This is a genomic window from [Chlorobium] sp. 445, from assembly GCA_002763895.1.
Taxonomy (GTDB): Bacteria; Bacteroidota; Chlorobiia; order Chlorobiales; family Thermochlorobacteraceae; genus Thermochlorobacter.
Genome location: NSLH01000002.1, coordinates 57672 through 150713, shown reverse-complemented (window position 1 = coordinate 150713; position 93042 = coordinate 57672). Strand labels below are relative to the sequence as shown.

At 46.3% G+C, this 93042-nt stretch carries 82 protein-coding genes, 1 tRNA gene, 12 pseudogenes and 1 riboswitch (1 of these 96 cut by a window edge); of the genes and pseudogenes, 34 read left to right on the top strand and 61 right to left on the bottom strand.

Annotated features, from left to right (window positions below):
- On the top strand, nt 1–330 hold a 330-nt coding region (locus tag CMR00_01865), incomplete at its 5' end, for a hypothetical protein (GenBank protein PIO49106.1).
- Between the two features lie 19 nt (nt 331–349).
- On the opposite strand, the gene CMR00_01860 is transcribed toward CMR00_01865, so the two are convergent.
- The 4 genes from CMR00_01860 to CMR00_01845 all read right to left on the bottom strand — a co-directional run bounded on the left by CMR00_01860 (nt 350) and on the right by CMR00_01845 (nt 4673).
- Nucleotides 350–1210, bottom strand: a complete 861-nt coding sequence (locus CMR00_01860; protein PIO49105.1) for an alpha/beta hydrolase — start codon at nt 1208–1210, stop codon at nt 350–352.
- 119 nt (nt 1211–1329) lie between these two features.
- The gene (locus CMR00_01855; protein PIO49104.1) at nt 1330–1521 is read right to left on the bottom strand and encodes a hypothetical protein; all 192 of its coding nucleotides are present in this window, start codon (nt 1519–1521) and stop codon (nt 1330–1332) included.
- A 168-nt stretch (nt 1522–1689) separates the two neighbouring features.
- Complete coding sequence (locus CMR00_01850) at nt 1690–3006, bottom strand: hypothetical protein (protein ID PIO49103.1); 1317 nt, start codon at nt 3004–3006, stop codon at nt 1690–1692.
- Between the two features lie 2 nt (nt 3007–3008).
- Complete coding sequence (locus CMR00_01845) at nt 3009–4673, bottom strand: hypothetical protein (protein ID PIO49102.1); 1665 nt, start codon at nt 4671–4673, stop codon at nt 3009–3011.
- 25 nt (nt 4674–4698) lie between these two features.
- Here CMR00_01845 and CMR00_01840 point away from each other — a divergent pair, with 25 nt between their 5' ends.
- Complete coding sequence (locus tag CMR00_01840; GenBank protein PIO49101.1) at nt 4699–4878, top strand: hypothetical protein; 180 nt, start codon at nt 4699–4701, stop codon at nt 4876–4878.
- A 10-nt stretch (nt 4879–4888) separates the two neighbouring features.
- Here CMR00_01840 and CMR00_01835 read toward each other — a convergent pair whose 3' ends face one another.
- From CMR00_01835 to CMR00_01810, 6 genes and pseudogenes are all read right to left on the bottom strand, one after another.
- On the bottom strand, nt 4889–5602 hold the full coding sequence (locus tag CMR00_01835) for a UMP kinase (protein PIO49100.1): 714 nt from the start codon (nt 5600–5602) through the stop codon (nt 4889–4891).
- Nucleotides 5603–5676: 74 nt separating this feature from the next.
- A pseudogene (locus CMR00_01830) lies at nt 5677–6542 on the bottom strand (elongation factor Ts).
- A 60-nt stretch (nt 6543–6602) separates the two neighbouring features.
- Nucleotides 6603–7330 (bottom strand): annotated as a pseudogene (gene rpsB / locus CMR00_01825) (30S ribosomal protein S2).
- Nucleotides 7331–7480: 150 nt separating this feature from the next.
- A complete protein-coding gene (locus tag CMR00_01820; GenBank protein PIO49099.1) occupies nt 7481–7870 on the bottom strand; it encodes a 30S ribosomal protein S9 in 390 nt (129 codons plus the stop codon).
- A 6-nt stretch (nt 7871–7876) separates the two neighbouring features.
- Complete coding sequence (locus CMR00_01815; protein PIO49098.1) at nt 7877–8329, bottom strand: 50S ribosomal protein L13; 453 nt, start codon at nt 8327–8329, stop codon at nt 7877–7879.
- A gap of 120 nt (nt 8330–8449) precedes the next feature.
- The gene (locus CMR00_01810; protein ID PIO49097.1) at nt 8450–9526 is read right to left on the bottom strand and encodes a class 1 fructose-bisphosphatase; all 1077 of its coding nucleotides are present in this window, start codon (nt 9524–9526) and stop codon (nt 8450–8452) included.
- A gap of 326 nt (nt 9527–9852) precedes the next feature.
- Between CMR00_01810 and CMR00_01805 the strand changes: the two genes are divergently transcribed.
- Entirely contained in the window at nt 9853–10854 is a 1002-nt protein-coding gene (locus CMR00_01805) for a methyltransferase (protein ID PIO49096.1), read from the top strand.
- 57 nt (nt 10855–10911) lie between these two features.
- Here CMR00_01805 and CMR00_01800 read toward each other — a convergent pair whose 3' ends face one another.
- Nucleotides 10912–13134, bottom strand: a complete 2223-nt coding sequence (locus CMR00_01800; GenBank protein ID PIO49095.1) for a hypothetical protein — start codon at nt 13132–13134, stop codon at nt 10912–10914.
- A gap of 331 nt (nt 13135–13465) precedes the next feature.
- Complete coding sequence (locus tag CMR00_01795; GenBank protein ID PIO49094.1) at nt 13466–14524, bottom strand: ferrochelatase; 1059 nt, start codon at nt 14522–14524, stop codon at nt 13466–13468.
- 247 nt (nt 14525–14771) lie between these two features.
- Here CMR00_01795 and CMR00_01790 point away from each other — a divergent pair, with 247 nt between their 5' ends.
- The gene (locus CMR00_01790; protein ID PIO49093.1) at nt 14772–16151 is read left to right on the top strand and encodes a B12-binding domain-containing radical SAM protein; all 1380 of its coding nucleotides are present in this window, start codon (nt 14772–14774) and stop codon (nt 16149–16151) included.
- A gap of 268 nt (nt 16152–16419) precedes the next feature.
- Here the strand turns inward: CMR00_01790 and CMR00_01785 are convergent, their stop codons facing one another.
- Complete coding sequence (locus CMR00_01785) at nt 16420–18246, bottom strand: sodium:proton exchanger (protein PIO49092.1); 1827 nt, start codon at nt 18244–18246, stop codon at nt 16420–16422.
- 172 nt (nt 18247–18418) lie between these two features.
- On the opposite strand from CMR00_01785, the gene CMR00_01780 reads away from it, so the two are divergent.
- Nucleotides 18419–19618: a glycosyl transferase gene (locus CMR00_01780; GenBank protein PIO49091.1), complete on the top strand. Its 1200-nt coding sequence runs from the start codon at nt 18419–18421 to the stop codon at nt 19616–19618.
- A gap of 16 nt (nt 19619–19634) precedes the next feature.
- On the opposite strand, the gene CMR00_01775 is transcribed toward CMR00_01780, so the two are convergent.
- Entirely contained in the window at nt 19635–19916 is a 282-nt protein-coding gene (locus CMR00_01775) for a hypothetical protein (protein PIO49090.1), read from the bottom strand.
- Nucleotides 19917–20059: 143 nt separating this feature from the next.
- Between CMR00_01775 and CMR00_01770 the strand changes: the two genes are divergently transcribed.
- On the top strand, nt 20060–20836 hold the full coding sequence (locus CMR00_01770) for an indole-3-glycerol phosphate synthase (GenBank protein ID PIO49089.1): 777 nt from the start codon (nt 20060–20062) through the stop codon (nt 20834–20836).
- A 116-nt stretch (nt 20837–20952) separates the two neighbouring features.
- Here CMR00_01770 and CMR00_01765 read toward each other — a convergent pair whose 3' ends face one another.
- The 6 genes from CMR00_01765 to CMR00_01740 all read right to left on the bottom strand — a co-directional run bounded on the left by CMR00_01765 (nt 20953) and on the right by CMR00_01740 (nt 26625).
- Nucleotides 20953–21348, bottom strand: a complete 396-nt coding sequence (locus tag CMR00_01765) for a hypothetical protein (GenBank protein PIO49088.1) — start codon at nt 21346–21348, stop codon at nt 20953–20955.
- A 177-nt stretch (nt 21349–21525) separates the two neighbouring features.
- Nucleotides 21526–22296 carry a hypothetical protein gene (locus CMR00_01760; protein PIO49087.1) on the bottom strand — a complete coding sequence of 257 codons (771 nt, stop codon included), beginning with the start codon at nt 22294–22296 and terminating at the stop codon, nt 21526–21528.
- A gap of 75 nt (nt 22297–22371) precedes the next feature.
- Entirely contained in the window at nt 22372–23085 is a 714-nt protein-coding gene (locus CMR00_01755; protein PIO49086.1) for a hypothetical protein, read from the bottom strand.
- A 471-nt stretch (nt 23086–23556) separates the two neighbouring features.
- The gene (locus CMR00_01750; protein PIO49085.1) at nt 23557–24393 is read right to left on the bottom strand and encodes a methyltransferase type 11; all 837 of its coding nucleotides are present in this window, start codon (nt 24391–24393) and stop codon (nt 23557–23559) included.
- A 145-nt stretch (nt 24394–24538) separates the two neighbouring features.
- Nucleotides 24539–25699 carry a hypothetical protein gene (locus CMR00_01745; GenBank protein PIO49084.1) on the bottom strand — a complete coding sequence of 387 codons (1161 nt, stop codon included), beginning with the start codon at nt 25697–25699 and terminating at the stop codon, nt 24539–24541.
- A complete protein-coding gene (locus CMR00_01740; protein PIO49083.1) occupies nt 25699–26625 on the bottom strand; it encodes a site-specific tyrosine recombinase XerD in 927 nt (308 codons plus the stop codon). The genes CMR00_01745 and CMR00_01740 overlap by 1 nt, the downstream gene beginning before the upstream one ends.
- Before the next feature lie 154 nt (nt 26626–26779).
- On the opposite strand from CMR00_01740, the gene CMR00_01735 reads away from it, so the two are divergent.
- Entirely contained in the window at nt 26780–27163 is a 384-nt protein-coding gene (locus tag CMR00_01735; protein PIO49082.1) for a hypothetical protein, read from the top strand.
- A gap of 73 nt (nt 27164–27236) precedes the next feature.
- Here the strand turns inward: CMR00_01735 and CMR00_01730 are convergent, their stop codons facing one another.
- The 17 genes and pseudogenes from CMR00_01730 to CMR00_01650 all read right to left on the bottom strand — a co-directional run bounded on the left by CMR00_01730 (nt 27237) and on the right by CMR00_01650 (nt 43622).
- Nucleotides 27237–28466, bottom strand: coding sequence for a 3-deoxy-D-manno-octulosonic acid transferase (locus tag CMR00_01730; GenBank protein PIO49081.1), 1230 nt, complete (start codon nt 28464–28466; stop codon nt 27237–27239).
- Nucleotides 28467–28598: 132 nt separating this feature from the next.
- A pseudogene (gene proC, locus CMR00_01725) lies at nt 28599–29413 on the bottom strand (pyrroline-5-carboxylate reductase).
- 78 nt (nt 29414–29491) lie between these two features.
- Nucleotides 29492–29941 (bottom strand): hypothetical protein, encoded by a 450-nt coding sequence (locus tag CMR00_01720; GenBank protein ID PIO49080.1) that lies wholly within the window; start codon nt 29939–29941, stop codon nt 29492–29494.
- A complete protein-coding gene (locus CMR00_01715) occupies nt 29938–30300 on the bottom strand; it encodes a hypothetical protein (protein ID PIO49079.1) in 363 nt (120 codons plus the stop codon). Before CMR00_01715 ends, CMR00_01720 begins: the two co-directional genes overlap by 4 nt.
- 3 nt (nt 30301–30303) lie before the next feature.
- The gene (locus CMR00_01710) at nt 30304–31380 is read right to left on the bottom strand and encodes a hypothetical protein (protein ID PIO49078.1); all 1077 of its coding nucleotides are present in this window, start codon (nt 31378–31380) and stop codon (nt 30304–30306) included.
- 188 nt (nt 31381–31568) lie between these two features.
- Nucleotides 31569–32886 (bottom strand): annotated as a pseudogene (locus CMR00_01705) (4-aminobutyrate--2-oxoglutarate transaminase).
- Between the two features lie 98 nt (nt 32887–32984).
- Nucleotides 32985–34461 (bottom strand): annotated as a pseudogene (locus tag CMR00_01700) (aldehyde dehydrogenase).
- Entirely contained in the window at nt 34458–35492 is a 1035-nt protein-coding gene (locus CMR00_01695; protein PIO49077.1) for a spermidine/putrescine ABC transporter ATP-binding protein, read from the bottom strand. The pseudogene CMR00_01700 and the gene CMR00_01695 overlap by 4 nt, the downstream one beginning before the upstream one ends.
- Nucleotides 35489–36286: pseudogene (locus CMR00_01690) on the bottom strand (ABC transporter permease). The gene CMR00_01695 and the pseudogene CMR00_01690 overlap by 4 nt, the downstream one beginning before the upstream one ends.
- 1 nt (nt 36287) lies before the next feature.
- Complete coding sequence (locus CMR00_01685; GenBank protein ID PIO49076.1) at nt 36288–37133, bottom strand: spermidine/putrescine ABC transporter; 846 nt, start codon at nt 37131–37133, stop codon at nt 36288–36290.
- Nucleotides 37134–37209: 76 nt separating this feature from the next.
- Nucleotides 37210–37599 (bottom strand): hypothetical protein, encoded by a 390-nt coding sequence (locus CMR00_01680; GenBank protein PIO49075.1) that lies wholly within the window; start codon nt 37597–37599, stop codon nt 37210–37212.
- Nucleotides 37595–37921: a hypothetical protein gene (locus tag CMR00_01675; protein ID PIO49074.1), complete on the bottom strand. Its 327-nt coding sequence runs from the start codon at nt 37919–37921 to the stop codon at nt 37595–37597. Before CMR00_01675 ends, CMR00_01680 begins: the two co-directional genes overlap by 5 nt.
- A 3-nt stretch (nt 37922–37924) precedes the next feature.
- Nucleotides 37925–38332 carry a hypothetical protein gene (locus CMR00_01670; protein PIO49073.1) on the bottom strand — a complete coding sequence of 136 codons (408 nt, stop codon included), beginning with the start codon at nt 38330–38332 and terminating at the stop codon, nt 37925–37927.
- A gap of 284 nt (nt 38333–38616) precedes the next feature.
- On the bottom strand, nt 38617–39012 hold the full coding sequence (locus CMR00_01665) for a MerR family transcriptional regulator (GenBank protein PIO49072.1): 396 nt from the start codon (nt 39010–39012) through the stop codon (nt 38617–38619).
- A gap of 346 nt (nt 39013–39358) precedes the next feature.
- Entirely contained in the window at nt 39359–40123 is a 765-nt protein-coding gene (locus tag CMR00_01660) for a diguanylate phosphodiesterase (protein ID PIO49071.1), read from the bottom strand.
- 162 nt (nt 40124–40285) lie between these two features.
- Nucleotides 40286–40705 carry a hypothetical protein gene (locus CMR00_01655; protein PIO49070.1) on the bottom strand — a complete coding sequence of 140 codons (420 nt, stop codon included), beginning with the start codon at nt 40703–40705 and terminating at the stop codon, nt 40286–40288.
- Nucleotides 40653–43622, bottom strand: coding sequence for a hypothetical protein (locus tag CMR00_01650; protein ID PIO49069.1), 2970 nt, complete (start codon nt 43620–43622; stop codon nt 40653–40655). The genes CMR00_01655 and CMR00_01650 overlap by 53 nt, the downstream gene beginning before the upstream one ends.
- 226 nt (nt 43623–43848) lie before the next feature.
- Here CMR00_01650 and CMR00_01645 point away from each other — a divergent pair, with 226 nt between their 5' ends.
- A complete protein-coding gene (locus CMR00_01645; protein PIO49068.1) occupies nt 43849–44589 on the top strand; it encodes a hypothetical protein in 741 nt (246 codons plus the stop codon).
- Between the two features lie 68 nt (nt 44590–44657).
- Here the strand turns inward: CMR00_01645 and CMR00_01640 are convergent, their stop codons facing one another.
- The 10 genes and pseudogenes from CMR00_01640 to CMR00_01595 form a co-directional block, all read right to left on the bottom strand.
- Complete coding sequence (locus CMR00_01640; protein ID PIO49067.1) at nt 44658–46196, bottom strand: hypothetical protein; 1539 nt, start codon at nt 46194–46196, stop codon at nt 44658–44660.
- A 202-nt stretch (nt 46197–46398) separates the two neighbouring features.
- Nucleotides 46399–47641, bottom strand: a pseudogene (locus tag CMR00_01635) (ABC transporter).
- 19 nt (nt 47642–47660) lie between these two features.
- Nucleotides 47661–48910: pseudogene (locus tag CMR00_01630) on the bottom strand (ABC transporter).
- Nucleotides 48911–48948: 38 nt separating this feature from the next.
- Nucleotides 48949–49683, bottom strand: coding sequence for a macrolide ABC transporter ATP-binding protein (locus CMR00_01625; GenBank protein PIO49116.1), 735 nt, complete (start codon nt 49681–49683; stop codon nt 48949–48951).
- 142 nt (nt 49684–49825) lie between these two features.
- Nucleotides 49826–51220, bottom strand: coding sequence for an efflux transporter periplasmic adaptor subunit (locus CMR00_01620; protein PIO49066.1), 1395 nt, complete (start codon nt 51218–51220; stop codon nt 49826–49828).
- A 30-nt stretch (nt 51221–51250) separates the two neighbouring features.
- Nucleotides 51251–52663 (bottom strand): hypothetical protein, encoded by a 1413-nt coding sequence (locus CMR00_01615; protein ID PIO49065.1) that lies wholly within the window; start codon nt 52661–52663, stop codon nt 51251–51253.
- A gap of 210 nt (nt 52664–52873) precedes the next feature.
- Nucleotides 52874–53632, bottom strand: coding sequence for a hypothetical protein (locus tag CMR00_01610; GenBank protein PIO49064.1), 759 nt, complete (start codon nt 53630–53632; stop codon nt 52874–52876).
- Nucleotides 53622–54281 carry a hypothetical protein gene (locus CMR00_01605; protein PIO49063.1) on the bottom strand — a complete coding sequence of 220 codons (660 nt, stop codon included), beginning with the start codon at nt 54279–54281 and terminating at the stop codon, nt 53622–53624. The genes CMR00_01610 and CMR00_01605 overlap by 11 nt, the downstream gene beginning before the upstream one ends.
- Before the next feature lie 124 nt (nt 54282–54405).
- Nucleotides 54406–54996 (bottom strand): hypothetical protein, encoded by a 591-nt coding sequence (locus CMR00_01600; GenBank protein PIO49062.1) that lies wholly within the window; start codon nt 54994–54996, stop codon nt 54406–54408.
- The gene (locus tag CMR00_01595) at nt 54984–56216 is read right to left on the bottom strand and encodes a hypothetical protein (protein ID PIO49061.1); all 1233 of its coding nucleotides are present in this window, start codon (nt 56214–56216) and stop codon (nt 54984–54986) included. The genes CMR00_01600 and CMR00_01595 overlap by 13 nt, the downstream gene beginning before the upstream one ends.
- Before the next feature lie 119 nt (nt 56217–56335).
- Nucleotides 56336–56441, top strand: a riboswitch (TPP riboswitch).
- A 60-nt stretch (nt 56442–56501) separates the two neighbouring features.
- Between CMR00_01595 and thiD the strand changes: the two genes are divergently transcribed.
- Both thiD and tenA read left to right on the top strand, forming a co-directional pair.
- Nucleotides 56502–57311, top strand: coding sequence for a bifunctional hydroxymethylpyrimidine kinase/phosphomethylpyrimidine kinase (thiD, locus tag CMR00_01590; GenBank protein PIO49060.1), 810 nt, complete (start codon nt 56502–56504; stop codon nt 57309–57311).
- A gap of 4 nt (nt 57312–57315) precedes the next feature.
- A pseudogene (tenA, locus tag CMR00_01585) lies at nt 57316–57985 on the top strand (thiaminase II).
- A gap of 11 nt (nt 57986–57996) precedes the next feature.
- Here tenA and CMR00_01580 read toward each other — a convergent pair.
- Nucleotides 57997–59316 carry an AAA family ATPase gene (locus CMR00_01580; protein ID PIO49115.1) on the bottom strand — a complete coding sequence of 440 codons (1320 nt, stop codon included), beginning with the start codon at nt 59314–59316 and terminating at the stop codon, nt 57997–57999.
- Nucleotides 59317–59477: 161 nt separating this feature from the next.
- On the opposite strand from CMR00_01580, the gene CMR00_01575 reads away from it, so the two are divergent.
- The 7 genes and pseudogenes from CMR00_01575 to CMR00_01545 all read left to right on the top strand — a co-directional run bounded on the left by CMR00_01575 (nt 59478) and on the right by CMR00_01545 (nt 70003).
- The gene (locus CMR00_01575) at nt 59478–59837 is read left to right on the top strand and encodes a hypothetical protein (protein ID PIO49059.1); all 360 of its coding nucleotides are present in this window, start codon (nt 59478–59480) and stop codon (nt 59835–59837) included.
- Nucleotides 59838–59903: 66 nt separating this feature from the next.
- Entirely contained in the window at nt 59904–61142 is a 1239-nt protein-coding gene (locus tag CMR00_01570; protein PIO49058.1) for a hypothetical protein, read from the top strand.
- The gene (locus tag CMR00_01565) at nt 61135–62403 is read left to right on the top strand and encodes a hypothetical protein (protein PIO49057.1); all 1269 of its coding nucleotides are present in this window, start codon (nt 61135–61137) and stop codon (nt 62401–62403) included. The genes CMR00_01570 and CMR00_01565 overlap by 8 nt, the downstream gene beginning before the upstream one ends.
- A 44-nt stretch (nt 62404–62447) precedes the next feature.
- A complete protein-coding gene (locus CMR00_01560; GenBank protein PIO49056.1) occupies nt 62448–65546 on the top strand; it encodes a CusA/CzcA family heavy metal efflux RND transporter in 3099 nt (1032 codons plus the stop codon).
- Nucleotides 65547–65596: 50 nt separating this feature from the next.
- Nucleotides 65597–67538, top strand: a pseudogene (locus tag CMR00_01555) (ABC transporter).
- Between the two features lie 4 nt (nt 67539–67542).
- Nucleotides 67543–68052, top strand: a complete 510-nt coding sequence (locus CMR00_01550) for a GNAT family N-acetyltransferase (GenBank protein ID PIO49055.1) — start codon at nt 67543–67545, stop codon at nt 68050–68052.
- A 43-nt stretch (nt 68053–68095) separates the two neighbouring features.
- Nucleotides 68096–70003: a hypothetical protein gene (locus CMR00_01545; protein ID PIO49054.1), complete on the top strand. Its 1908-nt coding sequence runs from the start codon at nt 68096–68098 to the stop codon at nt 70001–70003.
- Nucleotides 70004–70119: 116 nt separating this feature from the next.
- On the opposite strand, the pseudogene CMR00_01540 reads toward CMR00_01545, so the two are convergent.
- Both CMR00_01540 and CMR00_01535 read right to left on the bottom strand, forming a co-directional pair.
- Nucleotides 70120–71182 (bottom strand): annotated as a pseudogene (locus tag CMR00_01540) (2-oxoacid:ferredoxin oxidoreductase subunit beta).
- Nucleotides 71183–71196: 14 nt separating this feature from the next.
- Nucleotides 71197–73053, bottom strand: coding sequence for a 2-oxoglutarate ferredoxin oxidoreductase subunit alpha (locus CMR00_01535; protein PIO49114.1), 1857 nt, complete (start codon nt 73051–73053; stop codon nt 71197–71199).
- A 429-nt stretch (nt 73054–73482) separates the two neighbouring features.
- Between CMR00_01535 and CMR00_01530 the strand changes: the two genes are divergently transcribed.
- The 8 genes from CMR00_01530 (at nt 73483) to CMR00_01495 (ending at nt 80252) form a co-directional block, all read left to right on the top strand.
- Nucleotides 73483–74940 (top strand): B12-binding domain-containing radical SAM protein, encoded by a 1458-nt coding sequence (locus CMR00_01530; protein ID PIO49113.1) that lies wholly within the window; start codon nt 73483–73485, stop codon nt 74938–74940.
- Between the two features lie 220 nt (nt 74941–75160).
- Nucleotides 75161–75847, top strand: coding sequence for a carbonate dehydratase (locus tag CMR00_01525; GenBank protein ID PIO49053.1), 687 nt, complete (start codon nt 75161–75163; stop codon nt 75845–75847).
- A 21-nt stretch (nt 75848–75868) separates the two neighbouring features.
- The gene (locus CMR00_01520) at nt 75869–76909 is read left to right on the top strand and encodes a sodium-dependent bicarbonate transport family permease (GenBank protein ID PIO49052.1); all 1041 of its coding nucleotides are present in this window, start codon (nt 75869–75871) and stop codon (nt 76907–76909) included.
- A 9-nt stretch (nt 76910–76918) separates the two neighbouring features.
- A complete protein-coding gene (locus CMR00_01515) occupies nt 76919–77221 on the top strand; it encodes a transcriptional regulator (protein PIO49051.1) in 303 nt (100 codons plus the stop codon).
- A 44-nt stretch (nt 77222–77265) separates the two neighbouring features.
- A complete protein-coding gene (locus CMR00_01510; protein PIO49112.1) occupies nt 77266–78591 on the top strand; it encodes an adenylosuccinate lyase in 1326 nt (441 codons plus the stop codon).
- 189 nt (nt 78592–78780) lie between these two features.
- The gene (locus CMR00_01505) at nt 78781–79551 is read left to right on the top strand and encodes a hypothetical protein (GenBank protein ID PIO49050.1); all 771 of its coding nucleotides are present in this window, start codon (nt 78781–78783) and stop codon (nt 79549–79551) included.
- A complete protein-coding gene (locus CMR00_01500) occupies nt 79460–80077 on the top strand; it encodes a hypothetical protein (protein PIO49049.1) in 618 nt (205 codons plus the stop codon). The genes CMR00_01505 and CMR00_01500 overlap by 92 nt, the downstream gene beginning before the upstream one ends.
- Nucleotides 80007–80252, top strand: a complete 246-nt coding sequence (locus CMR00_01495; protein PIO49048.1) for a hypothetical protein — start codon at nt 80007–80009, stop codon at nt 80250–80252. The genes CMR00_01500 and CMR00_01495 overlap by 71 nt, the downstream gene beginning before the upstream one ends.
- Before the next feature lie 85 nt (nt 80253–80337).
- Here the strand turns inward: CMR00_01495 and CMR00_01490 are convergent, their stop codons facing one another.
- The 6 genes and pseudogenes from CMR00_01490 to CMR00_01465 form a co-directional block, all read right to left on the bottom strand.
- Entirely contained in the window at nt 80338–80667 is a 330-nt protein-coding gene (locus CMR00_01490) for a hypothetical protein (protein ID PIO49047.1), read from the bottom strand.
- 22 nt (nt 80668–80689) lie between these two features.
- Nucleotides 80690–81061, bottom strand: a complete 372-nt coding sequence (crcB, locus tag CMR00_01485; protein PIO49046.1) for a fluoride efflux transporter CrcB — start codon at nt 81059–81061, stop codon at nt 80690–80692.
- Between the two features lie 55 nt (nt 81062–81116).
- Nucleotides 81117–81938, bottom strand: a complete 822-nt coding sequence (locus tag CMR00_01480; GenBank protein ID PIO49045.1) for a purine-nucleoside phosphorylase — start codon at nt 81936–81938, stop codon at nt 81117–81119.
- A gap of 86 nt (nt 81939–82024) precedes the next feature.
- A pseudogene (locus CMR00_01475) lies at nt 82025–83256 on the bottom strand (aminotransferase class I/II).
- A 17-nt stretch (nt 83257–83273) separates the two neighbouring features.
- Nucleotides 83274–83696 carry a hypothetical protein gene (locus CMR00_01470; protein PIO49044.1) on the bottom strand — a complete coding sequence of 141 codons (423 nt, stop codon included), beginning with the start codon at nt 83694–83696 and terminating at the stop codon, nt 83274–83276.
- 10 nt (nt 83697–83706) lie between these two features.
- Nucleotides 83707–84099, bottom strand: coding sequence for a hypothetical protein (locus CMR00_01465; protein PIO49043.1), 393 nt, complete (start codon nt 84097–84099; stop codon nt 83707–83709).
- Between the two features lie 102 nt (nt 84100–84201).
- On the opposite strand from CMR00_01465, the gene CMR00_01460 reads away from it, so the two are divergent.
- The 8 genes from CMR00_01460 to CMR00_01425 all read left to right on the top strand — a co-directional run bounded on the left by CMR00_01460 (nt 84202) and on the right by CMR00_01425 (nt 89061).
- Nucleotides 84202–84360: a CcmD family protein gene (locus CMR00_01460; protein ID PIO49042.1), complete on the top strand. Its 159-nt coding sequence runs from the start codon at nt 84202–84204 to the stop codon at nt 84358–84360.
- Nucleotides 84361–84492: 132 nt separating this feature from the next.
- Nucleotides 84493–84714 (top strand): hypothetical protein, encoded by a 222-nt coding sequence (locus CMR00_01455; GenBank protein ID PIO49041.1) that lies wholly within the window; start codon nt 84493–84495, stop codon nt 84712–84714.
- The gene (locus CMR00_01450) at nt 84680–84892 is read left to right on the top strand and encodes a hypothetical protein (protein PIO49040.1); all 213 of its coding nucleotides are present in this window, start codon (nt 84680–84682) and stop codon (nt 84890–84892) included. The genes CMR00_01455 and CMR00_01450 overlap by 35 nt, the downstream gene beginning before the upstream one ends.
- A gap of 165 nt (nt 84893–85057) precedes the next feature.
- Entirely contained in the window at nt 85058–85819 is a 762-nt protein-coding gene (locus tag CMR00_01445; protein PIO49039.1) for a hypothetical protein, read from the top strand.
- Complete coding sequence (locus tag CMR00_01440) at nt 85755–86318, top strand: hypothetical protein (GenBank protein ID PIO49038.1); 564 nt, start codon at nt 85755–85757, stop codon at nt 86316–86318. The genes CMR00_01445 and CMR00_01440 overlap by 65 nt, the downstream gene beginning before the upstream one ends.
- Nucleotides 86297–87298: a hypothetical protein gene (locus CMR00_01435; protein ID PIO49037.1), complete on the top strand. Its 1002-nt coding sequence runs from the start codon at nt 86297–86299 to the stop codon at nt 87296–87298. The genes CMR00_01440 and CMR00_01435 overlap by 22 nt, the downstream gene beginning before the upstream one ends.
- A 10-nt stretch (nt 87299–87308) precedes the next feature.
- On the top strand, nt 87309–88052 hold the full coding sequence (locus CMR00_01430) for a hypothetical protein (protein ID PIO49036.1): 744 nt from the start codon (nt 87309–87311) through the stop codon (nt 88050–88052).
- 307 nt (nt 88053–88359) lie between these two features.
- Nucleotides 88360–89061, top strand: coding sequence for a DNA-binding response regulator (locus CMR00_01425; GenBank protein ID PIO49035.1), 702 nt, complete (start codon nt 88360–88362; stop codon nt 89059–89061).
- A 30-nt stretch (nt 89062–89091) separates the two neighbouring features.
- Here the strand turns inward: CMR00_01425 and CMR00_01420 are convergent, their stop codons facing one another.
- The 5 genes from CMR00_01420 to CMR00_01400 all read right to left on the bottom strand — a co-directional run bounded on the left by CMR00_01420 (nt 89092) and on the right by CMR00_01400 (nt 92039).
- Complete coding sequence (locus tag CMR00_01420; GenBank protein PIO49034.1) at nt 89092–90039, bottom strand: LD-carboxypeptidase; 948 nt, start codon at nt 90037–90039, stop codon at nt 89092–89094.
- 15 nt (nt 90040–90054) lie between these two features.
- Nucleotides 90055–90312, bottom strand: coding sequence for an ATP synthase F1 subunit epsilon (gene atpC / locus CMR00_01415; protein ID PIO49033.1), 258 nt, complete (start codon nt 90310–90312; stop codon nt 90055–90057).
- A gap of 4 nt (nt 90313–90316) precedes the next feature.
- Nucleotides 90317–91714 carry a F0F1 ATP synthase subunit beta gene (gene atpD, locus CMR00_01410; protein PIO49032.1) on the bottom strand — a complete coding sequence of 466 codons (1398 nt, stop codon included), beginning with the start codon at nt 91712–91714 and terminating at the stop codon, nt 90317–90319.
- 76 nt (nt 91715–91790) lie between these two features.
- A tRNA-Thr gene (locus CMR00_01405) sits at nt 91791–91863 on the bottom strand.
- Nucleotides 91854–92039 (bottom strand): hypothetical protein, encoded by a 186-nt coding sequence (locus CMR00_01400; GenBank protein ID PIO49031.1) that lies wholly within the window; start codon nt 92037–92039, stop codon nt 91854–91856. Before CMR00_01400 ends, CMR00_01405 begins: the two co-directional genes overlap by 10 nt.
- Before the next feature lie 206 nt (nt 92040–92245).
- On the opposite strand from CMR00_01400, the gene CMR00_01395 reads away from it, so the two are divergent.
- A protein-coding gene (locus tag CMR00_01395; GenBank protein ID PIO49030.1) for an ATPase crosses the window boundary here: on the top strand, nt 92246–93042 show its 5' end (the start). 862 nt of this gene lie beyond the right edge of the window; 797 of the gene's 1659 nt are visible here — the first part of the coding sequence; its start codon is at nt 92246–92248; its stop codon lies beyond the right edge, outside the window.

Sequence of the window (93042 nt, the reverse complement as noted above, 5' to 3'; positions counted from 1 at the left end):
CATGACCACTCAAAGCATGACCACTTAGAACATGACCACATTCAGACCTTTCGCTACAAAGGTCAAGGCAAATTTGAACTTACTCAGTTGCAATCTGCCTTGGAAAGTTTGCCGCCAAACCTCTGGCGACTTAAAGGTGTGATTAGCTTGTCGGATCAAGCGCAGGCTTTCATTCTTAACTATGCATTTGGTCGATACACCATTGAAGATTATGAGCGCAGCGCGGAAGGCTATGATTTAATTTTTATCGGCAAAGACATTCTCACGCAGAAAGCGCACTTGATTGACCAAGTTCGGCGTGCATTAAGTCAGCCTACTTTGACTGCATGACGGTCTCAGATTATGCATCTTAGTCGTGTGCAATTGAGAGAAAATTTGCAAGAGCGGTGTTGAAAGCCTGTGGCTCTTCATCGTGTGGGCAGTGTCGCGTGTTTTCAATGATCACTTCTTCAGCTTGTGGCAAAATCTCCTTAAACTTTGGAAGAATTTTTTCGGGCGGGAATGCCATATCGTATCGTCCCCAGACAATCAGCGTTTTGCCTTTGAAATGACATGGACGCGGCAAGGTATTGAGCATGAAACGTTCAGGATAGCGAGAGGGGGCAAGATAGGCATACATGGCGCCCGAGGAGCGCAACGGTTTTGCAAACTGCTCGACGAGTTCATCCGTTACTTTTGAGACATCGTAATAGGTAGGCACTAAACTTTGACGGGCGCCAAACGCATTTGCGAACAGTCCAAACATTGCTTCGCCAATCAGCGGGCTACCCACCGCACGATATAGCAATCTTTCTAACGGGTTGATTTCATCAGGGAAGATACCCGATGCATCGACGAGCACCAGCGACTCAACCTGCTCTGGATGATGATGCGCAAACCACAGACTTGTCGCACCGCCCATTGAATGCCCAATCAGCACGACCTTTTCGAGTTTCTGGTGATGTAAGAAAAATCGGATTTGTTCTGCCCAGAGTGGCAATCCGTAGGGCGCATTAGGTTTTTCGGATTCACCAAAGCCCAAGAGATCTATGGCAAACACTTGACGATGTGCGGCAAAGAAGTGCAAGTTATGCCGCCAATGCTCAATCATAGCGCCATAGCCGTGCACGAAAAGCAGTGGTGTCTGCGATGAGGGTTTGCCTAACGCAAGAAAGCGAAAGTGTGCATGCGCTTCTTCCGCGTATGTCCAGTCTAAAAAGTTACCTTGCATTGCTTTTTCGGATGGTGCAGTTCAATGCAGATTGGATGTGCTGCACTGCACCGCTTGCTGTCCTTATTAGTCAATCGCTTCTCTGAACGTTGGCAAAGTTTTTTGGCGTTCTTTTTCGCTCATGCGATTACGAATGCGAAGCACGGTGCTAAAAAAAGTACGAGCGCGGCAATGTCATCGCCAATGCCTAAGACACCAAACAAGAGCTCAGGAACGATATCAATCGGAAGAAAGAAGTAGATGAGCGAACCTACCATTGCCACTTTCTCCATAAAAGAGGCTTCCTGCCAAGTGCTGCGAAAGAAATTCATTGTCGTGCAAGCGGTTTAAGTTGATGAAACTGTAAGTACTCTACTGCTCTATGTGAATTTGCACATTTGCATCGCTTCAGCACCTTACGCCAAAGCATGACATGATACTACACTAACAGTCTGCTATCTTAGTTCATTCTTTCGTTCTGTCTTATGCTCATTTTGTCTCTATTTCCCTGACAACGATTTTGCTTCTGTTTTCAGCCTTGCCTGCTTTGTCCAACGCCTCGAAAGTGGTGCAAGCTGGCGCTCCCAGAGCAACCACAATCTGGCGTAAGCTTCTTCTTCACGTGTGCGCTGCAGAAAGTTTCGCATAAAGACAATCAGCATTGCAACGATGAATGCAAGCGGCACTGTCAGCAGCAAGGTTTCTACTCGTTTTGGACTCACGCGCCGGGTTGGTGCACGTGCTTCATCGAGCACAATCACCGTTGGTGTGTTGCGGTAGCCTTGCAAGCGTTCTTTGTAGTAGAGTTGTTTTAGCAGCGCATAGACTTCTTCGCTGATTTTTACTTCACGGTAATAGTTGGCATACTCGCGCGCCAAAGCCGGCATTTGCTCAAAACTTAGCACATACTTGTCCGACTTGCCCGAAAGCATTTCGTTGTACTTGCGCTGCATTTCAGACAGACGATTTTTGGATTCTATGACCAGAAGGTCGTTTGGTTGCCTATCGCGCAAGAGTACATCCAAGTTAATTTCTTCGCTTATCATCATGGCTTTGAGCTTAGAGAGTGTCTCTAATTGCAATTTCATTTGTTCTGTCATGGCTACCGCTTTGTTAGACTTTTGGAACGCTTCCAAATTTGAGTATGCGCTATCGAGTTCGGCTTTTGCAATCTGCAATTGCGCACTGAAATACTCCGCATTGTAGAGTGATTTTGCGTTAGCCAGTTTTCGGTTTGTTCTATCGAGAATCTGTGCATAAGCATTCGCGATTCGTGCCGCTTGCACTTTTGCGCTGTCGTCGTCTGCTTCTCTGAATGACAACATGGGTGTTGCAAGCCGAACTTCAATCGTGATAAAACCTTGTTTGCTTGCTGTGATGCGAGTGGCTTCGGCAAGTGCTGTACGCAATTTTTCCAACTTCTCTGCTTCGTTCTGTTTGCGTTCTTCTTCACTTAGGAAAATCTCTTCCAAGCGTTGCTCTACAATCAGACTTTCTGCTACTGTGCGGCTTTTAAGCACTTCGACCAAAATTTCCGTCATATTTGTAGCATTTGCTGTGCTGAGTGAGGCAAGACCTAAATTACCAATGGCTTGCAAGAGTGCATTTTGTTTGTTGGGGTCTTCGGGCGGCATCAATACAGTTTTTGCAGCATATGTACGCGGCATTAAAAAGAGCGTAACGAGCACGATAATTATTGCTGCCAGTGTGAATTTCACAATAAAGCCGAGATGCTCCAAAATAAGTTCAATGTAATGACGCAGCAGCGTTGGCTTTTGCCATACTGCGCCATTGCTTTTGAGATCTTCCGTGCTCATGACTAGCCTCGCACAATGCTTAAAATCACCAATACGGTTGTAGCAATACTGCCGATGACGACAATGCCGTCTCTAAAAATCTCCCATGCTGATTGTAGCCACGGCTTGCGTGGCAGTTCGGGAACGAGAATGGTATCGCCCGGCTCTAACTGCTCAACTTTGCTTACTTCAAGCACATCGCCTGTATTGGGTTTAATGACAACAACGCGTCCTTCATCAGCCTGTTTGCCGAATCCGCCTGCCAAGCGAATGTATTCGCGCACGCTTAAACCGCTTTGATACTCGATATTGCCTGGTTCAATGACGCGCCCGATAACATTAATGTAATTGCGAAACTTTGGAACTTCAATGATATCATCCGGTTCTAACAGTACATTTTCAGATTCTGCTTTACCTTGCATCAATGTTTTGAAGTTGACCGACATTCTGCCCTGACGCTCGCGTAGCTTCGCTTTGAGATACTGTGCATCGATATCTTCAGAACTATCGCTCGTAAAGCTTCGTGGATCAAAGGAGCGGCTTGCAGACGGGCGAATCAGCACCGCCTCTTCCAGTGATGCTTTATCTGTAAAACCGCCTGCAGTTTGAATAATATCGTACAACCGCGTTTTCTTTGGTTCAATGCGATAAATGCCGGGGAACTTGACCTCACCACGCACCTCGACCATCTCCTCAGGGAAAATCTTTGGAATACGCCGCACGACCACGACATCGCCACGCTGCAAGGGGACATTTGCTGACTGCGGAAATCCGCGTAGACTCACATAAAGACTTTTGCGCGAGAGTTTGTCTTCCGTAAATCGGATGATTTCTACGGAATCCAAGTATGCACTCTCTAAGAGACCACCGGCAAAACTGAGCAATTGGTACAGCGAATCACTTGGGAGAAACTCATAACTGCCCGGGTATTTCACCTCTCCCGAAATGGTTACTGAATCGGTTCGACGCGTCAGGAAAATTACATCACCTTCTTTGAGATAGAGATTCTCGCGTGCATCAAGAAGTCTGTAGTAGGTCAAGAGGTCTAGGCTTAGGGTTGTATCGGGATAAGCACGTTTGAGTTTGATTTGTCGCAGTGAAGCTGTTTTCAGCACCACATTGCTTTTTGCGATGGCATCAGAGACCCGTTCGGCGGCACTGACTTTTACCTTTGTTGGATAGAGTGTCTCGCCTAACACTTCAACTTCGAATGAGCGCAAACTTAGCAGTGCGACACTCACTTCAGCGCGGCGATACGTTTTACTTAGCATCGTTGCTAATCGCTCTCTGAGTTCAGGCAAGGTTAAATGTAGCGCGAGCACTTCACCCACCCGCGGAATAATGAGTTTACCTTCAGGTGTAACGGTCAACTGATATGATGTGTAAGTTTGTGAGGTGATACCAATGAAGACACCATCACCTGCGCTGAGGGTATAGTTTGGTGGGGCAAGTTGTTGCGATATCCCTACAGGGGCAGATGCCGGGCGCATACTCTCAAACAGCAGCAGGGTATCTGGCACCATCAGTCGGCTCTGTCCTGAAAAACGGCTGTCTGGAAGTTGCGCATACAACACAGGCTGATAGATTACAATGCCCAGCTGTATGAGCAAAGCAAACCAATAAGCAGAGATAAGCGTGCAGCGCGGCTTAGCGTTTTTAAGAACTTTCATTATGTTGCAAGCCAACATTATACCATTTTGAACTGTTCAAGATATGAAGTTTCTATCACTTGCGCTTTTCCTTGTTGGTGCGACGGGTGCTGTTTTCGGGAGCCTTAAGTATCGCCAGCAAACGGAATGGGAACACTGGGCTGCAAAACTCACTTGGCTAAGTTTCTTAGGCTTCAGTGTTGTGATTGCAGGCGTCGGCGTCGTGATTTTTTTTGTCGTTTGACGCGCGCTGCTTAGTTCACCAAGCTTCCCACTTCTTCGCCAATTAAGAGGCGCTTGAGATTGCCTTCTACATTCATATTCATCACGACAATAGGGAGCATATTTTCTTGGCAGAGTGTAATTGCCGTGAGGTCCATGACGCGCAGATTTTTTTTCAAGACATCAAGGTAAGTGATTTTCTGGAAGAACTGCGCGGCAGGATTTTTTTCAGGGTCTTCATCGTAGATGCCATTGACGCGCGTGCCTTTGATAATCACGTCGGCTTCAATTTCAATAGCTCGCAGTGCAGCTGCAGTATCTGTTGTAAAGTAGGGATTGCCTGTGCCTGCACCGAAGATCACGACGCGCCGCTTTTCCAAATGTCGGATAGCACGGCGACGGATAAAAGGTTCGGCAATTTGCTCCATCTTGATAGCCGTTTGCAATCGTGTAAAGACACCTTTACGCTCAAGCGCATCTTGCAACGCAAGCGCATTTATCACTGTTGCCAGCATCCCCATTTGGTCCGCTTGCACTCTATCCATGTGCTCAGCAGCTTTAGATAGCCCGCGAAAGATATTGCCGCCACCAATGACAATTGCTACTTCGACACCTAATTCATGCACTTCCACAATCTCTGTTGCAAATTTATCGAGCACCTCTCCATCAATGCCGTAGCCCTTATCGCCCATTAGTGATTCGCCACTGAGCTTGAGCAGAATTCGCTTGTATTTCAATGCCGACATAGTTCGGGTTAGTTATTCTGTTGCCAGAAGGTTGCGATGAAATAAAAAAGTCTCGCATCAGCGAGACTTTTTTGCTATCCTCTTTCTCCGAGTTGGAAGCGTACAAACTGCTTTACTGATAGCGTTGTATGCAGTCGCTCAGAGGCTTCTTTGAGAATTTCGGTAACGGTCTTGCTATTGTCCTTGATAAACGGCTGTTCCAACAGCGCTACATCTTGATACATTTTCTCGATTCGCCCGGCTACAATTTTTTCTACGACGGCGACCGGTTTTTTTCATTAAGCGCTTGTTGACGGTAGATTTCAGCTTCTTTTTCAATAAGTTCTTTTGGCACGCTACTGCGCTCCAGTGCCACAGGTGCCGCCGCTGCTACTTGCATAGCAATATCTTTTGCAATTGGGTCATCTTTGCCATTTAAGCCAGTCAGATAGACCAGTGAAGCTAACTTTGCACCGGGGTGTGTGTAGGCAACGACGATGCCATCTGGTGCCTCAACGAGTGCCATTCGACTGACCTCGACTTTTTCGCCGACTTTACCGACCATAATTTCAGCGGCTTTTGCAACACTTACATTAAAGTCACCGCCCATCGTCAGTTCCAACAGTTCACTGAGAGTCTTTGCACGATGTTTGAGTGCCAGCTGTGCCACTTCATTAGCAAATGCGACAAAGCCTTCGCTGCGTGCCACAAAGTCTGTTTCGCAGTTGACTTCGACAATGGCTGCAGCAGATTTGTTTTCAGTTTGTGCAACTGCAATAATACCTTCTTTGGCTTCACGATCAGCACGTTTTGCCGCTGCTGCTGCACCACGCTCTCGTAGCCATTTGATTGCATCTTCCATATCACCATTAGTGGCTTCGAGCGCTTTCTTGCAATCGGACATGCCTGCCCCTGTCTTGTCGCGCAGGTCTTTGACTAACTTTGCTGAAATTTCTGCCATAATTTTTTTGGAGTTATCACATATGCAAGAACCGTGAGGGCTTCACGGTTCTTTTAGAGATTAACTTTCTTTTTCTTCAGCCACTTCTTCGGCATCTTCTTCTTTTTGTGCCGTCGTCGCATTGATAATCGCATCAGCGACAGCGGTTGTAATCAGCTCAATGGACCGAATTGAATCATCGTTTGCTGGAATCACATGCGTAATTGGCTCAGGGTCGCAATTGGTATCGACCATTGCAAACACGGGGATGCTGAGCAGATTTGCTTCCTTGACGGCAATGTGTTCCTTTTTGACATCGACGACATAGAGAGCGGCGGGAAGGCGTGTCATCTCGGAAATGCCACCCAAGACCTTGAGCAGTTTTTCTTTTTCACGCGTCAGCATCAAACGCTCTTTCTTGGTGATAATATCAAATGTGCCATCACTTTCCATTCGCTCAATAGCGTTAAGGCGACGAATGCTTTGGCGAATGGTTGCAAAGTTTGTCAGCATTCCACCCAGCCAACGCTCTGATACATACGGCATGCCGCAGCGTTCTGCTTGTTCAGCAATAATCGCCTTAGCTTGTTTTTTGTACCGACAAAGAGAATGTCTTTGCCCGTACCTGCAATGGCTTCAATCGCATTGAGTGCATCTTCCGCCATTTGCACGGTTTTTTTGAGATCTAGAATATGAATGCCGTTTTTTTCCATGAAGATGTATGGCTTCATCTTTGGATTCCAACGGCGCGTCAGGTGTCCGAAGTGGGCCCCGGCTTTAAGCAAATCTTCGATTTGAAGTCTAGGCATAGTTTATCGATTTAGCTTAGTTAAACCTCTACCTTGCCACTATCGAGGGAATCCATTCGGACACTCCCGCTCGATTTTTGAAGTCTATACTTCAGACAAGGTATGCATGATTAAAACATTTGACTGCAAAGCTTAGACAGCACGAAGGCTTTAACGTTTTGAGAACTGGAAGCGGCGGCGCGCTTTGCGGCGACCATACTTTTTGCGTTCAACCATTCTGGCGTCGCGTGTCATCAAGTTCTCTTTTCGCAGAATGGGCTTGAGGTTCTCATCGTATTCTACCAGTGCGCGTGCAATTGCCAGACGCACTGCACCCACTTGCCCGCTAATTCCTCCACCTTTGACATTCACCTGAATATCAAACTTGCCGACATTATCTGTTAGCGTAAGCGGCTTTAGCGCATCGTTACGCTGCTCTTCCACTGTGAAGTAATTTTCAATAGGACGATCGTTGACAAGCACTTTTCCACTACCGACTTTCATAAAAGCCCGCGCAACCGCGGTTTTGCGTCGTCCAACTGTAGAAATCAGTTCTGACATATTGCGTTAGGCAAGTTCGAGTTTTTCAGGTTTTTGTGCAGCGTGTGGGTGTTCTGGGCCTGCATAGACTTTGAGTTTCTTGTAGATTTGTCGCCCGAGGTTGCCTTTTGGCAACATGCCCCACACCGCCTCTTCAATAATGCGCTCAGGTTTCTTTTGCAAGATGTCTGCAAATTTTTCCCAGCGTGCACCGCCCGGATAGAGCGTGTTGTGGTAATACATCTTTTTCTGTGGTTTTGCGCCCGTCAATTTGACTTTTGCTGCATTGACTACAATCACAAAGTCGCCTGTGTCCACATGCGGCGTAAACTGCGGCTTGTGCTTACCACGCAAGATCGTCGCAATTTTGCTTACCAGTCGACCGAGTGTTTTGCCTTCTGCATCGACGATATACCACTTGCGCGCCACTTCGAGCGGCTTTGCTGAGTAAGTGCGAAAACTCTGCGTATCAATCTTCATTTTTTAGCCTATTTTTGGCTCGTTTTGGTCTTGAGCACCGCTTTTGTTACAAATAGAGCCCGCAAAAATAGGGGTTTACGCCCAAAAAGCCAAACAATTTTGAGATTTTTTGCGACCTTCTTAGCGCAAGAGTGTCGATTCAGCACGCGAGACTTCTGCAAGCATACTCGGGATTAGTTCGGTATCGTGCTCTACTTCACGCAAGCCCTGCTCAAATTCTTCTGCGATTTTGACATCTTCTTCGCTGCCAATGAAAAGCGGTGTGCGTTGATGCAGTTTTTCAGGCACAATATCCAAAATGCGCTTGTAGCCATCCGTCGCTCTGCCACCAGCCTGTTCACACACAAATGCCAATGGATTGGCTTCATAGAGCAAACGCAATTTGCCTTCTGGCGCTTTCTTGGTGCGTGGATAGATGAAGATACCTCCATAGAGCAAATTGCGGTGGAAATCTGCTACAAGCGAGCCGATGTATCGCCCAGAGTACGGACGATTGGTTGCTTTATCTTCGTGCTGCAAATACTTGATGTATTTTTTGATACCATCAAAGAAATAGCGGTAGTAGCCTTCATTGATGGAATAAATCTTACCACGCTTGGGTATAGTGATGTTTGGATGCGAGAGCAAAAATTCGCCAATTGTTGGGTCTAAGGTAAAGCCGTGAACACCTTGCCCTGTTGTGTAGACCAGCATCACCGATGAGCCATAAATCACATAGCCTGCTGCAACTTGCTCTACGCCTTTCTGCAAGCAATCTTGAACCGTTGCCGGTGTACCTACCGGGGATTTGCGCTTGTAGATAGAAAAAATTGTGCCGACACTGACATTTGCATCAATGTTCGAAGAGCCATCAAGCGGATCAAAGATCAGCACATATTTTCCTGACGATTCCATCGGGGGAATGATAATATCCTCGTTTTCTTCAGATGCCATTACTGCAAAACGTCCATGATGACCGATCGCCTGAATAAACTTTTCATTTGCAAATTGATCTAATTTCTTGACTTCTTCACCTTGCACATTTTGCTTGCCTGCCGAGCCAAGAATATCGACCAATCCTGCACGAATGACTTCTCGCCGTACAAGTTTTGCTGCAAACGTTACATCAGAAAGTAATTGGGTGAGTTCGCCGCTTGCGCTGGGAAATTTGCGCTGCTGCTCAAGAATATGACGCTCAATCGTGATTAACTCCGCCATAGTTCAATCTCCTGCTACGAATTTATTTGTTGTACTTTCGCTTTACAAATTAAGCATTTCACCGTCAAGCGCAAATGCATCTCATCTCATTCTGGTCGAAAGTTGATTCGGCCATAGCAAGCACCATCGCATGAGCGTTGTGTGCTACTTTTTGCTGCATCACGGCATCATGTTCAAGCATGCGTTTTTACTCTCTCCCAAAGTGTTAGTTGAATTATCAGAGATGAAGACATGGGTATTGGTGCTGGCAAGTTATTTTTGAGAAAGCTATGTTTTGCTCATAGCACATAGAATGTGGCTAAACTTGACAAAAACTTCATTCTGCCTTGTCAGACGCAACAATTCTCTTTCATGAATGGCAACAGCTTCGTGCTTTGCGCAAGCGCTTCTTGGAAGGTTCTGCTAGCAAGCAGGACTACTGGGAGAGCTTGCGTTTGCTTGAACTCTACGATCAAACGTTTGCTGAGCGTATTGCTTGGAAATGGCAATATGTACTTTTGCAACTCCATCGCCTGCGCTGGCAACCGCCGACTTCTGCAGTGCTCGACTGGGGCTGCGGCACGGGGATTGCCTCACGCACATTTCTGCGCGCATTTGCTTTGCCTGATGTTCGACTTACGCTCTACGACCGCTCTGCACTTGCAGTGAAGTTTGCCGAGCAAAAACATCGTGAAGTGTTCCCTCATATCTCTTTGTTGCCTTTCAACGATACAGCGTTTCAAGGCGTGGTCTTGCTCAGTCACATCATCACAGAACTCAGCCCGCAGGATTTAGATGCACTGTTGCAACGCCTTCGGGCTGCCGCGGCAATTCTTTGGGTTGAGTCGGGCGAATATCATACTAGTCGCAAATTGATAGACGTGCGAGAGCAGTTGCGTTCAGACTTTCATGTTGTGGCACCTTGCACACATCAAGGTCGCTGTGGGCTACTTGCAGAGGAAAATGCGCCGCACTGGTGTCATCATTTTGCACATGTACCACAAGCGGCTTTCACTGAAAAGCGCTGGTCAGAGTTCAAAGCGCGTATAGGCATTGATCTTTCTCAGTTGCCTCTCTCTTACCTTGTTCTGGATAAACGCGCCATTCCTCTTTTGCCACGCTTGTCTTCACGCTTGATTGGCGGCACGCGCCTCTACAAAGGCTATGCCGCTGTGCTTGCCTGCACCGAGCAAGGCGTCGCTGAATACCACTTGAGCCAGCGCCATTTTCCTCAAGTCTATCGGCAAATAAAAAAAGGCGAAGCTGATACACTCGTGTCTATGCAGACTGAGCAGGGCAAGGTGGTACATTTAGAGAGCCTTGCAGTGCAAGAGATGAGAAAAGCATAGCACCTGCTTGATACAGTTCTACTTCTGCCTCAAGCCAAGTGTTCAGTTGAATAGGATTTACTTCTTTTTGCGTGCTTTTTTCTCGGGCTTAGCTTGAGGCTCAAAGTCCGTGAAAAGTTCACCGATCACCTTTGCTTCCATGCGGCGATTTTGCGCGCGTCCCTCATCAGTATCGTTTGATGCCACAGGTTCTTCTTCACCTGCGCCGCGCACGGTAAGTCGTCTGGCATCAATGCCGCTTTTTACAAGATAAGTTTTGACTGCCTCAGCACGTTTGAGTGAGAGCCAGAGGTTATACTTTTTGCGTACTCTCTCATGCGCAGCTTTGCGCTTGAGGAATTTCTCTTCGGGTTCTTTTGGCTGCTTTGGTTTTAACCTTTTACCTGTGTTGTCCGTATGCCCTGAAATTTCCACGATGAACTTCTCGCGCGCTTTGGTTTTAAGCAATCCGATTAGTGTATCCAATTTTGCGCGCTCTGTTGGTAGGATTCGATACTTGTTTAGTTCGTAGTTAATGCGTATGGCAATTTTGTCGCCCACTTTGCTAAGTGGCTCTGGTGGCGGCGGTGGAATTTCACGTTTTGGCTCAACGCGCACATGTGCTGCACCGATGAGTTCGCCATAGCGATTCCTTGCCGTGAGCGTGTAGGTTGTCGTGTAACTTGGCTTAATGACACGCGTGCCTTTAGGTGGGACTTCACCTAAATCTGGTTCAATGCTCACTTGTTCCGCATCGAGGGTTGTCCAGATAAGCATTGTAGAATCACCTTGCTCAATGACATTACGCGCCGTCAAGATTTCGATGACTGGCAGAGGTTCGCGGGCGATAACAGGTGCGTAGAGTTTTTCAGGCGGCAGCTGTTCCAAGGGCTTGAGGAAACGGAAACGAAAGCCTATGCTCGCAGAGAGTTGACGTGCTGAATTTATCGAAAAGAAGCTCAACACATCGCGTGTGCCGATATCGAACGTGGCTTCAGGTGTATCGAAAGATAACCCAAGTGCAAGCGCTACCGCTTCATCGCCACCAAAGCGCAATCCAGCACGCACAGGTAGATTAGGCACACCGCGCCACTCTGCGCCAAGTGCAATCAATGGCGTTGTGGTATTGCCAAAATTGGCATTGACACCCTGTACCCAATCCAGCATCATTACCACAGGTACATCGGCAAACGCTTTGAGATTTACCGCAGCACCTAAGCGTATAACCGACGGTAATGCTGCACCAAAAGGCAATGTGCTGGGCAGTGTTTGTTCAATGGCTTTGCGTAGGCTATCGACTTCACGCTGGGTTGTTTGATCATCGAAGGGATCGGTGAAGCCTGTAAAACTCACGGTCGTATCGGCAAGACGCTGCCACGCTGTGGAACCGCCGAATGAGAGTCCGCCAAGATTCATCACGGACAGTCCTAAGGTTACGCCGCGTGATATCTCAGCGGACAGACCCAAATCAGCAGCAAATCCGCTGCCTACCACATCAGGTGTAAGAAACGGTGGAATTCTATCGGGTGCCGCTGTTTGCAGTTGATAACTCAATCGCCCTGCAAGACTGTCGCCCGTTTGCGAGCTAAACAGCGTGGTCTGATTATCCAGATGTGCAAATACAAATGACTGCACATATTTGAGAGCTAGCCCTGCGTAAAAGTCTTTGAAAGGAATAGATTCTGGCAGGTCAAATTTGCGTGCGTAGGAGAGCGCAAACTCGCGGTGCCACCAGGCGCGAGCATTGCTTCCACGCGATTCAATTGGTTGACCTAGCAGATTCGTGTTCCCATTAAGCGCCAAATCCAGATAAGATTTTGTAACGGCAAAGCGCGTTCCAATGTGATCACGAATGGCAAACCCAAATGCTCCGACTTGCTCTGAGACATTAAATGCCACACCAAAGAGTTGAACACTTGAGCCAACACTTGCTCGCCACACCTCTGGCACAAGCGCCAAAATTGCAGTCTTGTCTTGGCTCGTCCAGAAGGTTGTTGTGCGTGGTTCAGGCACATTGCGGCTCTCACGCCCTAAGAAACGGTTGTAATGATCAAGGTTAAAGGCGTTGTTTTGCAGAAAAAGTCCTAATGGTAGAATGGAGAAACTAAACCGACGTTCATGAAATTCAAATGCAGCAAGGCGCGCCGGATTGAGATCCATCCCGGGCATAGCACCAAAGTAAGCTGACCCGGCGCCACCTACGGACATACTCATGGCATTGTCTACGCTCACTTGTCCATAGACTGAAAGCGGCATGCAGCAGATTGAGAACCAGACAGCCCAAAGTCGAACTTGCATCATCGGTTTAGAAATTGCTACGGCAGTACGAAGCAGTAGAGGTCATCCGCATCTCGACACGTCATCTCTCACCTTCTAAGCTCCTCACATAGTTGCATTTTCTTCCGTGCAGTTTAGTTTTTGACCTTGCCTTGCTTCACTAATATAGAGAGCAAACGCAAAATTTTTAGCGTTGCGCTCCCTTCAACTGATTTTTCTAAAAAAATCGTTTTAGATACTCTGCACGACCGACGCTGCACGCTTGCGCCTTTCTTATGCCCTTGAATCTTGAATATTATGCTTGAATGAGTTTTTGTGAAGACCTGCAAGCGATGTTCTCTACGCTCTGATGCGCTTACGACACTTCACCTGTTGCTAAGCTCAAACTTTTTTGCATTTGCGTCTGTCTGAAGGTTTGCAGTTGTACAAGCTGTGTCGCTGCAAGTTTGACGCGCCCAGCCAGCAAGTCAATAAAGTCAGGCGAATCGTTCAGGCATGGGATATACTGCAAGGGATAGCCAGCTTGTTGGACTTCCATTACGGCTTCAAGGTCGGCTTCGCTGTTATCAGCTAAGAAACCGAATGGAAAGATTACCACTTCTTCAATGCCTTCGGCTTTGAATTCTTCCAAAGCGCGTCCGAGTGTTTCAGTCATCCAAGTGCCGCCAAACTTGTGGTTCATAGCGCCCAGTTTGATGCTTGCAAAGCTATTGCGCTGATCGCGCTCAATGGCGGCTTTAAGTCTTTCGTAGAACGCTATCGTTTCTTTGTAGCCCGTGTTGGCTTTCGGCTCCTCACCGTTTGTGTCTTTAATCAGTGTACCATGTGCAACGAGTGCTAAACCCTTCTTTCGTTCTGGACGCGCCTCGAGCCTTTCAAAGATATGATTGACGCAGAGGGCAATGAAGTCGCTGTTGTTCCATAGATGTTTGATGACACGCACTTTCTCAAAGACTTCGTCGCCGAGATGTTCCAGCATAAGGTAACATGCCACGCCACAAGCAAAGTCGGATTCAATCGGGATCATTGGTACCACAATCACACCATCAGATATGTGTTCTACTTCATTGAGCACGTTTTCATAATACGGTTTTATGAAGTAATACGCATCTTTCACGATGAACTGTACCTCACAATCTGCAAGCTGCTTTACTGTTTTAAGTCTCTTTGCTAGCGCTGTTGTTTGCTTGCGGTTGATTTGTGCCAGCTTAGGCTGGTAGCGCATCCTCTTCCATTCTTTTCTTCGGCGCAGGGTACGCATGAGCGCAATGAAGGCTTTGAGTGGCAGTGGCAAATTCGCAATGCGAGAGGTGATCAGTTGCAGGATTCGCCATGCGTTAGGGTAGAGATGCGTAAAAGAAAGCTGCTCGACTTCTCCATAGGTTACGAGCAACACGGCAATTTTCTTTTTCATAGATTTTTTACTTCAGTTGATGGGCACAAGGGCAGTTGTATGAACACCTTCTTGCGCGTTGGATTTACTATCTCTTCAAACAGCAGTTGTATGTACTTCATTTCCTTGCAGTGCATTTTATCTCAATTTTTCATAACTGCCTTGAATTTGAGCGCTTAGGCTCTGACTCGACTTTGAGTTTCATTTTGTTTCTGCGTATCTTGAAAAATAAGCTAACCTTAAACCGCAACATTAAAAGGAGTACGATATGAACGGGTTCGTGCCTTCAGAGCAAGTCTCCATCTTGCCCAATCCTACACCTGCTAAACCGACGCGCCGCAAGCGATGGCTACTTATCCAACCCAAAAGCCGTACCAACTTGATGGTTGACTCTGGGAAAGTGAGCATTCCACTCAATTTGATGATGGTAGGCACCCTGGCGCAAAAACACTTTGATGTGGAGTTTATTGATGAGCGCATTGGCGACAAAGTACCGCAGGATTTTTCACCTTACGATGTCGTAGCTATTACGGCACGTACGCTCAATGTCTCCAAAGCGTATGAAATTGCAGATCGAGCGCTGGCGCAAGGCAAACGCGTCATCTTAGGCGGCACGCACCCTACAATGCTTTTTGAAGAAGCAAAGGAACATGCCACCAGTGTGGTTTTTGGCGAAGTTGAATCTGTTTGGGATGCTTTGCGTGAAGATGTTGAGCGTGACACAATGAAACCGCAGTATCGCGCTGGCACATTCAAATCCATGCAAGAAATGGATCGCCCCGATTTTAACATCGTTTTACGCTCACCGAACTCCAAAAATTATAGTTTCCGCATCCCGCTGCTTGCCACAAAAGGCTGCCCTGTCGGCTGCAACTTCTGCACTACACCAACGATTTACGGCAAATCTTTCCGCACACGTGATACCGACCGCGTCGTGAACGAAATCAAATTTCATCAAGACCGCTTGGGCAAGAAGGATATTCATATTTCCTTCATGGATGACAACATTAGTTTCAAGCCCGCATTTATGGAAGAACTGCTCAATGCCATGATTGGCTTAGGAGCAAAGTGGAATGCCAATATCTCAATGAACTTCTTAGAAAATCCCAAGGTAGCTGAACTTGCTAAAGAAGCAGGTTGCGAACTCTTAAACATTGGCTTCGAGTCCGTTACTCCTGAAACCATTAAGTATGTGCATAAAGGCTCGAACCGTATATCGCGCTATGATGAAGTGGTCGCAAACGTGCATCGCCAAGGTATTGGCATTCAGGGCTATTTTATCTTTGGGTTTGACACGGATACACCTGCCAGTTTTCAAGGCACATATGATTTCATTATGCGCAACCGCATTGAGTTCCCAGTCTTTACCATTGCTACACCATTTCCAGGTACGCCTTGGTTTGAAGAGATGAAACCGCGCATTGAGCATTTCAACTGGGATAAGTACGACACCTATCACTACATCTACAAGCCAGCGAAAATGGAGCGTGAGGAGTTTTTGCATAACTTCATTAAGATTCAACGCGAGATTTATTCTTGGAAAAATATCTGGTATCGTATGAAAGGCAAGCCATTCAATTGGGTGTGGATGGTCAATGTCGCAATGCATTACTTTACACGCCAACTCAAGCCGCAAATGTTTCTCTAAACATTTTCAGGTGCTTTTCGTGGGCTTCTTGGCTTACTACTCTGAACTTCAGGTGAAGTTATGCAGTTAGCTTTGCTCGTTACAGGTATTTTGCTAACGCTGGGCGCACTCGTTGCTCTGGTGCGTACCTCTAAAGCCAAAGGACAAGAGGGGATTCAAGCTGGATCTGTCTTTTTAGCTGTCGCTGTGATGTTTGGACTTGGGGTAATCTTCCTTGCGCTGGTGATTTGAGCAGGCAAGCTATATCGCTTTCGCTGGGGCAGTAGGCTTAGACTTTTTCGCTTTGTGCCGTCGCTTGCGGCTCAGTGCTGGTTTTGGTCGCTACTAGTGTAGGATCAGGCAGTGAGAATTGTGGGAAAATTTTGCAGCACTCTCGCCGTATAATTTCTTGTTGCTCTGTAATCACTTCCGATGGAATGCCAAATTGACGCAGCAGCAGAGAGAAGATTTGAATCGAGGTTTCAAATTTTTCTGTAACAACTTCGCTTGCGCCTGCAGCGTAGAGACGCGACACCTCGCTCAAGCTGCGGGCGCGCACAATAATAAAGGCTTTTGGATTTAACTCTCTTGTTATTTTAATGCACTTCTCCACGGCTTCCGCCTCTGAAATTCCTATCGCCACTGATTGCGCCACATGCACGCCGACTTGCATCAAGGCTTGCTTTGAGGTTGCATCACCGTAGAAGACATACTTTTCGCCAGCTCGACGCGCAGCTTCAACGATAGCTTTGTTATTGTCTAAAATGGTATGTCGCACATTCGTTGCTGCAAGTACGCTGGCTACATTGCGTCCATTTTCACCATAGCCAATGACGACGACATGAGGATTGAACTGTTCGATTTCTGCTTGTGACTGCGCTTGTTGCAGTTTATCGGCTTCAGGATGTGAGCCATCCTCATGCAATGGAATGAACGCTAAGCCCGGTGTCAATCGCTCTGCGACACGTGGTGCCATCGCAATCAAGGCAGGTGTAACAACCATCGTCACCACAATCACCGCTAACAATCCTTGATAGACCTCGCTTGAGATAATGCCTTCAAACTTACCAATCTTAGCCAGCACAAACGAGAACTCACCTACTTGTGCCAGCACCATACCCGCCATCAGACTCACACGCAAAGAATAGCCAAGTGCTATACCAACCACCGTCGCTAAAGCAGCATTTACGACCAATACCGCAACAGCCAGCAAAAGGTAAAGCGGCAGTTCCTCAAGCTCGACATTAAGCAACAATCCGACCGAGACAAAAAAGATACTTGTCAGTGCGTCACGAATCGGTTCAATAGCTTGAGCAATAGCATGACTTTCGTCTGTACTTGAAATAATCACGCCGGCAATAAACGCCCCAAGTGCCATAGAAAGCCCCGCTAGCGACGTCAAATAAGCTGACCCAAAACATAGCAACAGTGCGCCTAAGACCAACACTTCTCTAGCATTGATTGAGGCTAACATCCTTGTCAGGTATGGCATAATCAAACGAAAACCACCCACAATACCAATTGCAAAAATTACCAGTAAACCTAAGTCTTGCAGAATTTTATCAAGTGACTGTTGACCATTTGGCGAGAGAAAACTGACGCCGATCATCATGGGCACAATTGCAATGTCTTGAAAAATGAGAATGCCCAATGCGATTTTGCCGTGCGGTAAGAAAAGTTCATTGCGGTCAGAGAGAATTTTTAGGCAAATTGCGGTGCTACTGAGCGCAAGCGCCATCCCAATAAACACTGCAGATTGCCAAGTCATCTCGACGCCGATTGTCGGCAGAAGATAGTAGGCTAAGCCACCGACAATTGCACCGGTTAGCAAGACCTGAAAGATGCCACCGACCATCACAATCCGCGAGAGACGGCGCAATTCTTCTACGGAAAACTCCAACCCAATCGTAAAGAGCAAGAGCACCACGCCTAATTCAGCAAGCGTACTGATAAGCGACATATTCTCAATCAGTCTTACACCCGACTGCCCCAGCACAATGCCTGTTACAATAAGCCCAATGACAGATGGAATCTTGATGCGCTGGAAGATGAGCACAATCACCAGCGCCGCCGTGCTGATAATAACCAGTTCTTTAAGGAAATCGAACTCGTGCATCACATTTGCCCTGAATTACTCTTGAAAGTATGCTTTGCTCCTTTGACTTCTTACCTCGAACCGTTGTCTTTGAGTAAATCGTTTTGCAGTAAGAAACAATTAAGGACTGAAATTAGAAATTTGATATCGAATTTTAGCGTTTGTCTTTTCAAATTGAAACCTCTGTCCTTAGATGCATTTTGACGACTTTTCCTTTTCTGCTCTTTCTTTCTGGGACGCCTTTGCCGCTGTGAATTTTGCGGCATGGATTGGCTTCTGGATTCGTGCCGTGTTGATGCGCCAGCAGATGCCCAGCCTTGCTGATGCGCCCCTACCCTTGTCGCCCCATTTACCTCGTGTAAGCGTTATTGTCCCCGCGCGAAATGAAGATGCAAAACTTCACGATGCCCTTTCCACGCTGCTTGCACAGACGTACCCAAACTTGGAAATCATTGCTATCAACGACCGCTCTACTGACCGCACCGGTGAAATTCTTGATGCGCTTGCGCAAAAGTATCCACAGCTCCGTGTCATCCATGTTGAGAAATTGCCAGATGGTTGGCTCGGGAAGAATTATGCCAATCAACTTGGCTTTGAGCACGCAACAGGTGAGTATTTACTTTTCACCGATGCTGATATTTTCTTCCATCCTGAGACACTTGCGCGCACGGTTGGATACGCCATGCAGACAGGCGTAAAACATCTTGTCGCTTATCCAAAGATGCTGACCAGCAGCGCCATGGAAGAAGCCTTTATTGCGCTCTTTGGGTTTCTTTTCACATGGAAATTTAGTCCAAGCGGTGCACGCGATGCTAAGAATCGCAAAGCCTACATTGGTGTCGGTGCCTTTAACTTTATTGAGCGTCAGCTTTATGAAAAAATTGGTACACATGAGCGCTTGCGCGCCAATGTCGATGACGATGTCAAGTTAGGCTATTGGGTCAAACAATTTGGTGAGGCAACACATGTTGTTAGAGGGAGCGATTGGCTTTCTGTGCGCTGGCGCGAAGGGCTTTGGGACAGCGTGCGAGGCATTGAACGCAGCGCATTTCCGGGCATTAACTTCTCATGGCTTTGGGTCGGCATTGGTATTGTCGGCACACTTTTCGGACTTATTGCGCCTTACTGGCTCTTCTTTTTGGAGAGCTCATTTACGAAGTGCTGTGCACTTGGCGGGATCGCCATGATTTTTCTGATTTATTTTACACTGCGCCCAAATGTCCTCGGCACTTTACGCGTTACCATCCTGCATCCTCTTGCATCGCTCTTGTTTCTTTATGCACTCATCAGTTCAGCTGTCAAAATCACGCTACGTGGCGGGGTTGAGTGGCGCGGCACATTTTATCCTATCGCCTTGCTTAAAGCTAAGTCGCGCTTTAGCGCCAGTGCATAGCAAGGTGGAGTGATCGTCAAGAAATGGAACGTAGGTACTTGAGCCCTTCAGGCGTAATCCCAGAGATGGTTACAGTAACTTCACGTTCGTCGCGCTTGATTTCTCCCACAAGAAAACCTGCTCTCACTAAACTCACTGCCACGTCCTTAATTTTTTTCTTGTTTGTTTCAATTATAGGTCTGAACCCTTTGAGATTATTGAAATTATCCGTAAGAAAAAATTCCCCTTTGCGACCATCCGCATAGTATTGCAAGAAAACTTTTTCAATGTATTCCTTAGAGACCGTGTGGTGGCTCATAATACTCAGATGGTTTGCAGTTTCAGTTTTTCGCGTGAGAATTGTTACAAGTTATATTTTATTTACATCTTTTCATCTTACGAAAATTTATGAATCTTTGAATTTTCTCGAAAGTTTCCACGTAGCCAGCTGTGCAAGAGTCAATGCCCGAGAACATCCTAAATAAAATTTTAGACACGAAAACGATAGAAGTTGCACAACTCAAAGCGCGCAATATCAAGCAGCAGTATAACGATCTTGCCGCACAACTGCCGCCCACTCGCCGTTTTTTCTCGGTGCTCCGCCGCCCATCCGAGGCACCCTTGCGACTTATTGCTGAACTAAAAAAAGCCTCTCCTTCACGCGGTGTTATGGTCGAAGATTTTGACCCGTTTCATCTGGCAGAGACATACCGCGCTCTTGGTGCAAGTGCATTCTCGGTTCTAACAGATGAGCAGTTCTTTCAAGGCAAAGCCGACTACCTGAGCAATGTGAGAATGACATTTCCTCTGCCTGTGCTGCGCAAGGACTTCATTATCGATGAATCCCAAGTCTATGAATCGCGCCTGATAGGTGCAGACGCAATTTTGCTCATCGTGGCGGCTCTCTCTCGCCTGCGCTTGCAAGAATTGATGTTTCTTGCGCACTCGCTGATGCTTGAGACACTGGTTGAAGTGCATAACGAAGATGAACTGCAAATTGCACTTGAGAGTGGCGCAAAACTCATTGGCATCAATAATCGCAACCTTGTGGATTTTTCGGTCGACCTGCAAACCTCTCTTCGTCTCAAAGCGCTCATTCCCGCAGGCATCGTTACCGTCTCAGAGAGCGGCATAAAATCACAAGATGACCTGCACCTTATTGATGAAGCGGGCTTCGATGCAGTGCTCATCGGCGAGGGGTTGCTTGAAAAAGAGAAACTCAACTACAAGTGGCAGTAACATTTGCTGCATGCCTCTGACTGCATTTCTCCGCTTTTTTGCAGTGCACACCAAAATTTGCATAAAAGAAAAAGGCAGTCCTTTTAGACTGCCTTCTTTGTTTTGCTCACGACGCGTTACTTGCTTGCAGCTTGCGACACTACAGGCTTAAACGAGACAGCTGTGATTCGTCCTGTTTCATTGTATGTGATGGTGACTTTTGCCTGACCATTTTCAAAGTCGCACATCAAGACCACCGTTGTTGTACTGCGCGTCTCACGCACATCAACTTTTGATGTACGTTTGTAGTCGCCCAGCGCAGCGCGCAGCCCTATGCCAAAATCGGCGAGATTATCCACAGCTTTGAGGCTTGATGAGTTAGAAATCATTGCGGCAGCGTCCTCATACTTTCCAGAGAACACGTTGGCAATGAACATCTTGGAGCGCTCTTCGATATCATCAGCTGCAACAGCAGCAGCAGAAAAAGATAGCACAAGAACAAGCATAGAAAAGACAGTGCGAAGCGATTTCATAACGAGTTATGTTTGGTTTGGTTGAGTTACACTTCTTTCAAAGACAGGTGGCTTTACGCAAGCTAGAAAGAAAGAGTTACAGAAAGCTGTGTAAAGAATTCGTTAAGAAATCGTACAACACTTGAGTTCTCATGTCCATGTTTAGCACAACGCGCTTCTTTCTTGAAGCAGAGCACACTATACTGATGTTGAGGTACTCAGCTCTGAAGGCACCTCGTGATAAAGATTGTGCTTATACATCGTGCTATTGCGACAGATGCGCGTCAGATTTTTTACCGCAATTTCTAAGAGTGCAAAGGGAAAGGCAAGCAATACTTCATCGTCTTTGATATTCATACCAGTATTACCGCCTAAGTCGCCCAGCGTGAAAGTCGGTTTGCCTGTATGCATCACGTAGCTTGAGACCATCTCGCAGGTTGATGTACCGCCAATGCCGTGTACAATTTCACCGCTATCAAAACCGTAGGCGCGCAAGATATGCTGTCCTTGATACGGTTTGCAGATGATGAACACAAGGTCAGGACGAAGCGCCTCTAAATCCATTTTTTCAAGTGGCGAGATAATTTGCGCGACAAACTCTCCCTCTTTGAACGGCAAAGTCGATTCCATTGCGCGCTTTAAGCCTTCCAGTGTACCATAAACAAGGTTTTCACCAATCATAAATTTAGCGGCTTGCTCAATAGGCATTGTTGTACCGAAGCCAGCAGCAATCGTGCCACCGCCGCAAATATGGTCAGATTTGACCGTGTAGAATGGGTCTGCACCAGCAAATGCATCGCCCCACATTGCGCAGAGCATAGACTTTGCCACGCCTTGTGCACGCTCACCAAATTTTCTTATGCCTTTTGGAATTTCTTCCATAGACTTGATGAACTTGATGCCGATGGGCTTACGCTCCAAGTTCTCAATCGAGACGAGCATGTCAGAGAGTTCCTTAGGCGATTTCATTGTAACTCCTTTTTTGAAAATGTTGTGAAGTTGTTGAGAAAGAAATATAAGTATTCCGTTTGGGTGTCCTGAATTTCACTTCTTCCGTACCACTTTCACGGCTTTTCTATCAGAAGCGTATTGTGGTGCAGGAATTTTGTGTAACCACATTGCCCAAGTTGAAAATGATTCTTGCTTGACAAGCAACTCTTTGTTCTGGATTTTAATCTCCTCAAAATTTGGGAATGGGATTTTCTCTTTTGTTACCACAGCAATAAACTGCTGCAGCGCAACATCTTCTCCTCTCTCATTTTCAGCGATTAAGTCATATACATTCGTTGGTGGGAACTTGACTGGCACGTTCTTCGTGATAGCGTTTTCTTTCGAGATAGCATTCGGGAAAATGACAGAGAGCGAATCGTTATGAATGTGAAAAATAGTCAGGTAGCCATTGTGCGTAGAGAGCACGTTGAGATAAATGGGCTGCTCTTCAATGTAAGTGTCTCTATCTGTCTCTAACTTGACTTCAAACTCTCTATCGGGTTCACCTTGTTGCACATCAATGAGCGCTTCCAATTCAGCCGTGAGTTGATAGAGGCTTTTTGCACCAGCAATCGGCTTAGGGTCAGAGATAATTTTGTTGCGCTCTTCTAAGATAATGCCGCGCATTTTTGAAGAGGAGAGTTGGCTAAAGAAATCAATCACTTTACCTGCATTTTCTGCTTGGATAAGCACAGCGCTGTTTTCAATAACAACCCCAACTTTTCCTAATGCATCAACGCGTGCTTTGGCAACGGCTTCTGCACGCATCTTGCTAATATCTGTGCCTTCTGCAACCCCAATACCTTTGAGCCAACGTGCAGAGCTTACTTAGTCGCTTGTGCCTGCACAGCATGTGCAAGACTTAAGGCTGCACACAGCATGGCGATAACACCCAAAAGATGTTTTCTATTCACGCAATTAGTCGGTCTTAGAGAGTTTGAGTTAGGCAAGTATTCTTACTTGTTGTGTGTTAGTACTTTAACAAGAAAGCGACTGAACCTTCGCTCAGTCGCTTCTGTAGGTCCTTTTTCAACGGTGTCAAAAAACGCTTGATGAGTAGCGTAAAGTCTTTATCGTGGGAACTGACTTGCATTCACCAAGCGCTACAACTGATTTATGTGTAAGTTACTCTTTTTGCTCAAAACGCTGCACAGCGCTCGCTTGATTATACTTTTGCCAGTCGCAGTGCAACCTCCTTATTCTTTGTGCATTTTGCGTAAAAATCGTCCAAACCGTCTATTAGGATTCCTCACTTTGTTTTCTTTTCAGGGCTCTGGTGAGATAAATCAGGAAGCGAAATTCTACGGTCTCTTCACGCGTGAGACTGTGCCACTGCTCTCTTGCCCAACCGCGCGTGCGTCCGAGAGCTTCGCGCAGCAAGCCTTCTTCTAACTGCCATGTTTCGTTGAAGGTGCGCGCTTCCATCTGCGCGAGCACTTGAGCTGGGCTTGTTGAGATTGTCCAACGCGCTGCAATGATTTCAGGCTCATTTTTTCCACCGCGCTTCTCGAGCGCTTGAAACAGCGCCGGTCCAGCAGCTGCGGTCGGCTTTAAGTTTGGATCAAGGGCTGCGACATTTTCGCGCAGTTTATTTCGCAGACGTGCAAAGCAAGATTCAGGTGCAACCCAATCGCGCCCTTGAATGAAAACTCCGCCAAATTTCATCACGCGAATGGCTTCATCAATGGCTTTTTCCCATTCGGGCACAAGATGCAGAAGATTGCTTGTAAAGACAGCATCGAAGGTTTGGTCAGCAAAAGGCAACTTGGTTGCATCGCCCACAACAGTCTTGATGTTAAGTGAAAACTCTTTGATTTGTCGTTCAAGTTCCTCGAGCATTTTAGGCTCGCAATCGAGTGCAGTTACGCTGCAGCCTGCTACTGCAATTGGAATCGTGATGCGCCCAGCACCTGCCCCAATGTCAAGAATTGAGGAATGTTTGCCTACGACGTGAGCAATCACTTTTCCGATTTGCAGTGCAGCTTTCTCCGGAATCGCATTGATTTTGTTGTAGCTTGTGGCAATGTCTCTAAACGACATTGCAGTATAGTTTGCAGCAGGAGAAGTTGTCATCATTGTCGTGTCTCCTCCGTTTCAATGTTTTCGGATTGTACAAAGAGTTTAAGCCTTTCGTATTCTCTTGTGCTGAGAGCTTTGTCACAATTCTTGCACTAGCGCACAGTTGAACGTGCAGGCACTGTTGTGCAAAGTTACGCGGATGTTATCGATTTACTTCTCGCTGCAGTTTGCCGTTTTTATCATAGAAAAGATGTCGCACCAGCCTGCCTTTCTCAAAAAATTTTTCTTCTTTGAGCATCTCGCGGTTGCGCTCATCTGCTGCTAAGAGCGTTTCCTTCACACGGTTGCCGAACGCATCGTAATCTGTGCGAATAATCGATGTTGATTTACCTTTTTCATCCATCACATAGCGCAACACTGGACTGCCGTATTGATTGTAGCGCTCGTCTATCATAGGTCGACTGAGCGCATCGTAGCGCACTTCACGCACACGGTTACCAGCTGCATCATAGAATAGCTCAGTTATCGCCACACCAAAAGAATCTTCGCTCAACACGCCTTTGGCATTGAAAAAACGCTGCTCAATGAGACGCCCTTGCGCATCGTATTTGTAGCGGCGAATGTGTTTGAGTTGCTCATACTCATCGTAGTCTGCAGTTTCAATCACGCGTCGATTAGCATCGTATTTGAAGGTTTGTTTTTCAATCAGTTTGCCATCGCTGCCATACACGGCATGCTGTGTGCGGTTGCCGTCTTCGTAGACAAATTCATTGCGCCGCAACATTTTCATAGAGGCATCATAATACGTTTCAGATTTGAGATAGTCGTTGTCGTAAGTGAAGCGCTGCATGGCATAGTCGGCAGCATTGTTTTGCAGTGCATTTTTTGCGTCTCGATATGCGCGTTCAATCAGTCGTCCCTTTTCATCATATTTCAAGGTCATCTTTGAGCTGAGTGCGCCGCTCGCATCAAAAATCTGCTCTTCTATGAGCCTTGAATTTTTGTAGATGTACTTCGTCAGTGATGTGCGTCGCTGCTCGGTATCGAGCGTAATTTTTTCGATCAGTTGATGCTGTGCGTTGTATCGAAACTGCAGTTCAGGTGCCCCTAATGGATTGAAAGACGCTGAGACTTTGCCCCGCTCAAGATACGCCACGCCCAGCAAATCAATACCTGAACGGCTGTAAGTGAAGCGGTAACATTCATCTAAGTTTGACACGTCTTTTTCAGAGACAGGAAAGCGACCGACGAAAAGTTTTTGCTCGTCTCGCATCGCGCTGCGATAGTAGCGTACACTCTGTGCAAGTGCAAGATGCCCTAGCATCTCCAGCATCATTATGCTTATCAACACAAGTGCTTTCATCATCCTCTTGGGTGAAACGTTTTGTGCACTTCTTTCAAAAAGGCGCGATCAATATGCGTATAGATTTGTGTGGCTTTGATGCTGCTGTGTCCTAACATTTCTTGAACGGCTCTAAGGTCAGCCCCGCCCTCGAGCAAATGTGTTGCGAAACTGTGCCGCAAGGTATGCGGCGAAATTGGTTTTGTAATCCCTGCTGCAAGCGCATACTGACGCACAATGTTGTAGAGCGACATTCTCGTGAGTGCTTTGCCACGATGATTCAGAAACAGTGCATCTTCGGAAAATTTATTCATCAACTTTACACGACACTCTGCACGATATTTCTCAACCCATGCTATTGCCGAACGCCCCACTGGCACCAAACGCTCTTTTGAGCCTTTACCAAAAACGCGAATAAATCCCATTTCAAAAAAAAGATTTTGCTGTCTGAGCGCTACGGCTTCACTGACACGCAAGCCACAAGCATACATCAACTCCAGAATTGCCTTATCGCGCAAAGGATATTTTGACAGTGGTGTCTGCACCTGCTGCAGTGGCGCATCCAGCAAGCGAAATACTTCTTCTTGTGAGAGCACGTTTGGCAAATAGCGCGCTAACTTTGGCAAAGAAAGGCTGTCGGCAAGATTTTTCTCTAGCTCTTTTTCTGCCACTAAAAAACTGTGCAGGCTACGAATTGCAGAGATATTGCGCGAAATTGATGCTGACTCTAAGCCGAGCTCACCCAGCAGTTTGATAAAATCTTGCAGATCAGATAGTGAGACCGTGCGCAAGGATGCATGGCGCTCAGCCATAAAAGCAAGGTAGCGCTCAAGGTCGTTGCGGTATGCAGCTTTGGTGTTTTCCGCAAGATTTCTCTCAAGTACAAGATAGTTGAGAAAATCACGCAAATACTGGGAAAATGGTGGCGCAAGTTGAACACTCGACATTTGAATTAAGTCAATACGAACTCAAATTTACATCTAAACTTGCACTTGTTACACAAATGAAAAAATCGGTTTTTCGGCTTCTGAAAAAAGCTAATTTTCAAGTGTAAGAAAAGCTGCAGCACAGCAGCAAAAGAAATTCTTGGAGGAGAAAACTATGCTGAAGTTATTTTCAGAAACAGGCAGACAAGGTAAAGTCGCTAAAAGCGACAAAGATGAAGGCGTGGTAACGGTAACGGTAGATGGTCGCTCTGGGAAAGTGCTCTATGGGACATCGCTGTTGTTTGGCGCCTGGTCAGCTGGCACCATGCTGGTTTCAGCTTGCTATGGTCATGCACTCTGTGCAGGTTGCCTTGTTGCTATTGACACTGGCGCTGAACATCTTTCACCGATGAGTAAAACTGAGCGCGAGGCAATCAAAGCGCATGGCTTTGCAGAGTGTGATGAACACGGTCACCCGCTGCGACTTGCCTGCCAAGTGAAAGTATTCGGCGATGTCAAGGCGCATTCATATCCGCCTAAGACGCCTCTGAAAAATTAGCGTGATGCATTAGACGATGTTGAGAGCGGCAAGAGATAGTGGAAAATCTTTTCTGTAGCACCTAAGCGTGAGCTTACATGAGTGCGGCAAATTTCGCCTGCAGTGTGTGCAGCAGTCTCATCCGTAAAAAAGTTTGGAGTGCTTTGAAGAGTTCAGATTCAGTTTTGATGATTTTTCCACCACCAGCTTCTGCTAACTCTTGCGCCTCGCGCGATTTGCGAATTCGGCTGCCATAGACAAGCGGTATTGCATAGACCGCCGCCTCTAACACATTATGCACATTGACGCCAAAGCCGCCACCGATGTAAGCCACATCCGCTAGAGAATATAGTTCTGCTAAGTATCCAATTTGATCAATTACCAAAACTTTTTCACCTGAAAAATTTTCTGAAAGAGAGGAAATGCGCTCGCTTTCTAAGCCTACACTTGCAAGCTGAGTCAGCACACGCTGAATTTTTTCAGTGCTAACTTCATGCGGCACAAGAATTAAAGACAACTTCGGCAGGGTTTGATGCAACCGCTTAAAAGCAGGCAATAAAATCGCTAAATCGCTCTCCCATACACTGCCTGCCACGAGTACTTTTCTGTCTTCAAAATGCGAAGCCAGATGCGCCACCTTTGCTCTGGATTGACTGCGACGCAACACCTGATCGTAGCGCGTATCGCCAGCGACTTCTACGTTCTTTAAGCCAAAGCCTTGCTCGAAATTTTTTTTATCGGCTTCTGTTACCGTGAAAATTTTATCGAAGAGTAGGAAGATTTGCTTGTAAAAACTTTTGGCGATGGGTTTGAGATAGGCACTATCGTGGCGCAATGAGGCGTTTGCCAGCACAAGTTCGACACCATATTCGCGAGCTGTGAAAAGGTGATTGAACCAAAAGTCATAGCGCATGACAAGCAAAAGTGATGGACGAATCAGTTCCAGAAAGCGCGCGGCGTTGCGCTCTGTATCTTCGGGCAAGTAGCACACCAGGTCGGCGCCTGCATCATTTTTGCGCGCTTCATAACCCGACACTGAAAGAAAGGATACGAAGAGTCTTGCACCTAATTCATTGCGCAGCTTTTGAATAATCGGTCGTGCTTGCTCAAATTCACCTACGGAGGCAGCATGAATCCAGACACGCAAGGCACCGTCGTTTGGGATACGCTGCATGGCTTGCTCAATGCTCTCAAAAAGTTGCGCTCGACCTTGCAGCGTAGCCTTAATTTTTGGAGAAAAGCGTGAAGCAAGACGCACACCAAGCTGTAGCAGCGGCAAGAGCAGCGAATAAAGTACGCGCCAAAATTGAAGCATATTGAACATCCGCGTTAATATATGCCTGCTAGGACGGTTATTTTGCACTTGCGGTCATGCCTGCAGGTATCGACCAGCATACGCGAACAGCTATCAGCACATCACGAAAGGTCTGTTGCGCCAGCAAGCAGGACACGCTCATTACTTCTTCACCAATTCGCTTGCGCGTTCTGCGGCTCTGACAACTGCCTTAATCAAAGTTACACGCAAGCCGCCATCTTCAAGTTCTAAGAGTCCATCTATGGTGCACCCTGCAGGTGTGGTTACGCTATCTTTGAGCAAGGCAGGATGCTGTTTGGTTTCAAGTGCGAGCTTGGCAGCACCGAGCATGGTTTGTGAGACGAGCAGCGTTGAGACTTCACGAGGAATGCCGAGTTTGACGCCCGCTTCAGCGAGTGCTTCAATGACGACATACATGTAAGCTGGACCGCTTGCTGAAAGTGCCGTTACACCATCGAACAACGCTTCATCGAGTTCGACTACTTCACCTACTGCGCGAAAAATTTCTGCGGCTAAATCAAGATGAGATTTTTGTGCAAACTTGCCTTTGCACAGTGCGGTCATCGCTGCGTTGATCACGGCTGGGGTATTGGGCATTGCGCGTATGACGGGAATGGGTTTGCCCAATCGCTCTTCGATGTAGCTTGTTGTTACAGATGCAGCGACGCTAATGAGCACTTGTGAGGGCTGCAGTACATCGCGAATTTCTTCGCAGACCGTTTGCACATTTTGCGGTTTAACAGCAAGCACAATGATCTCAGAGCGCTGTGCTACGTCGCGATTGCTCATTGTAGCTCAATGCCGAGTTTTGTTTTCACACGCGCAACTGAATCTTCATGCTTGACGCTGCAGAATAGCGCTGACGGAACAATAAGTCCGCAATTCAGCAAACCCAGTGCGATTGCTTCACCCAGTTTGCCTGCACCAATAATACCTAAGGTTTTTCCTGCAAACATTTGATTGAGTTATAGCTTGAAATCAGTTTTAGTCTCTGCTATGAAAAGGCGATTTTTTGTCTCAATAGCGTGTTAGCTTTACCAATCCTTTTCAGGTTTAGCAGAGCCAGCAGATTTTTTCATCTGATATTTTTTCAGCAGCTCTTTCTCGTGTTCTTTCAAGGCATTGAGAATACGCTCGGCTTCTTCTTTGGAGAAATTTTGCGGCATCGGTTCGTTTCGATTCTCTCTCGGTTCTGGATTTTGTTCTGACTCCTTTTGCTTTTCTTTTTCATCTTTCTTCTCGTTTTTTTCTGACTCTTGATCTTGCCGGTTTTGATTGCGCTGGTTGTCAGAGTTTTTCTGGTCTTGTGGTTTTTCGTCTTGTTGATTTTTGTCTCGTCTATTTTGTTCGCGCTGTCTCTGGCGTTCTTCTTCTTGGCGCAGCATGGAGCGCACGAACTCATAATTTTCTTTTGCTTCTCTATCGCGCGGATTTAGTTCAAGCGCTTGCTTATAGGCATTTAGCGCTTGCTGATAGAACTTCATTTGCTCTTCGACGGGCAGGTCTTTTGCGCGCCGAACGAGTGCATTGCCGATATTGTAGTGTGCATCGGCACGCAGCTCTGGCTTAAGTCTTTGTTTTGCGCCAGCGATTCAAATTGTTTAATAGCGTTCTCATACTCTTTTTTCTTGTAGTCGACACTGGCACTGTTAAAGAGAGCTTCTTTTTTCTCTTCAAGTTTTTCTTTTTCCGTAAGTACTTTGTCGTAGTAACGCTTAGCTTCGTCGTATTCGCCACGATTAAAGGCGCGATTGCCGCGCTCAATATCCAAAAACTGCCCCAATGCTGCACTATGAGACAACATCACAACGGCTGTGAGCACAATAAATTTTTGACCTTGCACAGCTTAGACCTCCTTTTGCCTTACCTTGCGCCAATCTCCTATGAGTGATTCTAACACCAGCAGTGAGAAGGCAATGAGTAAAAAAATTTGAAATCTATCGTCGTAGTCTACAAACTCTTTTGAGGCAAACTCTTCTTTTTGGAGTGCATTGAGCTCAGAAATTAAAGGCTCTAAGCCTGTGGTTTGTGCATCAATGCGATAAAAATTACCGCCTGTTTTTTCTGCTAGGCGTTGGAGGTGATCGGGGACGAAGCTCGTGGTTACCACACCGTCTTTGCTGCGTTTGAAGTCAATGCGCTCGCCTTGTGCATTAAAAACAGGAATCGGTGTTGGATTATCAGAGCCAATGCCAATTGAGTAGATACGAATACGCTCGGTTTGCGCGCGTTCAATAGCATCTTCAAGATTGCCTTCATGATCTTCACCATCACTGAACATGAGCACGACCTTACTGCGCGATTGATTGCGTTCGCTGGCTGCAGCGCCTGTTTCAATGCCATGAAATGCACGAGCAGCTTCTAGAATTGCATCACGAAAGTTTGTGCCTTGCAGATCAATAGCGTTTGTGGAGACAACATCTAAAAAAAGTTTGAGTGTGCTTTTGTCCGTCGTCATTGGGCATTGCAAAAACGCTTCACCTGCGAAAATGACAAGACCAATACGATCTTGACCGAGTTTATCCAGCAAACGGCTAATTTCATATTTTGCTTTTTGCAAGCGATTGGGCTTGATGTCTTCAGCTAGCATACTGTACGACACATCGAGCGCAATTACAATATCAATCCCTTTCTTTTTGACCTCTTTGAGGCGTGTGCCCATTTGCGGCGCTGCAAACGCCACCAACAATGCGGCTACAGCAACCCAAGTAAAAATGGCGCGCCAAACCAGTTTTGCTGTACTGCGTGAGGCAGCAAGCCGGTTAAGCATTGCTAGATTGCCCAGCTTTTTCAAGGCATTTAGGCGTGCCCAAAGCCCAAAAGCAATTAGCAAGACCAAAGGCACGAGCGCCCAAAGCCAAATGAGATGTTCAGGATGAGCAAAGCGCATACTTGTAGTGAAAATGAAATTACAAATATACATTAGCGTGCGCGTTTCATTGCAACGGTGCTTGTGAGCACGGCTACATGTCTTACGACAGAAGATTTGTAGTGCGCGATTTTAGCCTATAGCATTGCACGGTTTTATATCAACACGTGATGCATGGGCGACCTTGTGCGCGCGTTTTTTTATTTTGCAATGGCGATGCAGCTTTGTGCGGCTCGGTGGATTCAATGTGCTTGACCGTTCGCTGTGCTAAGCTGCAGCAGTTCCTCTCCCAAAATGTTCAATCCTTTTTTGAGTTGGCTTGTGCGGATGACCAGCGGACAGAGAATGCGAATTACATTGCTGTAGATTCCGGCAGAAATGATGAACACGCCTCGTTGCACACATGCTTTGACCAGTTTTGCTGTCAGTGCTGCATCAGGCTGATTAGGATCTTGATTTTTGACCAATTCAATGGCAACCATAGCGCCTAAGCCTCTGACCTCACCAATTGCAGGGCACTGCTTTTGCAGTTTTTTGAAAAAGTTAAACATGATTTTGCCAATTCGCTCACCCTTCGCATTGATGTTAATTTTCTGCATGTACTCAATTGTTGCCAATGCGGCTACACAGGCTACAGGATTGCCCGCATAAGTGCCACCGAGTGTGCCCGGCACCGCTTTATCCATAATTTCGGCTTTGCCCATCACACATGCAATTGGGATTCCAGAGCCTAGCGATTTTGCCCACGTCGACAGATCTGGAACGATATCGTAATGCTCATAAGCCGCCCACTTGCCTGTACGTCCAAATCCTGATTGGACTTCATCGACAATCAAGACAATACCGTGCTCATCACAGATTTCTCGGAGTGCTTTCATATAGCGATAAGGCGTAACATAAAACCCGCCTTCGCCTTGCACTGGCTCAATGATTATTGCAGCTACTTCTTTTGCGGCAACGACAGAACTAAAATACTTTTTGAGTTTAGCGATTTCTTGGTCGACAAACTCATCCAACGACTGGTTTTTGGCGGCATTATGGTAGTAGTCTGGGAAAGGCAGGCGATAGACTTCTGGGGCAAAGGGACCGCAATGCTGTTTGTAAGAGACTTTTGAAGTGAGTGTCATGCCCATCAAGGTGCGACCGTGAAAGCCGCCTGTAAAGCAAATGACCGCGCTGCGTCCTGTAGCTTGTCGAGCTATCTTAATCGCATTTTCTACGGCTTCTGCACCCGAATTAATCAACATGACTTTGGTTTCTGAACCGTGCGGGAAAATTTCAATCAGTTTTTCAGCAAGCCTCACATAGGGCTCATGCGTGAGCAAGTTGAAGAAGGTATGCATCAGCTTTTGTGCTTGCCGTGAAATGGCTTTCACGACTGCCGGTGGGCAGTGCCCCGCATTGAGCACACCAATGCCGCCTGAAAAATCAATGTATTCTTTCCCATCATGCGAATAAAAAAAGTGCGCCTTTTGCAAATGCGGCATCAATTGCATCGCTCATTTGCATGGCTTTGGGCACCACTTTGTTTCTTCTCTGAAGCAGTTCTTGCGAGGAGATGGTCGATGAGGTCGCCCGAGTATAAGTCTTTGGCGCATGTTTTATGCCGTGCTTTGCCATAGTTTCTAATGTTTTGCAAATAGTTGAAAGCTAATTAGTTAGGTGGTTTCATACCAGCCGAGTTTGCCCGAGTCGAGGTTGATACTGACCTGTTTAGTTTCTAAGTAAGCGTCCAGACCATATTTGCCCAGCTCGCGCCCGATGCCTGATTTTTTGAACCCTCCCCAAGGCAGTTCGTTGAAGGTCGATGGTAGCAATTTACCCAAACAATCCCAGCTCGAATTTGTTTCATCACACGGTGAGCACGCGCAATGTTTTCCGTGAAAATTCCTGCCGCCAGTCCATACTCAGTTTGATTTGCCAGCGCCACCGCTTCTTCTTCGCTATCAAAAGGGGTAAAAGACATCACTGGACCGAACACTTCCTCACGAAAGAGGGTATGATTTGGCTGCACATCGGCAAAAATTGTCGGTTCAATAAATAGCCCCTTTTGGTATTGCGCTCCCTCTGGATGTTTGCCACCGCAAACGAGCTTATCGCCTTCTTCAATCGCTTTTTTGATGTAGTGCATCACCTTGTCATACTGTTCTTTGGACACCACTGGTCCCATTTTGACGTGCTTGTCTGTGCCGTGTCCAAGTTTGATGCTCTGCGCAATTTTTTTGACTTTTTCAATTACCTCGTTGTAAATCGGTCGCTCTACCAGAATTCGCGACCCAGCGGAGCAGACTTCACCTTGATTGGCAAAGCCTGCAAAGGCAATCCACTCGATGGCTTTGTTCAAATCGGCGTCAGCAAAAACAATGGCAGGATTCTTACCACCAAGTTCCAGCGTTACCTTCTTGATGCCTTTTGCGGCAGCAGCCATAATTTTCATGCCAGTGTCTGTGCCGCCTGTGAAAGCAATTTTGTCAATTTCGGGGTGATTGACCAAGGCGGCACCAGCGGTTTCTCCGACCCCTGTGATGACATTGAGCACGCCTGCTGGTATCCCCACTTCTTGGGCTAACTTTGCCAGTTCAAGTGCAGAAAGTGGTGTCAGTTCAGAGGGCTTTAAGACCACAGTGCACCCTGCCGCTAAAGCTGGCGCCACTTTCCATGTCGCCATCAGCAGCGGGTAGTTCCATGGAATAATTTGAGCGCAAACCCCAACAGGTTCTCGCAAAACCATGCTCTGCATATTTGCGGGCACAGCGACGGTTTCGCCCATAATTTTTGTAGCAAGACCAGCGTAGTACTCGAAGCAATTGGCAGAGTCTGCCACATCAATTTCTGATTCAACAAGTGGTTTGCCGCAGTTGCGCGTATCGAGTTCTGCAAAGAAACTGGCATGTTCACGTAGCTTATTAGCCAACATATTCAGCAGTTTAGCGCGATTGATGGCATTGTCGCTGCCCCCCAGTTGGTATGGTCAAAAGCCTGACGAGCAGCTTTGACGGCTTTGTCGACATCGGCTGCTGTTGCTTCTGGCACGGTAGCAATGACTTCACTTGTTGCAGGATCAATAATTTTGCGCGTTCCTGCATCGGCAGCATTGACCCACTCTCCGTTGATATACATTTGATAGTGTTTCATGTCGAGTAGTGAATGATATTCGCTTTTTCTTTTTTCCAGACGATATAACTTTCGTGCAAATCGCTGAGCTTTTCAATTTCATCAGGTTTAATCGTGACATCAACCCACTCATGTCCTAAAGTCTCACAGCGAATTCGCCACAGGCTTCCGAGAAAGGTTTTTTCTGCGATTTTCACCTTAATCCCTTCTGGCGTGCGCAAGTTGAAGAAGATGTACTCGGGACGAATAAATAACATGGCTTTGCCACGAACCTCTGTTTGAGCTGGGATCTCAAAGCCTTTGCCTTTGAAGACCCCATCATGTACTTCCCCAATTAAGGTGTTGTTCTCACCAATAAAATCAGCCACGAATTTGGTTTTGGGATGGTCATAGAGTGTTTGCGGGTCAGAGAGTTGCTCGATGACTCCTTTGTTCATTACAGCAATGCGGTCCGACATCGTGAGCGCCTCTTCTTGATCGTGTGTTACAAAGAGAAATGTCATGCCTAAGTCGCGGTGCAGCTGTTTGAGTTCGTTTTGCATCTGTTTGCGGAGCTTCAAGTCAAGGGCACCAAGTGGCTCATCGAGCAGTAACGCTTTGGGCTTGTTGACTATTGCGCGCGCTAGGGCAACACGCTGCTGCTGCCCGCCTGAAAGTTCTCGAGGCTTACGCTGGGCAAAATCAGCCATTTGGACGCGCTCCAGTATTTGCATCACCTGATTTTTTAGCTCTTGACCCTTGATACCTTTTTGCTCAAGCCCGTAAGCTACGTTTTCAAAGACATTGAGATGCGGAAACAGTGCGTAGTTTTGAAAGACTGTATTGACATTGCGCCGATAAGGCGGCAAGCGCGTGATATCTTCTCCATCTAGTAAAATGGTGCCAGCGCTGGGTAGTTCAAAGCCTGCAATCATGCGTAGCAGTGTCGTTTTGCCGCAGCCACTCGGACCTAAGAGCGTGATGAACTCTCCGTCAAGAATTTCTAAGTTTAAGTTAGGGATTACCACATGTTTCCCAAACGATTTGGTGATATTGACCAGTTTCAGGCTCATACTATCGTTGAGGCTTGTCGTTCTCCGAGTTTGACCGAAAGGATCAATGTCAGCAAAGAAATGCCAAATATCACAGTTGCAATTGCGTTTACTTCAGGCGTAATGCCGCGGCGCATCATGGTGTAAATCTCTATAGGCAAGGTATTTTCCCGAGCTATCAAGAAAAAGGTCACTGGAATCTCATCGATCGAGAGTGTAAAGGCTAACAGTGCTGCCCCAATCAAAGACGTTCTAATGTTAGGGAACACCACTTTCCAGAAGGCTTGCCAGCGGTTTGAGCCCAAATCAGCAGCGGCTTCTTCCAAAAACGGATCCAGCCGTTTTAGCCGTGCCAACACCTGCGTCAGCACGATACTGATTAAGAAGGTAGTATGGCCTATGACCACTGCAGTAAGCGAGAGTTTGACACCAATCAGCGGGAAAAATGATAGCATTGCCACGCCTGTCAAAATTCCAGGTAAGGTAATTGGCAGTAGTATCACTCTCTCAAACAGGCGTTTGAGGGGAAAATCATATTTGTGCATGGCTAGTGCGCCCATCGTGCCTATCACTAAGGCTGAGGCAGTCGCTGTTATCGCTATTATGATGCTGACTTGCAGGCTTTGCAACAGTGATTCATTTGAAAAGGCTTGTTCATACCATTTGAGTGAAAAGCCTCATATCGGGAATGCATTGACGCTGTCGATGTTAAACGAATAGATGACGACGGTTAAAAGTGGAAAGTAAATAAATCCTATCACAGCAAAAGCTGATGAGGCAATTGCAAGGCTTATTACATCAAATCGTAGTGTCATTTCATTGAGATTGAAGCGATGAGAATTTCTTTTCAGCCCACGATGATATTTCTAGGATCACGGCGACGACTATAATCATGACAATACCAATTGCAGAGCCTAATGGTTTATCGTTGGATGTACCAAACATATTTTGGAAAATGTTTGCAATGAACAGTGTCTCTGAGCCTCCCAGCAAAGCTGGCGCCAGAAAATCACCCAGCGAGAGCACAAATGCAAAGGTTGCCCCTGCAATAATGCCCGGCAGACTTAGCGGTAAGACCACTCTAAAAAACGTGGTTGTGCGGTATGCGCCTAAGTCCTTTGAGGCTTCGACCAGATACTTTGGAATTTGCTCAAAGGCAGTGTAGACAGGCATCAGAATAAAGGGTGTGTAGATGTGCACCATTCCGATTAAGACGGCCAAATCACTATACAACAAAGCGCTAATTGGCTCACTTACAATGCCAGTGAACATCAAAAATGAGTTCAGCAAGCCTTCCTTGCCTAAAATGACTTTCCAAGCATACGCGCGCACAATGTAACTGACCCAGAGCGGCAAGATAATCATTGTGTATAGCAAGGTCTTGTATTTTTCAACCTTGAACGCAATGTAATACGCCAGTGGGATGCTGAGCAGCAATCCCACAACCGTAACGCTTGCTGCTAAACCGAAAGTCTTAAGCAGTGTCAGGTAGTAAAGTTCTTTGGTAAAAAAGCGCTTGTAAGATTCTATGCTAAAGCCTGGTTGCAAAACCCCAAAGTCATTGGTCGTGTAAAAACTTTGCACCAATATCCTGACGTAGGGCAATATCAAAAACAGTGTTAGCCACACTGCCAGTGGCAGAAACAGTAAAAAAGTTTGGATTCAGTTGTCTTTGCATGACGCAAAATGAATGACAAAGGGCCGCAGGAAAAGTATGCTGCTGCCCCACGCCTTAAATTTATTGCATGCCGCCTTTGACTTCGTTCCAGACCTCGTTGTAGCGCTTGCGGTTTTTGACATACTGCCAGAAGTTGATGCGCTCAAAATAGTAGTCCGTGTTGTTCATCTGCGTTAGCTCAAGTTTCTCAGGCGAAAGGTATCTTGCGGCACTGGGGTTAGCTACTGAATAATTTGTTACTTCCGCCACCTTTGCCATGTTCTCAGCCTGAGTGATGTAGTCAATCCACAGATGCGCCAGTTCCACATTTGGCGATGTCTTCGTAATCATCAGACGATCAATCCAACCTGTTGCCCCTTCTTTGGGCACAATGCCTTTTACATTCATGCCTTCTTTCGAGAGCGTTGCAGGGGTCAGGGGCCAGCCGACTGCAGCTACGACTTCTTTAATTTTTCATCAGATTATCTAACTCACCCGCTGTTACCCAAAACTTGCGCACTTGCGGCTTGAGCTCCAAGAGTTTGGCTTTGACAGCTGCAAGTTGTTCCTCGCTCATGTTATAGAGTGCACTTTTATCTGGCTTGTCAAAACCAAGCCAGATCCCAGCCAGATAGAGACTGGAAATATCGTCCCACAGAGCAATTTTGCCTTTGTATTTGCGGTCAGAGAAAATCATCCAGGAGTCAGGATCCTTGACTTCATCTGCGTTATAGACAAGATAGTCTGGTCCCCAAGTAAACGGCACACCGTAGCTCTTGCCATCTTTCACCACATCCTACATTGCTCTCAATCTCGGAGCCAATGAGTCGTAGTGCGTAATTTTCTTCAGGTCAATCGTCTGCACCAAATCTTGCTCAATGAGCGCTTGCGCCATATCCGCTGAGGGCGAGACGATATCGTAGACTTCGCCGCCGCCAGCAGTCAGTTTGGAAATCAACTCATCAGAAGAGCCAAAATACGTGCCTTTCACTTTACAGCCATATTTTTCTTCAAAGGGCTTGGTAAACAGCACATCTGCATAGCCTTCCCAGCAAAGAATGTTGAGGGTCTTGCCAGCAAAATCAGTGGGCGCACTTGCAGCAGGTTTGCTGTCTTTACTGTCTTTTTCAGCTTTTCCACCACCACAACTGCTTAGTAAAGCGATGATGCCGAGCACAATGATAAAGGTGTTGAGTCGCTTCATTGTTTTTTGTTTTGTTGATACGTCAGTGTAAAGATACTTATGACATCAATGAAGATGCAGAAGCGCCCTTATTTTCCAACAACTGAGTTATGCTTCTTTCAGCAGGTATGAACCCCTTGCATGCGCCGCACGTGGTTTGCACCTCTGGTTCAGTTGCGCTTACTTTCAAGGCAATTACTCTTTTGCAGTCTCTCTGCAGCACGCCGTAACAGTGCACTACAAACACGATGCCACACCAGCACTCACCTCACAAACTTACAGCACTTCTCCGCCATGCACTGATACTACCCAAGTTTCTCGAGCAGTTCTTCTATCACAGCGCGGATTTCCATCAGTGTCTGCCGTCGTTGGTCGCTGTGCTTGTGTGTAACTTTGAGTGTCGCCTGTCGCTGACGAAGCAATTCGTCTGTTTCTTTGAGCGCTGTGTTTGTCGTGCCTTGTCCTTGCATTATCTCACGTGCTTTTTCAATTGTGTAACCATCGTCATAAATCAACTTTTTGATAGTTAGCACGGTCGCAATATCCTTGTTGGTATAGACACGATTACCTTTGGCATTACGCGAGGGCGAGAGTTGTGGAAATTCATTCTCCCAATGGCGCAGCAAATATGCTGGCAGTGAGGTAATCTTACTGACTTCACCAATAGAATAATAAAGTTTTTTTGCCTCAAAGGGTTTCATAACGCATGCAGAGTGTGACAGTCAAAACGCTACGAAAACAAGCGCGTTACTACACTTGTTTCTGCAATTTATATTCTGCTCCTCACACTTCATACTCGCTCTGCACAAGTATCGCTAACAAGCACTTGCAATGTCCTGCATTCAGACTTGCCCCTACAAATACTCTACTGTTCCAGCGTAGAAAAAAGTCCCAAGCCAACATTTATTGGGCAAGTTGGCGCACGCTACCAGATGGCAAACATCGCTATCTCCATCATTTTTTATCGTCGAAGCCTCTGATGGTGCAGCAGCTTTCTCCTTTGAAGTCAGTCTTGCAACATCGGGCAATGTGCCACATGACATGGTACTATCTTTCCAACAGTTGCGGCTGTGGCAAGCGTTCAATGTCTGGTTTAGCAAAGTAGAAGCCTTGCATATAGCGAATACCTGACAGCGCAAGAAACTCATGCTCGGCTTGACTTTCTACGCCTTCAGCGATAATCTCAATCCCCACTTCATTGCAGACCGTCATAATTCCATGCAGAATTGCTTGCTTGATTCTATCTTGGTCGATGTGTCGTACCAATTCAAGGTCGAGTTTGATAAAGTCGGGCTGAAACTCTGCCAGTAAGTTCAAGCCTGAATAGCCTGCGCCAAAATCGTCAATTGCGGTCTTGAAGCCTTGGCGCTTGTATTCTTTGATGATACTTGCTAGATGCGCTTTATCGTCAATTCTTTCACCCTCAGTAACTTCAAAGATGATGCGCTCAATCGGGAAGTTATAGAGCTTTGCTGCCTCGAGCGTAGCACGAATACAGGTTTCTGCACGATAGACAGCATTTGCTAAAAAGTTGATGCTCAGGTGTGTTGTCATCTCAAGGCGCGCTGCCAGCTCAATCGCTTTCACACGGATGGCTTGGTCAAAGCGATACCGGTTGTTTTCATTTACTTGCGATAAAATGCTAGCTGCGCTTTCGCCATTTACACCACGTACCAGCGCTTCATACGCGAACACGGAATTTGCTTTTACATCGAGAATTGGCTGAAACGCCATTGTAAATGTAAAGGATAAACCTGCACCATTAAGGCAATCCTGACAAGACAGTATTGCATAGTTTGTTTGTTCTTTCATTGCTTGCTTATTACTTTTCGCTAATGTTGTTTTTAAGCACTTCAGTTGCCTTCCTAACGCTTAAACCTCCTTTCCTATTTTCGTTAATTTAAAACTTTTCTAGCAAAGTCTCTGTGTAACAAGCAACTTTTTGGAGTTTTTTTCACGCTGAAAGCCAATCTGTCATTTTACTTCTATATCCAAACGGATGTTATCCAATCTGCTTGTAGGATTTTGCATGCCGTTAGTCAAATCTTGAACCTTACGATAAACATATTCTTTAAGTTCGCGCATCATTAGTTTTCTATCTTTATTTAAGTCGGCTTGCATGGTTTGAATACCTTGAAGTACAGCATATGTAAAGACGCCATTTTTCCATTGAGCGCTTTCAAAAGCGAATTCTTGCGCTCCAGAGGCACTTACAACTATTGCTCCAGTTCCTCTGCGTACTTCAGGGAAGAGTAATTCAAAAAGTCGTCGCACGTTATTTTGTGTAAAGGAACTAGATGCATCTTGAGCTTTTTTGAAACCACGCGCTCTCACGCCTTGCTTAGTTGTATTTTTTTGTAAACTTTTTTTCTTTTTCTGAAAGCCCTTCAACATTTAAATTTTCACCGCTATTACATGCATCAATTAACAAGACTTTTCTGCGAGCAGGTATTCCATCCAATAAATCTTCGAACAATGAATATGGAATACCACGAACTGCCGAATTCATGAAATCCATATCATGTGTTGCAATATAATAGTTTAGCGTTGAGTCTAGAACACCATGGCTTGCAACACTTATTAAAACAACATCATGAACAGAGGTCGCAAGTAGTTTTTGTTTTAGTTTAGATATATTTTCTGTCGTTACTTGTTCATTCGTCAGCACAATTTTCTCGGATTCATAGCCCGATAGGTTAAATTGTTTTGAAAGATCTTCAGCATCTTTTGCTGCATAAGTTAAATTAAAAGTAGAGTCCTTGAATGTAGAGACACCAATATGAATACCAATCAATTTTGCATTCTTTGGCTTAGTACCTGATCGAACCACAAACTCGAGTCGTCTTGATTCATTTCCATTTCGATCAATACCACTGATTTCAATCTTGTTATTGCCAAATAATAGTGGCACTGATATATTCATTTTATTATCGGTATTTGGCTGAAATTTTAAGCCTTTTTTGCCAAATACTGGCACGCCGTCAGCAAATGCGTGAATCAGAACTGGCGGATTTGAGCCCTCGGCTGGAGCAACCGTTATTTCAGCGACGTCGCCATTCGGTTGAGTTTTTACATTTAGCTCACGTACGACAATCTCGTCCACCTGAGTTATGTTATAGGTTGATGAAACTGCAAGCATTTTTTGACGCACCGAAACGATTTTCTCCAGTAGAGACAAGAAGGTCGCTTGACTAAAAGGTAGTGCTTTGTATATGATGTCAGGGCGATTCAGTGAAGCATCATATTGTTCTAATCCATAAGTTTTAAATCCATCAATAATATAGTAATTTCGTAACATTTCGGTACTGCCGCAATAGTATCCATCTTCACGAACAATAACAAATTGATCAGCATATCTGTTCACTATAAAATCATATAGAAACCTGTTTTCCAAGTCATAAAACTTCAAATTTCCATCTCTTCCAAACCATAATACAAGCGGTCCACGAAATTGGATTCCGTTATTTGTAGTTCCTAATGCTCGAGAATCACTTCTAACAGTATACTTCGAAGAAGTGGAATTTCGAATGTAAATTTCTGAACTTTCAGTTGATGATACGAGATATTCTTTTGCATTCCAGCTGTATTTCAATTGATCGTTCATAAGTCTGAGATCTTTCACAAGAAAGCTAACCTGACTGTTTTTGGAAATATATGGCCATAGCTTACTGGCGTAGAGTTTTCCCGGTTCTGGTTTAATGATAGAATCTTGTTTTGTCTGGATATCTGCAATTACATAAGCGTCGGGCGGCTCGTAAATTCCAATTTTTGGATCACTTTTTCCATAAGGGAAGGCATAAGCAATCCTTTTTCTGTCATCAGAAATAGAAACCTTAGTTAATTTTCTTTCTTTTGGTACAGTATAAAGTATTTGCTGTTGCGATGTTTCTGGATTAAGTAAGTAGATATTCGTTTCATCATAGTAGTATAATAATGAATCCAATGTAATTAGCTCTCCTGACAATTTCTTAGCTATTTTTAGCGAACTTACATCTATGATATAAATTGTATTAGGTATTTTCAGTATTTTGTCTCCCAGAAAAGAGACAGTAAAGTAGGGAGCATTAGACATCGTTAAATCAAAGTAGTATTTTGGAAAATTAGGGATATTATAGTAGGGAACTTTAAAAGCTTCCATACGTGGATCTTTCGGCAAAAGCAGTCGCCCTTCTATCTTTCCTGTTTTATTATTGATTTTTACAATTTCGCAAGTATGCGGTTTACCACCATCAACTTGAGAAACTTTTATACGATACTGTAGCACAGCAAGAGAAAATTGTTCATTAATAGCTCTTATATGTGTAATCTCGCAGAATATTGGCTCATCTTTTTTATTAAACTTCAAAAGATAATCCTCTGGACGCAAAAGAGCTTTCAACTCTAAGCTCTTTAAATCAAAAATTCCGATATTTCCCGATCCAGATTTATGTACAATAGCAATTCCATATTCACTAGAAATATCTGCTTGAGGTTCGCCAAATATATACCGAGTATCATAGACTTTTGTACCCGGACGTTCATAATAAAGATTATAATGATTAAGATTAAATTGTTCTAATTCCTCTATCGAGCTTATAAGGTCTTCGCGCACCGTCAAATAGTATTCTTGTCCCGTTTCCCAATTCCATGCTACTCGCCCTATCCCTACATCTACAACTGCAATTGATTGCGCCGGAGTAAATAGAATTTCGTCAGCGTCAGTGTTCGTCGCAAAGTTAAATGGAACATCAATTGTGGTCTTTTTTTCATAATTAAAAAGCTTTACGCCCGCATTAAGATTCCTTACTACAGCAATAGGTCTCGAAGGAACAAAATGGCTTACATAATACTCATCTTGCAATAATTCTTTAGTTAATTTTACACTGTCAGAATGAGGATGCTTTAAAGGCTCAGGAATTTTTCTTTTGTATTCTTCTATAATTATTTTAACATTGCTCGGCAAGGAAGCAACTTCAAACGTTTTCATATTAATTGCCTTATCACGTACTCCCCCACCTCGCTCTTGAAGATATAATAAATCATTTTTGTAATCAGGAATAAAGCCTGCAACTTCATACATGTTGCCTAAGTCCTCAGTCGAGCGCGATAGCAAGAACCTTCCACTTTCAACATCCCAAATGTAAATCCGTGAATAATTATCTTGTAGAGTCAATTTAGTAAGGCTAACCAGGAGCTTCCCGTCCGCTGTAAAGAAACTTTTTTCAAAATAAGTCCCTTTTTGTATTGGCGAGTAACCAATCCGCAGCTTTCCTTGCGCATACAGCGACAGAGGGGAAATAATTAGCACAGTAAGTAGTAACAGCTTTTTCATATTTCTCTCTTTTTTGACATTTAGATTTTTTTACCTTCTGCTGTCATAAGTTAGTGTCGGAGTATAACAACATCTTCTTATTTCTCACAATGGATAGCATCCTCAAAATTTTAGGTATTGGAGTGCTTGTAATTGTTGGGTCAGTCGCCCTTATACCTATCATCCTCATAGGTCTGTTTTTGTTCTTGCGTTTCTCACGGAGATAGAGCCACCTAAACGCAAGGTCTTGCTTGATACGACATTCAGAGGCACACGTATTCTCTATGAAGAGCTTGCTAAAGCGCATGTTGGTTATACTGGACATCAATTGCTGCTCTCACTCAATGGGAAATACGTATGGGGTACTGGTGAGAAAATTGAACCGAAATTCCGCAATACACTGCACTTTGTTTTGCCTGTTCACCCTGAAGACTTGCAGCATGTTATCGCCATTCGCCATCTCTCACCGATTGCATCGCACTCCACTCCACCAGATCCGTCTACACCGTTTGACGACATCTCGCGCTATGTTGTCTCGACCATGTATGGCAGAGCCATGTGGCTTTCGCCGAAGGAGATTACGCGCGAGGAATTTGTGCTTATCGGCGATTTTCTCGAGGCACATCGTGCTGAGCAACAAAAGCCTCTTTTCTACATTGACGCACCGGTCTATGCCGATCCCTCTCTCTTTGCACCACGCATCTATACCCAGAAAACCTCCAAAGGAGAGAGAGAAATTACCATTGCACTGAATGGTGAAGTCTCTTATCGACAAGATATACGAACAGATATACCATCTCGATTTGGTCAGTCTTTTGGTCAGTTGGACAGCACAACCAAGATTTTCTATGTGCAACTTGCGCCTGCAGACGCGGTGCTGCCATTGAAACTGACTAAAGAAGAAATTGAAGCCTTCACCGATGCGAACGGCAATCCCCTTCGTGCACGCTACCGCGTTGAAATTCTTCCACCTGAGATGCCGCCGTAGATTGCAGCAGATAAGCTCGGTAGAGATATTGCCTTAACGCAACTTAGCACCATCATGAAAGTTAGCCATTATGCTTCTGCGACTTTTTCTACAGCGGCAGGTAGTTCAATGAAAAATGTTGCGCCTCTGTCTTTGCCGTCCGATTCTGCCCAGATGCGTCCACCATGTCGGTCAATAATTTGGCGAGCAAGGTAGAGCCCCAGTCCCGTGGAATTCTCGCCACCTGTGGGTGTCGCGGAAAGTCGCTTGAACTTGCCAAACAGTTGCTTCATATCTTCCTCTGAAAGTCCTTGTCCTTCATCTTGAACAGAGATGCGTATGCAAGTGAGCGGCACATGCACTTTTTCTTCTTGCTTTTTACTTATTGTTTCTTGCTGTCTACTTTTGGCTTGTCTTTTTTCGCAGTTCGCTGTAATAGTCTTGCCTTCAGGTGAGTACTTGATTGCATTGCTGAGCAGATTTTCAAGTACAGATTGAATCAGAACACTGTCTACTTTTGCAAAACAATTGGGCTCAATGTGCGTTGTGATAGTCTGCTGCTTCAGTGCAGCTTGATGCATAAAGCGTGAAACAACTTGCTCTGTGAGAGATGAGAGGTTGGTTAAACTCTTCTCTAAGTTCTGCATCTGCTGCTCTATGTTGGCTTGCTCCAAAAATTCAGAAATGAGCCCGAACATGCGTTCTGCATTACGATAAATAACTTTGTTCATTTCTTTGACTTTCGCTATGTCATCGAATTCATCAATCAAATGCGAAAAGCCCACGATGGCTTGAAGTGGATTTTTGAGGTCATGTGCTGCAATTTCAAAGAGTTCAGTTTTGAAGGCATTTGCGCGTTGTAGCGATTCATTCGTCAGTGCAAGTTCCCAACTGGCTTCGCTGAGTTCGCGCAGCAGGCGGTCTGTATGCTGTTTTTCTTTGGCAAGGTGCTCAGCTTGCTTGCTAAGCTCGTGCAGCAGTTCTTTTTCTTTCTGGCGCAAGAGAAATTCGCGGGCAAAGTTTGCATAAGCAAGGCGAGACAGGAGCCATGCCAAAATCGCTGCTACTGAAGCGTTGATATAATGTGCACTGGCTGTTTGCGCATCGCTTTGCATCTCGGCAATACCCAAAAGCAGAGCGGTGTGTGGCATGCCGTATAGCACAAGGCTTGCACGCAGTGAATAATACTGTGTTGCTGCCAAGCCAAAAAGTGCGATAATGTAGACTGTGATTTGCCCGTGAATTTTCTGGTCCGAACTGCTCAGTGCAGCGCACCAGATCATCATAAAAAAAGAAAATACAAATGCCCAACGATACTGAACAGCAGGCGAAGCGGTTTTGCGATTGAAGAAGACCACCAGCAACAGCCAAAGTGCAAGCACACCTTCAAGAATAAAGTGTAGATACGCCAGTTGCTCATACCCTACACTTTGCCATACTCCATTTTGATAACGCTGCGAAAAATTCAGTTCAATCAGACCCACATGAATAATCATCAAGCCTAATGATAACACAATTGCGCGAGAGTAATTGTGTCTAGCAAGTTCGGCAAAGAATGCTGGTTGTAGTGTGTCAGGGATAGTAACAAAAAATGCCTGAAAGCGTTGCCAAAAGTGAGACACTTGCATAGTGCAGTAGTTAGTTTTGCTTTCTATGTTGCTTGACTGCCATGCTTACAATTGAAGAAGTCAATAAAAAATTTTTGAGCAGCACTCACTCCAATTTGACGATGAAACTACACTCCAAATTGGCCGTCACTTCTTCTCACAAGACACACCTGTCGGCAAATCAGGTAAAGCGATCTTGTGGTCTTTCTTGAGCGATGCTGTACTACTCGAAGCGCAAGGCTTCTATGGGGTCAAGTGAAGCTGCTTTCATGGCGGGGAAGAATCCGAAACCAATTCCAATAAGTGAGCAAATCACAAGTCCGATAATTGCCCAATCCCAAGGGAAAATCGCAGTAGCACTCACTGCAGCGGCTCCTAAATTGCCGCCAATCACACCCAGTAAAATTCCAAGCAAGCCACCCAGTTCAGAAAGAATGACTGCTTCAATGAGAAATTGCATGAGAATGTGACGCTTTTTTGCGCCAATGGATTTGCGAATACCGATTTCTTTTGTTCGCTCCGTTACCGAAACGAGCATGATATTCATAATCCCAATGCCTGCTGTAATGAGTGCAATAAAACTGATAATGAATGCACCGATTTTTACGACGCCTGCAATTTGATCAAATGTGTTGATCAGTGAATCATTGGAGTAAATTTCAAAATCATTTTCTTCATCGGCTTCTAAGCCGCGCACAATACGCATTGCCCCAATCGTTTTGTCTATGGTTTGCTCAAACTCGGCTTGGGACTTAGCTTGAATCGCCACATTAATTGTGCGGTTGTATTTGCCATAGTCAATGAAATAACGCGTGAGCGGAATCAGGGCAAGGTTATCATTGTTATTGCCAAACGAACTGCCTTTTGGCGCCAATATCCCTACCACACGATAGGTCTTGCCTCCAACTTTGATAAGTTTATTGAGCGGGTCATCAAAGTCGTTCGGGAAAAGCCGCTTCTTTAGGTCTTGTCCAATCACCACCACACTGCGAGCAAACTCCACATCTTCATCGTTCAGATTGCGTCCGGCTTCAATCGTATGCTGATTGACCGCTAGAAAATCTTTGTTGGTGCCCACAACAGAGATATTCGGATTTGTTTTGTAGCCAGCGTAAGTGCCTTGTTTATTGTTGTTAAAGATTTTGGGGCAGAATGCAGCGTATTGTCCTTGAATCAACTTTTCCAAACGTTGCACATCGTCGTAGGTAATATCGCGTCGATTAGCATATTTATCACTTACATTTCCGCCAAATATCTGAATGGAGGGATACTTTGCGACCTGAAAAGTGTTAGAGCCTAGGAAAGCTAAACCATTTTCAATTGAATTTTGTAGTGCCCCTACAATTGTCATCACCCCAATCACACTAAAAGACCCCAATCGTGATGCCAAACATCGTTAGTCCAGAGCGCAGCTTATTTGCGCCTAGCGAAACCATCGCCATTAAAAAAACCTCTGAGAAGCGCATAGTCTATTCGTTCGTGATGTTACTCATAACGCAAAGCGACCACAGGATCAAGTTTTGACGCTGAATAAGCTGGTGCAAATCCTGAAAAATACCAGTCAGAATAGAGGTAATCATGCCAATGAGTACCAAATTCAGCGAGAAACTCATCGGGAAATCAGGCGCAGTCAGCGCAATAAGTGCACTTAGTGCATAAGCGGTAAGCAGCCCAATCACACCGCCGACTAAGCAAATTGAGACCGCTTCAATGAGGAACTGCATCAAAATGGTGCGGCGTCGTGCACCTAAGGCTTTGCGCGTGCCAATTTCTTTTGTACGCTCTTTGACACTTACAAACGTGATGTTCATAATTCCAATTGCACCCACAAACAGCGATAGCCCTGTAATGAAAAGCCCAGCCAGCGCAATGCCCGACTTAATTGGGTCTATCGTACTTTTGAATGCCTCCTGTTCGTTGACACTAAAATCATCTTTCTGGTCCGGTAACAGTCCTCGCACACGTCGCATGAGCCCGATAAGCTCTTCTTTTGCATCTTGGGCACGTGTCTTGTCTTTAATTTTGACGCAAATGCGGTCGTTGGGCGTTACACCAAAGTATTTCTTAGAAAAGCCTAACGGGACTATAATTTGGGAGTCGAAACTGAAGAGACCCAAAAACTTACCTTGTTTTGCCAGCACCCCAATAATTCTTGCTTGGGCGTTGCCAATTTGAATCGTTTTGTCAATGGGTGATATGTTTGGAAACAGTGCATCTGCAATATCATAGCCAATGATACACACTGGTCGACCTGCAACAGATTCTGCACTGCTAAAGAAGCGCCCTTCGATTAGGTCGATTCGTGAGACCAGCGGGTATTCATCCGTTGTTCCCATAATAAATGCGCCTTGCACTTGATTTTCGCCAAACTTTGCATTCTTAACATGCACATTTTGCGGAACTGCTGTCACCAATTCTGTTTTGCGCGAGCGCTCAATCATGCGGTTGAGCTCATCAGCATATTCCACTTTGATTGGGCGACGGTTCCGATAGTTCCACCAGTCATCTACATTTGACCAGGGCCACTTTTGCACATAGAGCACATCGTAGCCAATTATAGCTAAGCTATTATCGAAGCCTTTGTCGATCCCGTTAATAGCAGTGCCCATCAGCGTCACGGCAAGAATGCCAATGATAACGCCTAGCGCGGTCAGAACCGAGCGCAATTTATTAGCCATAATTTGGTCGTAGGCAATTTTCACGCTCTCAGAAAATTCATAAAAAAATCGGCGCATAGCTCAGTTGTAAATTATGGGTTTAACGCTTCACTCGCTCACACTTTGGCAAATTCCATTTCGTCAATTAGCCTATCGCTTTCAATTAGTCCATCGCGCAGTCGCACGATGCGGCGAGCATGGCGAGCAATATCTTCTTCGTGCGTAACCACAATAATGGTATTGCCCTTTTCGTAAAGCTCTTCAAAGACGTTCATAATGTCGGCACTGGTTTTGGTGTCCAAGTTGCCTGTTGGTTCATCGGCAAGAATAATTGATGGATTATTGACGAGTGCGCGTGCAATTGCCACACGCTGACGCTGACCGCCAGAAAGTTCATTAGGTTTATGATACATCCGATCACCTAACCCGACGCTTTCAAGAGCTGCCATAGCGCGCTCACGCCGTTCTTGAGCAGGCACACCGGCATAGATCAGAGGCAACTCGACATTTTGAAGGGCAGTGCTGCGCGGCAATAGGTTAAAGGTCTGAAAGACAAAACCGATTTCTTTGTTTCGAATTTCAGCAAGTTCGTCGTCCTCCATCGTTGCCACATCTTTGCCGTTAAATTCATAGCGTCCTGAAGTCGGTGTGTCCAAACACCCTAAGAGATTCATCATAGTAGATTTGCCTGAACCCGATGGTCCCATGATGGCAACGTATTCATTGCGGTAAATCGAGAGTGAGACACCTCGCAAAGCTCGCACGATTTCCTCACCCATTCTGTATTCTTTCGTTACATCTTCAATCTGAATGACAAGTTTTCCGGTCGGTCGCAGCGTTCGCGGTTGCATAGTCTCTTTTGTGATTAAAAGTCTGTTGAAAACCTTTTGTAGCAAGATACAGCTACCTGCTTTGCTGAACAATTTTTCATGTTTGCCTGCTGTGGCACGGCGCTATGTAAGCGACTCATTGTGCAGCGAATTATGCCGCACTTTATTTTTTAGCGCCCGGGACTTCAAGTATCACCCTCGCGCTATCTTTGAGTTCGCGGCTAATGGCACGGTAACTTCCAGAGATGACTTCATCGCCAACTTTGATATCACCTTTTCTAATTTCAATGTAAGCATTGTCAGCGATGCCAGTTTCAACAGGCACCATTTGTACGCGGTCGCCTCTCTTGACGAAAACAACACGCAGGAGTTTAGCACGGTCTGCTTTTTCTTGTTGCTGGCGCATCTTTTCATTGATAAGTTCTGCGCTACCATCAGTTTGCCGCACTTGCTCTTCGCGTTTGCGTGAGAGTTCTTCAGCAGTCATACCGCTCTCGGATGCACGCACGGTTACGCTCTGAATCGGCACCGTCAGCACATCTTTTGCTGTGAAGGTTTCAATATCGGCATTGCCGCTCATGCCGGGACGCAGCAAGCCATTATGGTCAAGGATGCGGATTTTTACTTCAAAGTTTGTGATTTCTTCCTGTGTACCTAAACCTTTGGTTTTGGCAGCGTTAGCAATTTCGCGCACGACACCTGTGAATTTGCGATTGGGATAAGCGTCAATGCTCACGCGTGCCGTATCACCAATTTTGACATTGACAATATCATTTTCGTTGACATCAACGCGTATTTCCATTGTGCTGAGGTCGGCGACGCGCAAAATTTCTGTTCCCGCCATTTGAATCGAACCGACAACGCGCTCACCGACTTTTGCTGAGAGCACAGTGATTGTGCCGTTGATTGGCGCTGTTACAACGGTACGCGAGAGTTGCTCGCGAGCTTGTTTCAACTGGCTTTCAAGGCGCTGCACATCATAGATAGCCGCTTCAGCGTTGGCTTTGGCAACCTCCGCACTGGTTTTTGCAGCCAGATATTCTGTCTCAGATACCAATTTCTGTTTGAAGAGTTGTTCTGTGCGACGAAATTCTTCGGCTGTACGAAGTTCTTCAGCTTTGGCACGCAAGCTGGCTGCTTTTGCCGCACTCAGTGCTGCTTGCGCTTGATCGACCTGTGTGCGTGTCAGTTGAGGATTGATTTTGAAGAGAAGTTGACCGCGCTTGACTACATCACCTTCTTTGACCGGCAATTCTACAATCTCACCGCTAACCTCAGGCGAGAGTTTTACTTCTGTTTCCGGATAGACTTTTCCTGTTGCAGAAACAACCTGTGTAATGGTGCGAATCGCCGCTTTTTCCACAGTTACCACGATGGGCTTTGCCTCTTTCGAGCGCCCTGCAACAAAGAAAATCAGTAGTAATATCAGCACCAGACCTATACCAGAGGCAATCAAGATAATTCGTCTATTCTTCTTTCGCGAACTCCTTGGTGAGGATGGCGATGTTTGAGCGCCAGACTCTTTGGTCGTTTCGGGTGAAATTGTTTCCGTTGCCATAACCTGACGATTGAAGATGTGATAGTAAAGTTAGAAGGCATCGACATCGACTGTTCCCAAAAAGTATTCTAAGACCTTCTTTTGGAAAGTGAAGTTGAATAAGGCTTGAGCGTAATCAGACTGGGCGCGTACAAGTGCTGCTTGGGCAGTCGTAACCTCTACGAATGTGGCTGAGCCAACTTCATAGCGCTTTTGAACGGTCTCGAACGCTTGCTTAGCAAACACAAGCCCTTTACTTGAGCTTTCAAGTTGCTTGATGGCTGCATTGTACTCCCCAATGGCTTGTCGCACTTCAGTAACGACACGAATCTTTAAATCTTCATACTGCAGCTCTTGATTGCGATAGTTAATCAGTGACTGCTCTGCTCTCAAGTTTGTGGTAAAACGGTCAAAAATCGTCCAGCTTAGCTGCAGCCCTACGTTAAAACTAATTTGTTTGCCTAATTGCTCCACCACGCTGGGCAAAACAGGATTTGGGATTGTGTTCCCATCAAAACTTTGACGAAAGACATTAAACCCATTGGTAAAAAGATTGAAGTTTAGGTTAAGTGCCGGCAGGAAGGAACTACGCGCTTGTGTGATGGACCAAGATGTCGCAGTGAGATTTTCTTGTGCTGCCTTGAGGTCGGCACGCTGTTCTTGTGCCGACAAAATCAATTTGCTTTCATCTTGATACTCTGCACCGAGCAGTGCGGTATCAATTGGGGGGATTTCAAACTTATAGTCTTTCGCAGGATCTAAGCGAATTTGACGAATCAGTGCGAGCTTACTATTGCGCAGGGTATTTTCTGCACGAATTACCGCAAGCTCATCAGTTACTGTTTGCGCTTCTTGTTGATAGAGGTCGGCAATGGTGCGTGCACCTAAACGGGCTTGTTCACGAAGTTGACGCAGACGTTCTTGCGAGGATTTTAAGTTCTCCTGTGCAATGTGCAAGAGTTCTTGATTTAGAAGCACTTGCAAATAGCCTTGCGCCACGCTGAACGCAATATCTTGCTTTGCACGCTTCAAACTGTAGCCTGCTCCTTCTCGAGCATGAATGGCATTTTGCAATGCCGCTTGGTCAGCAAGTCCGTTGAAGAGATTGAGCGAAGCGTTTAAGTTAAAGCCAATGGAGGTTGTTTGCTGACCAAAAAGTGGAAAGATGACCTGACCACCAGGCAATGTGGTTGGGTTGATGCGCTGATTAGAGTTAATCGGTGTATAAGTTGTCGAGATAGTTACCGCTGGCAGAAATTGTCCATAAGCCTGCAGGAGTTGTGCGCCAGTTAGTTCATATTGATTTTTGGCTTGCAGTGTGGCAATTGCGTTATCAATTGCTATTCTAATTGCCCTCTCAAGTGTAAGCGTCTCCACAGTATCCAGCGCAGAATTAGTCTGAGCGAGCACTAAAGCCGAGCTAAAACACAGGTAACAGGAAACAGCAAGTAGCAACTTTCCCATGATGAATGGTGAGTTTAAATTCTGGCTTTGCAATCCAAACTACTGAATTGAACCAAGTCTCAGTTGTGCAAAGTATGCAACTTTGTGATAAAACGCACATCTAAACGGTTAGCACAGGCTGATGTTTCAAAATAGTGCGGTAAAACCTCTAAAAAGTCCTATCTGAAGCTAGACACTATCTAATCTTACTCAGACTCATCAGAGCGTCTGTTACTTCATCTGAGCACGCAAGCCATTGATGATGATATTGAAAAGCAAGGCATTGTGAGGCTCTTTCTGTGCAAGTGCTTCATAGACCTTGATTGCTTTTGCAAATGCCCCTTGCGCCACGAAAATCTCAGCCAGTTGTCGGGTTGGCACTTTGATCTCTTCGTCGTCATCAAAAGGTTTTCGCTGCTCGGAAAGAGGTGTTGGGTCATTGGTTTCTTGCACAGGCGGGGCTTTGAATTTGGATAGCTCTGCTGCCAGCACTTCAATTTCATCGACACTTTCTTTTGAGTCTTTGAGCGCAGGTGCAGTCTCGCCGACAAGCACAGGCTGTGATTTGTCTAAGGTCTCGCTTTTCAAGACATTCGTTACATGACTGATTTGTGCTCGATTTGCATGCTCATGCTCCGATGCTCTATTCTCATTTGACTCAATAGCATTTTGTGCTTTAGCCCCCTCAGCTGCAGGCGCTGCTGATGTTGTGTTCTCTGTTTTACTCTGCTCTTCTCCAAACGAAAGGCGTGAGAACACCTGCGAGAGTTTGGCACGGTCTAAGGATACTTTGGGCGTGTCAAGTTCAATTACAGGCGGTTCTTCTTTTTGTGCAGGAATCTCTGACAGATCAAGCACGCTATCGTATTTCGGCGGTTGTTGTACCTCTGGGATAAATGAAATTTCAGGGATTTCTTTGATTAGCGGGTTTGGTCCAAATTCGCCAACAAATAAGCCTTTCTCATCAAAGATATCTGCCTCAGTTAGCAATTTTTTCTTCTACGGCTGGCGTGTCCTCTTTGGGCGGTTCAGGCGCTTTAGCCTCTACTATGGTCTCAGGGCTTGAGTGTCTTGCACTATGTTCCAGCTGTAGTTGTGCCGCTGTGCCTGCATGGTCTTTTCCTGCATGGTCTTTTTCGTTTGGGTCCGCATCAGACACTTGTGGCAGCACTGACGGCTGTGTTTGAGGCGTGCTCACTACATCTACGGCTGGGGTCGATAGCGGCGGTTCCGTTTCAGCAGGTTTCATAGATGCAAAACTTGGCAATGTACGTGCATGCTTTGACTTGCCTGTGCTGGCCGCAACACTTGCATGTTGCAGCAGTCTAGAGGCTTGCAGACGTAGCAAATCGCGCACAGCCACTTCATTTTGAGGAGCTAACATACAGGCTTTCTCAAGCAATGTCTTGGCTGTAGCGATGTCGCCAGCAGCATGGTAGGCACGTGCCAAAATTACATTGAAACGGTAAGATTTGCGGTAATCAGGCTCAATGGTACGCAAGTGTGCAAGTGCTTCTTTAGCTTTACCTTGCTGCAATAAAATTTCTGCAAGGCTTAGCGTCGCTGAAGGCTGTGTCTTTGCACGCTCTAACAGCACTTGTATTTTTGCGGCAGTATCGCTCTCTTTTAAGGATTTCATCCGCTATGCGCCTCGTATTTGAATTTGTCGCCTATTCGAGAAAATACAACCTCATTTTTCATTCGTCAAGAGCCAGCAAGGCTAAAGCGTTTCCTTACCTTGCTGCCTCCGCTGGGCTATTGCGCTACACATAAACTTTCGCTGAGTATGGTTTCTTTTCAACTAAACGAAACACCGGAATACGGTTCATAAATTCATTTTCATATCCGACAGCCGTCATGAAAAACTTCATTTTTTCTTGCGCACGCTTCTCTTCAGAAAGCGTCGGATTTTTCTCAATGAGTTTCTCGTAAATCTCTTTGGTGCGCGGCAAATCAATCAAATTGTATTCATACTCTGTGATAAAATCTTTCTCAAAGCGCAATTTGCCCGTCAGGTAATTGTCAAAATAATTCCAATGTGCCAAGCTATCATCCGAATCTGGCTCAAGCAGACCTGCAAGCACATTTGCTGCGGGCTGATTCATCGGCACAATGAAATCGCCCGGCTCAAACGTTCGCTCTGTTTGCACACGCAAGACGTTAATCGTGACTTCCCGATGCCCCTGAAAACATTGCTCTGAGACACGAATATCTTGAACATCAAAATACTCTATTGTTGCCTTGAAAGCGCTAAGCAATTCTTCAACGGCAATGCCATGCAACATCAATTTCTCAATGATGCGCCGCTCCGACTTTGGCAAGAGATATGCCAGCGGACGTGCTACACTGCGCACAGGCGTAAATTTCCCGAAGTAGGGCGCATGATAGATTTTTTTGTTTTGGTCGGCACGTAATACACTGTGCCATCGCGGTGCTTCTTTTCCTTGACAACATAGCCAATTATAGCATAAGGCTTTTCGAAGGCTTCCTTGGCAACATCAATGGCAATCAAATTTTTCTTGGGGTCGTAATGCTCGCCCAGTGCAATCGTCTCTTTTGTGCACTCACGTACTAAGTTTTTAATGTGCGCTGCATGGCGTGCCGTGTATTCGAGATTTTCTCGCATAAAGTGATACGCCGCTCTGATACGTCGCTCGAATGAAATGTAGGAGTAGGTTTCCATCAAGATGGCAATGCGGTTTTGCAAGCCGCCATAAGCCGCACCAAAGCGTGCATGATGCGAATAGGTCGCCCAGCCTTCCTCAGGCTTGCGGAAATTAACAAAGTCGCCGTAGTAAAACATCTCAATTCCCGTATCGCGCTTGATTTTTTTGGCAATGGCAGGCAGCATTTCATCACGTGTAAAATCAATCAGCTTTTTAGGAGCATTTGGATGCTGCGGAAAGCCAAACGTAAGATCGTAACCATGCCGTGAGCCGTCCGTTGTGTGCCCATCGATAATCACATCCGGTTGCCAAGCCACATACAGGTTTTTGATGAGGCATGCGGTTTCTTGGGCTTCGATTTTCATGTAATCACGATTAAGGTCTAAGCCAATAGCATTGGTGCGGATACCGACGCCGTTTTCAGGTCCCACTTGTGAGAGCCGATTTGCCTCGCTGAATCGTTCGTTACCATCAGCATTGTAGAGAGGGACAACAAGAATGATAAGTTTATCGAGCAATGCATTGAGTTCGCCCAGCACAATGTCGCGCATTAAAATCATGGATGCTTCTTTTGGACAGACTTCGCCTGCGTGAATGTTGTTTTGCAGCAGTACAACGGGCTTGTCGGATTGCACGGCTTGCAGCGGCGAAAAAATTTGCGGACGCGAAAAGACCGCAAGCCAAAGCTCTCGCCCTTCAGTGGTTTTGCCGAATGTGTGCAGCGTCATTTCATGCGAAAGCGCTCGGAGCTCAAAGAGAAAATTTTGGACGTCGGCGTATGTGGAAGTGGATTTGAAGTCTGTTTTTTCAGCCACAGAAAGTAGCGCCGACGAGAGTTTAGCACCGTTTTTTTTCGCCGAACCGATGCGCGTAAAGTACGATGCAGTTTTGCTAGAGCGTTTTGGCATAGCGTTTCAAAATAGCGTGTTGTGAATTTTTCAACATGTTAAGATACGCCTTTCGCGTACGCTACAAAATTGGTTAATTGGTTATTGTTATTTTGCAACGTAACTTTATGCCCAAAGTGCCATCATCTTCGGGGTGCTAATTGTAGGCAATAACAATTGGCTGAGAACACACCCGAGGAACTTGACGCAGGTAATACTGACGCAAGGAAAGATGAGGCGAAGCCATCTTGCATTTCTCACGCTGTCTGCTTCCCTGCTTTGCTTGCGCTCAACTTATTTTCAACTATGAATACTTACACACGTCTTCTGACGATTGCTGGTTCAGATTCGGGTGGTGGTGCCGGCATTCAAGCTGACCTGAAAACCTTTTCTGCTCTGGGCTGCTACGGCATGTCGGTCATCACTGCGCTGACGGCACAAAACACGCTGGGCGTTACAGCCATTCACAGTGTGCCTACAGCGTTTATTGCCAGACAAATTGATGCCGTCGTCACGGACATCGGCGTCGATGCTGTCAAAATTGGCATGTTAGCCACGTCCGAAATTATTGAGACCGTAGCCGAGCGCCTCGGTTTCTACAAGCTACAACCGATTGTCCTCGATCCTGTGATGACTGCCAAAAGTGGCGATAGACTTTTGGAAGAAAGCGCTATTGTTGCCTTGCGCAACGCTTTGCTGCCACTTGCAACTGTCATCACGCCAAACTTACCTGAAGCTAGCATTCTCTTAGGGCGCCCGATTCAAAGCGCCGATGAGATGAAACAAGCCGCAAAAGACTTGCAGGCACTTGGCGCAAAACATGTGCTCATCAAAGGCGGTCATTTAGAGACTGCTCACAGCCGTGATTGCTTGCTAACTGCCGATGGCGCAACTCACTGGCTTGATGCCCCTCGCATTATGACCAAAAACACACATGGTACAGGTTGCACACTCTCTTCTGCTATCGCAGCATACTTGGCAAAAGGCTTTGACATTGCCGAAGCAGTCAAATTTGCTAAGGCGTATTTGACAGGCGCACTTGAGCATGGCGCAACCTACACACTTGGCAAAGGACATGGACCTGTACATCACTTCTACAAACTCTGGACAAACTAACCTTATGTCATACACACATGAACTTTGGCGCACCATTGAGCCTATCTACACCGAGATTCTCAAACACCCATTCAATCAAGAACTTCAATCGGGTGTGCTGCCGCAAGAAAAAATTTCAGTTCTACATCAAGCAAGATGCTCTCTATTTGATGGATTTTGCTAAAGCCTTAGCTGTCCTTGCTGCAAAAGCACGCAGTGCCGAAGAGATTGTCCAGTTCATCAAGTTTTCAGATAACGCTATTGTGGCTGAGCGTAGTTTGCATGAGTTTTACTTTTCGCTCTATCGCACTTCACTTGACCTAAGCTATTCACCTTCGTGTTTTTCTTACACGAACTATATGCTTGCTACAGCTGCACTGCGCAGTTATGAAGAAGGTGTTGCCGCACTGCTGCCATGCTTTTGGATTTATCGTGAAGTTGGCAATGCGATACACGCACAAGCCAGCGCGCAAGCAAACTATGCACAACATCCATACAAGAAGTGGATTGATATGTACTCAAGCGAAGAATACAGCGCGCTTGTAGAGCAGATGCTTACGCTGACCGATAAAATTGCGGAACATACAACACCGCATACCAGAGCACTCATGAAAGAAGCATTTGTCTACTCTTCACGCTTAGAGTGGCTTTTTTGGGATAGCGCGTATCGTCTTGAGCAATGGTTTCCTACATAATGCGCAAGTGTTTAGGCTAAATTTTGTCGGATAAAACTTACAATGCGTTGATCGACAATGACATCTTTACGACGCACTGGCGTCTTTAAGATGATGCCTTCGAGCGAACGGCAGCGCGACAGCGCTACATAAAGCTGACCATGTGCAAATGCCCCACGTCCTAAATCAATAAGCACCTTATCAAACGTCTTGCCTTGACTTTTGTGAATGGTAACCGCCCATGCAAGGCGCAATGGAAATTGCATAAAAGAGCCAATGGGCTCAGAAAAAATCTGCTTGGTCTTCACATCCAAGTCATACTTTGAAATTTCCCACGCAACACGCTCTGCAGTTACCACTTTTCGAATGCCGTTTCGCTCAATTTCTACCTTGACAGAATCCGGTAGAATCTCATGCACTCTGCCAATTGTGCCATTCACCCAGCGTTTGTACGGATCATTTTTGATGAACATCACTTGTGCACCCTTCTTGAGCGTGAGTATCTCTTCGGCAGGTAAGACTCTGCGGTCAAAATTGCCTTCGATGGTGCCTGTAAAACTTTTTGGCTGGGCTTTGAGCAAAGCAAGTCGATTAGCATTGATTGTATTTGCAATAGTATTGGTTGTGGTCAGTGTAATGAAAAACTCTTCTTCATGTGGTGTAAAGTCGGGCTGCACGCGAGCGTTGAGCGCTGCAAGATGCTCTGGCTCAATGCTGTTTGTGCGAATCGCTTGCAATAGGTCAATGAAGGCACTATCGCTCTGACGGAAAACTCGATTTAGATGAATGATGCGTAGCAAGAGTTTTTCAAAAACCGCTGCACTAAAAAAATAAGGGGTTTCATAGAGTGAGATAAAGAGGCTTTTTTCATCTTCAGTTGAAAGCACAGGTGGCAATTGAAAGAGATCGCCGATGAAAATCATTTGCGCGCCGCCAAATGGCTTTTTCTTATCTCGTCCATTTATTCGCATGAAGTAATCAATGCCATCAATGATATCAGCGCGCACCATTGAAATTTCATCAATGACGATAGTGTCAATGGCTTGGTAGAGTTCACGGTTGCTTTTTTTCTCGATGCTTTGCGCTGTAACAACACCCAGCGGAAATTTGAAGAAAGAATGGATTGTCTGTCCACCCACATTAAGCGCAGCAATGCCTGTTGGCGCCAGCACCACCACATTCTTTGAAGTATTTTCTCGAAAGTAATTGAGCAAGGTAGACTTCCCCGTGCCTGCACTGCCTGTGATGAAAAGGCAATCGGAAGTTTTCTCCATCAAATGGTAAGCATCCAAAAACTCAGGCGTAAAGTCTATTTGATCTGCTTGGGTTGCTATATTCGTAAGCTCTGACATTGCCTTTGCACTTGTGTGTTGTTCTGAAATATAGATGCCCCTTTTGCCGCAAGCAAGCCACGTTAATGCTTTCAAAATTATTTGTCTAATTCTCAATAGTGTTGCGGACTTGCAAACGTGAGTTGCTGGTGCTTAACTTTTAGAAAAATTTTCTTTCAATAATGCCAAAGGTCAGACATACTCTCGTGCGATTTGTCGTTGCAAGTCTCTTCCTTGTCTCGACCGTCTGCGGTATTTTGGACGACAAAAACATTGATCGTTCCTACCAAAACTTCACGGATTACCACGCCTGTTTTGCGACCAATTGTCCCATTTGCGGTGCGCAATATCAACTACAAGACGATACCACACCATTACAAAAAGGCATCGTGCTGGCTTCCGATGAACTTTGTGCAACACTCTGTCTTACCTACACCATCTCTTGGCGTGGACTTGATTTTGCCTGTGAAGCAATTTTGCCGAATTCATCTCCACCTGACCAACCTCCTCAAAACAAGGCTGACATACCTCTTCGCATTTGAGCGCGGTTCAACGCCCGGTTTGCGATGTTTTTTCCAAACCCAAGTTGAACTCATGCTCAAATCACAATGCCTTACTTCGTGCTTTGCTTTTTGCTTTTGTTTTCTACTCATCTCTTGGCGCAACCTTTGACAAGAGACGCTGCTCTTCGGCGCGCGCTGGAGCATAACTTTGCTTTGAAACGTCAGCGTGCCCTTTGGGAGAGTGCGGAAGCGCGCGTGCTTACCACACTTTCGCCTGAAAAGCCTGTTGTCTCGTTCTATCTTGAAGAAATGCTCTATTCGCTTACGGAAAATCAAGTCGTGCGGCGCTGGCAACTCTCGCAAGGCTTTGAGTTTCCCCTCTCTACTTACTACCGCACGCGTGCACAATCTAAGCTCGCCTCAGCCCTCATGAGCGAAGGTTATGAATTGCAAAATGAGATTGCGGCATCGGTTCGTATTGCTTACGCCAATGCGCTTTTGTCTGAAGCATTGCTGCGTCTTGCTGAAGAAAACTATGCTATCTCGAAACGCTTCTATGACATTTCAAAACGGCTCAGTGAAGTAGGTGAAGTGTCGGAATTGCAAGTCTTGCGAGCAAAGGTAGAGATTAGTCGCGCTGAAAATACGCTTACTGATGCCCTCACGATGCTTGCTGAAGCCAAACGCACAGTTGCACTGCTCATGGGCAATCCTGCTGATACGGCTTTCACACTTTCAGATTCGCTGCGTCAGACTTTTCCAAACTTTGACCTTGCAGTGCTTCAGCGTGAGGCACTAGAAAATCGTCCGATGCTCAAAGCCATGCAAGCACGCGTGGAATCTGCTGAGATGGCGCGCTCGGCTGCATACTCTGCGCTGCTGCCCAGCTTTCGGCTGACAGTGTTTCAACAGCGCTTTGCACCAGCAGAAAATCCTCTCCAAAATTTTTATGGTGGTGAGTTGTCGTTTTCTTTGCCGCTATGGTTCTGGCTCGATGGGCGTGGAGAGATTGAAGAGAAATCTGCACTGCTTCGTGCTCAAGAAAGTAAGATGCGCCTTGTGCAACAACAAGTTGAAACCGAGCTGCAAAACGCCTTTGCGCGCTACGAATCTGCCAAAGTGCAAGCACGACGCGCTGAAACCGAAGAACTTGCTGCAGTTCGTCGTGCCTTTCGCGCCGCTGAACGCCAACTGCAAACTGGGAACATCGGCTATATCGAGTTTCTTGAAGCCAAACGCGCTTACTTCGACTCTCAAAGAAATGCTCTGGAAAAATACTTCTTAGTAGAGCGCGCCCTAGCTGAATTGCTACGCGCCGCTGGAATTTTGAATTTCAATGATTAACACTATGCTAGTGCACTTAGAGCAAAAACTTACAGGCTTGCTTTCTCGGCTGAAAAGCATAAGCACACTGCGCACAAAGACAGCGCTAGACTTTGCACACGGTGCTGACTTTGCACTCTGCCTTGCACTTCTTCTCATTCTAAGTGCATGCCAAAAGTCAGAGTCGCCGCAACAGCTTGATGCGCTAAAAGCAGAATTACATGAACCCAATGTTGTCGTGCTCGATCAGGAGCAGCGCTTGCGCTTGGACTTAGCTGTGCATCATGTTCAGCGCGAAAAACTGCGCTATGCTGTGAAAGTTCCTGCTGATGTCTTTGCAAGTCCAAACAGTGAAGCCTTTGTGGGGGTTAGTCTTGCAGGACGCATTCAAAAAATTTTTGTCAATGAAAACGATAAAGTAAAGCAAGGTATGGCGCTTGCTGTGCTCGAAAGTGCCGCTATTGCTTCGCTTGTTGCAGAACTTTGGGAAAGCGCCACTGCTTTTAGACTTGCCGATGCAGATTACAAACGCAAACGCACAATTGCTTCCGAGAACATTCTCTCAGAGAAAGTCTTGCTCGAATCGGAAACGGCTCGCAAACTTGCTGAAACACGCCTTTATGCCGCTGAAGCTAAATGCATTGGCGTTGGTTTTTCAAAGCACGATCTTGAGCGGCTCAAAGCGCGCCCTGATAGTGCCGTCTCTGCTATCATCATTCGTGCGCCGATTTCGGGAACTGTAGCTAAGCGGTTTGTTACACTCGGTGAATATGTCGAGCCAAGCAAGACACTCTTCCATGTTGTCAATCTCGATGAAGTCATGCTTGTGGGCAGTGTCTTTGAGCCTGAATTTGGCAAAGTGCATGTTGGTCAAGCTGTGGAAGTCTATGTCGGTGCATTTCATTCGGAGCGATTTGTAGGCAAGGTGCACAGCGTAGGTGCCGTCGTCAATGAAACCACACATGCCTTGCCGGTGCGCGTGATGCTGAAAAATCCTGAGCACAAACTCAAGCCATCGATGCATGCAGAACTGCTCATTACAATTGAGCGTGAGCAGCCAGAATTGCTTGTGCCAAGCAGCGCTATTGGCATTGATGGCGAAGAGAAATTTGTCTTTGTGCAAAAACATGACACACTCTTTGAAGCGCGCATGGTCAAAGTTGCCGAAGAGACCAAGGATCTGGCTGTGATTGCCGAAGGTGTGCGCGAAGGCGAGCAAGTCGTTACGCGGGGCGTGTTTTTCCTTAAATCTAAGCTGCGCACACGTGAGGGAGAAGAGTAAGCACATGTGCTATCACGCTGTGCCCCAAAAAACATCATGCAATCATGATTAATCGACTGATTGAATTTTCGCTCAAAGAGCGTTTAGCTATGGCAAGTTTGATTATCATACTTGCTGGTGCTGGACTCTATGCACTTGGACGCATTCCTATTGATTCGCTGCCTGATGTCACGAACAATCAAGTGCAAATCATCACTGAAGCGCGCGGGCTTTCAGCTGTTGAAGTCGAAAAACTGGTTACCTTTCCTATTGAAACAGCACTCAATGGACTGCCTAAAACGCTCGAACTGCGCTCAATTTCCAAGTATGGACTTTCGGTTGTTACTGTGGTTTTCGAGGACGATGTCGATAAGTTTTTTGCACGACAACTTGTCCTAGAGCGCATCTTCTCTGTACGCAAAGCTCTACCTGCAACGGTCTCTGAACCCACGCTCGGTCCAATGTCTTCCGCACTTGGCGAGATTTATCAGTACCAAATACGCGGTGAAGGCAAAACCCCGATGGAACTTCGCACTATTCAAGACTTTGTTATCAAACCGCAGCTTAAGGCTGTGGAAGGCGTAACGGAAGTCAACTCCTTCGGCGGTTTTGTCAAGCAATATCATGTTGTTGTCGATCCATTGAAACTGCAAGCCTATCGCGTCTCACTTGGCGAAGTCTTTGCGGCTATTGAGCGTGGCAATCGTATTGCATCAGGCAATTACATTGAAAAAAATCAAGAGCAATACATTATTCGTGGTCTTGGTCAAGCCAGCACAATTCGTGACTTAGAAAACTGCCTGATTCGTACTAGCGACAATGTACCGATTTACGTGCGCGATGTTGCAGAAGTAAAAATCGGCGAAGAGATTCGGCAAGGTGCAGTAACAAGAGACAATGAAGGCGAAGTTGTCACAGGCATTGTGATGATGATGCGCGGCGAAAACTCTCGCGCTGTGATAGAACGCATTAAAGAAAAAGTAAATGCACTCAATGCCACACTGCAAACACAAGGCATTTGCATTGAATCGTTCTACGATCAAACTGAACTTGTTAAGCGCACAATCCGCACGGTTATTACCAACCTTACAGAAGGTGGCTTGCTTGTAGTGCTGGTCTTGGTGTCGCTGCTTGGTAATCTGCGTGCGGCGCTCATTGTAGCAGCTGTGATTCCGCTCTCCATGCTTTGCACCTTTATCGGCATGAATTGGCTTGGACTTTCTGCAAACCTGATGTCACTTGGTGCAATTGATTTTGGCATGGTTGTCGATGGCTCGGTTGTGATGATGGAAAACATTGTTCGGCGCATTCATCACCAGCCTGATGAGTTGCGACTTCAAGCTATTCATGCTAGCGCAACAGAGGTCTCGCGCCAGATTTTCTTTGGCGTGCTTATCATCATGATGGTCTATGTGCCTATTTTTTCCCTGCAAGGCATAGAAGGCAAACTCTTTACGCCAATGGCATTTGCAGTGAGTTTTGCTGTCTTGGGCTCCCTGTTTCTTGCCCTGACCTTTATTCCGCTTGTCTCATCATTTGCCTTGCGCGGCAAACTCAAAGAGTGGGAAAATCCGCTGCTTTGCTGGCTTACACCGCGTTATGGCAAGGCACTTGCTGCAGTGATGAATCACCGCAAACTCTCGGTTGGCATTGCGCTGGCTATACTTTTGGGAACACTCTCTCTTGTGCCTTTTATGGGTGGTGAGTTTGTACCTGAATTAGAAGAAGGCAACATTTTGATTGAACTCAAACGCTTGCCTTCTATCACGCTCTCTGAGAGCATTGCGCAAGCCGAAAAAGTCGCCTCCGTCTTAAAGCGTTTCCCTGAGGTCAAAACCGTTGTGTGTAAAACTGGTCGTCCTGACATCGCCAATGACTACATGGGTGTGCAAGAAACCGACGTGTTTGTGATTCTAAATGACAAGCGCCAGTGGCGAGAAGGGATTTCTAAACAACTTCTCATTGAACACATGCGCAAGGCAATTGCGCCATACACAGAAGCCATGTATGTGAATTTCACGCAGCCTATTGCTATGCGTGTCAATGAGCTTGTCTCTGGCTCAAAGGGTGATATTGCCATCAAAATTTTTGGTGAAGATTACACGAAACTCAAGCGTTATGCAGAAGTTGTGCAGAAAGTTGCGCAAGAGACCAAAGGCACGGCGTCTATTTTGGTCGAGCAAGTCTCTGGTCAGCCCTATCTAAACATTACGCTCGATCGAGAAGAAATGGCACGCTACGGCATTGCCGTCGAAGATGTGCAGCAGGTTTTGGAGACTGCGATTGGTGGTAAAGTTGCAACTGAGGTTTTGGAAGGACAGCGCCGCTTTGCTGTTGTGGTGCGTCTAAAGCCCTCAGCACGGCGCGATCTTGACGCTATTGGCAATGTGATGATTCCAATTCCGAACACCACTTCATTTTTGCCTTTGCGACAATTAGCTACAATCACGCTGCAAGAAGGTCCAGCGCAAGTTAGCCATGAACGCACGATGCGTCGCCTTGTTGTAGAGTGCAACATTGAAGGGCGCGATCTTTCAAGCTATGTGGCAGAGTTAGAGCAACGCTTGCGCCGTGAGCTTAAGTTGGAGACGGGCTACTTTGTGGAATATGGCGGACAGTTTGAAAACCAAGCGCGCGCTATGGAGCGACTTTCCTTGATTGTACCATTGAGCATTTTCATCATCTTTGTTTTGCTTTATGGGGCGTTTGGGTCGGTCGGTGATGCCGTCTTAGTATTAGTCAATTTGCCTTTTGCACTGGTAGGTGGTATTTGGGCGCTTTTTCTTCGCGGACTTCCCTTGTCTGTTTCAGCAGCAATCGGTTTTATTACGCTTTTCGGTGTCGCCGTGTTGAATGGCGTTGTGCTTATCTCTTACATCAATGCACGGCGCAAAGCCGAGACACATCATCTACGCTCGTCGATTATTGATGCCTGCAAAGTGCGCTTGCGCCCTGTGCTCATGACTGCACTGGTTGCTAGCTTGGGATTCTTGCCTATGGTGCTCTCACAAAGCGATGGCGCAGAAGTACAGCGCCCACTTGCCACCGTTGTGATTGGCGGCTTGATTACCTCAACACTGCTCACGCTCTTCATTCTGCCTACCGTCTATGAATGGGTAGAATTGCGAGGCACATCGACTCAGCAAAATTCTGTTACAGTCTGAAAACATCTGGAAGGATTTGTATCTTTGCAGCTTAATTTTGAATCCATACAATGCTAGAAGCACGCAATCTTAGCCTGACTATTGGTACAAAAGAACTCTTGATTGAGAGTTCGTTCAGAATTGGTGACCGCGATAGAGTTGCACTCGTCGGCTTAAATGGCGCTGGCAAATCTACACTGCTCAAATACCTTGCCGGCTTAGCGCATGAACACACCTTGCATGCTGAAGGACAAATTCTCAAATCTTCAGACACGACGATTGGCTACCTGCCACAAGAAATTTCCTTTGAGGGCGATCTGGAAAAAACGGCGCTCGAATATGCCATGCAAGCCAACGAGCAACTCTACACACTCTCGCGTGATATTGCTCGCATGGAAGTCGAACTAACCTTACCTTTCGATCACGAAAGCGAAGCCTATAGCAAACTCATTGAGAAATTCTCCGAAGCAACACACGAATTTGAGCGTCTGGGTGGCTACAAAATGCAAGCCGATGCCGAAAAAGTCTTGACAGGTCTTGGCTTTTTGCAAGAGGATTTTCACAAAAAGGTAAAGGAGTTTTCTGGTGGTTGGCAAATGCGTTTGCTCATCACCAAACTTTTGCTGCAAAAGCCCACGCTCCTTTTGCTCGATGAGCCTACCAATCACCTTGATATTGATTCGCTGCGCTGGTTAGAAAACTATCTGCTAAATTACGATGGCGCATATGTGATTATCTCGCACGACCGCTTTTTTCTCGATAAACTCACCACTAAAACACTGGAAATTAGTTTCAAGCGCATCACTGAATACAAGGGCAATTATTCATTCTACGAAAGCGAAAAAGCCCTGCGCTATGAGCAAATGCAAGCCAAGTATGAAAATGATCTGAAAAAATCGCTGAGTTGCGTCGGTTTGTTGAGCGCTTTAAAGCCAAGGCTACGAAGTCGTCGCAAGCGCAAAGTCGTGTGCGCATGATGGAAAAACTGCAAGCACAGTTAGAAGCCCCGGAGCAAGACCTTTCACAAATTTCTTTTCGTTTTCCGAAGGCGGCACCATCGGGCAAAGTCGTGCTTACGCTTGAAGGCGTCTCAAAGAGTTACACCCTGCCCGACCACAGCACAAAGCGCGTACTTTCAAACATTGATTTAGAAATTGAGCGTGGCGAACGCATTGCGCTGGTTGGCTCAAATGGCGCAGGCAAATCCACACTGTGCAAAATCATTGCAGGTGAAATTGATTTTGAAGGCAAGCGCACACTGGGGCATAATGTCAGTTTAGCATTCTTTGGTCAGCACCAAACTGAGATGCTCAATCAGCAGAACACGATTCTCGACGAGATGCTTGAGCAGGCGCCTGATTCAGAAGCTCGCAAAAAGTGCGCGACCTTTTGGGCTGTTTTCTTTTCTCTGGCGATGCGGTCAATAAAAAAATTGGCGTGCTCTCTGGCGGCGAAAAATCGCGTGTGGCGCTGGCTAAAATGCTCTTACAAGCCTCAAATTTTCTTGTGCTCGATGAACCGACGAACCATCTTGATATGCGCTCAAAAGATATGCTGATCGAGTCGCTTGAAAATTACGATGGCACGCTGATTATTGTCTCTCACGACCGCTATTTTCTTGACGGTCTTGTCAACAAGGTCATTTACTTGCGCGATGGAAAGCTGCGCACATATCTTGGCAGTTATGCTGAGTTTTTAGAAAAACTGGAGCAGGAGGAAGCACAAGCCGCTGCGGCGAAAGTCACCGCTCAAAGTGCTTCGAAAGCCGAGATCAAAAAAGCAGCTGCAGCTGCAAAGGCTAAAACATCGAACCCAAAAGTTCAGAAGCAGCATCTGCAAAAACTCGAGTCGCAAATTGAATTGCTCGAGCGCGAAAAATCTTTGCTTGAGACGGAGATGGCAAAAGAAGATTTCTACAAACACACCACATCCAAATCGGTTATTGAAAAATATGGTGCGGTGAGTGCGCAGTTAGAATCGCTTTATCGCGAATGGGAAAAGGTTTCTTCATGAGGCTATGCGTCGCATTCGTTTTGCTACGGTAGAAGATGTGCCACAAATTTTAGCTTTCATTCAAGCACTTGCGCACTACGAAAAGCTCTCAAGTGAAGTTGAAGCCACTGCAGCGCGTCTGCGCGAGACGCTCTTTGGCGACGCGCCTGCTGCCGAAGTGCTCTTGGCCTATGAAGATGATGTGGCGGTCGGCTTTGCACTTTTTTTTCATAATTACTCCACTTTTCTGGGCAAGCGAGGCATTTATCTGGAAGATTTGTTTGTCAAACCCGAGTACCGCGGTCGTGGACATGGCAAGGCTTTGCTGGCGCGTCTGGCTGAGATTGCTCAAGAGCGCGGGTGTGGTCGCTTAGAGTGGGCAGTGCTGGATTGGAATACGCCTGCTATTGAGTTTTACAAGCGACTGGGTGCAGTACCAATGTCGGAGTGGACGATTTTCCGAGTTACTGGCAAAGCGCTTGACGAACTTGCATCGAAGTCAGCCTCACTTTGCCATCTTCGAAAAATTCCGTAATTCTAACGTGCATCACAAACGAAATAGGCAAAAAACCAAAGCGATGAGAACGCTTTTGTTTCTCGGGCTATGCTGCGCCGCTGCTGCGCTGTCTTTCTTTGCGGAAGCAAGTTACGCTCAGCCGCGCAAACGCAAAGCTATTGAGCCAATGGAACAATCGCCTGCTACTGTAAAATCCACTAAGCCTATTGATGTCAACCGACTTGCCAAGCAAAAACAACAAGAACTGCTCAAGAACCCTGACCAAATTTTGAATTTAGCAATTGCACAATATCAGGGCGAAAACTATGCGGTGGCAGAAAGCTTGCTTGTGCTGTATGGCTCTCTCTTGCAAAATGAACCGCTCATGCGACGCGAGCAAGCACAACTGATGCAAATTAAAACTCAGGTCAAATTAGGCAGAGTCAGTGCGGCAAAGGCAGCATTAGCGAAAGCACGCTTAGAGTTCAGCAGCGAGACTATTCGCCGTGAAGCAGATTTTGATGCCGCTGCATTGGAATACCAAGAAGGTCAATTTTTCAGTGCCGCTAAAATATTTATGACCGTTGTTGGTGCATCTTGGTCTCCTACAGACAATGATGGCTTGGCTCGCCGCGCGGCAATGCATCTCTACACACTCGCCAATGCCTTCTTGCAACGCAGTGAACTTATTGAGCTACTTGTTGCTGCAGAAAATCCACACCTCAGTATCTTGCTGCTTGATGCATTTTTGCGACGTGAATTAGCAAGTGAGCACCCGGCTGTGGATAGTCTAGCACTTGTTGTACAGGCACTTGAAACCAAACATGCCGCAGCACTTGCACCAGCGTACCGCACGACACTTGCAAGCATTCAGCAATGCCTTTTGCTTGCACGTTCAGGTGCCGCACGCTTTAAGGTCGGGGTCTTGTTGCCTTTTACGATTGATATCTTCGATGGCTCCGATTTGCCAAGCCTCGGCGAGAAAATGATGCAAGGCATCATTCAAGCTGTAACCGCATATCATCAACTTGCTGTAGGTCGCCGTATGGATGTGCTCATTCGCTCTTGTGCAACAGACGACTCGCTGACACTGCACACTATGCTTACAGACCTCATTGAACATGACTCGGTCAATATGATTTTAGGTCCGGTCTATAGCCGCCAAGCCATCCATGTCTCGCGTATTTGTGCTGAAAAAGGTGTGCCGATGCTTACGCCCACAGCAACAGATGAAGAGATCACGCGCGACATTCCTACCAGTTTCCAACTCAATCCTACTTATGCTGTTCGCGGCAAAGCTATCGCCGAGTTTCTCCTTCAATCGCTTGGAGCGAAAACCTTCGGTGTGCTTGCGCAAGATAGCACCTACGGCAAGCTCATGGCAGAAGGCTTCCGTGATGCTGTCTTGGCAGCAGGTGGCGAAATCAAATTCTACGGCATTTTGCCTACGAAACTGCGGGGCATTGCTGAAGCACTTGCCCCTCTCAAACTTAAGGCGGACCCCAAAAAAGGGTTTCCCGAAACCGCTATCGATGCAGTCTATATTCCGATGTCAAACTTCGAAGCTATTGCAATTGCCGTAGAGCAACTCAAATTCTACAACATTAAAACCCGCATTATTGGCTCTGGCGATTGGCACGATCCTCTCCTGCTTAGTCAATATCGTGCTATTGGCGACAGCGTGATTTATGCTATCGATAGCAACATTTTACCTGACGCACCAGAAACTAAGCGTGTTACCGATGCCTTCAAAGCGCAATGGGGCATTTCTCCAAGCTTGCAATTTTGGTTTGGCTACGACGCAATGGATTTTATCATTGCTACTACGCTTGAGAAAGGCATAACTGCGCGTGCAGACATTGCACGTGCGATTCGTTCAGCGCCGCCCTACCGTGCTCATCGCTCTGAAATTTTCTTTGGTGGCGGCAATGTCAATCTGAGAATGAATGTGATGAAATTTCAAAAAGGCACAATTACACAGTTGCAATAACGAAGCTCGCATAAGACTGGCACAAGAAAAGAAAGGGAACGACCCATACTGCATCGTTCCCTTTGCCGGAGGTGCTTCACCTTCTGCAAGCACCTTCAGACAAACTTTGAGCGCCGTTAATCAATCACCCAAGTTTCATTGCCGCGTAGCAGCGCATCCAAATCGCCCTCACCTTTGGCACGTGCTGCATTGAGTTGCTCCTGCATCAAGTCTTCATAGCAGGCTCGCTCTTCACGATAGAACACACCAAACGGACGTGGTAGATAGTTCTCAGAGCCCGGTGTGTCGAAGAAACGTGCTAAGATGCTTGCCTTGACGCGGTCTGTCTCATCATGAATCCAGAGGTCGTCTGCTGAGACACTTCCATCATTGAGCTTCACGACCACTGGCTTGAAGCCATCGAGACGAATGCCTTTGTCTTGCTTTGCGCCGAAGATGAGCGGCTTGCCATGTTCGAGGAAGAGGTCGTTTTTCGGCTTTGGTGGCTTTTTCTGTGAAGGCTTCAAAAGCTCCATCGTTGAAGATGACGCAGTTTTGATAAATCTCCACAAGCGATGTGCCCTTGTGTTGATGAGCCCGCTTGAGCATCTCACGCAAGTGTTTGACATCTCTATCCATTGTGCGCGCTACAAATGTGCCTTCCGCACCAAGCGCCAATGCAACAGGATTGATAGGATGATCAATCACACCGAAGGGCGATGATTTTGTCACAAACCCTTCTTTCGTTGTAGGCGAGTATTGTCCTTTTGTCAACCCATAGATTTCGTTGTTGAACAGCAAAATTTGCAGGTTGATATTGCGCCGCAGAACATGTAGAAAGTGATTGCCACCAATTGAGAGCAAATCGCCGTCACCTGTGGCAACCCAGACATCGAGGTCAGGACGCGCCATCTTTAAGCCTGAAGCAATGGCTGCTGCTCTACCGTGAATGCCGTGAATGCCAAATGTTTCCATGTAGTACGGAAAGCGCGACGAACAGCCGATGCCAGAGACAAAAACAAAGTTCTCACGTGCAATGCCCAGTTCAGGCAAGACGGTTTGCACTTGCTTCAAGATGGAATAGTCGCCGCAGCCGGGACACCAGCGTACATCTTGCGCCGAGACAAAATCTTTTGCGGTGAGCACGGACAATGCGGGCTTGTGTGCGACACCATTTCCCGTGAGGTCTAATGCAGACATAGTTACTTCTCTCCTTATTGGTTAAGCATTTCTAAAATTCGACTCTTGAGTTCCGCCACTGAAAATGGCAATCCTTGTACCTTGCTGAATCCCACTGCAGGCACAAGAAACTTGTCGCGAATGAGGCGAACCAGCTGCCCTGAATTGAGTTCAGGAATGAGAATTTTCTCAAAGCCGTAGATGATCTCACCTAAGTTTTTCGGGAAGGGATTCAGATAACGCAGGTGTGCGTGCGAGACTTGGTAGCCTTCTTTGCGCAAATCGCGCACGGCGGTCTTGACCGCCCCAAATGTTGAGCCCCAACTGAGCACCAGCAATTTGCCGCTCGACTCGCCATTGTCAATGGTTTGCAGGGGAATGACATCAGCAATACGCTCGACTTTTTGAGCGCGCAATCTTACCATCAATTCGTGATTTTCACCATCGTAAGAGATGTAGCCCGTTTCATTTTGCTTCTCTAAGCCACCGACACGATGTTCCAGTCCCTTCGTTCCGGGAATTGCCCACGAGCGAGAGAGGTGTTCATTGCGCTTGTAGGGCAAATATGGCGCGTCGTCTTTTTCACGTGCTGGCACAAATTGAACAGGAATATCGGGTAAATCTACTGTCTGTGGGAAGCGCCAAGGCTCAGAGCCATTTGCAATGTAGCCATCGGTCAAGCAGATGACCGGAGTCATGAATTGAATCGCCAGTTTGCAGGCTTCAAAAGCCGCATCGAAGCAATCTGATGGCGATTGCGCTGCAATAATTGGCAGTGGCGCTTCACCATGTCGACCAAACATTGCCATCAAGAGGTCAGATTGTTCCGTCTTTGTTGGCAGCCCTGTTGAGGGTCCGCCACGTTGTACATCGACAATCACAAGCGGCAATTCCAGCATCATGGCTAAGCCCATAGCTTCCGCTTTAAGATCCATGCCCGGACCAGACGTGGTCGTTACTGCCAAATGCCCGCCGTAACTTGCGCCAATTGCTGCACAAATCGCCGCGATTTCATCTTCCGCTTGGAACGTGCGCACCCCAAAGTTTTTGTATTTGGCTAATTCATGCAGAATGTCGGAGGCTGGTGTAATAGGATACGAGCCCAAGAAAAGCGGCAACCCAGATTTCTTTGAGGCTGCAATCAGTCCGAACGCTGTAGCTTGATTGCCCATGATATGGCGATATGTGCCTGCAGGTAACTTCGCTTTCTTGACCTCAAAGCGCGTGGTAAATTGCTCAGTCATTTCTCCGTAGTTATACCCGGCTTTGATTGCGCGTACGTTGGCTTCGGCAATCTCTGGCTTTTTCTTAAACTTTTCTTGAATATTTTTAATCGTTGGAGCAATTGGTCGACAATAGAGCCAGTAGAGCAGCCCTAAGACAAACATATTTTTGCATCGGTCAATGTCTTTGGTGCTTAGCCCCGAGCCCTCAAGTGCCGCTTGTGTCAGGCGCGAAATCTCAATTTTATAGACATGGTAATCGTTGAGTGAGCCGTCTTCCAGTGGATTTGTCTTGTAGCCTGCTAATTCCAAGTTCTTTGCATCGAAGCCATCAGCATTAGCAATGATGAACTTTCCTTTTTTGAGATTCTTGATATTGGCTTTAAGTGCCGCAGCATTCATTGCCACAAGCACATCAATTTGGTCGCCCGGCGTGAAGATTTCTTTGCTACCAAACTGAACTTGAAAGCCTGACACGCCTGGCAGAGTGCCAGCAGGAGCGCGGATTTCAGCAGGATAGTTTGGGAAGGTGTTGAGGTCGTTGCCTAAAATTGCTGCAGTTTCGCTGAACTGCGTGCCTGTAAGTTGCATGCCATCGCCAGAATCTCCAGCGAATAAAATCGTGACATCCTCTTTGGTTTCAAGGCGCACGGATTTAACCTCACTCATAGTCTTTACTCCTTTTTCTTTTTCGGTCATAAAAAGCGCAGCCGGCAAATGTAGGGTATGCAAAGAACAGCCGTGCAGCGCAACAGTTCATTTTCAATGTGCTGCAAACATAGACAAAAAATATCAATCCTACAATGCCGCCGCACACAAGCCCTGCCACTTTGTAGTGACAACTTGCGCTCTACTTGCACTTTTCATGATGCACGAAAGTCTCTTCCGCATGCTCTATTGCTAAGAAAAGATAGAATCGATAGTTAGAATTTGGAATCTCTTGAGGCGAAAAGTATCTTAGAAAAAACTTGTCAATCTGAACATTAGGAGAAAGCTATGACGGGCCGCAATTCGTCTTACCGCAGTAACGCCTACGCCGTTGCACACAACAGTGCCGCTCATCATGATGATGTCTTGCCTGTCTTACCCAGTGCTGGCATGCGCAACGATCTCTTGCCGCCTGAGAGCATCCGACCGCTAAAAATTCTCTTTATCACGCCGAAGGGCAAAAAAGAAGAAGACACAAGCCAGAAAGCACTTTTTTCTATGGCAATTGGAGTGCTTGTCAGCATCACACCACCGCAACATGAAATTGAACTCGTCGATGAGCTTTTTGGTGATGAAATCAACTTCAATGGCGACTACGACCTTGTTGGGATTACAGCACGCACGATGAATGTCACGCGCGCCTATGACATCGCCGATGAATTTCGTCGACGCGGGAAGAAAGTGATTATGGGCGGCGTCCATGTCTCGTTCAACTACGACGAAGCCATTCAGCACTGTGATTCTGTTGTGTGCGGCGAAGCCGAAAACCTCTGGGCTTATGTCCTGCAAGATGTGGCAATGGGTAATTTGCAACCGCGCTACAATGCCACAGATTTCCCGCCTGTCAAAGAAGTACCCATGATTGATTATGAGCGTATCTTCAAAGCCAGCAAACGTGATAAAGTCGATGCACGCAAATCGATTCCAATTTACATGACACGCGGCTGCCCCTACACTTGCACATTTTGTGTAACACCAAACTTCACCGGACGGCTCTATCGCGTTCAATCTGTCGAGACCATCAAAGAGCAAATTGAAACCGCAAAGCGCGTCTGGTTCAAACCCTCACGCTATGGCAAGAAACCGTGGTTTATGTTCACCGATGAAAACCTTGGCGTAAACAAAGCCAAAATGTTTCAGATTATGGACGTGCTCAAAGAGTGCGACATCAAGTTTAGCTCTTTCATCAGTATAAATTTTCTGGAAGACAAAGAAGCCGTCAAAAAGTTGGTTGATGCTGGCTGCGCTATGGCGCTCGTCGGGTTTGAATCGGTCAATCAAGAAACCGTTGACCAATATGATAAGTGGAAGATGAACAACGTAGCAAAATATGCCCAAATCATTAAGCAGTGCCGCCAGATGGGCTTAAACATTCAAGGTAACTTCCTCACTAATCCAGCCATTGATACCTACGAAGATATGACTGCCGTCGAAAAATTCGTTGATGATAATCTCCTCATGATGCCTATTTATTCCATTCTCACGCCCTATCCTGGCACCACGATGTATAAAGAATACAAAGCCAAAGGTCTGATTGTCGATGAGGACTGGGACAAATACACGGCTCACAACCTTGTCATTCGCTGCGACAAATACGACCCGCTCGAATATCAAATTCAATACATGCGCCACTTCTTGGGCTTCTACAAATGGTCCACCATCATCAAGCGTGTGCTCCTCAATCCAAACAAAATGATTAACTTGGTAACTAGCCTCATCTTCAAGCGCAATCTTAAAGATCAGCTTCAAAGCGTGCTTAGCGGCAAGAAAGCCCCAATTCAACATCTGCTTGAAAAAGCCGCCAAAGAAAAATCTGAGGCACAAACGGAACTGACCATGAGTGCTTAACGCTCATTGCGTGCAACTTCTGTAACAGCATAACTGCATCTAGAATAGTTCGGGCGCCCTGTGCGCCCTTTTTGCTTTTGCAATCCTATTTTTGAGCCAAACCTCTCACACTTAAGCCCCAAATGCGCTTAAAAAAAAGATTTTGTTTTCTAAACCAAAGTTTTATATCATTGCAGCAAACTTTTGTTAAACTTTTTTTAATAATAAAATTAAGTAGAATATGAAAAAGATACTTTTTATTCTATCGCTTATTCTTCTTGCGCTGCCACTTTCGGCGCAAACACGCAATCCTATCACTCCCGACCAAGCCATAGAGCGACTGAAAGCAGGTAACAAGCGCTTCGTGGAAGGCAAGACCATTCACCCACGCCAAAGTCCTGAGCGCATTCGTGAAGTTGCAAAAGGACAAAAACCTTATGCCATTATCGTCGGCTGTGCTGATAGCCGTGTGCCAAATGAAATCATCTTCGATGAAGGCTTGGGCGACCTCTTCATCGTGCGCACAGCTGGGCAAGTGTCTGCTGCCGCCTCGTTTGGCAGTATTGAATTTGCTCAAGCCGTGCTAGGCGCGAACCTCGTTGTCGTGCTTGGGCATACGGAGTGCGGTGCCGTTGGAGCGTCGTGCAATTATCAAAACGCCGTGCCGGGGCACATCATCGCATTGGTCAACGCCATCAAGCCTGCAGCCTTGCGCGTTGAAGCACAAGTAAAAGCTGGGAAAGTCAAGCAAGAGGAGTTCGTCAATGCCACTGTACGTGAAAATGTACGAATGCAGGTCGAGCAACTGCGCAATTTAGAGCCGATTCTTGCCGATGCCGTTCGAAAAGGAGAAATCAAAATCGTCGGTGCAATCTATCATCTTGCAACCGGCGTTGTGGAATTTCTTCCCGAAACACTCAAACCCTAACGCAGAACTCAATCAACGAAAATGGAAATACAAGCCTTGGTTGTGTCGCTTCTTTCGCCAATGGTCTTGGCGTTCGTGCTTGGTATTGTAGCCACAGCCATGAAAAGCGACCTAAAATTTCCTGAAGAACTCTACACTTCGCTCACGATTTACCTGCTTGTTGCTATCGGCTTGAAAGGTGGCTACAAGTTGTCGATAACGCCGTTTTCTGAATTCATTTATCCCGCACTTGCGGCGTTGGTGTTGGGGATTATCATTCCGATTTGGTCGTATCAAATTCTCTTGCGTCTGGGCAAGTTTGATATTGCAAACTCGGCAGCGATTGCAGCGCACTACGGCTCGGTTTCGGCAGTAACCTTTGGTGAAGCGCTTGCCTTTCACGATAATCTCAAGGTAGCTCTGCTTGAGCAAAATCCACAGATGAGCGAAGAAGCCTTGAAACTTACGGGTGGCGTCTATGAAGGCTTTATGCCCGGCTTGCTGACGATTATGGAATTTCCTGCCATCATCATAGCAATTCTCACGGCGCGCATTGCCGCAGGAAAATCTTCCCAATCAAACGGTGAAGCCTCGCTCGGAAAAGTGATGCAAGAACTGATTGCAAGCAAAAGCAACCTGCTGATGTTAGGCTTCTTATTGGTCGGATTTATTGCAGGCAAGCGCGGCTGGGAGCAAGTGGCACCATTTTTTGATTTGCCGTTTCGTGGTATTCTCGCGCTCTTTCTACTCGAGGCAGGCTTAGTAACAGGCAGGCGTCTGGGCGACTTAAAGAAAGTCGGTGGCTTTCTTGTCGGCTTTGGCATTGTGATGCCAATTCTGCATGCCGTGTTAGGCATTTATCTTGGTAAGCTCGCGGGGCTTTCGCTCGGCGGCGCAACGATTCTGGGCGTGCTCTCGGCAAGTGCTTCCTACATTGCGGCACCTGCGGCGTGCCGTGTCGCGCTGCCGCAAGCCTCGCCGACCTATTACCTCACGGCGTCGCTTGCGATTACCTTTCCGTTCAATATCATCATCGGATTGCCGCTTTATCATTACTTTGCAAAACTTTTATACGGCATATAAGGAGGGCTCATGAAAACGGTATCACTCAAACTGCTTACCATTATCGCCGATGAAGCCTTGCAACGACGGCTTATTGAAGATGTCAAAACGCTCGGCGCAAGAGGCTACACGCTCGAGAAAGCCTACGGCGAAGGCGACAGCGGTGGTCGTATCAGTCCATGGGAAGGCGAAAACATTCGATTGGAGCTGCTCATCAGCGCAGAACTTGCTGAAAAAATTTTAGATAGACTTGCACGCGATTACTTCGACAAATACAGTATCATTGCGTATCTCTCCGATGTGCAAGTCTTACGCGGCGAAAAGTTTATTTAAGTTTGCTGTATTTTTGTGTCGTTCATAAAAACACTCAAGCGCTTGTGATACCGCGTTATTCACCGCAAGATATCGCTGCTCTCTGGACTGAAGAAGCCAAAATGCAGCGCTGGCTTGAAATTGAACTTGCCGCTGTTGAGGCACGTGTCAAACTCGGCGAGGTGCCTGAAGCAGACTATGAAGAAATTAAACGCAAAGCAAAGTTCGATGTGGCACGTGTGCTCGAGATTGAAAAGACGACCAAGCACGATGTAATTGCGTTTTTGACCAACGTTGCTGAACATGTCGGCACAGCCTCGCGCCACATTCATCAAGGCATGACCTCAAGTGATGTCTTGGACACTGCTCTTTCGATGCAACTGCGCGATGCTGGCAAAATCATCTTAGCCGATATTGAGCACTTAATGCGTGTGCTTGCCCGCCGTGCCAAAGAATTCAAGTACACCTTGCAAATCGGACGTACACATGGCGTACATGCCGAACCAATTACTTTTGGCTTGAAACTTGCACTCTGGCACGAAGAGATGCAGCGCAATCGGCAGCGGTTAAAGCGAGCCATTGAAATCGTCAGTGTCGGTAAAGTCAGCGGTGCAGTCGGCACATTTGAGCACCTTTCTCCGAAAGTTGAGGAATATGTTTGCAAAAAATTAGGCTTAAGACCTGAACCTATTGCAACGCAAGTCATCCAGCGCGATCGGCATGCTGAGTACCTTTGTACGCTTGCGGTCATTGCCGCCTCGATTGAAAAATTCTCGATTGAATGCCGGCACTTGCAGCGCACCGAAGTCTTAGAAGCTGAAGAATTTTTCAGTGAAGGACAAAAAGGCAGCTCTGCGATGCCGCATAAACGTAACCCGATTACTTTCGAGCGTCTGACTGGATTAGCCCGTGTCATTCGCGCTAATGCCATGGCTAGCCTAGAAAATGTAGCACTTTGGCATGAGCGCGACATCTCGCATAGTTCTGTCGAGCGCATTATCATGCCCGATTCTACCATTGCACTGTGCTACATCGTGCGAGAATTTTCTTACGCCATCGAGAAACTCATTGTCTATCCAGACCGCATGCTGAAAAATTTTGAGCATTCCTTTGGGCTTATTGCGTCACAATCCGTCATGCTTGCGCTGACCACAAAAGGCTTAACGCGTGAAGAGGCTTATGCGCTCGTGCAGCGCAATGCCATGCGAAGCTGGAAAGAAAAAATCCAACTCAAAGAGCTTATCTTGAATGATGCTGACATTCGCGCACAGCTCTCTGAACAAGACATTCATCAACTTTTCTCGCACGATGCATTGATGAAGAAAATAAAGAAAAACATCGACTACATTTTCAGGCGAGCTGGCTTAGACAAGCATAAGAAAAAAACATAACTCACCCTGTGCTTTCGCTTCACAGGGCTTATTGCTCTAACACATAAAATTCTCAACGGTTAAAGCGCAAAACGACCGTCTCGTCCATCCTTCTTCTAAAAAAACGACCAGCTCATCGCAGCGAAAACAAAGTGAAAAATAAATTGCGGCAGGTCGAGAAAGTTTTCTTGCAATTGAAGAAAGGGGAATATGAGTATGTCTCAAATGCAGTCCAAGCCAAGTTTATTAGACACAAGAGCAGTCGAGGTTCGCCCAGCTGCAAACTTTGCCGTTAGTGCATCGGCGGGCAACCTTAACAATGCAGAACCTTCGCAAGGCTTTGCGCTCGAGACGCTCTCGCGTGAAATTCCGCTGCCACGCGTCTTGCAAATCTGTCTCTTGCAATTTTCCACAGCTATTGTCTTCGTCTTGCTCAACAGCACGCTCAACCGCGTGATGATTGTCGAATATCAAATCGATGCATGGATTGTGGGCGTACTGATTGGCTTGCATAATCTGCTGGCTGGGATTCGTCCGTTCATTGGCTACTACTCCGATACACATCTGTTCTTTGGCTATCGGCGCACACCGCACGTCATTGTGGGCAACCTTATCTTGGTCTTCGGTGTCTTGCTCTCCGTCTACGGGTTGATGCTCGTCAAGGGCAACTATGCCATGGGCATCGGGCTGATTGTCATCGCCTTCACACTCTATGGCTTAGGCATCAATATCACTGGTACCATGTTCTATGCACTCCTTGCCGATAGCGCCGGTGAAAAACATAAAGCTAAAGCCGTAACCGTAGGCTGGTTTGTACTCATCTTCGGCGTGATTTTAGTTTCGGGTCTGGTCAGTGCTTATCTCAAAGATTTTTCTGATGAGCGCTTGATTGATCTTTTCTGGATTGGTAGTGCATTTGCGATTCTCTTTACTTGGCTGGCAATGCTGGGCACAGAAAAAACGCTTCGCCAAAGCTCATGAAATCGTCCTAAATAAGAAAAGCGATACGAGCTTCAGAGTGGCAATCAAGACGCTGCTTGCCAATAAGACCGTATATGAATTTTTCCTCTTCATGTTCATTACTGTGGTCGCCATTCAAGGTCAAGATGTGATCTTAGAGCCATTCGGTGCGGAAATTTTCGGCATGAGCGTCTCCGAGACTGCCAAACTGACACAACTCTGGGGCATGGGCACTATGCTTGGTATCCTCACGCTGGGGCTTTTCTTCGTTAATCGTATCGGTAAGAAGCGCACCACTTACTTAGGTTGCATCACTTCTGCCGTTGGTTTCTTCGTAATATGCCTCTCACCGCTGGCTGATATGGCTATGTTTAAGGCAGGTGTCTTTCTCTTGGGTGTTGGCAATGGTGCGCTCACCGTCGGCACGCTGACGATTATGATGGATATGACCACGAAAGAAAAATGCGGGCGTCTTCATGGGCACATGGGGCGCTGCACAAGCCTTAGCAAATTTCGTGGCGAATACCACAGGCGGCGCCATTCGTGATGTCTCACTTTGGCTATCGAGCAGCCACTATGTGGGCTACGCCACCGCATTTTCCATCGAGATGATTCTGCTCTTTGTCGCTATTGCCATTCTGCGTGTCATCAACATCACGGAGTTTCAAACCCGTCAGCGCCCCGCTGAGGTGCTGACCAGCGTTGTAGGTAGAGAAGACTAAACCATGTTCAGGCAATAGTAGAGCGCAGCAACATGAGGCAAAGCGCCAAGTAAGGGTTTCCCAAAAGTCGAGCATGTAGCGCCAGTTAGGCTCTCTGACCGGGTTTGTAGCGAATCACTTCGGCTTTCTCAATCGTGATTAACCCGCCCGCTTTTGCTTGCTCGAAGAGTTCTTCTACATGCTCGACGAACTTGCGCACTTTTTCTTCGACATCGACAATTTCGATAACAACTGGCAAGTCAGAAGAAATCTCGAGCAGTTTTGCGGTGTGAATAATGGAATTTGCACCGAAGCCCATCACAGCGCGCATGGCGGTGGCACCAGCGAGCCCGTATTTTTTTGCCTCAAAGATAATGGATTCGTAGAGTGGAATGGCGCCATGTTTATCAGATTCACCCACGAAGATGCGCAGCAATTTTGCATCAGGATTTTTTCAATCATAGCCCTTTCAAAATCATGTATCCCAAAAATGTCGCTACCAGTCCAAGTGTAACGCTGCTGGTTACATACAGCCCTGCATAGAGAAATTGACCATCGCGCAGCAAAGCAATGGTTTCATTTGAAAATGCCGAGAAAGTTGTAAAACCACCGCAGATGCCCGTTGCCAAGAAGAGTCGCCACTCTTGAGACAGATTACCTCTATCGCTTAGCGCAAAGACGAGCCCAATCAAAAAGCACCCTACGATATTGACGCTTAGCGTACCAAACGGGAAAGTCGACAGAAAATTCTTTTGCACTTGCTGTGCAACAAGATAGCGAAGTGTGCCGCCGATAAAACTGCCCACGCCAATTATCAACACAGTTTTCATTTCTTAGGCTTTAGGTGTGGTTGTGGTTCTTTGAGCAAACTCTGTAAGCGCGGGCTTATAGCTTTTCAATTACACGTTTGAAGATAGCGGTCATCTTCGGCTCGGCTTCGTTTGCTGCAGCGATGATTTCTTTTACATCAACAGGCTTGAGGCTTTCAGGAAAACATTCATCCGTGATAATTGAGATGCCTAACACTTCTGTGCCTTGATGATTTGCAACAATCACTTCAGGCACAGTGGACATGCCCACCACATCAGCTTGAAGCAGACGCAGCATTCGGTATTCTGCACGCGTCTCCAAACTTGGACCCGAGAGTGCCACATAGACACCACGCTGCACCTTGATTTTTAGCTCAAGTGCCGCTTCTTCTGCTAACTGAATCAAACGCTTCGAGTACGGCTCACTCATGTCGGGGAAACGCGGACCGAGTTCGTCATCATTTTTTCCAATCAGCGGATTGTCGCCAATAAGGTTAATGTGGTCGTCAATAATCATAATATCACCTTTGCGATAGAGCGGATTTAGCCCACCGCAAGCATTTGAGATGCACAGCGTTTTGACACCTAAGGTTTTCATCACACGAATTGGAAAGGTAATTTCTTGCATGGAGTAGCCTTCGTAGTAATGAAAACGCCCCTGCATAGCGACCACCTTTTTGCCACTGAGCGTTCCGAAAATTAGCCGTCCGCTGTGCGATTCTACTGTCGAAAGTGGAAAGTGCGGAATGTGTTCATATTCTAAGACAAGTTGCGTTTCAATTTCTTTAGCAAGTCCGCCAAGTCCTGTGCCAAGCACAATACCCACAGGATAAGTGTCGGTGGTCTTGGTTCGAATAAAGTCGTGTGCTTCGGTGATTTTTTTGCGCAGGTCAGTCATTTTTACCAGTTTTTTATGAGCGTCTTAAAGATGAGTTGATGCTCAACAATGTTTGCAGACAAAGAAACTGCATGTTGCACTGCCTGTTATTTTATGCTGGCGGCAAGTTTTGCTTCACGAAATTGCACCGCAAAATCCGCCACGCGTGAATAGACTTCGCGCAGTGTTTCGGCATCAGGCAAAAAGACGATTCTAAAAAATCCATCTTTTGGATCCGTACCAAACCCTGAACCATGCACAAAGAGTACGCCTTTTTCACGCAGTAGCCCTAAGACAAACTCTTCATCTGTACCCAGCTCGCCGTTTTCAAGGTTTATCTGTGCCATAGCGTAGAAGGCGCCTCGGGTTTATTGCATTTTATTGCACTGATTTGGTTTAGCATCTCAAAAGTGATATCGCGCTGCTCACGCAATCGCTGCATTGTGTCGTCAAGATAAGACGTCGCTAACGACACTGCCGTTTTGATGACATGCTGCGCTGGCATTGGGGCACTGAGCCGAGCGTCAGCTAGTTTGCGAATCGCTGCCATCAGGTCAGCAATCAGATGTGCATTTGTTACGGTCATCCATCCCAAGCGCCAGCCCGGTGCAAGGTAGTTTTTGGACAGCGATTCCATCGTAATTACAGGCAAATCATCACCAGCCAGACTGCCCATTGGCACATGAGCACCTTCAAAAATCAGTTTGTGATAGACTTCATCAGCAATTACAATCAGCCCATGCTCGCGTGCAACATTGAGCATAGCTTTGAGTGTTTCAGGTAAATACAGTGCGCCAGTTGGATTATTTGGGTTGATAATCACCAGCAGTTTCGTGCGCGCTGTAATTTTCTCACGCAGTTCATCTGCGTCGGGTTGCCAGTTGCGTTCAGGGTTTTGGTGATACTTGACTTCCACTGCACCTAGTTTTGCTGCAATTGCTGTGTAGAGTGGATAGCCCGGCGCAGGTACGAGTACTTCATCGCCCGGCTCTAACAATGCCGTGAAGACTAAATCCGCTGCCTCTGATGCACCGTAAGTGAAAATGACATCATCAGGCGTGGTTTTGATGCCGCGTCGGTACGCTTCTTCAGCGACTGCAGCGCGCGCTTCAGTGATACCAACAGATGGTGAATAGCCATTGTAACCCTCACGCACAGCTTTGGTGATAGCTTCTTGCAAGGGCTCAGGCGGTTGAAAGCCATAGAGTGCAGGGTCGCCGATGTTGAGGTAGATGACTTTGCGTCCTTGCGCTTCGATTTTTTTTGCTTCTGCAACAATATTACGAATTGCATACTTGTAATTCTGCGTGCGCTTTGCAGGCTGATAGCGTGCTGACATGGTGCAGGGTAATTTGGTTACTCTAAGCTATTGAGAATTTCATCAATGTTGGCTTTGCGCGTACTGAGAGAACTTTTGTAAGTCTCAACAGGCACTTCATAGCGTGTAGTTTTCTCTACAGACGGCGTTGCACCATCAGCATTGAGCGCAGCAGGCGATGCTGATGGCGCAGGTTGAGTAGTTGCCGGCGCCATGGTTGAAGTTGTGCTCTGGTCGGCAGCGTCATTGAGCTTCGGTGCTGCAGTTGTGCCTTCGCTTGCCGCTAAGCCGTGCTGAGTTTGGACGCGCAGTTGCTTGCGCGCCGCAATTTGATTTACAATGTAGCTATCTTCATTTGCACTAAAGGAATTCAGTAGCTCGAGTTGAGAGGAAAGCAAGAGGCGCAGTTTGCTAATAATCTCATGTTTTTGTGCATTGAGGCGCTCGATATCATCGTTCAATGCTATTGCATCACTTTTTCGCGCGCTCCAAAATCTGCGCTGCTTTCATCTGTGCTTCTTGTCGAATTAGTTCCGCTTCACGCCTGGCATTCTCTACCACACTTGCCGTCGATTGCTGTGCTTGCGCCAGTGTCTGGTGCAACATGCTTTCGACTTCCTTGAACTTTTGCACCTGCCCTTCAAGCTCATAGAGTCGACGTTTGAGCGCATCTTGCTCCGCTAAGAGCTCTTCCCACTGCTTTGACACAGTACCTAAGAAAGCTTCCACTTCTTCTGGTTCGTAACCACGCAAAGATTTGTTAAATGTCTGTTTCTTGATGTCAATCGGCGTAAGTCTCATAGCGCAATGCTTTTTTTGCGGTTCGCGTATTTCCTCGAAAGTAATCATAACTGCACTTTTCACAAGGGCATCGCCTAAAAACGTTTATGCGCCTTTTGCTATTTTGAAAGCTGAGCGCAACGCTAAGCGCAAAACGAAAAAGCGCAAAATGAAAAAGCTCCAAAAATGGAAGAGTTCTTCACGCAAAATTCAATCTATGTAGTTCTAGTCATTGTCCTGGTCATCTTCACAGGATTATTCATCTATCTCTTGCGTCTTGAAAAAAAACTCACCGCGTTGGAGCAGCAATTCTCTGAGCAAGATGACACTCAGCAAAAACGCTAAGGCACGCTTTAGCGTTTAAAACAGAGTCAGAAATAGCGTAAATTGAAAAGGCTAAGAAAAGCCACTGCACGCAGAAAATAGAATAGCAAATCACAGCACATCAAATCACTAAAAGATAAATTATCTCTAAACATGCTCAAGAATCCAAAAATGCTGGCTGGCGGTGCAATCTTGGTAGCCGTGCTTGCTTGGCTAGCTTTTACAGCACAAGAATGGGGCAACAGCACCATCGGCTATGCCGACCTTGATGAAGCCTCAAAGACGAAAAAAGTCTGCTATATCAAAGGCTACTGGGTGAAAGAGAAACCCACTGAAACCAATGCGAATGTTTTCACATTTTTATATGAAAGATGAATCGGGCAAAGAGACACGTGTAATTTACCCCAACGGTAAGCCAAACAATTTCGAGCAAGCCACAAGTATTGTGGTGCAGGGCAAGTATGAAGACGGTACGCTGCACGCCAAAGATATTCTCGTCAAGTGTCCATCAAAGTATCAATCCGAAGAAGCCGATAAAGCCAAGAAGATTTAAGTCTCTTGGCTTTCTTTTTTTTCTAATTACACTAACCGCTTCAAAGTAGTATGCCTACCGACGCCCTGTTCATGGAGTTTCTCACTGGAAAATTTATTACCATCATTGGCTTTGTTGCTGCACTTGTTGCTGTAGTAGCCTATTTCAAAGCTGCACAGTCTGAGCATGATTGGTCACTTCAGCGCGAGTGGCTCTCAATGGGACGCTATGCGTTCCTTGCCATGTTTATTGCTATCGTCATCAATGGCTTGCATCTGCTCTACCTTATTCTCACGCATCAATTCCAGTACAACTATGTCAAGAGCTACAGCGACACCACACTCGAGCTTTTTTACCTCATCTCGACTTTTTTATGCCGGTCAAGAGGGCAGTTTTATGCTATGGATGTTCTACGGTGCGCTCTTGGGGCTCTTTGTAATTCGCACTGCAAAAGACTATGAAGCTCCTGTGATGACAGTTCTAACGCTCTCGCAAGTGTTCTTGCTTTCCATGATCATGGGTATTCAAGTGCCCGGTATTGGGGTCATTGGCAGTGATCCGTTTGCATTAGTGCTCGGTGAGCCTCCTCAAGAAGGTGATGGACTCAACGCCCTGCTGCAAAATCCTTGGATGGTGATTCACCCTCCAACACTTTTCTTGGGCTTTTCTTCACTGATTGTGCCGTTTAGTTTTGCCATTGCTGCACTGTGGAAAAATAAATATGATGACTGGGTACGTCCAGCCTTGCCGTGGATTCTCTTCAGCGCCATGACACTCGGCACAGGCATTATGATGGGCGGCTACTGGGCATATAAAAGTTCTCGGTTGGGGGGGCTATTGGGGCTGGGACCCTGTAGAAAATTCCTCGCTTGTACCCTGGCTGATGATTGTGGCCCTGCTGCATACCACCCTCGTGCAAAGAAAACGCGGCTCTCTCAAACGCTTTAACCTCTTTCTTGCCATTCTTGCTTACTCAGCCATCCTCTATAGCGCTTTTCTTACACGCAGCGGCGTACTGGGCGATACATCCGTGCATTCCTTCACCGACCTTGGACTTTACAACCAACTTGTCGCATTTTGTGTCGTCTTCTTCGGCGGTGGACTTCTGTTGCTTTTCTGGCGCTTCCGAAGTATTCAATCTGCTCAATACGCCGATTCTCTCTACTCACGCGAATTTTTCCTCTTCAGCGGCTCCCTTGTGCTCATGCTCATCGGTTTCGTAGTGCTTGCAGGCACATCTACACCTCTCATTGATCAAATTTTAGGACGACCGCTTACTAAAATTGAGCCAGAGTTTTACAACAAAACCACACTTCCCCTTGCTATCATGATTGGCTTGCTTTCAGCAATTGGTCAACTGATTTGGTGGAAAAAATCGATCGCGACAATCTTGTCAAAAATCTTGCGGTACCTGTCGCATTGGCTATGGGATTTACATCCATACTGATCGTTTTTGGTATGACAGACTGGGGCATGATTCTCCTTTCCCTAACTGCTTCATTTTCGCTCTTTGCAAACGCACAAGTATTCCTGAAAGTCGCAAAAAGTAACCTGCGCTTTGCAGGTGGCTCACTGACCCATGTGGGATTAGCTTTGATGTTACTTGGTATTATTGGTTCGGGCAAGTATGATGAAAGTAAATTCGTGGAATTGCCTATCGGGCATCCTGTTCAAGCCTTCGGCAAAGAGATGACATACTTAGGTGTGGAAAAAATCGATGGTGCAAAAAATGGCTTCAAAATTCAAGTCAAGGATGATGGAAAAGAATATCTTGCTATGCCTGTGATGTATGAAACGCGCCGAATGACCGTGCAAAACCCTGAGGTCTTGCACTATCTTACCAAAGATTTTTATATCGCTCCTGTCAATTTGATGCGCCGTCCCTCTGGCGAACGTTTGGTATTAGCTAAAGATGAAGTGCAAACCCTGCAAGGCTACAGTGTGAAATTCACTGGCTTTAAGATGTATCAAGATCCGAATTCACTAAGTCCAGATGGCTCGCAGCCTATAAAGATTGGGGCGTATTTGGAAGTCAGCAAAGACAATATGGTTGAGCGCCTTGAGCCTACGCTGACGATTAAAGCCGGCACTGCTCCCGAGCTTCAACCAGCTTCGCTTCAAAGCAATTCCTCAATAAAAGTCTCTCTCATCAACATCGATGCCAACAACCGCAAAGTGATGATTGAAGTACAGGGTCTTTCACCTTCTTCATTACCTGCTGAAACACTGATCGTGGAAGCCAGTGTTAAGCCCTTTATCAATGTGCTTTGGCTTGGCACTTACATTGTATTCTTCGGCTTCTGTCTCTCGATTTATCGTCGTTGGCAAGAGCGTCAGCTTAGTGTTTCGCACAAAGCCTTGCCAAATGAATTCTCTGGCGCTACCGAGCCGTCAAAAGCAAAAGAATCTTTGATTACTTCTTCATAAGCAATAAGATATGCAATTAGCAGTGATTTTACTGACCATTATCTTTAGCCTAACACCTCAACTTTTGCTCGCACAGAAGTTACTTTCGCCTAAAATTTTTGCTAATGCACCGTCTACGCTTCACATCAAGGACTCTTTAAGCCCGATTACTTTAGATATTGAGAGCGCACCGCCTACAAAATCGCCAGCGCTTGCTGCGTTGCTTTCTTTTATTCTGCCCGGCTTGGGAGAATTGTATGCAGGGCGTTTTGAGAGTGGACAGTATTTCTTAGCGGCTGACGCGGCTCTGATTCTTGGCGTTACGACACTCACCGTCTATGGCAATATCCAACGTGAAGATTATCAAACTTTTGCGCGATTGTATGCTAATGTAGCTGATGGAAACAAGAGTAGCGAGTTTTGGCGCGATATTGCTGACTGGCAAAGCCGAGCTGCATTTAATGAGTCACGCTTGCGTCGGCGTCAATATGGTGCTATTTATGAAGTTGCCGATGATTGGCAATGGCAAAGCAATCTGCATCGCCAGCGCTACCGTGAGATTTGGGTATCGAGCGAAACTGCATTTCAGTCAAGTTATTATGTCATTGCTGCTATGGGCATCAACCGATTGCTTAGTGCAATTAACGCAGTAAGACTTGTAAATGAAGGGCAAGAAAGCAAACTTGGCTCTAACATCTTAATTTCGTCTCACGCATTTACTACACTTCCCTTACGCACAGAAGGCTTGATGCTCTCACTTTCTGCTCGCTTCTAAACACAGCTCTAACACAGCAAATCAAGTTCATTCAACATATCGATTGCAAGTGTGTTGCGTTTTTGTTATATTTGTATGACTGAACTTGTTTCCTCTCCCTGTAGAAAGAGCCTTCCAGTCAGCAAGGCTCAAAGTTTGTAGAGCAACCAACACAGTGGTTGCTGCGTCGCAAATAAGTTTAGACTTGCATATTGCCCCGAGTTCTTTAGAGGTTCTCTTAGTTATGCTCTTTATGTTGTTTTAAGCAGAGAACATTCTAATTATCTGAACGAATGAAACAAACTTATACAACACAAACCAAAACAATATGTCAAACCATAAAACTATCCTCATCGCCGATGACGAATTAAATTATGTGTCGTCTTTACGTGCTCATTTAGAAAAGGAAGGATACCAGGTTATTTGGGCACAAAATGCAGCTGAGGCAATGGCAAAAATTTCTGCCAAACCCCATGCTGTGGTTGTCGATCTCATGCGTGGGCAATCATCTGGACTTGACCTTTGCCGCAAACTTCGCATGCAGCCTGAATGGCGATACCTACCTATCATTATTTTTACCAACAAAGAAGGTGAGTCCAACGAGGTTGTCTGCCTTGAAGTTGGGGCTGATGATTTCATTCACAAGTCAGCCAGTTTGCGTGTATTTTCAGCACGCTTACGCAACATTCTCAGGCGTTATGGACGTTATGTCGAATCGCCCACGACCGATGATGTCTCATACATTAAAATCAATCAACTTGAAATCAACAAGGCTTTCTACTCGGTTCGCCTCAATCACAAAGATATTTTCCTACCACGCAAAGAATTCGAATTACTCTGGATTTTAGCTTCTAACAAAGGCAAGGTCTTTTCACGTGAGATGCTCTTGCGCCGTGTGTGGGGCGAAAATGTCTATGTTACAGACCGCACCGTTGATGTGCATATCTGCAAAATTCGTCAGCGTTTAGGGGCTTTCGGACATGAACACTTGGAGACCATCAAAGGGATTGGCTACCGAATTAAAGCGTAGTCAAAGCAAGTTGCTCGAGCATACACTCAACTATGTTACAACGCGCTCTGTTATCTCTAACTTGCAATGACGGCGCGTTACACTCAGTTTTGCTCTCGCGCCAAATGGTAAAGTCAACTTGGATTTGATATGACCGAATGAAAAGTTTGCAAATGCTGGCACAAGTTTCGGCAGCTTTTTGACATAGTCCGCAATCACTTGCTTCATTGAAAGCGAAGGTTTATCATCCTCTGGCTCAGAGTCTGTAAATTGTCCTACCACAAAGCCGTGCAATGCTTGCATTACTCCCGAATTTGCAACTTGCGAGAGCATCCTATCCACGCGGTAAGGTTCTTCGCCGATGTCTTCTATTACCAAGATACTCTTTTTCAGACTTGGCAAATAGGGTGTGCCGATAAGGGTTGTCAGCAGCGAGAGATTTGCTGCGCTAAGGCGTCCGGTCTTTTCGCCGACTTGCAGCGCTGTAGCATGATGGGAAGCGTGGTTTGGCAGTTCGCCGACAACGCTTGCCGATGTTATCATTTGCCAGAAGTGCTCTTGCGCAAAGTCATCTGGCTGTGTCATATCGGAGACAAGCATCGGTCCTAAAAATGTGATGAGTTTGCACTTTGCAAATAGTGCGCTGCAGAGCGCAGTGATGTCAGAGAAGCCTACGAAAATTTTGGGATTGCGTGCTATCATGGCGTAATCGAGCAGGGGGAGAATACGCGGCGAGCCATAGCCACCACGCAAACAAAAAATCGCTGAGACATATCGGTCAGCGAACATTTCGTTGAGGTCTTGCGCGCGTTCTTTATCCGTACCTGCTAAGTAACCATATACCTTGCGCACTGCCTTACCAAACTTGATGCGATAACCCAAACTCTCGATGTATTCGGCAGCACGCTCCAATTTGTCCTCAGGAAATACTGGGCTTGCAGGCGCAACAATACCGATAACATCGCCCTTTCGGAGACGCCTTGGTTTTAGGACGGTCAAGCGTAAAGAAGGTTGTTAGGCTTTTTGAACAGATTCGGCAATAACAATCGCACGATTGTTGTTCATCTCTACAAAACCACTTGAAATGACAAAGGTTTGCGATGATTTATCAGCTAAATCAATGCGGAGTGTACCCTCTTTCAATGCTGAAAGAATCGGTGCGTGGTTTTGCAAAATCTGAAAACTACCTACTACACCGGGCAATGTCAGACATACAGCTTCGCCTTCAAAGACCTGCTTAACTGGCGTAACGACTTCAACTTGAAAGGGCATCGTTTTAGTAACTTGGTAAAGTTTTAGCTTTCTCAACGGCTTCTTCAATCGTGCCAACCAGACGGAACGCCGCCTCAGGCAAATGGTCGTAACGACCTTCTAAGATTTCTTTGAAGCCACGAATCGTATCTTCAATTTTGACATACTTCCCTTCCAGACCTGTGAACTGTGTAGCCACGAAGAACGGCTGCGAGAGAAATTGCTGAACACGACGTGCACGCGCCACAATCGTCTTGTCTTCATCAGAGAGTTCGTCCATACCTAAGATGGCAATAATGTCTTGCAAGTCTTTGTAGCGCTGCAGAATTTGCTTAACGCCCTGCGCTACTTCGTAGTGTTCCTGTCCAACAATGTTTGGGTCAAGAATTTTTGAGGTTGAGTCCAGCGGGTCGACTGCAGGATAAATTCCCATTTCAGCGATTTGACGCGAGAGCACGGTTGTAGCATCAAGATGTGCAAAGGTTGTTGCTGGCGCGGGGTCTGTTAGGTCATCAGCAGGCACATAAATGGCTTGCACAGAAGTAATCGAACCTTTCGTTGTTGAGGTAATGCGGTCTTGAAGCGCGCCCATCTCTGTTGCCAGTGTCGGCTGATAGCCCACCGCACTCGGCATTCGTCCTAAGAGCGCGGAGACTTCTGACCCTGCTTGTGTGAAACGGAAGATATTATCAATGAAGAGTAAGACATCTCGCCCTTCTTCATCTCGGAAGTATTCAGCAATAGCAAGTCCTGTAAGTGCCACGCGCGCACGTGCGCCCGGCGGTTCATTCATCTGACCAAAGACAAGCGCTGCATTTTTAATCACGCCGGATTCTTCCATTTCCAGCATGAGGTCGTTACCTTCACGCGTGCGTTCTCCAACGCCTGCAAAGACAGAATATCCACTGTGAAATTTGGCAATGTTGTTGATGAGTTCTTGGATAATCACCGTTTTACCGACGCCTGCGCCACCGAAAAGCCCTGTCTTACCGCCTTTCGTGTAGGGCTCCAGCAAGTCAATCACTTTGATGCCCGTCTCAAGCATTTCAGCTTTCGTTGTCAGTTCTTCAAATGCCGGAGGATGGCGGTGAATTGGATACTTTTTGGCACTTTTAATCGGTGGTTTGCCATCGATAGGCTCACCGACGACATTGATCAGTCGCCCAAGTACCGCCTCGCCTACAGGTGTTTGAATTGGCGCATTTGTGTTAATGACTTTTGTGCCACGCGTCAGACCCTCAGAAGTGTCCATCGCGATCGTGCGCACACGCTCTTCACCAAGATGCTGCTGCACTTCAAGCACAAGTTCACTGCCATCAGGACGCTTGACGGTTAAGGCGGTCATAATCGCTGGCAGGTCACCGTTAGGAAAATCGACATCAATAACGGGACCGATAATTTGAGAAATAATACCTTCTTGCATTTGGAAAATTTGAGATGTTAAAGCCTTGGATAGAAAACTTGGGCATCGCGCTTTTGATGCAAGCCGAAGCCTGCCGAGCCACCTGCGGGACTCGAACCCGCGACCTGCTATTTACGAAACAGCTGCTCTACCGACTGAGCTAAAGTGGCAAAAATTTTGAAATTCTAATATACAACTTACTGCTTTTTTTCTCAAAGTCTCCAAGAAGGACATTCTCATTTTGCGATATTCTGAATTGAAATTGCTCAAGCACACTGTATTTTGCTGAACGTCTCACGCGCCTGCGTTCACGAATATGCGTAATACTTGTACTCTGTTGCACCAAGTTTTTTACTTGCTACGATGCGAAGTGTTGAGAAAGCACTTGTCTTGCCCGACGTTCTGCACATGCTCTTTAAGCCAAATGATTTGCAGAGCGCTAACTTTGCCGTAACACCACAGAGGCAACACAAAAACATAAGCAATATCCAAAAAGGCAACATTTGCAATGTTAAAGTCACAAAACACATCACCTTATAGGAGAAAGGTAGCATGAATAGAACTGTACTTGGTAACATCATTCGTGGCTCACTTTTAGAAGGGCTTGATATGAAGCTCTTGGAGCATGTTCCGCTTGAGAGTATCAGAGCTGGAAAATTTCTTGTCGTGGAAGGCGAGCAATACGATTTTTTCTCTATTATCACCGATATGCGTCTTGCGGCTAAAAATGAGGACTTGCTCTCCAGCCCACCTAACTTTCATCATGACTTAATTCGGCACATTGTTTCTGGCACGCTGACCTACTCGATTGTCTCGCTGCATCCGATGCTCATGCGTGAAAAACACAAGGACGCTGTGATAGAACCAGTTAAGACCATCCCCCCTCACTTTGCTGCTGTAGCTGAAGCTACTGATGAAGACATTGCTAGCGTATTCGGCACAGAATCACGCAACGAAACCGAAAAGCGCAAATTCTTTTACATTGGCACGCCGCTCAATATGTCGCAACCTGTTTGCCTTGATTTGGAACGCTTTGCCGAGCGCAGTAGTGCAGTCTTTGGTCGCACAGGCACAGGCAAAACCTTCATTACGCGCTTATTGCTTGCTGGACTTATCAAAACCGACACAGCAGTTAATCTCGTCTTTGATATGCACAGTGAATATGGTACAAAAGGCACATCTGAGGCTCCGGGGCAATCTTCTGTGAAAGGCTTGCAACCGCTCTTTGCCTCACGCGGCAAGGTCAAAATATACTCGCTCGACCCTGCCAGTACCCGAAGTCGTGGTGCATACTGCGATCGTGAAGTACGCCTTGGCACCAACACAATTGAGCCAGAAGACATTTTGCT

Bases quoted from the DNA above. Each gene is read 5' to 3' on its own strand.
- CMR00_01780 (PIO49091.1), top strand. From the start codon at position 18,419: ATGCATTTTGACGACTTTTCCTTTTCTGCTCTTTCTTTCTGGGACGCC.
- atpD (PIO49032.1), bottom strand. From the start codon at position 91,714: ATGCAAGAAGGTATTATTTCTCAAATTATCGGTCCCGTTATTGATGTC.
- CMR00_01860 (PIO49105.1), bottom strand. From the start codon at position 1,210: ATGCAAGGTAACTTTTTAGACTGGACATACGCGGAAGAAGCGCATGCA.
- CMR00_01845 (PIO49102.1), bottom strand. From the start codon at position 4,673: ATGTTGGCTTGCAACATAATGAAAGTTCTTAAAAACGCTAAGCCGCGC.
- CMR00_01815 (PIO49098.1), bottom strand. From the start codon at position 8,329: ATGAAGATTGATACGCAGAGTTTTCGCACTTACTCAGCAAAGCCGCTC.
- CMR00_01575 (PIO49059.1), top strand. From the start codon at position 59,478: ATGCCAAAGGTCAGACATACTCTCGTGCGATTTGTCGTTGCAAGTCTC.
- CMR00_01550 (PIO49055.1), top strand. From the start codon at position 67,543: ATGCGTCGCATTCGTTTTGCTACGGTAGAAGATGTGCCACAAATTTTA.
- crcB (PIO49046.1), bottom strand. From the start codon at position 81,061: ATGAAAACTGTGTTGATAATTGGCGTGGGCAGTTTTATCGGCGGCACA.
- CMR00_01440 (PIO49038.1), top strand. From the start codon at position 85,755: ATGATTGTGGCCCTGCTGCATACCACCCTCGTGCAAAGAAAACGCGGC.
- CMR00_01625 (PIO49116.1), bottom strand. From the start codon at position 49,683: ATGCAACCGCGAACGCTGCGACCGACCGGAAAACTTGTCATTCAGATT.
- CMR00_01840 (PIO49101.1), top strand. From the start codon at position 4,699: ATGAAGTTTCTATCACTTGCGCTTTTCCTTGTTGGTGCGACGGGTGCT.
- CMR00_01545 (PIO49054.1), top strand. From the start codon at position 68,096: ATGAGAACGCTTTTGTTTCTCGGGCTATGCTGCGCCGCTGCTGCGCTG.
- CMR00_01735 (PIO49082.1), top strand. From the start codon at position 26,780: ATGCTGAAGTTATTTTCAGAAACAGGCAGACAAGGTAAAGTCGCTAAA.
- CMR00_01615 (PIO49065.1), bottom strand. From the start codon at position 52,663: ATGGGAAAGTTGCTACTTGCTGTTTCCTGTTACCTGTGTTTTAGCTCG.
- CMR00_01850 (PIO49103.1), bottom strand. From the start codon at position 3,006: ATGAGCACGGAAGATCTCAAAAGCAATGGCGCAGTATGGCAAAAGCCA.
- CMR00_01695 (PIO49077.1), bottom strand. From the start codon at position 35,492: ATGAGCCTGAAACTGGTCAATATCACCAAATCGTTTGGGAAACATGTG.
- CMR00_01655 (PIO49070.1), bottom strand. From the start codon at position 40,705: ATGTTGAAGGGCTTTCAGAAAAAGAAAAAAAGTTTACAAAAAAATACA.
- CMR00_01525 (PIO49053.1), top strand. From the start codon at position 75,161: ATGAAAAAGATACTTTTTATTCTATCGCTTATTCTTCTTGCGCTGCCA.
- CMR00_01480 (PIO49045.1), bottom strand. From the start codon at position 81,938: ATGACTGACCTGCGCAAAAAAATCACCGAAGCACACGACTTTATTCGA.
- CMR00_01445 (PIO49039.1), top strand. From the start codon at position 85,058: ATGATTGGTCACTTCAGCGCGAGTGGCTCTCAATGGGACGCTATGCGT.
- CMR00_01450 (PIO49040.1), top strand. From the start codon at position 84,680: ATGCGAATGTTTTCACATTTTTATATGAAAGATGAATCGGGCAAAGAG.
- atpC (PIO49033.1), bottom strand. From the start codon at position 90,312: ATGCCCTTTCAAGTTGAAGTCGTTACGCCAGTTAAGCAGGTCTTTGAA.
- CMR00_01530 (PIO49113.1), top strand. From the start codon at position 73,483: ATGCGCAACGATCTCTTGCCGCCTGAGAGCATCCGACCGCTAAAAATT.
- CMR00_01665 (PIO49072.1), bottom strand. From the start codon at position 39,012: ATGAAACCCTTTGAGGCAAAAAAACTTTATTATTCTATTGGTGAAGTC.
- CMR00_01505 (PIO49050.1), top strand. From the start codon at position 78,781: ATGAGTATGTCTCAAATGCAGTCCAAGCCAAGTTTATTAGACACAAGA.
- CMR00_01460 (PIO49042.1), top strand. From the start codon at position 84,202: ATGGAAGAGTTCTTCACGCAAAATTCAATCTATGTAGTTCTAGTCATT.
- CMR00_01760 (PIO49087.1), bottom strand. From the start codon at position 22,296: ATGAAATCGCCTAAGGAACTCTCTGACATGCTCGTCTCGATTGAGAAC.
- CMR00_01670 (PIO49073.1), bottom strand. From the start codon at position 38,332: ATGAAGCGACTCAACACCTTTATCATTGTGCTCGGCATCATCGCTTTA.
- CMR00_01775 (PIO49090.1), bottom strand. From the start codon at position 19,916: ATGAGCCACCACACGGTCTCTAAGGAATACATTGAAAAAGTTTTCTTG.
- thiD (PIO49060.1), top strand. From the start codon at position 56,502: ATGAATACTTACACACGTCTTCTGACGATTGCTGGTTCAGATTCGGGT.
- CMR00_01455 (PIO49041.1), top strand. From the start codon at position 84,493: ATGCTCAAGAATCCAAAAATGCTGGCTGGCGGTGCAATCTTGGTAGCC.
- CMR00_01765 (PIO49088.1), bottom strand. From the start codon at position 21,348: ATGAAATCGCTTCGCACTGTCTTTTCTATGCTTGTTCTTGTGCTATCT.
- CMR00_01605 (PIO49063.1), bottom strand. From the start codon at position 54,281: ATGAAATCCTTAAAAGAGAGCGATACTGCCGCAAAAATACAAGTGCTG.
- CMR00_01520 (PIO49052.1), top strand. From the start codon at position 75,869: ATGGAAATACAAGCCTTGGTTGTGTCGCTTCTTTCGCCAATGGTCTTG.
- CMR00_01835 (PIO49100.1), bottom strand. From the start codon at position 5,602: ATGTCGGCATTGAAATACAAGCGAATTCTGCTCAAGCTCAGTGGCGAA.
- CMR00_01620 (PIO49066.1), bottom strand. From the start codon at position 51,220: ATGGCAACGGAAACAATTTCACCCGAAACGACCAAAGAGTCTGGCGCT.
- CMR00_01570 (PIO49058.1), top strand. From the start codon at position 59,904: ATGCCTTACTTCGTGCTTTGCTTTTTGCTTTTGTTTTCTACTCATCTC.
- CMR00_01535 (PIO49114.1), bottom strand. From the start codon at position 73,053: ATGAGTGAGGTTAAATCCGTGCGCCTTGAAACCAAAGAGGATGTCACG.
- CMR00_01730 (PIO49081.1), bottom strand. From the start codon at position 28,466: ATGTTCAATATGCTTCAATTTTGGCGCGTACTTTATTCGCTGCTCTTG.
- CMR00_01640 (PIO49067.1), bottom strand. From the start codon at position 46,196: ATGCAAGTGTCTCACTTTTGGCAACGCTTTCAGGCATTTTTTGTTACT.
- CMR00_01790 (PIO49093.1), top strand. From the start codon at position 14,772: ATGAACGGGTTCGTGCCTTCAGAGCAAGTCTCCATCTTGCCCAATCCT.
- CMR00_01425 (PIO49035.1), top strand. From the start codon at position 88,360: ATGTCAAACCATAAAACTATCCTCATCGCCGATGACGAATTAAATTAT.
- CMR00_01820 (PIO49099.1), bottom strand. From the start codon at position 7,870: ATGTCAGAACTGATTTCTACAGTTGGACGACGCAAAACCGCGGTTGCG.
- CMR00_01595 (PIO49061.1), bottom strand. From the start codon at position 56,216: ATGCCAAAACGCTCTAGCAAAACTGCATCGTACTTTACGCGCATCGGT.
- CMR00_01755 (PIO49086.1), bottom strand. From the start codon at position 23,085: ATGCGTGCAGAAGCCGTTGCCAAAGCACGCGTTGATGCATTAGGAAAA.
- CMR00_01515 (PIO49051.1), top strand. From the start codon at position 76,919: ATGAAAACGGTATCACTCAAACTGCTTACCATTATCGCCGATGAAGCC.
- CMR00_01580 (PIO49115.1), bottom strand. From the start codon at position 59,316: ATGTCAGAGCTTACGAATATAGCAACCCAAGCAGATCAAATAGACTTT.
- CMR00_01750 (PIO49085.1), bottom strand. From the start codon at position 24,393: ATGATGACAACTTCTCCTGCTGCAAACTATACTGCAATGTCGTTTAGA.
- CMR00_01435 (PIO49037.1), top strand. From the start codon at position 86,297: ATGGGATTTACATCCATACTGATCGTTTTTGGTATGACAGACTGGGGC.
- CMR00_01430 (PIO49036.1), top strand. From the start codon at position 87,309: ATGCAATTAGCAGTGATTTTACTGACCATTATCTTTAGCCTAACACCT.
- CMR00_01565 (PIO49057.1), top strand. From the start codon at position 61,135: ATGATTAACACTATGCTAGTGCACTTAGAGCAAAAACTTACAGGCTTG.
- CMR00_01745 (PIO49084.1), bottom strand. From the start codon at position 25,699: ATGAAAGCACTTGTGTTGATAAGCATAATGATGCTGGAGATGCTAGGG.
- CMR00_01785 (PIO49092.1), bottom strand. From the start codon at position 18,246: ATGCACGAGTTCGATTTCCTTAAAGAACTGGTTATTATCAGCACGGCG.
- CMR00_01795 (PIO49094.1), bottom strand. From the start codon at position 14,524: ATGAAAAAGAAAATTGCCGTGTTGCTCGTAACCTATGGAGAAGTCGAG.
- CMR00_01710 (PIO49078.1), bottom strand. From the start codon at position 31,380: ATGTATATTTGTAATTTCATTTTCACTACAAGTATGCGCTTTGCTCAT.
- CMR00_01800 (PIO49095.1), bottom strand. From the start codon at position 13,134: ATGATGCAAGTTCGACTTTGGGCTGTCTGGTTCTCAATCTGCTGCATG.
- CMR00_01495 (PIO49048.1), top strand. From the start codon at position 80,007: ATGGGCACATGGGGCGCTGCACAAGCCTTAGCAAATTTCGTGGCGAAT.
- CMR00_01560 (PIO49056.1), top strand. From the start codon at position 62,448: ATGATTAATCGACTGATTGAATTTTCGCTCAAAGAGCGTTTAGCTATG.
- CMR00_01770 (PIO49089.1), top strand. From the start codon at position 20,060: ATGCCCGAGAACATCCTAAATAAAATTTTAGACACGAAAACGATAGAA.
- CMR00_01810 (PIO49097.1), bottom strand. From the start codon at position 9,526: ATGGCGGAGTTAATCACGATTGAGCGTCATATTCTTGAGCAGCAGCGC.
- CMR00_01660 (PIO49071.1), bottom strand. From the start codon at position 40,123: ATGAAAGAACAAACAAACTATGCAATACTGTCTTGTCAGGATTGCCTT.
- CMR00_01855 (PIO49104.1), bottom strand. From the start codon at position 1,521: ATGAATTTCTTTCGCAGCACTTGGCAGGAAGCCTCTTTTATGGAGAAA.
- CMR00_01720 (PIO49080.1), bottom strand. From the start codon at position 29,941: ATGAAGTTCTATCAGCAAGCGCTAAATGCCTATAAGCAAGCGCTTGAA.
- CMR00_01740 (PIO49083.1), bottom strand. From the start codon at position 26,625: ATGTCGAGTGTTCAACTTGCGCCACCATTTTCCCAGTATTTGCGTGAT.
- CMR00_01650 (PIO49069.1), bottom strand. From the start codon at position 43,622: ATGAAAAAGCTGTTACTACTTACTGTGCTAATTATTTCCCCTCTGTCG.